Here is a 115,343-nt window from a genome sequence, read left to right on the forward strand (position 1 = left end):
GGGATAAAAGAGGAGGCGGTAACCTAAGAATGTGATAGCTAAAAAACAAAATAAAACAAAGGGCCCTTTTACCAACCGGAAGGGATTTTTAAATAAAAAAACTAACCCAACATTTAGAATCAACAACAGAAAAAGAATAAGTTTCAGGTTAGTAATAAACGAAACCATTATTTAGAATTTAGGAAAGAGTTTTATAAAGGGAAGAATTCTTTTAAAATAAAAAAGGCAAATGTATAGAGACCTACTATGAGGTAATAAATTGAAAGATCAGAAAGTTAATAAGCCCGGATGCCTTATCGTAAAATAAAAAAGCCCACGCAAAGCATGAGCCTCATCCAAGCTAACATCCGTTAAAAACCTAAATAGTACCTATTCCCACTTTAACTCGTCGTCGAGTGTGGCTGGTTCCGTGGCCTGTTTTTCCAGTTCAGCCAGGATGTCCTCGGTGAGGAGTTCTGTTTTAACGTGGTCGATGGTACTTTGCAAGGCTTCCACAAATTTAGCGAAATCTTCTTTGTACAGGAAAATTTTGTGCTTCTCGTACGAATAAGTATCGTCTTTGAATTTACGTTTGCTCTCTGTGATGGTAAGGTAATAATCGTTTGAACGAGTAGATTTCACATCAAAGAAATACGTCCTTTTCCCTGCTCTTATTCGTTGTGAATAAATTTCAGCTTTTTCGTTGTTCTCTTCCACTTTTCTCTATTTTCTGGTTTAGATATAAGGCTAAAGTAGTATATTGTTATGATTTATAAAAATTTTCAAAGTTAAATTTAGATTGTTTTTGTAAATATATTTTCCGGCTTACGTATTAAGGAAATTATTTCAGCCGGATTTCGTTAAAAATCAGGGTAAATATAACTGGCAAACCTGGTGATTGTTTATCTTACATTCTACTTTCTGAAGCTACCTGCTATCGATGAAAAATACGCCCACTATTGATTTGGCCGCTATCCGCCGGTTTGAGAATCTTGAATTTTTAGCTAAACAATTAGTAGCCGGATTTATTACCGGTTTGCACCAATCTCCTTACCACGGGTTTTCGGTGGAGTTTTCGGAACACCGGCTCTACAACAGCGGCGAAAGTACCCGCCACATGGACTGGAAAGTTTTTGCCCGGACCGATAAATTGTTTGTGAAGCGCTACGAAGAAGAAACCAATTTGCGTTGTCATTTACTAGTCGATGTTTCACCTTCGATGTATTATCCGGTGGAAACTTACGGTAAAATTGCCTTTAGTGCCTTAAGTGCGGCCGCCATTGCCGTAATGCTTCAAAAACAGCGCGATGCGGTAGGTTTGGTTACTTTTTCAGATAGAATTAATTTGCAAACGCCGGTAAAATCGACGAGTACGCACTTACATACTTTGTTGCTCAATCTACAGCAGGTATTGCAGCAACCTACGCCTACTAAAACCACCGAAACGGCCACGGTGATTCACCAAATTGCGCAGCAAATTCCGAAACGCTCTTTAGTAATTATTTTTAGCGATATGTTGGGCCGCTCCGATGATTCCTCGGCCCTATTCGCGGCATTACAGCATTTAAAGCACCAGAACCACGAAGTATTGCTGTTTCACGTAATGGACAAACGCACCGAAGAACAATTTGAGTTTGCCGAACGCCCCTATACTTTTGTGGACGTTGAATCCGGTGAAGAAATTAAGCTGCAGCCTTCGCAGGTAAAAGCGCAGTATCAAGCGGCCATTAACCAGTTTAAACAGGATTTAGCTTTAAAATGCGGCCAATACAAAATTGATTTTATTCCGGTAGATATTTCGGAACCCTTCGATAAAGTACTGCAATCTTACTTGATTAAACGGGCAAAAGTAAAGTAGTTATTAGTCCACAGTCAACGGTCCACGGACGATGGATTAAAGATGAATTGCTGGATTATTAGTTCTCCTGGAAAGACAAGATACTTCCTGGGTTTTCGCAAAAATATCAAAATGCCCACTTTTGAAGGCGTAGGGGAATAATGAGTTAGTAAAAACGTTCATTTGGCAAAAGGTCTGACTTCTTTAGATCCACTTAGAAACTTTATTTTAATTATAACTTTTCAACAATCCAACAATTCATCAATGGACTGTCGACTGTGGTCTATTGACTAACATCCAGCGACTGCCATAAGTATTTACAGGCAATACTCCGGTAGGGGCGCCAGTTTTCCGCAATTTCGCGCATTTGGGCGAATAAAGTTTTACCGGTAGCTTCTAAACCGTAGGCTTTTTTCATCGCATTTTGAATACCTAAATCCAAAACCGGAAATACATCCGGCCGGTCTAAAGCAAACATTAAAATCATTTCTACGGTCCAGCGGCCTACTCCTTTAATTTGGGTAAGATGCGCAATTAAGGCTTCGTCCTCTAAGGCATTCACAAATGCATGTTCCAGTTGTCCGGTTTCTTTAAAAGCGGCTACGTTCCGGATGTAATTTAATTTTTGGTAAGATAAACCCACACTGCGCAAAGTGTCATCGGGTAAAGCTTGCAGCAATTCTGGATACGGGTATTGTTCGGGAAAAAGATTTAAAAAACGGTTTTTAATAATGTTGGCTACTTTTGTGGAAAGTTGCTGACTAATTATAGAACTAAGTAAACTCAGATAAATATCCGTACGCGCCGATGATTGGATAACAGGCCGGCCCTCCATAATACTAGCCAGAATTGTATCCCGCATTAAAACAGATTGCCAATCTAAAATAAGAGTCATAAACTTCTATTAAGCAATTAAGGTCAAATCTTTACTTAAAATCAGATTTTGATACGGAATGCCTGACACGTAAAAAGTATAATTTTGGCGCGGCTTAAAACCTAACTTCTCGTAAAAAGAAAGCGCTAGTTGATTGTTTTGCCAGACAGATAACCAGATTACCGCATACTCTTTGTTTTTACAATGGTTTTCAACGAATTGGTAAAGTTGGTGGCCAATACCTTGCCCAATGTAATTTTGCAAAACATAAATCCGCTCTAGTTCAGTAGCATTACCATTTTTAAGAACTTCCGGCGGGCGATCATCCCTGACTTTAGCATAACCCACCGGAGTTTTTGCTAAAAAAACTAAAAAGTAAGTAGCGGCATTTTGTTCTATTTCGGAGGTTATTTTTTCTTTTTGAAAAGCAGCGGCCAAATAGGTGAGCATGGCTTGTTTGGGTACTACTTTATAAAAAGTTTCTAAGAAAGTTCTCCTACCCAATTCTGCTAAAACAGGTGCATCGACCGGTTCGCCTAACCGAATAATTAATTCTGCTTCGGAGAAAAGTGGGCCAAGTGGCATTTCATTTAAAATTTTAAATTTAGTAATACGTGTAGGGTGTGATCTAACATATCATCGGTAAAATCTAAATGCGTTACCAAGCGAATACTTTGCGGACCAAAATCTAAAGCTAATACATTTTGTTCCGCCAACTTCTGCAGAAATTGTTTCTCGGTAATTTGGTCTATTAACCTAAAAATAACAATGTTGGTATCTACGGGTTGAATACTTTGAACAAAAAAACAGTTCTGCAGGGTTTCAGCTAAGATTTTTGCTTTTACGTGATCTTCAACTAAACGACTCACGTGATTATCTAAGGCGTAAATACCGGCGGCAGCCAAATAACCCGCCTGTCGCATTCCACCGCCAAAAACCTTACGGATGCGCCGGGCTTTCTGAATAAATTCTTTACTCCCCACTAATACCGAACCTACCGGAGTTCCTAAACCTTTGGATAAGCAAACCGAAATGCTATCAAAATATTGGCCATAGAATTGGGGCTGTTCATTGGCGGCAACCAGCGCGTTAAAAACCCGAGCGCCATCTAAATGAAAAGCTAAATTGTTTTCCTGACACACTGCGGCAATTGCCGCAATTTCAGGTAAAGTATAGTAAGAACCGCCGCCTTTATTAGAAGTGTTTTCCAAAGAAACCAGTTTCGATAAGGGATAGTGGATATTGTTGGGCCGAATGCCACTCCGGACCATTGCGGGAGTGATTTTACCGCGTTCACCGTGTAATAAATAAACCGATGCTCCGGAGTTAGCAGCAATTCCACCGCCTTCGTACTGGTAAATGTGAGAAGTATAATCGCAAATAACTTCCGAAAGCGGTTCGGTATGAGCTTTTATAGCAATCTGATTCGTCATGGTGCCGGAAGGGCAAAAAAGGCCGGCTTCCAGATTAAATAAGTGGGCTGTTTTTTCTTCGAGCGCGTTTACGCTTGGGTCCTCACCAAAAACATCGTCGCCCACGGGAGCAGCAAACATAGCCTCTAACATGGCAGGTGTAGGCCTCGTAACGGTATCGCTGCGTAAATCGGGTATAAGCATGCGTAGATTAATAAACTTTAAATAGAAGGTTAATATAAAAGGTAAAATTACGGGTGGGTTAACCTACTTGCAACTTCTTAAGCTAGTATATTGCCGGTAAGGCCCTATTTAACTAGCCAAAGAAATAAATAGTAGAAATAACAGAGTAGGGACTTACAGGCTTTAAAACAGAATTTTTTGAAAATGTAAAATTAAAATCTTAATTTTGCGGTTCAATTATAAAATTAGAAAGATGGCAGTTACCAGACTTAAAAGAAAAGATCGTAAAAATAAAGCAAGAGCCAATAACAAGCAGCGTATCATCAAGCAATTATTAGCTACTCCGGTTATTAAAAATGTAGATGTAGAAGCGCTCAAAGCTCAATTTTCAGTTTCAACCCCCGCTACTACAACTGCTACAGCTACCACTACCGAAGCAGCTGCTGAGTAATTTTTCTTACGTTAACTTTTTCTTGTGAAGTTAACTGCCTCCTGCTTTCGGTATATATCTAAAAAGATTTGAATAAGTGTATTTGCTCCGGCAGGTACACTTTTTATTTTAAGCCCGTTTTCCTAATTCTACTACTTTTAATTCGCTTATCTTTCCTTCGTTTATATTAAAGGTAACCAGCGTTCGTATTTTATGAAAACCATGTCGGCCGGCCGCTCCTGGGTTGATATGTAATAAGTGATTGGTTTTATCGGGCATAATTTTAAGAATATGCGAATGCCCGCAGATAAACAATTGCGGCGGATTTACTTTAATTTCTGCCCGAATGTCCGGATTGTATTTACCGGGGTAGCCACCAATATGCGTCATTAACACATCCAGTCCTGAACAAGTAAACCGCAAAGTTTTAGGATGAATGGAACGGATAGTTCTATCATCAATATTGCCGTACACGCCGCGAAGTGGTTTTAAGGCCGACAGTGTTTCTGAAACAGCTACATCCCCAAAATCACCGGCATGCCATATTTCATCACAATCGTGTAAATGCCCTAATATCTGCTCATCCAAATAACTGTGTGTATCCGAGAGCAGGCCGATTTTCATAGGTGTTGGTTAGAAAGTTGAAAAGTTAGAAGGTTGGAAAGTTGAAAAATTAGAAGGAAAGTTGAAAAGTTAGATGAATATGGTTATGAAGTTTTTTGCGGTAAACTAGTGCCTGGAAAATACTCGCATGCTTGCTAAAAGAAACAAAAAAATTTATCTAACTAGAAAATAACTTTTCAACTTTCTAACCTTTCAACTAATAACTTTCCCCCAGGTTGCCGGACTTTTGCGCCAATCGGAGAGGGTTTGTAAGGCGCTGGCCGTTATGTAGCCTTGCTCCAGGGCAATACCTAATAAGTTTTGATAATTGCTTAAGGTATAGAAAGGAATGCTGGCTTCGGTAAACGTTTTGGTGGCTACCTCGAAACCGTAGGTGAAAATGGCAACCATTCCTATAACTTCGGCACCGGCTTCCTGAACGGCTTTGGCCGCCTTTAACGAGCTTCCTCCCGTAGATATTAAATCTTCCACTAACACTACTTGTTGGCCTTCCCGCAATCTTCCTTCTATTTGGTTACCCATTCCATGACCTTTTGGCTCCGGACGAACGTATATATAAGGCAGATCGAGGACATCGGCCACTAAGGCTCCCTGAGCAATACCAGCTGTGGCAACTCCCGCAATTACTTCGGCCTGCGGAAATTGTTCGGAGATTAATTCGGCTAAACGTTTCTTAATAAAAGTACGAATAGTGGGGAAAGAAAGCGTAACGCGATTATCACAATAAATGGGTGAGTTCCAGCCAGAGCTCCAGGTAAAGGGGTTATCCGGGCGAAGTTTTACCGCTTCGGTCTCGAGCAGGAACGAAGCTACTTTAAGGGCAGTTTCCGACTTTTGCATGACCGAAAGTACGTAATAATTTTTCAGTTTTTTTACGAGCTCTTGTTTTTGTTTCCGGATTATTCTTTATTGATTTGTAAAAACAATATTTACCTTCAGCTAAAACTTTCTCGATGAACGTTTTCATTAACGATATTCCTCTGATTATTAAAAGAACCAGTGAGAAGGTATTTAAACACCATTACGACTTAATTCTGGACGAAAGCTCTTCTTTTACTTCTAAAGATTTAGTAGGAGATGTTCTTATCCGGAATGTGGGTGACGCTACTATCGACCGGATGGTGCGGCTAATGGAAGTTAAAAAATTAAAAAAATTAAACTCCCTTACCTTAATTACTGATAAAAAAAACCGGCTCATCCGGCACCTGAAAGATCAGTTTAAAATTGTGAAAGCCGCTGGCGGATTAGTGGTGAAAGAAGGTAAAATCTTAATGATTCATCGCTTGGGTATGTGGGATTTGCCGAAAGGTAAATTGAAAAAAACGGAAGATGAACGCGAAGGGGCTATTCGGGAAGTAGAGGAGGAGTGCAACATTCGAGTAGAAACCACCGATAAACTGCCTAAAACCTGGCATTCGTACGCTTATAAAGGCAATAAAATTCTGAAAAAAACCAGCTGGTACGTGATGAATTGCCTGGATGATTCGATGATGAAACCGCAAGCCGAAGAATTTATTGAAGAAGTAAGATTTATGACCCCGGAAGAGGTAGAATCTGTTTTACCCGAAGCTTATGCTTCCATTGCTTTTATCATTCATTATTACCTCCGCGCGGCTAAATCCGGAATGGTATAAAAGCATCTACGTTGCCGCCATAAGAATGAATTTCGCGGATAATAGACGAACTAATTGCGGCCAAGGGTGGCGAAGTAATTAAAAAAACCGTTTCTAAACCTGGATTTACGTGGCGATTGGCCTGGGCAATTGTATTCTCGTATTCGAAATCCGTGGTATTGCGCAATCCCCGCAGCAAAAAACGGGCTCCTGTTTCCCGGGCAAAATCAGCGGTTAAACCTTTGTACGCTTGTACCCGAATACGCTCATCAGATTTAAATAAATCAGCAATTATTTCTACCATTTTTTCTACGGGCATGTAACGTTGTTTCGTGCTGTTGTTGCCAATGGCAATAATTAACTCATCGAACAAGGCTGCGCCCCGTTGGACTACATCTAAGTGACCGTTGGTAAAAGGGTCAAAAGATCCTGGAAAAATAGCAATGCGCTTCATGGAGAGTAGTTACAAGTTGTAAAGTTAGAAGGTAAAAAGTTTCAAGGTATATTTTGCAGCAATCTAACAATTCACCAATCCAACAATCAACTAAATAAGCTACTCACAAAAATGCAAACTAAATAATTCTAAGTAGCGGTGTTCAAATTGCTCTTCAAATTTATAACTGTAAGATAATCCGGAAGGTCTTTTACCCAGGTGCACGTGCCGTACGTACTTTCTTAAGATATCAAATAAATCAGAATCGTGCAGAATATCTCCCCAAATCAGCAAAGGATCCTGATCAGGGTTAAGTTTATGCTCCTGCATTACAAAAATTACAAAATAGATAAAATCCTCCGGGCTTAAGTAGTAAAATACATTACAAAATTCCAGGTTACCATCTTTCAGTAAAATAAGCGTGAGGTAATTCTGTTCTAAGTAAGCGTACATTTTTAATTGCGGACTGCGTTCGGTCAGATGCAGTAAGGATTCAATTAAAACGCTGGTTTGATGCCGAATTTGTATTTTTCCCGCATGAAACAACTCAATGAGTAAAGATTCAAAGTAATGTTCCATGGCAAAAACATTTACCATGTCGGTACCTTGGTGACGGTAGGCTAAAACCTGGTCGTCATTTTCATCTAATTCGGCGTGTAATTGTAAATAAGTAGCAGCTTCTTTAGCATCGTAAAGCATACCGGGTAAAAAAGTAAACTTCTGATTCTTTACGGCCACTCGTACCTGGTGCCATCTAACCGTACTATAAAAAGCATGATCGGTAAGCAGGGTACGCAATTGCTGCACCAACTGAATGGGAGTGAATACGTTGGCTAAAACATAATCTTCGAGGGCAACAAATTTATGTCGAATAGTATCTTCGATGCCGAACCGAAAAGTATGTTTGCTGGCGGCAATGTATAAATTATAAACATCCGCATTGCTAACAGCGAAGGATTCATCGATTAGTTGCGTTTGGAGTTGGTAATTTTGGCGGATAGTAGTCAAACGAGCGGATAGTTTTACAATTATAAGTCTGCAAAGATAAAAATAAGCGTTTAGGTTTATTTACTTAATTTTTTCTACCATTACGAAACATTGGTTTGATTGGGAATATACAGCAAATCCTCCAGTTGTTGTAAATGGTGCAAAGTTTGGTGTAGTTGGTTAAGAGGTATTTGCTGAACTTCCGGCAAAGTTTTAAAAGTGGTTTCTACGATTAATTGATTTTCCAATCCCAATTCCGGATCACGACCTGTACTTAAACTTCCACCGGTAATAGTAACTTTAAAAAAGACTTCCAGCGCGTGCAACGGTAAAGAAATAAATTCATTGATAAACAAGAAATTATCGACTCTTACATCTAAACCGGTTTCCTCTTTAAATTCCCGGATTAAAGCATTACGCATTGATTCGCCGTAGTGCAAACCTCCTCCCGGCGGCGACCACAAACCCGTCGTATTTTGCGCAAAAGGCTGATGCCGGATAAGCAAAATTTTATTTTGATGCAGGCAAATACCGCTAACCCGAACGCGTAACTTACCGGAATAATGCGGTTCCGAAACTGAAGTTGCCATAATACCTTTAAAATTTAAGTAAAAATAGAATTTAAATAAACTAAAACTAGTCAGGCTAATAAGTAAAGGTTATCGGTAAAGGTAATTAAGTAGTACATTCCAATTGTGCTGTGTACTTTTGCTGCATGATAAAAACCTTGAATCCTAATTTTCAAAATACCATAAACGAGAGGTTGCGAAACCAAAACTTCATGGCTTTAGTTGGTTTTGAAATCACTAAAATTGCGGAAGGTTTAGTGGAAGGCGAACTGCTCTTAACATCCAAACATCAGCAACATAGAGGCTTTGTGCATGGCGGTGTAACAGCTACCCTGGCCGATATTACGGCCGGTTTAGCCGCTGTGAGCCTGGTTCCCGCCGATCATCACGTAGTTACGGCCGATTTAAAAATTTCTTATCTAAACCCCGGCGTGGGCGAGAAACTATTTGCCCGAGGCTGGGTGTTAAAACAAGGCCGCAAACTAAATTTCTGCGAAGCGGAAGTATTCTGCCATGATTATAATAAGCCCGCCGTTTTAATAGCGAAAGCCTCGGCTATTATGGTCACTATTACTCCAGATGAATTGGAAATTAATTCAGAGAAATTAGAAATTAAAAGTTAGAAATTATGAATTTATTAAATCATTTATCCTTTTACATGGAAAGTTAAAATCAATAATCAACAAACTAAATAGAGAAAGAGGAATAACGATTAACATTTGTTCCATTATAATTCCTTAAAATCATTCCTAATTTCTAATTTATCAACTACCGACATGCGTCCGGAAGAAGCCTTACTCAAAAATTTTCCGTTCGAACCTACCGCCGACCAAGCGAGGCTATTTAAAAAACTGGATATCTTTATCTCGAGTCGTACTACTACCAAAGAAGTATTTTTATTAAAAGGATTTGCAGGAACGGGTAAAACCACTGTGCTAACTTCACTGGTAAAAATTTTAAATTCTTTCGGCTATAAATATGTACTACTGGCGCCAACTGGCCGGGCGGCGAAAGTAATGTCGTCTTATTCGAAAAAGCCGGCTTCTACTATTCATAAAAAAATTTACCGCCAGAAAAATAATCCGTACTCCGAAGGTTTGGCCTTTACCCGTCAGCCTAACAAATTAAATAATGCCGTTTTTATTGTGGATGAAGCTTCTATGATTTCGGATGAAAAAGCCTTTGGGGATAATGGGCTCTTGCAGGATTTAATAAGTTATGTATTTGAAGGCCAAAATAATAAATTACTGTTAATTGGAGATACCGCTCAGCTACCGCCGGTTAGCCAAACTTTAAGTCCCTCGCTGGACGCCGATTATTTAAAATCGAACTTCCGCTGCGAAGTGTACGAAATTGAATTACGACAGGTAATGCGGCAAGCCCAGCAATCGGGTATCTTAATGAACGCTACCAGTTTACGCGAGCAACTTCGGCAACCCGAACCTCAACTAAAAATGCGTACCCGGCCTTACAAAGATTTGTACCGAATGACGGGCGAAAAATTAGAAGATGGATTGCGGTATGCCTACGATAAATTTGGGGTGGAAAATACTACTGTTATTTGCCGTTCCAACAAGAATGCAAATCAATATAATCAACACATTCGGCGGCAGATATTTTTCTCCGAAGATGAAATTGGCGTGAGTGATTACCTCATGATCGTCCGGAATAACTATTTCTGGCTCGATAAAAACTCAGAAATTGGTTTTATGGCCAACGGCGATTTTGTGGAAGTTACGAAAATAATCCGCTACGAAGATATGTACGGTTTCCGTTTTGCCGACGTTCGAATTCGTTTCGTGGATTACCCCAACGAAGAAGAACTGGAAGTTAAGATTATGCTCGATACCTTGTACACCGAAGCGCCCGCTTTACCGGCCGATAAAAACAAACAATTGTACCAGGAAGTATTAAAAGATTACTCTGATTTAGGTACTAAGCGGGAACGCAGTCAGCAATTAAAAAAGAACCCTTATTTAAACGCATTACAAGTTAAATTTGCTTACGCACTTACGTGCCATAAAGCCCAGGGCGGACAATGGGACGCCGTATTTGTGGATCATGGCTATTTAAAAGAAGAGATTACCGGCATTGATTTTGCACGTTGGCTGTATACGGCCGTTACCCGAGCCGCTACCGAATTATACCTGGTAAATTTTAATCAGCAACTATTTGGCGATTAAGGAGATAAATTTACTAGGATTGAAACTATAAATTTATATTTTTGTTTTATATTCAACTTACTTAATCCATTCATTTAACATGAAAAAATTAGTTTATTTAGCACTAAGCTTAACTTTAGGAGTTTCAGTAGCTAATGCACAAACTACCGCTCCGGCCGCTGCCAGCAAAGTAGTAACCAATGGCCCCGCCATTACATTCGTAGAAAGCAAGCACGATTTCGGTAATATCAAACAAGGTGATGTTGTCGAATACACTTTTAATTTCAAAAACACTGGTAACCAACCTCTTCTTATTTCGGATGTAGGAGTAACCTGCGGTTGTACCGCTACGGATTATACCAAAGAGCCGGTTGCTCCCGGTAAATCTGGTTTTGTAAAAGCAAAATTTAATTCGGCTTACAAATCAGGTATGCAGAACAAAATTATTACTATTAAATCTAATGCCACTGCCGGCGATGCCCAAGTAGCCATTATATCTAACGTGATTGTGCCTACCGAAGCTTCGGCTAAACCAACCGATGCTAAAAAGAACTAATTAAGACAATGGGTTGATTCAAGTAAGACTATTGAAGTTGTTACTTAATCATTCAAACATACTTAAAACCTGGTAAAAATTTTACCGGGTTTTTTATTTTATTGCTTTTGCAAGGGTAGTTTACTGATAGCCAAAAATAAATACAACCAGCCGGCAATAAACAAAACGCCGCCAAAAGGAGTAACTGCTCCTAATACCGTTATACCACTTAAACATAGCACGTACAGCGAGCCCGAAAATACTACTATTCCCAAAAGTAAAAGCAAACTGGCCGTACGCAATTGTTTAAGCGGTAAATGCAACTGTAAAAGACCAATTAAAAAAATGGTTAGGGTATGATACATTTGATACTTTATGGCCGTTTCAAACGTTTCCAACCTTCCGGCTGCTTCCAGAGATGGCCGGAGCGCATGTGCGCCGAAAGCTCCAATCATAACTGTAAGAGCGCCAAGTAAGGCTGCCGTTAACAAGCTTTGTTTCTGATTCATAAATTATTTAGCGTCATTACGGGCTCCAAAAATAGAAGATCCCACCCGTATCATGGTGCTGCCTTCTTCTAAAGCCAGCTTAAAATCCGCGCTCATGCCCATAGAAATTTCTTTAAAACGAATATCCTGAGAAAAGAAAGTATTTTTTAAATCTTCGAAAACCTGCTTTAAAGTTCGGAATTCCTGCCGGATTTGGCTTTCGGAATTAGTGTTAGTAGCAATACCCATTACCCCGGTTATAACACAGCTCTTTAAATTTCGATACGTTTGGGATTGCAATAATTCGTTGATTTCGCTAGAGGAAAGGCCAAATTTGGTTTCTTCTTCCGCAATGTATATCTGTAGCAGGCATTTAATGATCCGGTTGTTTTTGGCCGCTTGCTTATCTATTTCTTCGAGCAAGCGCAAACTATCCACCGATTGGATGGTATGAACGAAAGGCGCAATATATTTTACTTTATTCGTCTGTAAATGACCAAGCATGTGCCACTCGATATCCGAAGGAAGTTCAGAAAATTTTTGCGCCATTTCCTGAGCTTTATTCTCCCCAAAAATACGCTGGCCCGCATCATAAGCTTGCTGCAGGGCAATAACAGGCTGGGTTTTAGATACCGCTACTAACTTGCAAAGAGTGCCGGCCAACTTTTGCTGAAACTCCTGAATGTTTTCCTTTATATTCATTTATTTTAGTTACAAGTTTCAGGTTTCAGGTTGAAAAGTTGCAAGGTTGGAAGATTAATTAACATTTCGCAATATTTTCTGCGTAACATATTTTTTAACCACATAATTTTCAACTTGTAACCTGTAACTTCCAACTTTTCAACCTTCCAACTTTCCAACCTTTCTACCATTAATCCTCCAGAGCATTGGTAAGAAATGTATTTTTTAACAATAGCCAGATTAATAAAAATACCATTGCCCATTTAAGGTAAATTTGGTAATAATCCTTGGTATTACGGAAACGTAATTCTTTGATATCGGATTTTTCTAAAAGGTTAATTCTTCGGAAAATTTCCTGCAAAGCATTGGTGGTGGTCGCCCGGAAAAACTGGCCATCGGCGGCTTGCGCTATTTCGCGCAGGTTAGTTTCGTCGAGCCGGGTGTTTACGTAGGTTACTTCCCCTTTTTCATTAATATCATAAGGTACCCGGCCGTCTTCGCCAATTCCAATCGTATAAATGCGAATATTAAAAGCATGCGCTAATTTAGCCGCCACCGCAGGTTCAATATTGCCGCCGGTATTTTCGCCATCACTGATTAAAATACAAACTTTTGATTTTGTAACGGCCTCGCGCAACCGATTTATTGCTACCCCTAAAGCACTGCCAATGGCGGTACCATCGTTCGGTATCATTTTAAAATGAATCTCTTTAATCGTTTCCCGTAGTAAATCGTAATCGGTAGTTAAAGGTGCTAAGGAATAAGCATCGCCGGCAAAAACAACTACGCCAATGCGGTCCTGAAACCTACCTTTTATAAAGCGTAATGCCATCTCCTTGGCAGCCTCCAGGCGATTCGGCTTAAAATCTTTTAATTCCATGGACCCGGAAGTATCTAAAACCAACATAATGTCAATTCCTTCCGAAGATTGTTCGATAATTTCATTAATTCGTTGGGGCCGCGCCAGCGCGACCATTACTAATAAGGCAAATAGGGCAAAAATAGTATCTGGGATATAGCGTAAAATAGAAGACCAATGCCATTTCGCTTTTCCCTCAAAAAAAGCAACATCTAACTTTCTCCGGAACCGAAGCGTGGTGAGCCAGCGCAACAGAAATAAAAAAGGTACCAGCGGCAGCAAATACAAGTAAATAGGATTAATCCATTCGAAGGATTGCAGCGTTGCTAATCGAAACCAATCCAGGTCAAACCAGTCGAAGGCATTATCGGGAAACGGAAACATGGCGGGTTTGATCTTTTATGTATTCGTAACGACGGTCGGCAAAATGATGCAGCAGGTAAAAGGCCACAATTGTTTCGGAAGATTGGTCGGACAGCATGTTGCCGTAAATAGCTTTATCAAATAACCGTAGAGCGGTGGCCACGTCTTCGTCCTCCCCGTAAAACTGAGTTATTTCTTTAGTAGTGAAGGAGTTTATAGCGCTACCTTCCAAACGGGTTAGATAATTTTTCCAAAGGGTAATGGCTTTTTCAATATTCTGCAAGGATTGCGACCGGTTAAATCGTTCGATGTGTACATTATAGCGCGAAACAAAAGCTTTATGATCATTTTTAAGCTTGTATAATCTAAAATTAACGATAATTCGGCGACTAAATAAGACCCAAATAACCAGCAACAATAACAGTATGAAACCAAGGCTCAGCAATACGTAGGGGTAATTAAATCGTTTTCGCACTTCTAATAAGGCCGTGTTGGATTTTAAAGAAGCTAAATCCTGCGGTGTAACCGAAACCATTTCCTGCAAATAAACACTATCTATTCCGGGCTTCACCTGTTGGGTATCTCCCTTTTGCCATATAAAAACAGGTATTTGCAGGTGCTGCACGGGGTTTAAGTCAAAAGTTCGGAGCATATAAATAGCACTGTCCGTACTAATGTTTTCGTGCGTACGCGTTGGAAAAAAAGTTTTAGAAACAAACTCGAACGGAGCAAACGAAAAGGCAGAGTCCGGAAAGATAACTTCCTGGTCAGATGGATGTTGATAATACAGAGTATACGGAAAAGTTTGGCCAATTTTTACCGAATCGCGGTGGAAAAAACCAATCGGTAACTTACCGGCGGCTTTACCCGGAAAAGAGATTATCAAAGCAATAAATAAAAACAAATCAAAAACTCTTTTACGCACTTTTACGCATTAAATTTCGAATTCTGAACAAATTAATAAGTTGGGGCACGTATTCCTCCGAAGTATCGATAGTAAGATAATTGGCCTGGTATTTCCGGCAAATCTTGGCGATTTTTTCCTGATTGTCGGTGTAAGTAGATAAATAACTGTGCTGGAAAGAGGCCGAAGAAGTGTTTACCCAAATAGTTTTACCCGTTTCTTTATCTAATAAAGGAATAATGCCCAGAGCCGGAAAATCTATTTCGCGTTTATCCACTAACTGTATTACTACCAAATCGTGTTTTTTAGCGAGCATGGTTAATTCCCGCTCGTAATTTTGATCAATAAAATCGGAAATGAGAATAATAATACTGCGGCGTTTAATTATGCTTAAAGCTAATTTAATTCCGGCGGCCAGATTGGTACGTAATGATTTTGCTTTAAGCTCGAAAATGGCTTTAATCAGGGTATAGGCGTGCTCAATGCCTAAACCGGGCCTTACGTATTTTTCTTTTTGATCCGAAACGCAAACAATGCCAATCTGGCTGTTTTGCTTAGCGGCAACTAAAGCCAAAACGCCGCAAATTTCTTTTCCAATATCAATTTTTTGTTGACCGGCCGTACCAATTGCCTGCGAAGCACTTACATCGAGAATTAAAAAAACGGATTGTTCTTTTTCTTCTTTATAGGTTTTAATAAAGGTTCCGTGGCCTTTAGCCGTAACGTTCCAGTCAATAGCGCGCACATCGTCTCCGTATTGATAAGAGCGCACATCGTCAAACTCCAACCCGGTGCCCTTAAATACCGAATGAAAGTTGCCTTGCATTTGGGTATTAATTGCCTTTCTGATACGAATCTCGTAATTTTGCAGTTTCTTAACTAAGTCTTTCATAAAGGCTGACCCTTTTTCTTCGTTTTTAAAATTAGAATTTATTTAGCTAATATTCATTCGTGAAATACATCTTTTTAGCAGTAACCCTTCTTTTGTTAGTCCGTTGTTCCCCAACCGGCGAACCCAAACCCGCCAACTTACTCTCCGAAGAAAAAATGACCCGTATTATGATTGACGTTCATTTGGCGGAAGCTCAGATTGAAAATGCAGGTTTGCCACTTGACTCCGGAGAAGCCGTTTACCGGAAAATGCATCGCGAAATTTTACGCAAACACCAGGTGAAAGAAGCAGATTTTAATAACAGCTATCAGTATTATTTGCGTAATCTGAACGGTTTAGATAAAATTTACGAAAAAGTAATTGATAGTCTTACCGTGCGCGAAACTCTTTCCAAAGCAAAAAAGCCGTAGTGATTAGTTAGAAGGTGGAAAAGTTGGAAGGGTGTTGATTAATAGGTATTGTTCTTTTTCTCGATAATTTTGCATTACTCAATCAAAGTCTAGAATGTAAAAATATATAACCTTCCAACTTTCTAACCTTCTAACTTTTCAACCTTTCAACCAACTACATTAACTTCGCGCCATTTGGTACGGGGCTTTGGGGCTGGGCCAATACAATGTTTCCTTGAGCATCTGCAAAACCGGTTATTAGAACCTCCGATAAGTATTTTCCAATTTGTTTCGGCGGAAAATTTACCACTGCTAAAACTTGCCGGCCAATTAATTCCTCCTTTGTGTAATTTACAGTTACCTTAGCACTTGATTTTTTAATTCCTAACGCCCCAAAATCCACCAATATTTTATAGGCTGGCTGGCGTGCTTCCGGAAAATCATGCACTTCGGTTATGGTGCCAACGCGTAAATCTACTTTCTCAAAATCGTTCCAGGTAATCTGATTCATGGGTTAATATATAAGTAACAGGTAACTAAAGCCGTTGCTGGTCGTAATCAAAGCGAACCGGTTTTACTAGTTAAAATTTGGAACCTGTACTAGCTAATAAAACCTTTTTTACTTTTCGCATCGAAATTAAAAATAAATCTATGAGAAACGATACCGGTAACACGCAATCTATTTGGGAACACGGCGTAGAAATGCCTTTTACTACGAGCTTACAAGCCGATATGCAGTGCGATGTTTGTGTAGTGGGAGCGGGGATTTCTGGCCTAACAACCGCCTATCTACTTGCGCAAGAAGGAAAAACGGTGATAGTATTAGAATCAAAGGGTATTGGTGGGGGCGAAACTTCCCGCACCACGGCTCACCTCTCTAATGCTCTCGACGACCGTTACGATAAAATTATTCAATTGCACGGCGAAAAGAACGCCCGGTTAGCCGCTGAAAGCCATACCCAGGCTATTCGCAAAATAGAAGAAATCGCGAAAAAAGAAAATATAGATTGCGATTTTGAACGAGTAAACGGCTATTTATTTGTGCAGCCCAGCGACTCGGAAGAAGAACTGGATAAAGAATTAGATGCTTGCTGGAAATTAGGTTTTACCGGGGTAACCAAATTAAAAAAATGCCCGGTTCCAAGTTTATCCGAAGGTTCCGTTCTTTGTTTTCCCGATCAAGCGCATTTTCACCCGACGAAATATTTAGCTGGTTTAAGCAAGGCTATTTTAGAAAAAGAAGGTTGTTTAATTTTTACCCATAGCCACGTTCAATCTTTTGATAATAACGGCATTGTTCGGGTTAAAACCGAAGCGGGTTATACCATTTCGGCCAACCAGGTAGTAGTAGCTACTAATTCTCCCATTAACGATTGGATGGCTATCCACACCAAACAAGCTCCTTACCGCACTTACGTAATAGGTGTAAAAATATTGGAAGACGCGGTGCCAAATGCTCTTTACTGGGATAATTCGGATCCTTATCATTATATCCGGCTGGTAAAAGATCAGCATCCGGACGCCAATCAAGCCGGCCAGGATAAATATAATGTTATGATTGTGGGCGGCGAAGACCATAAAACCGGGCAGGAAACCGATGAGCAAGAACGATTGCGGTGCTTAGAAGAATGGACCCGGGAAAAATTTCCGATGGCCGGACAGGTAGTATATCGTTGGTCGGGTCAGGTGTTAGAGCCGGTTGATTATTTAGCCTACATTGGTAAAAACCCCGGCGAAGAGAATGTATACATTGCCACCGGCGATTCCGGGCACGGTATGACGCACGGCACCATTGCCGGTATTCTGATCACCGACTTAATTATGGATCGCCCGAATGCTTGGGAAAAATTATACAATCCGGGCCGGGTAACTTTATCCGGACCTTCGGCTTTAGAATTTATCAAGGAAAACGTGAACGTAGCCGCGCAATATACCGATTGGGTAACTCCCGGCGAAATTAGTGGTTTAGAAGAAGCCGAACCAGGTACGGGTAAAATTATGCGCAAGGGCGTGAACAAAATTGCTGTTTACTGCGATTTGAACGGAGTAATCCACGAACACTCGGCGGTGTGTCCGCATTTGGGTTGTATTGTTAACTGGAATAATCTGGAAAAAAGCTGGGATTGTCCTTGCCACGGTTCCCGTTTTGATCCTTACGGAAAAGTAATAACCGGGCCGGCTTTATCGGATTTAGGCAAACCTTATTAATGTTTTTTAATTCAATTTCATCCGGCAATTAAAACGAACATTTTACCAAACAAAAAGCCACTAATTAAAAGTTAGTGGCTTTTTGTTTGGTAAGAAAAATTTAAATTTTTAAAGGATGAAACGTATACGTATGGAACTAGAAAGATTAGTTAGAAGCAGTATAATTATCCGTAGTAAATTCGGCCAATGATTCTAGTTGCGAAGCAACTGTTTTGGTCCAGTATGCTTGTTTTAAATCATCCAGGCCGTGCCGCGATTCATTATCGTACCGTTGTTGCGCTTTTTGCCAATCTGCAAAGACTTTGTTTACCACGGCTCTGAATTTAGTTTTATCGCCGGTACATAAGCTTTTTTGCTGGCTTAATTTCTGCCGGAGTAAGCGCGCGTAAACTTCCGTTAAATCGAAATGCAGTTGTTCGTGCTGCAATAGTTCTTCGGAAGTTTTATTTTTCGTCCAGGATTCGTTAACGGCAAACTGGCATTTTACGTCGTATACCATTTGGTTGTTTTTGCAGGTGGCTTGCACCGCAATATTAGTGCTTGCCAAAGCGTGCAAAGGATCGTTAACATCCGCCTCCTTCTGAAAATCGTCCCAGGTTAATCTACGATTACTGTTCCAATCAATGTGCGCGTTAACTTCTTTTTTAGGAGTATTTTTAATTAAATTTATGAATAAATCTTGATTTGCAGGGGCGCTCTTCATCCAGAATAAGAGCACGAGAAAAATTTGAATAAGCATAGAATTCAACTGCCGGAATAATGATGAGTTACTACAATAACTCAAAAATTAAGTTCTTCGTGCGAAACTGGCCGACAATTTTTTAAAGCGTAAAAATAACAAACAAGCAGCAATCGTTAAGCCGGTTAATAAACCTAACCAAATGCCATTTACGCCTAAACCCGCGTGAAAACACAAAAAATAACCCGTGGGCAAACCAATAATCCAATAGGCTAAAAGCGAAATAAAGCCGGGTACTTTTACATCTTCTAATCCTCTTAAAGCTCCTAATCCCACCACTTGTACGCCATCCGATAACTGAAATAAAGCCCCGATAATTAACAAACCACCGGCCATTTGAATGACCTGAATATCCGATACATATAACAAGGGAATCAGGCTTTTACCTAGTATTAATAATATCGCCATTACCGACATAAACATAAAAGCCATTAATATACTACTGTAGCCGGCCTGGCGCATTTGTTGGTACCTGCCCCGGCCTAATTCGTTGCTTACCCGGATAGTAGCCGCCGCCGCAATTCCGCTAGCCATCATGTAAGTTACGGCGGCTACGTTTATGGCAATCTGGTGCGCGGCTAACTGTTTAGCGCCTAACCAGCCAATCATAATGGCCGAAAAGCTAAAAGCGCTCATTTCAAAAATCATTTGCAAGGCAATCGGGAAACCCAATTGAATAATCCGCCGCATGTGTTTGAAGGAAATAAGCTTGCGCTGTATTTTATACCGGTATTCGGCAAACCTAGGAGCCCGCCAAATGTACATCCCCATCATAACGGGCATCATAAGCCGAGCAATTAAGGTGGCGGTAGCAGCTCCTTGTAAACCTAACCGCGGAAATCCCAGATTGCCAAAAACCAGCAAATAATTCAAACCAAAATTTACAATGTTCGCCAGTACCGAAATATACATGGATTGGCGCGTTAAAGAGAGTCCTTCGGCAAATTGACGTAATCCTTGAAAAATCATCAAGGGAATGAGCGAACAAAACAAAATTTGCAGATAAGGAATGGCCAGGCGAACTACTTCGGGGGGCTGGTGTAAGAAGTACAGGTAAGGAGCGAAGCTGTAACCTAATATAAAAAGAATTACTCCTAAAATAGAACAAACCAAAGTGCCGTTGAAAAGCAATAAGGAAATTCGACGGCGGTTCTTCCGTCCATCGGCCGAAGCAATCAGCGGGGTTATCCCCATGGATATACCTAAACCCCAAACCATAAACAAAGTAAAAACACTATTACCCAACGAAGCCGCCGCCAAAGGCAAAGTACCCGTGCGACCCACCATAATGCTATCGCAGACTGTTACCAGAATATGCCCCAACTGACTTAATACCACCGGATAGGCCAGATGGAAATTTTGCTTAAGATGAGATTGAAAGTCAGATGCCAGCATGCAGAAGATTAAAATTAATTGGGCCGGCAAAAGTACGATAATTTTAGAAGTTCCGCTCTACCGCTTATTTATAATCTAAATGTACTATGATAACGCACGTAAGCCAGTATGAAGGCGTTCTAGAGCTTCGTGCAAATGGGCAGGCTCTAAGGCAAACGAAATTCGGGCAAACCCAGGCGCTCCAAAGTAATCACCGGCTAGCAGCTCTAAAGCGTATTTTTCTTGTAAGTACTGGCACAGAGCAATGCTACTATCCAGCCATTTTCCATCTGGTGTTTTTTTATGTAAATAAGCGTTTAAATCGGCGAAAATGTAATAAGTTGCTTCAGGCTCGTTAAATCGAATGTTACCCATTTCCCGCAACTTAGAACAAATAAAAGCTCGGTTCTCAGTCAGAATTTTTTGCATGGGTTCGAGTACCTCCTGGTAGTTTTGCAAAGCAACGGCTGCCGCCACCTGCGTAAAGGGGCTTACCCCAGAGATAGTGGTTTCCTGAAATTTAAAACAGGTTTGATAATACTTCTCAGGAACTATAAGATAACCTATCCGCCAACCCGACATGGCAAACGCTTTGGAAAAACCATTGACGATTACAAACCGTTCATGCTCATCGTGGAATTCTAACAAAGAAGGTACGCGGCCGGTAAAAGTTACTAAATCATAAATTTCATCTCTTAAAACAATAATTTCCGGATGTTCTTTCAAGATTGAAAGTATCCTTTTTATATCGGCTTCCGAGTAAATTCGGCCCCTGGGATTACCCGGGTTGCATAATATAAATAAACAGGTTTTAGAGGTAATTGCTGCCGCTAGTTTCGTTGGGTGAATGGTATAATTATCGACAGGTAAGGTAGGGACCATTATCAGTTTTGCCGGTACTTCGCTTATTAATGCGTAAAAGCCGGACCAATTGGCGACCGGAGCAATTACCTCGTCGCCGGGCCGCAATACCGCCCGAAATAAATTAAATAAGGCTTGTTTTACCCCGGCAGTAATTAAAATTCTATCCGGTGATACTTGAACATTATTTACATTCTGGTAGCGTTGAACAATTGCTTCTCGTAAAACAGGTAAACCTTCGGTGGGCCCGTAAGAAGTGTAGCCTTGTTGAATAGCGTTAATGGCTGCTCTCCGCACAATTTCGGCCGTGGAGAAACAGGCTGCTCCCGAAGCCATACTTATTGTTTTCATTGGAAGAACTGATTTTAGCCGACGGAAAATAAAACATCGGCAAAATAGTGATTCTTATCCGTAAAAATGAGCTGCGTTTTTAAATCTGCTTCCGCCGCTAATACCTGAATTTCGGCTTCTGAGAATTTATAAGAAGATTCGGTATGAATGGCTTCCCAGGCTTGTAAGTTTAAAGTAAAATCTAAATCCTGCAAGGTAACTTCTTGATCCTGAGTACTAATTAAATAACTTCTCATTTCCCCGCTTATCGGATTATACTCGGCAAAATGCTGAAAGTTATTCAGCTCGAAATTGCCGGTAAAAGTTTCGTTAATTCTGCGTAAGAGATTAAAATTAAAAGCGGCTGTTATACCTTCCGCATCATCGTAGGCCTGTCGGATTAAACGGGGATCTTTTTTTAGGTCAAATCCTATTACTAACTGATCGCCTGCTTGCAGAAACTGACATAGTTTTTTTAGAAAAATTTTAATTTCTGCAAAAGGAAAGTTACCAATGTTAGATCCTAAAAAAAATATAACTTGCCGCATTCCTGACTCTCGTTTTAATTGCGCCAAAGCTTTAAAATAATCGCCGGCTAAAGGCACCACCGGTAATTGCGGTAACTCTAGAGCTAAATTACTCTGCAACTCCTGCAAAGCATCCAACGAAATATCTAACGGAACAAAGGTGAAATTAGTTTGCCGTTGCAGGAGAGAACGAAGCAAAATTTTGGTTTTTGTAGCATCGCCCGCCCCTAAATCCACCAAATTAAAAGGTTGAGCGGAGCAAAAACCAGATATAATTTCTTCTTTCTGATAGGTAAAAATTTCTGTTTCGGCCCGGGTAAGGTAATAATCCGGCAAATCCATTATTTTTTGAAAAAGCTTGCTACCCGTAGCATCGTAAAAGTATTTCGACGATAAGGTTTTCTGCTTTTTAGTTAATCCTTGCACCACATCTTGGGCAAATTGCTGTTGCTCGAACGGCAGATTAGTAATATTTACAACGTTGGGGTACAAATCGTTTTTCATGTTTATTTTGCCGCGAGCCGAATGCCGGTAAATTGCCACCGTTTATCCGGGTGAAAAAAGTTACGGTAAGTAGGACGAATGTGGCTGCGGGGTGTCGCACAAGAGCCCCCACGTAATACCATTTGATTAATCATAAATTTACCATTATACTCGCCCAGAGCTCCTTCCGCTTTATTATACCGCGGATAAGGCTGATAAGCACTGTACGTCCACTCCCAAACATCGCCTAATAATTGATTAGCAGCCGGCTGCTCCCCTGAAAAAGGTTGCGGGTCGTAAGATCCGTTTTCTAAAAAGTTGCCGAGTTTCCGGCTAGGTAAATAGTGCTTAGCTGCTACTTCCCATTCAAATTCGGTTAGTAAACGTTTTCCGGCCCAATTCGCAAAAGCATCGGCTTCGTAAAAACTAATGTGCGTAACCGGAGCGGCTACATTCACTTTTTGTAAACCGTGCAAGGTAAAGCGATACCAACCATCCGCTTGTTTGGTCCAGTATAAAGGAGCTTCCCATTGCTCCTGTTGCGCCAAGTCAAAACCTTCGTGCAGCCAATATTTAAAATTCTGGTAACCGCCGGCTTCCATAAATTCCAAGTATTCCTGGTTGGTTACTAATTGATTCCGAAAAGCAAATTCATCTAACCAAACCTGGTGCACACTTAATTCGTTATCGAAACAAAAATCAGTACCGGTATAACCAATTTCATATAAACCCGATGCTACCGATAAGTATTCTGGTTTAGGTAGATTAATAGCCGGGCTCACGTATTTTTCCGCGGGCAGTAAAGCCGGCACTAGGGGATTGGTACTAAGAATGTATTTGATATCTGTAACAAGTAGTTCCTGGTGTTGCTGTTCGTGTTGCAAGCCCAACTCAAACAACGGCAATAATTCTGCATAAGAGTTTTCGCTAAGTTGGTTAAGTAATTCCGTGATATGCTCGTTTACGTAAGCCCGGTACTGATAAATTTCTGCCAGCGGCGGACGGTTAAGGGTGCCCCGGGTCTGGCGTAAAATCCGGCTGCCAATAGAGTTGTAGTACGAGTTAAATAAAAAATTATAATCCGGATGAAATACCTTATAGTTTGGGGCGAATTTTTGTAATAGAAAAGTTTCAAAAAACCAACTGGTATGAGCCAAATGCCATTTCGGCGGACTAACATCCACGATGGGTTGTACAACAGTATCTTCGGGCAATAGCGGTCGGCATAAAGCTTCCGTTTGTTCGCGAACTTGCCCGAAGCGTAGTAGATAATTTTCCGTATTAACCGCCAGAACGTCCATCCTGAATATCTCCTTTCAATTTGTTTTCGTTAAAACTTATTTAATCCCGAAATGTTTAAATCACTTCAGTTCATGAAGTACAAGAAACGGTAAAGCTAAAAAATAATAATTTTAAATTTTAGGTTCTAATAACCACTTAATGAATGGAAACACTTTAAAAAGAAAGCTGTAGAAAGGTTAAAGCAACTAAATATTTCCTGTTTTTAAAATAATTATTTTGAATTATGCCTTTACATGCCGCCGTGCAAAAAAAAATACTTTTGTTTAAGTTTGATGCCCGTACTTCGCGGGGAGCAATGCAGCAACATGTGGTGTATTATTTAAAAATTTGGAGTGATCTTGAGCCAGAAATAATAGGAGTGGGGGAATGTGCTCCCTTGCCGGGTTTAAGTCCGGAATACGGACCAGAATACGAGACTTGGCTTTATAGTTGGGTAAATCAGTTTAATGATTTACACTTACAGGAAGACAATTTACTATTATCGGAGTTAATCCAAAACTTTAATTTAACATATTGGCCTTCTGTGGTTTTCGGATTAGAAACGGCCCTTTTGGACTGGCAAAACCAAGGACAAAAAAGATTATTCTTTAATTATTTTTCGAATTCTGAAGCGGGTATTCCCATTAATGGTCTTATCTGGATGGGTGATCGGGCGTTTATGCAGCACCAGATAGAAAAAAAACTCCAGGAAGGTTATTCTTGTTTAAAATTAAAAATCGGAGGATTGGATTTTGAAACGGAATTAAAGCTTTTACGACAAATCCGGGAAGTAGCTTCTAGTCAAAATCTAACCATTCGGCTGGATGCCAACGGCGCTTTTTCTCCGGCCGAGGCGCTGCAAAAGTTAGAACAATTAGCTAAATATGATATTCATTCCATTGAGCAGCCCATTAAGCCGAAGCAAACAGATGCCACGGCCCATTTATCTAGGCAATCGCCCATTCCTATTGCTTTGGATGAAGAATTAATTGGTCTAGTAGAAAGTAAAGAAAAACTAAATGTATTGTCAGCTATTCGACCCGCATATATTATTTTAAAACCGACTTTATTGGGTGGTTTTGCGGCTACTCAGAAATGGATTAATCTAGCCGAAACGCAAGGAATAGAGTGGTGGATCACCTCGGCCTTAGAATCTAATATTGGCTTAAACGCGATTAGTCAATTTACCGCCGAATTTGATCTAAAGCGAGAGCAAGGCCTGGGAACGGGTCAGTTATACGAAAACAATATACCCTCGCCTCTTCAGATTCAAATGGGAAAATTATATTATGATGCTACTGTTAATTGGGGAAAGTTAAGTTAAAAAACAAAAATCATTTATAATGTAAAGTAAGTACTTCGACGAAATTAGTTTAGATTACCATTTATAGTAGCTGGATGATTACCAAATAATTATTAGTCGAGCAACGTACAACTAATAACGAAAAACTACTTAGATTAAAATAATAGGAATGTTTGATTTTACTTAACTTCTACAGCTATTTAGGTTTACTTATTTTCCAATTCTTTTTCCAGTTGGGTTTTAGCCCGGGGAACACCAATACTGGCTTTTTCGGCTATTAAATGCAAGTTAGAGCGTTTGGCTACGGCGGGTAAGTTGGGATCAATTACAAACACGGGCACTCCGCGGGGCACATAATCAATTAACCCGGCCGCTGGGTAAACCAACAACGACGTACCTACTACCATAAAAGCATCTGCTTCCTGCGCTTCTTCTACCGCCGTTTCCATCATAGGAACCATTTCACCGAACCAAACAATATTGGGCCGCAGTTGAGAACCTTTTTCGCAAAGATCGCCCATTTTTAACTCCCAACCATCCATTGGGTACACTAAGTTTTCATCCACGGTACTTCTGGATTCGAACAATTTACCGTGTAAATGCACCACATTCGTAGAACCGGCCCGTTCATGAAGATCGTCTACATTTTGCGTGATGATTATTACCTCGTACTTTTCTTCTAATTTGGCTAAAGCTAAATGACCCAGGTTTGGCTTTACCTGGTGCGCCTTTTTGCGTCGCTCGTTATAAAAGTTCAAAACCAGTTCCGGATTTCGTCGCCAACCCTCCGGCGAGGCAACGTCCATTACATCATAACCTTCCCATAAACCATTCGCATCCCGAAAAGTGGCAATGCCGCTTTCGGCGCTAATACCTGCTCCCGTTAAAACTACTATTTTCTTACGTGCGGCCATTGTTGTTCTTTATAAATTAATACTGATATTAATTTCTTAAGTTAAATTAAGGTAATAAAAAAGCGAAGTAAATTTAATTACTTCGCTTTTTTTGCTGCTAAATATCTTAAAAACTTATTTCTTTTTAGCCGTAGCCGTTGCTTTTTTAGCCACAGAAGTTTTTTTAGCGGCTGGTTTTTTAGCCGGTGCTTTCTTTGCTGTGGTTGTTTTAGCCGGAGTATCTGCCGAGGCTTCTGCTTTTTTCTTAAAGCCGCCGCGGGTTGGTTTATCCGGTGTTTGTTCCGCCAAGGTTAAGCATTCGTCCAGAGTTAATTCGGCCGGAACTTTATCTTTTGGAATTTTTACATTTTTCTTACCCACCACAATGTAGGGACCAAAGCGCCCGTTTAAGACCTGCACCTCCGGGTTTTCCTCGAATGATTTAATGCATTTCTCCGCGTCTGCCTTGCGCTTGCTTTGGATTAATTCGATAGCTTCGTCGGCGTTTACCGTGAATGGATCCAAGGTTTTAGGCAATGAATAAAACTTATTATTATGCCGAACAAAGGGTCCAAAACGGCCAATAGCAGCCGTCATTTCTTTATCTTCAAAAGTGCCGATGATGCGAGGCAGCTTAAATAAATCCAGGGCATCTTCTAAGGTAATACTCTCCAGAAACTGACCTTTGCGCAAACTGGCGTATACTGGTTTTTCTTTGGTATCTTCGTTTTCTTCGCCCATTTGCACAAACGGACCGAAACGACCTAAACGAGCCGTAATTTTTTTACCGGTTTCCGGGTGAAAGCCTAATTCCCGCGCTCCGCTGATAGTAGACCGTTCTACATTATGACTGCTTGTTATAGTTTCGTGGAAGCCGGTGTAAAAATGTTCGATCATTTTATCCCAGGCTTTTGTCCCGGCCGCAATTTGGTCAAATTCTTCTTCTACTTTAGCCGTAAAAGAATAATCAATCACACTCGGAAAATAATCAACCAAAAAATCATTTACCACCATGGCCATATCGGTTGGGAATAGCTTTGCTTTTTCGGCTCCCACCAGTTCGGTTTTAGTTTCCGAGGCGATGGTATCATTCTTTAAAGTTAATATCTGGTATTTGCGCTCTTTGCCTTCACGGTTATCTTTTTCTACGTAACCGCGCTTCTGAATAGTTGAAATTGTGGGAGCGTAAGTAGAAGGTCGGCCTATGCCCATTTCTTCTAATTTTTTAACCAGGCTAGCTTCGGTATAGCGGGGAGCCGGCCGAGAAAATCGTTGCGTAGCCTGAATTCTTTCCGAGCTTAAGGACTGTCCTATGGTTAAAGGCGGCAGCATGTCATGCACATCATCATCCTGCGTTTCACCGTCATCTTTCGATTCAATATACACCTTTAGAAAACCTTCGAAAGTAATAACCTCACCGGTAGCAACGAATTTTTCTTTAACAGTAGATATATGAATAGTAGCGGTAGTTTTTTCGATTTCAGCATCCGCCATTTGGGAAGCAATGGCTCGCTTGCGAATTAACTCGTACAACCGTTGTTCATTGCGGTCCGAGGAAACTTCTTTGGCGAAGAAGTCAGTGGGCCGGATTGCTTCGTGCGCCTCCTGGGCGGACTGAGACTTGGTTTTGTATTGCCGTACTTTTACGTATTCTTCCCCAAACGCTGCTTTAATGCGGGTAGTTGCGCCTTCAATCGCTTCTTTTGAAAGGTTTACCGAATCGGTACGCATGTAAGAAATTTTACCGGCTTCGTACAACTTTTGCGCTACCGTCATAGTTTGTGCCACGGAGAATCCTAATTTACGGCTTGCTTCCTGTTGTAAAGTAGAAGTGGTAAAAGGGGCCGCCGGCGAACGTTTTAAAGGTTTTTTCTCCAGATTTTCAATCGTGTATTCCGCTCCCCGGCATTTTTCCAGAAAAGCTTGTGCTTCTTCCTGGGCTTTAAAACGGGTCGGCAGTTCCGCTTCCAGTCTTTTACCATCCACGGTAAAAAGAGCCGTTACTTTAAAAGCAGAGTCTGCTTTAAACCGCTCGATTTCCCGTTCCCGCTCTACTACCAGACGAACCGCTACGGATTGCACTCTACCAGCAGATAGCCCCGTTTTAATTTTTTTCCAGAGAACCGGGGATAATTCAAAACCAACCAGCCGGTCTAGTACCCGGCGGGCTTGTTGCGCATTTACCCGGTCGATATCAATTCCCCTCGGTGATTCAATAGCGTTTAAGATAGCATTCTTCGTAATCTCCCGGAAAACAATCCGGCGCGTTTTCTTATCGTTTAAGTTAAGGGCTTCCGATAAATGCCACGAAATAGCTTCTCCTTCGCGGTCATCGTCCGATGCCAACCAAACTGTTTCCGCTTCTTTGGCCAGCTTTTTTAATTCTGCTACTACTTCTTTCTTATCCGCCGAAACAATGTAAGTGGGTTTAAAGCCATTCTTAATATCAATCGCATTATTATCCTTGGGCAAATCGCGTACGTGACCAAAACTTGATTTAACAATAAAGTCCTTCCCTAAATAACCTTCTATAGTTTTTGCCTTGGCAGGCGACTCAACAATAACTAAGTTTTTAACCATTTATGTGCTCTAACTACTGGGCCAGCTGGCCTTTTTTTCTCAAAGATGATTATTTTTTCTAAAATATTGCAAACTTGCCTTTTATCAATTCAAGCAGTTTTATTCTAATCCAATATCAAAGTGTACTTTTTAAACCCTATTCTCACCATACAAGTTCAATAGAAAATATGCGGTACCACTTATTTATTTGCCGTCATGCCAAGGCAGAAAACCCTACGTTCCACCAGGCTGATTATGATCGGGATTTAACAGAGCAAGGAAGATTAGAAGCCAGCCAAGCCGGCGAATGGTTGCAACAATCCGGCCATAAGCCAGATTTAATTGTATGCAGTAGTGCTCGCAGGACCTTAAGTACTGCTTCCATTATAGCTAATAAAATTAATTATTATCAGCGTGATATACTTTCTATCCGAGAATTATATGATAGTACAAAAACAAAGCTTTTACATTATTTAACTAAAATAGATAAAAACCACTCTAACGTATTATTAGTGGGGCATAATCCTGGAGTATCTATGTTAATAGCTACTTTATGTAATACTAATCGGGGAAATGTACCCACTGGCAGTGTTCATCATTTATGGTTCGAAATGGAAGAATGGAACCAACTGGAGTATACTAAAACTTCAGGTTACGAAACTAATATCGTTGCTTCTTAAAAAATAGCAAAATTCAGTCGCAAGGATTAACAAGTTAAATAAAAAGCATTATACCTATAATACAGTATCAATTAAGCTAATACCTTATATTGCAGCAAGGGTTTACCTAAACTATGGCAACTACAATCGTATCAATAATCAACCAGAAAGGCGGAACCGGTAAAACAACCACTACCATTAACCTAGGTCGGGCATTAAGCAAACTTGGAAAAAAAGTGTTACTCGTAGACCTGGATCCGCAAAGCAACCTATCGTATTCGCTTGACATAACCGAACCTCAATTTACTTTGGCCGATGTTTTTACTGGTAATAAAAAGTTGAAAGAAATTCTGGTTGCTAAAGACGATAATTTCTTTGTTGCGCCCGGCTCACACGAGTTGGTGGATATTGAAATTTCGTTAGTCACTCAAGAGAAAAGAGAAAGCTTTTTAAAAAATATTCTGGCCGATGTAAAAGGTTTTGACTTTGTTTTAATTGATTGTCCGCCCTCACTATCGGTTTTAACTTTAAATGCTTTAACCGCTTCGCAACAAGTACTTATTCCACTGCAAATGGAAGTATTAACTTTACAAGGCCTTAATCAGATATTAGTTACTGTAAAACAAGTAAAAACAACTTTAAATTCAAGGCTTAAAGTTAAAGGTATTGTAATAGTTATGTATGATAAACGCCGGAAACTTAGCTCCGAAGTAGAAGCTTTCCTGCAAGAAAGCGTGGACGAAAAAATATTCCGTTCCAAAGTCCGTTTAAACGTGAAATTAGCCGAGGCACCTTCTTTCGGGAAAAGTATTTTGGATTATGATCCAGCTTCTAATGGGGCCCAGGATTATCTAGCTGTCGCGAAAGAATTTTTGGAAATGTAAATTTTTAAATTAGCCAATTACCCTGGCAAATACCAAAATTTAGATTTCTACATTTTACCCACGCTCTTTAATAGTTCGCAATAGGGAAGGTAAATTCTTGAATTTTGAGTAATTTTACGGAATAATTGCTGGTTTTACCCATTTCGGTAGCATCGTTTTCCTCTATAAAAAATGGTAATACTCACCATACCGGAATTTACATGTGCCGGTTTAATTTAAATATTTTATATCTTTAGATTCCTGATTGGAAGCTCCCTTTTCTGGGTAGTTTATTGGGATAGGTATTATCAGAATCAGTACTTTTTTATTTACAAATAATATGGCTTTAGGAAAAAACATGAAGTTGAATAAAGATAAATTGATTGCTCCACCGGAAAAAAGCAAGACGTCTGAAGTATCTGAAGAGTCATCTGTAGCTAAACCGGCAGTTAACCAAGCTACTAATCCAACTTTACTTAAAGAAGAAGTTGCTCATACAGCAGTAGACTCGACAGAAACTTCTGCCTTACCTAAAAACGGGAGAGTTCTAAAATCAATTCAAACTTCAGTTGGGGGTAATTCTGCCCGTAAGTCTTCTATGGCCGGAGATGGTTCTGATTCACGCGAGCAACAGTATCTGAACGAACAGCTTAACCGGGTTTTATACGCTCTGGATGCTTTTAAAAAAGGAGACGTTTCCGTTCGACTTACGAAACAAGACGATGATATTTTTGCGGAAATAGCGGAAGCTTATAATTCCATGGTGGAAATGATTGGTGGTGTAGGCGGGGAGGTATCGCGTATTTCTAAGGTAGCCGGAGTAGAAGGAAACTTAAAAGCACGAGCTTCTGCTGAAAGCGCTTCCGGCTTCTGGAAAGACATGATCAATAATATTAATGGTCTGGTAGATTCTATTGCTGTGCCGGTATTAGAGGTTGGTAAGGTATTAAAGAATATTTCGAAAGGGAATCTTGACGAAACGTTCCAGATTCCGGTTTCCGGCGATTTTAAAGTAATGGCCGAAACCATAAACCGCACCATTGATAACCTAAATCTTTTTGCCGGTGAAGTAACCCGTGTGGCCCTGGAAGTAGGCTCTGAAGGTAAATTGGGTGGTCAAGCTTCTGTACCCAACGTAGCCGGAGTATGGAAAGATTTAACCGATAACGTCAATACTATGGCCAGTAACTTAACGAGCCAGGTACGCGATATTGCCAACGTAGCTACTGCCGTAGCTAAAGGCGATTTAACCCAGAAAATTACGGTTGATGTAAAAGGAGAGTTGCTTCAGCTAAAAGAAAACATCAACCAAATGGTGGATTCTCTGAACATTTTTGGAGATGAAGTAACCCGCGTAGCCCGTGAAGTAGGTACCGAAGGAAAACTCGGCGGCCAAGCTAGAGTACCGAATGTTGGTGGCACCTGGAAAGAACTAACCGACAATGTAAATACCATGGCGAGTAATTTAACTAGCCAAGTGCGGGATATTGCCAACGTAGCTACTGCCGTAGCTAAGGGTGATTTAACTCAAAAAATTACGGTAAACGTGAAAGGCGAATTACTCGAACTCAAAGAGAACATCAACCAAATGGTAGACTCTTTGAACATTTTTGGAGATGAAGTAACCCGCGTAGCCCGCGAAGTAGGAACGGAAGGAAAACTGGGCGGCCAAGCCAATGTACCCCGCGTGGCGGGTATCTGGAAAGAGTTAACCGACAATGTGAATTTAATGGCTAGCAACCTGACTAGCCAGATGCGCGACATTGCCAACGTCGCTACCTCCGTTGCGAAAGGTGACCTGACGCAAAAGATTACGGTGGATGTTAAAGGAGAGCTTTTGCAACTAAAAGAGAATATCAACCAGATGGTAGATTCTCTGAATATTTTTGCCGGTGAGGTTACCCGCGTAGCTCTGGAAGTTGGTACCGAAGGAAAATTAGGCGGGCAAGCAGCGGTGCCGAATGTTGGTGGTACCTGGAAAGCCCTTACCGATAACGTAAACTCCATGGCCAGCAACCTGACCAGTCAGGTGCGGGATATTGCTAACGTAGCTACCGCTGTGGCGAAAGGGGACTTAAGCCAGAAAATGACGGTGAACGTGAAAGGAGAAATCCTCGAACTCAAAAATATTCTGAACCAAATGGTGGATTCCTTGAATATTTTTGCCGGGGAAGTTACCCGCGTAGCACTAGAAGTAGGTACCGAAGGAAAATTAGGGGGCCAAGCTAATGTACCTAATGTAGCCGGGGTTTGGAAGGCGTTGACGGATAACGTAAATTCCATGGCGAGTAACCTGACTTCACAGGTGCGCGACATTGCTAACGTAGCGACTGCCGTTGCGAAAGGCGATTTAACTCAAAAAATCACGGTAGATGTAAAAGGAGAACTCTTGCAACTGAAAGAGAACATCAACCAGATGGTGGATTCCTTGAACATTTTTGCCGGTGAGGTTACCCGCGTGGCACTTGAAGTAGGTACCGAAGGAAAACTCGGCGGCCAGGCAGCCGTGCCGAATGTAGGTGGAACCTGGAAAGCCTTAACGGATAACGTAAACTCCATGGCCAGCAACCTGACCAGTCAGGTGCGGGATATTGCCAACGTTGCTACCGCTGTTGCTAAAGGTGACTTAACCCAAAAAATTACGGTAAACGTTAAGGGCGAGCTTCTCGAATTAAAAGAAAACATCAATCAAATGGTGGATTCCCTGAACATTTTCGGAGATGAAGTAACCCGCGTTGCCCGTGAAGTAGGTACGGAAGGAAAATTAGGTGGGCAAGCAACAGTACCAAACGTAGCTGGGGTTTGGAAAGCCCTGACAGATAACGTAAATTCTATGGCCAGCAACCTGACCAGTCAGGTACGGGATATTGCCAATGTTGCTACTTCCGTTGCCCGGGGCGATTTAAGTCAGAAAATTACGGTAGATGTAAAAGGAGAACTCTTGCAACTGAAAGAGAACATCAACCAAATGGTGGATTCCTTGAACATTTTTGCCGGTGAGGTTACCCGCGTAGCACTAGAAGTAGGTACCGAAGGAAAACTCGGTGGCCAAGCTAATGTGCCGAATGTAGCCGGGGTCTGGAAAGCTTTGACCGATAATGTAAACTCGATGGGTTCTAACCTGACGAGCCAGGTACGGGATATTGCAAACGTAGCGACGGCCGTGGCAAAAGGGGACTTAACTCAGAAAATTACGGTAGATGTTCGGGGCGAGCTTTTGCAGCTCAAAGATAATATCAACCAAATGGTAGACTCTCTGAATATTTTTGCCGATGAGGTAACCCGGGTAGCCCGCGAAGTAGGTACGGAAGGAAAACTCGGCGGCCAGGCTAATGTACCAAAAGTGCAGGGAACCTGGAAAGAACTTACCGATAACGTGAATACCATGGCCAGCAACCTGACCTTACAAGTACGCGATATCGCCAACGTAGCTACCGCTGTTGCCAAAGGTGACTTAAGCCAGAAAATGACGGTGAACGTGAAAGGAGAAATCCTCGAACTCAAAAATATCCTGAACCAAATGGTAGACTCCTTGAATATTTTTGCCGGGGAGGTTACCCGCGTAGCACTAGAAGTAGGTACCGAAGGAAAATTAGGTGGCCAGGCGGCTGTGCCGAATGTTGGCGGGGTATGGAAAGACCTTACAGATAATGTAAATACCATGGCATCTAACCTCACCACGCAGGTACGGGGTATAGTAAAAATTGTAACCTCTGTATCGAAAGGCGACTTAACTCAAAAATTAATTTTAGAAGCAAAAGGAGAAGTTGCGGATTTAGCTGAAACCATAAACCGCATGGTGGATGACCTGAACCGTTTAGCCGGGGAGGTGAGCCGGGTGGCTAGGGTAGCCGGCGTGGAAGGTAAATTAACTGAACGTGCTACTGTACACGGTGTGGGTGGTTCCTGGAAAGAATTAGTAGATACCTTAAATGACTTGCTTGAATCAATTGTAACTCCCGTTTTGGAAGTATCGCGGGTAGTGCGGGCCATTTCGGAAGGAGATTTAACACAAAAAGTAGAAATTCATACAACCGGTGATTTACTTTCCATGTCCAATGCCTTAAACCTGGCCGTAGAAAACTTAAATTCATTGTTAGGTGAAATTAATGAATCCTCACTGGTAGTTGGTTCTTCTTCCGAAGAAATGGCCAACAAAGGTTTAGATATGAGCCGGGTGACTGTAGATGTAGCTTTAGCTATGCAGCAAATGGCCGAAGGAGCGCAAAATCAGGCTTTAAAAACAGATAAAGCTTTTAAACTGATTGAGGAAATCATGAAAGCGACCAAGGCCACAGCAAATAAAGCCGATGTGGTAAACCGGGCGGCTATTTTAGGGGAAGAAACGTCGCAGCTTGGTTTGAAAACAGTGGCCGAAGTGGTAAAGAACATGGAAGAAATATCCTCGGCAGCAGCTTTAACGGCCAAAACCATTGAAGTATTGAGTACCCGTTCTCAGGAAATTTCTAAATCCTTGGGCGTAATTACCGATATTGCTTCTCAAACTAATTTACTGGCCTTGAATGCAGCTATTGAGGCCGCCCGGGCCGGTGAAGCGGGCCGCGGCTTTGCGGTAGTAGCCGAAGAAATCCGGAAACTGGCCGAAGGCTCACGTAAATCGGCGAGTGAAATTGAAACGTTGGTGAACGATGTAAAGAAAGATACGTCTTCAGCAGCAGCAGCTATATCCACCATGGAAGGCCGGGTATTAAAAGGTAAAAATGCAACATTTGAGGCTTCCGGAGCCTTTAAAAACATTGCCACTTCCAGTGGTGAAACCTTGCGCACTTCCCAGGATATTTTAACTGCTACTGAAGTACAAAAATCTTCTATATCAGATGTAGTAAAATACGTGGAAGAAGTTGTTGCTATTGCGGAACAAACGGCTTCCGGTACCCAGCAAGTTGCCGGCACAGCTAAGCAATTGTCGAGTTCCATGCAAGAAATGACGGCTTCCAGCCAGCAACTAAACGAAATTGCCGAAGATTTGCAGTTAGGAATTTCTGCCTTTAAACTTTTGGACGATAACTGGTCTTACCAGCAAAGCCGATCTATCCGGCATATCCCGGAATACCCCGTTAAAACAGTACCAGCCCGACGAGCTTTACCGGGCAACAATAATGGTACTCTAGGTCATCCAATAACTGGTTCTCAACGGAACAATCCGGCTGTATCTAATGTAATTTCCCCGAAAACAGAAGCTAATCGTTCTTCTTTAAACGGTGAAAATGCCAAGAAGACACCCGTTCGGAAAGCGCCTAATAAGCTCAAATCTTAAGCATGAATACCGACGGAATAAGCGAGAAAAAAGAAGTTAATCGCGAGCCCAGCGTACACTTAATTGTGTTTAAGTTGGGCTCCGAGGAATACGGTATCCGGATTGAGCAAGTAAAAGAAGTTACCTTAACTCCCGAAATTGCCCGTATGCCGAAAACACCTTCTTTTATAAAAGGAGTTGCCAACATTCGCGGCGATATAATTGCTCTTTTGGATTTGGAAGAAAGATTTCATATTGGTTCCCCGGAATCTTCCACGGAAATAGTAAAAGAAAAACAGAAATCGTATACTCTGGTGTTAGAAGCCAAAGATTTTACTATAGGATTATTGGTGCGGGAAGTACCGCATTCTTTAACTATCCCTATTTCCCGCATCGAAAAAACGCCTTCTTTTATTCAGGATTTACAAATTAACGATAACTATATTGAGGGAATTGGCAAATTAGGAGATCGTTTAATTATTGTATTAGATATTCACAAAATACTTACTTTCGAAGAAGCAGAGCTATTAAAAGATTAATGAAGCCCGGCTTGCTTACCGATATTACTTCCTGAAGAAAATTCAGAATAACTTAAATAAATGATGAAAAAAAGAATATTAATTGTTGATGACTCTTTTTACATGCGCACCATGCTTAAAAATATGCTCACGGACGCTGGTTACGAAGTGGTAGGAGAAGCCCCTAATGGACAAACTGCTTTACAATTAGCCCGGGAAACGAACCCCGACCTGATTACTTTAGATGTAATTTTACCGGATAACACGGGATTAGATGTATTAAAAGGTATTAAAAAAGAACAACCCAACATGAAAGTAATTATTGTAAGCGCGGTTGGTCAGGAAGTTATTGTTAATGAAGCGGTGGAAAATGGCGCTTTTTCTTATATCGTAAAACCGTTTTCAGAAGAGAAGGTCTTGGAAACAGTAAGTAATGCTTTAAAGGATTAGCGATCAGCCATCCAGCAACTCCTATTATACCCATTCATTTAACTATAGCACTGCCTTAATTTTAACGCATCCATCCCGAAGCGGATGCTCCCGGAAAAGAAAGAGCCAGCCTTAAGCAACCGGATTTGCCGGCTAAGTTGTTTTACTACAACGCATGAAATCAAGAGAACAAGAATATAAAGAAATATTTATTTCCGAAGCCTTGGAATACTTTGATGCTTTAAACCGGCACATAAGTACTCTGGAAAAAAATCCGGAAGATGACCAAATTCTGGCAGAAATATTTCGGTTGCTGCACAATTTAAAAGCCAATGCCAAGGCTATTGGTTACCTTCAAATTTCAGATTTATCGCATAAACTCGAAACCGCTTTTGAACTAGTTCGCAAACGCGAACTAACGTTTAGCAACGAAATAGCTACAATTTTATTCGACGGGATAGATTTATTGGGTGAGCTCATTACTAACGTGGATGATCCAAATTATAAAATTCTGGATGAAAGCTTAATCCATAATCTGGATATTCTGGCCGATAAAACTTCGAGTAAAAATCTGACCGAAGTATCGAAAGCGCAGAAGGTTAATGCCCGTAATTTATCGCTCTCCGATTTAATTTACATTCAAATTAAAAAACTAGACCATTTATTAAACTTAGTGGGCGAACTGATTATTGATCGCGACCGGATTATTTCTTTGAGTAAAGATTTAAACAACGAAGATTTAAAATCCGTTAGCTCGCACTTGTACCGGATTACGGAAGAAATACAGTTCAGTGTAATGGACGCACGCTTAGTAAATGTGGGTTCGTTATTTAATAAATTCCCCCGCATTGTCCGCGACATAGCGCAGGCCGAACAAAAAGAAATTCAACTGGATATAATTGGCCAGGATATTCAGATTGACCGGAACATTCTGCAAATAATAACTGATTCATTGCTGCATTTGGTTCGAAACGCTATTACCCACGGCATTGAAAAAGGAGCAGATCGTGAAAGAAAAAACAAGCCCCGCCAAGGCAACCTTTCTTTATCCGCCCAAAGCGACCGCGATAATGTTCTTATTCGCTTAAGCGACGATGGCCGGGGCATTGACATACCCGCCGTTAAAAAAGCCATTGTCGCCCGTAAATTTTTATCTTTTGAAGTAGTGGATGATTTACGCGAAAGCGATATTTTATCTTACTTGTTTGAACCAGGTTTTTCCATGGCCAAAGAAGTTACCGAATTTTCAGGTCGTGGCGTTGGGCTGGATGTGGTTAAAAATGCCATAGATTCTATTGGTGGCCGGATTCAGGTTCATTCCGAGAAAGATAAAGGCACTACCTTTACCTTACATTTACCAACTTCTATTGCCGTAAAAGGAGCCTTACTTTTTGAAGTGGAAGATGGATATTACGCTATTTTACTCATGCATACCGATTCTGTAGTTTCTATAGATAAAAGTGAACTGCACGAGGTCGGTAATATGCTGGTGGCAAATATTAAAAATGAAACCATCCCGGTTATTTATTTAAGAGAATTCTTAAACAACGACGATGCTACTATGAATTTGGGAAGTAAAGCCCGCTTAAATGGCAGCGTTCAAAACATTATTATTGTAATTTACAACAACCGTCGGTTGGGTTTAATTGTAGATAAACTATATCGTCAGCAAGACATTGTAATAAAGCCACTAAACAAACCAGTAGATAATATTGAAATTTATGGAGGGGTAACCTTATTGGGTACTGGTAAAGTATGCCTGGTATTAGATGTGCCGGCAATAACCCGTTATTTTATTGTTAAAAAGTAACGCATGGCTCTATTCTTTAATATGCAGCCAAATAAAAAAGATTTATTCATGGAACTACAAGTAACCGAATTAGAAAAAGATATTATCAAAGAAATTCTAAATATTGGCTTAGCAAGGGCCGCCGATTCTTTTGCCTCCATAGCTAAAGATAAGGTGCTCATGAAAGTACCCGATTTGGAATTAATTCAAACGAATGAAATATCTCAATTTATTTCCGGCTACGAAGAAACCCACGAAATTATTCAATCAGATATTAAGGGCGATTTTAATGGTACTACTTTAATGCTTTTTTCGGGCAACCACGTAGAAATGCTTTCGTTGGTATGTCTTAATTTAAAAGGTCCTTACCAAAAACCGCTTTCTGCTATGCAAGAGTCCTTGCTGCTGGAGATAAGCAATATTATTACCGGTGCCTTTGTGACGCAATTAGCAAATATTTTAAAAGCGGATATTTATGGTTCACCGCCCATATACCCGCAAAAGGATATAGCTCATTCCTTAAAACATATTACCGACGTTAATCCGCTTTTTCAGCCCATTATTTTTACCGTATTAACGCATTTTACCGACCATAAAGGAATGGTGGAACTTCCCCTTTTTCTTTTTTTTGATACCATTACTTTTAATAAGATTCTCGAAATAATTCGTTCCTATAAATTTTACGAAGAGCGTTAACAACGCTCTTTTTTGTTAAAGCTTATTTTAATAATACCTAATCTTAGCTTAAAATTTAAATAACCCGCTCTCTCATCTTCAAATTAGTTATGAATCAAAAAGAAAATAGTCAAAAAAGTAAACAAGATAAAATTGCCCAATTCGACCCGAGTGGAGTAGGTGACAGCAACGCGGGTATTTATGGCTTACCGTTCACTACGGAAGAAGCATCAGTGGTTTTAATTCCGGTGCCCTGGGAAGTTACGGTTTCCTATAGTGCCGGCACTGCCTCCGGGCCGGAAGCCATTAAATCCGCTTCCTCCCAAATGGATTTATATGACCCCGTTATTAAAGATGCCTGGCAAATTGGCATTGCGTTAGAACCAATTGATCCTACCTGGCAGGAAACCAGTACTGCTTTGCGCACCCAATCGGCCGCTTATATTCAATATTTAGAAGGCACTAATTCTACATTATCGGAAACTCAAATAAATGATTTGTTAGCGCAGGTAACTCAAAAAGGAAAAGAACTACTGCATTGGTTAAAACAAAAAGCGACCGATTATTTAAATAAAGGTCAATTAGTAGGCGTAGTAGGCGGCGATCATAGCTCACCTTTAGGTTTACTGCACGCTTTGGCCGAAAAACACGATGAGTTTGGAATTTTGCAAATTGATGCGCACGCCGATTTACGCGAAGCTTACGAAGGATTTGAGTATTCGCACGCTTCTATTATGTATAATGCTTTAAAGTTGCCGCAGGTAAAAAAATTGGTTCAGGTAGGGATTCGCGATAGTGCCGAATCCGAAAATGAGCTTATTAACCAATCGAATGGCCGCATTTCCACTTTTTTTGATTCCTTTTTAAAAGATGAAATGTACGATGGTAAAACCTGGAAAAAGCAATGTAAAAAAATTATTGCCCAGTTACCGCCCAAAGTGTACATTAGTTTTGATATCGACGGACTGGACCCCAAACTTTGTCCGGGCACCGGTACTCCTGTACCCGGAGGTTTGGAATTTGAGGAAGCCATTTATTTAATTAAGGCTTTAGTAAAATCAGGTCGGGAAATTATTGGTTTTGACTTGTGCGAAGTAGCTCCCGGCAATTCGGACTGGAATGGCAACGTAGGCGCTCGTTTATTGTATAAGCTTAGTAATTGGATGGCCGTTTCGAACAAACTGGCTCAGGTTACATTTGAGTAAAAGCTGGCGGCGTACACAAATTATTTTATTTGCGTATAGGGGTTTAGTGAAGTAAGTAGTACGTTTTTACGTTAAAAGTTACACGTCATTATGGTTATAACATAAGCTGAAATCCTTCCACTAAAAAATTACTACTTTACTATTTGTTTCACCTAACCAAATAAAACATGGGCTTTATACTAAAATTAATTTTAACCGGGGTAGCAGCGGCCATAGCGGCGTATATTTTACCGGGAGTAACCATAGACGGCTTAGGCAGCGCCATTTTACTGGCAGTTGTACTGGGTATTTTAAACGCTATTGTTAAGCCTATTTTAATAGTCCTCTCTTTACCCATCACCATTATTACTTTAGGACTTTTCTTACTCGTTATTAATGCCCTTATTATTTTGTTAGCCGATTATATCCTGACTGGATTTAGCGTGAATGGCTTTATATGGGCTTTAATCTTTAGCTTGGTTTTATCTGTTCTTACTTCTATTATCGATATGATCACCAAATAACATTTCTGATCTACCATAACAAAGGCCCGAAAACTACTCGGGCCTTTTGCATTTAAGCAACTTTGGTTTGCAGCCAATCCTGGCAAGCATCGGCACATTCCTGGCATTCTTCGGCGCACTTCTGGCAATGATCGGCGTCGTGCTGGGCGCATTCTTCGGCACAGGCTTTACAAATTTCAATGCACTCCCGCATTACGTGGGGTGCGTGCGGCGAGTTACGGGCCACAAAGCGGGCCGTTAAGGTACAAATATCCGCACAATCGCGGTCCAGTTGAATGCACTTTACCATCATTTGTACGTGCTCCTCCTGCAAACACAAAGTCATACATGTTTCGCAGGCGGTAATGCATTTAATCAAAACGTGTTCGAGATTATTTGTTACTTCCGATTTCATAGTTTTTTATTTAAGTTTTAAACCGAGTAAGATAAAGTCTAGTTGTACGAGGTACAACCAAGTGTGTTAGAAAACAGGCTACAATTTGTATAGCACCCACTTCCAGATTAAGGAGATAAGTCCAAAAACTTTTTCGGGTCCTGCATCTAAAAACTTAAATTTGTTGTTAGAAAGCAAAACAGGTAAGTATGATTACAGCAGCACAAGAGGTATTAAAAAAGTATTTTGGTTACGAACGTTTCCGGCCCATGCAGCAGGAAATTATTTCTTCGGTTCTTGCTAAACGGGATACGATTGTTTTAATGCCTACGGGCGGTGGAAAGTCGGTTTGTTACCAGGTGCCGGCCTTGGTTATGCCGGGTATTTGCGTGGTTATTTCCCCGCTTATTGCTTTAATGCAGGACCAGGTGAAAGCGCTTGCGGCTAATGGGGTGAACGCTGCCTTTTTGAATAGTACCCAATCGGCGGAAGTACAGTATAATATTGAAACGGCTTGTTTAGGACGTGCCATTAAATTACTGTATGTTTCGCCGGAAAAATTATTATCTGCCGGCTTTTTCTCTTTTTTAAAACGCTTACAGGTTAATTTGTTTGCCGTGGATGAGGCGCATTGTATTTCGGCTTGGGGGCACGATTTCCGGCCGGAATACACGCAACTGCGCACTTTAAAAGAACAATTTCCCACTGTACCGGTAATTGCTTTAACGGCCACTGCCGACCGTTTAACGCAAAAAGATATTCAGGAGCAACTGCATTTACAAGACCCAGCGGTATATATTTCGTCTTTCGACCGGCCAAACATTAATTTAACAGTTTTACCCGGCCGTAATCGCTTTAACCGCATTACTGATTTTTTAGATAATCATAAAGGACAGCCCGGCATTATTTATTGTTTGAGCCGCAATACCACCGAATCCTTAAGTCAAAAATTAAGCGCGCAAGGTTTCAAAGCGGCCCATTACCATGCGGGGCTTTCGGCTACTGCCCGGGCCGCCACCCAAGATGCTTTCTTGAAAGACAATATTCAGATTATGTGCGCCACCATTGCCTTCGGGATGGGCATTGATAAATCGAATGTGCGTTGGGTAATTCATTACAATCTGCCTAAAAACATTGAAAGCTATTACCAGGAAATTGGCCGCGGTGGGCGCGATGGCGCTCCGGCCAACGCCTTGTTGTTTTACTCCTACGCCGATGTGCTGGCGATGCGTAAGATGCTCTCGGAAGGCGATAAGAAACAACAGGCATTGCAATTAGTTAAATTAGAACGCATGCAACAATACGCCGAAGCAACTAGTTGCCGGCGGAGAATATTATTAAACTACTTCGGCGAAACGCTTTCTAAAAACTGCCAGAACTGTGATATCTGCCGTAATCCGCCCGCTTCTTTCGACGGTACCATTCACGCCCAAAAAGCGCTTTCGGCCATTGCCCGCATGCTCGAAAAAGCACCTTTAGGCTTGGTAATTGATGTTTTACGCGGTTCCAGAAGCCAGCAAGTATTAGAGAAAAATTTTGACCGCATTAAAACTTACGGAGCGGGTCGCGATATACCGTATAACGACTGGCAAAGTTACCTGCACCAAATGATTAACCAAGGCTTATTGGAAATTGCCTATGACGATGCGTATACGCTCAAAATAAGCCCCGCCGGTAAGGAAGTATTGCTGCAAAACAAATCTTTTGCGCTGGTGAAATTTGAGCCGAATGCTGCCACCGAAGAAGTAGCGCCCGTGAAAGCAAAGAGCAAGAAAGAAGTTTTAAAAGACGAATTATTTGAACGCTTACGCGTACTGCGCAAGAAAATTGCCGACCAGCAAAACGTGCCGCCCTACGTTATTTTCAACGACACTACTTTAAGTGAAATGGCCCAGGAAAAGCCGACCAGCCGACCAGCCATGCTTTCCATTTCGGGCGTAGGTTTGATAAAACTGGAAAATTACGGCGAAGCGTTTATCAACGAAATTATCTCTTTTGTCACGGACCAGCAGGAGCAAGGAAATAAAGTAAAAGGCGCTACGCATTTAGTTACCTTGGAGGCATACAAGCAAGGCTACCAACCGGATCAGATTGCTTTACAGCGTAACCTAAATATTGTTACCATATACTCGCACTTGGCTTCCTTGTACGAACAAGGATATGCCATTGATATAAAACAATTTATTTCCGCTTCGGATTACCAAAAATTAGAACCTACCATTACTAAACTAGGTCCGGAAGCTAAATTAAAAGATTATTTCGATCATTTTGGGGGAAACGTGGATTACAACACCATCCGGATGGCTTTGGCCGTTTACAAAAGAAAAGCGAAAGCAGTTAAATAGAATAACTAAAGTGTAGAGATTTGCTATTTTTTAGTATTTACTACTAGCTGATTCCCCGGCTAAATCTTTTCCGCTCTTATTTTAAAGAAAATAAGGCCATTATTTCTGAATGCGAGTGAATAAATTTGCTAAATGATTTAGAAATAATAAAAAAATTAGTAAATTTACTTTGTCTAAAAGAATTAATTTCCGTAAAAGGAATTAGGAAAACAAAGGCATGATAAATACTAATTTAAAATTTCTGAGAAAGCAAACGGGTCTTACCCAGTCACAATTGGCCGAAAAGCTTAACATCAAGCGTTCTTTAATCGGCGCTTACGAGGAAGGACGCGCCGAGCCTAAACTAAGCACCTTAGTAAATATCTCGAAGCTGTTTAATATTTCTTTAGATGTTTTAATTACGAAAGATTTGCCGTCTTCCAGTACGGAATCGCACAGCATGGCCATTCAGCGGCCTACTAAGGGAAATTTACGGGTTTTGGCCATTACCGTTGATAGAGAAGATAAAGAAAACATTGAATTAGTACCGCAACGCGCCAGTGCTGGTTACTTAAATGGCTATGCCGATCCGGAATTTATTGAAGAACTACCGCGCTTCCGGTTACCCATGTTAAGTACGCAAGGTACTCACCGGGCTTTTGAGATTTCCGGCGATTCCATGTTACCCATTGCTTCGGGTACGGTAATTATCGGCCGGTTTATTGAAGATTGGTCCACCATCAAAGATGGTACTCCTTGTATTATTGTGAGTCAGAAAGAAGGTGTAGTTTTCAAGCGGATTTTCAATAAAATGAAAAACGAAGCGGTATTATACCTGCACTCCGACAATCCGTCTTATTCACCTTATCAAATACTGGTAGATGATATTCTGGAAATTTGGGAAGCGCGTGCCTATATCAGTACTACTTTCCCGATTGCTGATTTCTCTCTGAATAAACTTACTTCGATCGTGTTAGATCTGCAACAAGAAGTTCTTAAATTAAAGAAAGCTTAAATTAATCAATCTGAATAAGTTACTTGCCCGGTTTGCTGATAAGTAAACCGGGCTTTTTTTATTTAAGTAAATGAAAAACGCAGGGTCATCCCGAAAGGTATTATAAATTATTGTAAATAAGCTTCTTACCTTCCTGCATTAACTTATAACCTGATCTCGCGTATTTTAAGGTAAATCAGAATATAGAAAACTAATATACCTTCACTACAAAAAACTATGGTAAAAATTATTAACGCCGAAGACCGCCATTTTTCCACGGCTGGTTGGCTGAAATCGCATTTCCTGTTTTCTTTTGCCGATTATTATGACCCGAACAATATGAATTACGGTCCGTTGCGGGTTTTTAACGACGACTACGTGGCGCCGCATTCCGGCTTTCCGCAGCATCCGCACTCCGAAATGGAAATTATTACCATTGTATTAGCCGGAGAAGTAACGCATGAAGATAGCATGGGCAATAAAACGGTAATTAAAGCCGGCGATGTACAACGTATGACGGCCGGAACCGGGATTACCCATTCTGAAACCAATAATGCCGATAAAGAATTACACTTGCTGCAGTTGTGGTTCCTCCCGAATAAACCAGGTTTAAATCCGTCGTACGAACAAAAACACATTGATTTTGCCGATTCTAAAAACGAATTAGTTCCGCTGGTAACCGGTCAAAAAGTTTTGGAAGATGTCGTTTTTATGAATTCTAATTCAACGGTTTACTACGCGCATCTGAAAAAAGATAAAGAAATAGATTTTAAAACCTTTGATATCCGCAAAACTTTAATTTACGTTCTGGAAGGCGAATTATTCGCCAACGGCATGCAGGCTACCACTAACGACCAATTGCGCATTGATCACGAAAGCGCCGTTCTAATTCGCGCCAGCCAAGACTCTTCTTTTATTTTAATTGATGTTGCAGCGGTTGAGGCTAACTTTTAAATTGACGCTAAAAATTAGATATTAAAAGCTAGACGTTGGATATGTAATATTAAATTTTGAGGTCTTGGCTAAAGAATTATTTATTTGAAAATTCAAAAGATTACCTTCCAATAGAAAAGTCAGCTGAGGGCTGACTTTTCTATTGGAAATTAAAAATTAGGTATCTAGCATCTAGCGTCTAAATTCTAGTGTCTAAATAGTATACTTCCGGCCTTTGTTTTGGGCTTTCAGGTAATCCATAAGAGGCTGAAAATAAGCGATCATGGCGCGGGCACTGAGATCTTCGCCGGTTTTATCTTTTAATACTTGCCGCCAGTCGGCGCTTGCCCCGGGATACATGATGCTGGCTAAAAATTTACCTACCTCTTTGTTCCCGTAGTAATTTGTCGCGTGCGGATCTTGTTTTAAAATTTTGGTAGCAATATGATCGTGTAACTGAAACAAAATAACGTACGACAAAGCATAATCATAATACTGCGCCGGATCATCGTTTATGTGCGTTTTAGTGGCGGCATCAGCGTATTTAACGCCGCGTTCGTTGGGTGGCACAATGCCTTGATATTGTAGGGCCAATTCCCACCAACGCTTATTAAAATCCGCAGAAGCCAGGTTTTTGGCGTATAAATCGTGCTCAAACTCGCTCATCACCCCCGACGCAAACGGAATGAAAACCACGTAATTTAGTGCCTCTTTTAATAAGCTCTGCACCTGATTTGTTTTAGCTTCTTTGTTTACCAACTGCAAATTGGCCAGGAAAGGCTGTTGCATGGCCGCTAAACCCATTAAGCTGCCCATAGCTTCGTGATAAGCGCGGTTAGCGCCGCTACGTAATAATAAAGGCACATCGGGATTCGTATAAGTCAGGTAATAGTAAATATGACCTAATTCGTGGTGGGTAGTTTCGTACCATTCGGCATTAGGCTCCACACTCATTAAACTGCGGACATCGTGTTCTAAATCCATGTGCCAGGCCGAAGCATGGTTATTCTTTTTGTAGTTAGTGCCAGCAGGTACCGGATACAAACTGGACTTAGCGTAAAAGATGGCAGGTAAAGCTGGAAATCCTAAACTTTGGTAAAATCGCTCGGCTTGTTTTACCTGCCATTCCGCTCCTTTAGGTTTTAATACCTGATCTAAGTTGCTGCCTTCCACCTCCATCATGGCGCTCCAATCCTGTCCCCACCGATTAGGCAACCAATGCGCCGGCAGCATATCCGGCACTTCATTTACGCCGTACTTTTTGGCTAATTCGTAACGGGCGTAGGTGTGGAGTTCCCGGTACAAGGGTTTTAGTTCCTGGTTAATTTTGCGCATCAAGTCCATCATGTCTTCGCGCTTCATCCCGTAATCGGAGGCTTGATAGCTAAAATAATCGTCGTAGCCAAGGGCTTGGACGGTTTTGTTCCGCAGATTCCGCAAGTTTACCAAACCCGATTTAAGTACCGTGCCTACTTCTTTACTAGCCTGCCAGGCTTCCAAGCGTTTAGTGGGATTCGTTTCGGTTCTTAAGATTTCATCAATTCGATTGGTGGTAACCGATTTACCATTTAATTTATAATCAAAACCATAGAGCTTTTCCGATTGTTCGGTTTCCGCTTTAATGCGGCTTTTTACCACCTCAGCTACGGTTTGCGGATTGTTCGCGGCAACTCGTAAAGCGGTTTCGAGCTGTTTTACCTGAATTTCGCTTAACTCTTCTTTATGCTGAAGCAAGTCTTGTAGTTGCTGAATGTTTTCTTTACTGCCGGTAAAAGCCGCAAAGGCTTCATTAGCCTTTCGAGTAGCAATAGCATTAGCAGAATCGCCTTCCACAATTTTGGTGTTAGAAGCCCATTCTGCTTCGGCGGAAGCAGTATACAACTTTTGATATTCCGCGGAATACGTTTTCAGAAAGGTATCTGCTTCTGTTTTATAATTTTTCTTTGTTTGGCAAGACCATAAGGTAGCTAGTGTCAAGCCAATTACTATAGTTCTTTTCATTCGTGGACTATCGTCTATGGAGGATGGATTAGTTCTTATACTTTCTGGTATAAATCTCCAGGATAAATTGTTTTATTAATTACTTTTAGTTCTTGCAGCGTGGTTATAACCGTTTGCAGCATGTCTTCCGACATTGGTTCACCAATAGACCAACGAGTACTTTTAAACCAGGCTACCGCGTCTTCGGGTAACAAATGAAATTTTTCTACCACCACATTTACGGATTGCGGATTGGTCATGAATTTTTGAGAGGTATGATTAATGATAGTTAAAATTTTTTGAATAGCGGGTTGTTGATTTTGCAATATTTCGTTGCGAGCCGCAATCACAAAGCAAGGCCAGGGCGTGAGCGTTTCACCTACCCGCCGGAATTCGCCGCTATCTACTAAGGGTTTCGTCATGAATTTTTCCCACATAAAAGCATCGGCTTCGTGGTTTTTAAAAGCTTGCCGGGCGCCCTCTAAGTTGCCCACTAATACCAATTCCTGCGCTTGCGGGTCCCAGCCGCGTTGCGTCGCATCCACAAAAGCCATCAGGTGCGAGCCGGAACCCATGCGGCTCACAGCATAGCGTTTTCCTCGCAAATCAGCGGGCGTCTGATAAGAAGAATTTGCCGGCACGTGGATTCCCCAGATAAGCGGCGACTCCACGTAAACCTGCACAATTTTACTTTCATTACCATTCGCTATATCGGCCACAATGCCTTCGGTAAGCAATACGGCTAAATCTAACTCTCCACTGCGTAAATCCTTCGCCATGGCGCCGGTACCTCCGGGATAATCGGTCCAGGTGAGATGAATGTTTTCGGCCTGGAACAAACCTTGTTCAATCGCCTGGTGCCAGGGAATATTAAAATGTTCGGGTACGCCGCCAATGCGTAAATGGGTAGTTTCCTGCATGTATTTCTAAATTTTAGATGGGGATGCCAGCTTGTATACAGTTTCAAGCTGACCATGTTTATTCCTTTTATGCCAGTCGTAATTTACAGAAAGAATATTTTTAAAATTTTTACAAGCCTAATTATAATAAGTAATTCCTGAATAAAGCCTAAACCATTCGCTGCGACATAAAGCTGGCAAATTGTTTATTCAGGAAACCAAAAATAGTCTAGTATCTAATGCCTTAATACTAGTATCTATTTTACTCTTCCAGCAACTCGGGTTTACTCTTCCAGCAACTCGGGTTGCGACGGTGAAGTTTCGGGTTCCAAATCTGATTCCCGCAGAAAATTAGTGTCGATGGTTTTGGTAGTACGGGCACCCAGCACTTTTAACTGCTGCACTTTCCGGATCAAATTGCCTTTTCCTTCGGTAAGTTTATTCATCGCGGCCAGGTAACTGCTTTGGCTGCTTTCAATGCTTTTACCAATGGCTTTTAAGTCTTCCACGAAGTTGGCGAATTTATCGTACAATAAACCGCTTTCCCGGGCAATCTTTAACACGTTATTTTTTTGACTTTCCTGTTTCCAAACCCCTTCCACGGTGCGTAAAGTAGCCAACAGGGTAGAAGTAGTTACAAATACAACGTTGTAGTTGAGAGCTTCGATAAATAACTCGCGATCGTGCTGCATGGCCAAATGAAAAGCCGGTTCAATGGGAATAAACATCAGCACAAAATCCGGCGAATGAACCCCAATTAACTGGTGGTATTCTTTTCTGCTTAATTCCAGAAAATGCGAGCGGATAGATTGAATGTGATTATTTAAATGCGCCAACTGTAAAGTTTCCTCGTCGCAGTTGCAATACGCGTCGTAAGCCGTTAACGAAACTTTAGAATCTATTATCAGGTGTTTATCGCCGGGTAAATTTATAATAACATCGGGCCGGTATACTTTATTATCATCGTTACGCAATACTACTTCGCGCCGGTAATGTTCGTCTTTTTTTAAGCCCGATTTTTCGAGTAATACTTCCAGCAAATATTCTCCCCAATTTCCCTGCGTTTTGCGTTCGCCTTTTAAAGCCCGGGTTAAATTAATCGCATCCTGGCTCATTTGCTGGTTCAACTGTGCCAACATAGTTATTTGTTCTTTCAAGGCGGTATTTTCCCGTAAACTTTTTTCGTAAGTGGTATCAACCTTGGTTTCAAACTCTTTAATGCGTTCTTTTAAGGGAGAAAGAATTGCTTCTAGATTTTCAGCCGAAGCTTTTTTAAAATGTTCGGCATTATTTATCAAAACCTGGTTCGAAACACTAGAGAATTGCTGCAGGAAAGTAGTCCGCAACGCTTCCATTTCCAATTTCTGATCTTCTAGTTTTTGCTTTAAATGGTACAAATCAGTTTCGGTTTTGGTTAACTCCGACTGCAAACCTATAATCGTGTTTGTTTCAGACCGTAGTTGTTCTTTGAGCTGAGCTAATTCACTGTTTTTTTCCTGCACTTGGGTTTGCCAAACTTGTTGCGCCACCAAGGCTTGATTAACCTGTTGCTGAGCATTATTTAATTTAGCTTTCAAAAGCAAGTAAGATCCAACTAAACCCGCCAAAAATCCGGCGATTATCCATGCAATTTCCATGTAGTGAAGTTAAGGCTTATGGAGCGGGTTAACAAACCGGATAGACATTTAATAAAGCAGTAGAAAGCACTAAGTCTTGAATTATACGGATATATAAATCAGATAAACGGCTATTTATTTTAAAGGCAAGGTTTCTGTGATTTTTCTGCCACTGCATTCATAAATTATAAACTTGTTTACCATGTCCAACAAAAAAGGCTACCTTTTCCGGGCAGCCTGTTCTTTTTTTTATTTAAAAAATTCATTAATCCGCTTCCAATACCATCTGCGAACCATCCTTGGCTTGTAACTTTAACTCATCGTTCGTAAGGTTTAAAACCTGAAAATTTTCGGTAGCATCGGAACCTACAAATTGTAAAGATAAATTTCGGGCCATGGCATCGTAGGTCCATTTACCGGAAGCATTTTGCGTATTGGATCGCATACTAAAAGATCCATTCGCGAAGAATTGAATCTCCTGCTGTTTCTCTTCCTTGGTAAGTTTATCTTTTTCCCCGGTGGCGGTAGTTTCTTTTTCGGTTTTCCAAACTTTGCTATCCGCGCCCGTTAACATGCCGGCATTACCGATCGAATCTTTTTTCTTGCAACTAACGGTAAAGAGTAAACAGGTAAAGCTTAACAATAAGAAGTAATTTCTTAGATTATAGATTTTCATAGTTTTATAGTTAAAAAGAGTTTTTCGGTTCAATGGTAATAGAGAGTTTTTTGAATATTACGGCTGCTACCGGATTTAGTTAAAAGCAATTAAAAAGTTTGTGCATTTTAGCCAGCTGGAAACCTTCCTTTCCTTACTTAAAAGCAGTTCATGTACTTGCTAAACGCCCCTTTATTTACGGGAGGTAAGCTAAGAAAATTATATTATCTTTTTTTAAATAGTTTGCCATTTAAAATGGAAGTATTCTGGGAATGAGCTTTTTACAACTACCATCCAATGTAATAGGGGAACTTACCAAATAGAACATTATTTAGTTTATCGGCGTATGTAAACTATTAGGTTTCCTGACCAGAAAAGAAGCCGAATAATAAAAAACTATTTATCAGATACGAAAACTATGGGACTTTTTGATTTCTTAAAAAAAGGGGAAGAAAAACCGGCGCAGCCGAAAGCCGACCCGAATAAAAACGCCTTTAACGTACCGCCCACCGGCAACCAGGCGCAAGCCAATAACCGCCAACCGGCGCAACCCGTGGCTACACCGGCCACACCGCAGAAAGAATATTACACCGTGAAAAGCGGTGATTCGCTTTCTAAAATTGCGAAAGAATTATACGGCGACGCGCAGCAGTGGCACAAAATTCACCAGGCGAACCTGGACCAGATTAAAGACCCGAATTTGATTCATCCGGGCCAGAAATTTGTGATTCCGCGGTAGATTTTAGATGTTCGAACTTTTGAATTAGTAAACCCGGTAGGTTTTTAAAACCTACCGGGTTTTTACTTTAACGGGCGCAAATGCCGCGGTAAATGCAGTACTGGCAAACTTCTAGATCGTGGGTTTTCCGGATGGGAATGTTGGGGTTGAGCATATCCTGCACAAAAAGTCTCAGGTATTCTTCGGAATGCTGAATATACGCTTCAATCGTCTCGGGCTTGTTTTCCGAAAAAGCAACATCGGAGATCATAAAGCCGGCGTTTAAATTTCGGAAAGAAATAATGCCGGCCTCAATTTCCGGTTGAAATAAGGAATTATCCAGACTGCCTTCGGCTTGCATCTTTTTGGCCATTAGATACCGGTACAGCCAGAGTTGCCGCACTTTCTCGTACTTGCGGTTGGTCAGTAAATTTTCCGCCACGTGTTCTGGTTTTATTTTTAAATCAGCGGCGTTTACCAAACCGGTTTTATAATCAATTACCCGCGTGGCTTTAGCCGTCCGATCAATGCGGTCGGCTTTACCGGCTATTTTTACCTGAATTACTTCATCCTCTAAATTTACTTCCAAAACCGTTTCGAGCACTTGTTCGAGGCTGATAATGCGCACAGGTAAATCGGGCGATTCGGCTTGTTTTTTCAGGTAAGTATCCAGAACCTGCGTAGCTACTTTCAAAAGTAAATAGTTCATGCCTTGCTCCGGAACATTACCCAAAACACCGGTTTTAAAAGCCAATTGTACGCGCTGCGGCAACACCGCCCGCATGTGGTTAATGTCTTGGGCGGTAACCAGTAAATTTTTCTCCTGAAATGGTTTAAAATAAGCTTCCAGCACTTGGTGCACAATATTACCAAACTGGTCAGCGCCGATTTTCTCTTCAATGTCGTCGGTTTCTTTGAGGCCGGCAATTTTGTTGAAGTAATATTGCAGCGAACAGTTAATGTACATATTCAGGTGCGAGGGGTATAAACCTTTCTGGAGCGCTTTTTTGAGGCTGGCCAGCACCTGCGCGTCTTTTTGGATAACAATATCGGGTTCGTAGGTTTTGCTTTGTTGCTGCTCTACTACAGCAGTTAATTCCCGGAAAGTAATGTTGGGGTTAGCCGGAACCAAATGGTGCTGCAATTGCAGAATAAACCGGCTTTTCTCCCCGGAACCGTACGTATCGGAAGGTAAAATATACAATAAATGCACGCGCTTAGCCCGTTGCAGTAAACGGTAAAAGTAGTACGAGGTGATGCTTTCCTGTTCGGCGTAGGTGGGCAAACCAAAGGTCTTGAGTACGTCGTAGGGCATCAGCGATTTGTGCTGTTTCGGCTGCGGCAGTACGTTCTCGTTCACCGACAGAATGATTAAATTTTCAAAATCCAGCGCCCGCGTTTCCAGAAAACCCATTACCTGAATATCCGAAATCGGTTCGCCGCTGAAGGGTAGGCGGGTTTGGGCAATGTTTTCGTACAGGAATTTTTTAAAACTGCGCACCGAAATGCGTTGTTCCCGGCAATCAAAAATCGAATCGAGCCGCTTGACCAACGTATAAAAAATGTACAGGTACTCGGTTTCAATGGGGTTTTCGGCCTGAAATTGGTACACTTGCTTGAGTAAATCGATAAGGTTGTAGAAGGAAGCAATTATATCGTCGCAGTTGCGCCAGGTCCGGAATAAGGCTTTAAAAATCGGGTGGTCTTTGCCCGCATCAATCAGCTCTTTCGCCGAAACCAGTACTTTGTTTTGGGTAATAATATCCGCTAAAACCTGAGAAATCAAGTTCTGCTCCGCGGCATCTTCGGTCACGGTATTGTAATATTGCTCGTAGCGCCGGATAAACGGGTGACTGAGTATTTTCTGAACGGTGAGATAATGGTAGCGGTTTACTTTGTAGCCGGCATCGTTGGGCTGTATCACGCCGGTTAAGTGCAGTTCAAACAATAAATCAATTAGGTTGTAAAGCGGCGTGCCTTTAAAAGTAAGCCCCATAGTCACGTTGTAATCCGGAATAGCCTCGCTGATGGAGTGCAGCACCGGCAGCAGCATGGTTTCGTCGGGCAGAACAATGGCGACCTGCGCCTGCGGGTTCTCCTGCCGGATTTGCTGCAGCAACTGGCCGGCCACTTTGCCCTGCATGCTGGCGTTAGCCACCGCAATGGCGTTAATTTCTTTGGTATCCGTTAATAAAAGGTTTTGCTGCCATTTCCACTCGGGGAGTTGCCATTGTTTTTGGTAGCGTTTTAAAAAATAGCCGGCCCGGTTCTGGGTATTTTCGTCCATGTAAAACTCATCCGAATCGAACAAGACCTCGGCTTTGTGTTCTTTGAGTAAGGTGCGGATAATAATTTGTTCGGAGCGGCTCAAGGCATTCAGGCCGACAAAGATAAACTGGGAGCAAGTGGTTTTTTGCACCATATCCAATACGTTTTCGGCCACGTGCCGGTACGCCATGCCCATGTACGCCTGTTTCTCGGCTTTTAATTTTTTCTTCAGCCGGGTGTAGGCTTCCTGCAAATTGTCCCAAAGCTTAAAATATTTTTGCAGCATCGGCGAGATAGCAAAGCCGGCGCGTTTCGGGTCCCAGCGTTCCAGGGCTTTGGCCTCACTCAAATACTCGAACAGTTTACCAGTATTCACTACTTCCTGGTCCATGCGACTGAAATCTTCCAGTAAAGTACTCGCCCAGGTGACGTACTGGTCGAACTCAATATTCGGGTCCAGTTCCTGCATAATATCGAACAAATCCAGTTGCAGGTGAATGGGTTCCAGCACTTCAACCCGGGCTAGCCGGCAGATGAAATCTTCCATCGACGACACTTCCGGCGACCAGATGCCTTCGGTAGCCACCTGGGCCAAGGCATTTTTAAAATAAACACTCGCCCGCCGCGTGGGTAAAATCACGCAAATCTGGCTGATGTTTTCGGCGTGCTGGCGGTAAATAGACTCGGCTGCCTGGTGCAGGAAAGTTTGCATGTATTCGGGTTTGGTAAAGGCTGCCAAGGGCACCTAAGAGAGAAATTTAAGTAAGGATGGAAGGTGAATTTTTAAAAAATAAATAAAAAGCCAACTTGCCTGGAGCCACTCAAATTTAACAATAACTTTTATTCACCCACTTGTTTTAAAATTTACTTTATTAGTCGGTCGCTTAAACGAAAATCGGTTTGTTTTACTTGATCCAACAAGGGCTTTAGCAAAGATACATAGCCATTAAGCTTGGCTTGAGCCAGAATACCTAAGGTTCCGGTGATGGTTAATCCTAACTGGTTAGCCATTTTTCGCCCTCTCGATTCATCAATAATTAAAAGACAATTTGGCTGCTCTAAAGCCAACGCCAAGGCACTTGCTTCTCCTTTGTCCAGAGCAGCACCCAATACTAATTGGGTATTAATATCTTGCGGATTTTGGATGGTTATATAATCTGGCAAGTTACTCCCAAATTCATCAGCTACTATTTGCGTCGTAATTATTTTACCGTAGAGCTTTTGTAATAAACTGAGTTTACCAATTTTATCCAGAAGAATTAGGCAACTAGTGTCTGATATGATAATTGCCTGCATTTTTTATGTCATTTGCCAGTTCACTTGGGTCATAGTCAAAAATAGAAACGTTATACCGGCTTAAAAGCTCCATAAAGGTTCTTTTGCTATAGCCAGCTAGCTCAGCTGCCTGGCCTAATGTAAGTTTGCCTTGCTCATAAAGTTTGGTTGCTAGCAACATGGTTGCTTCCCGATCATCCAGGTCTAAATTATCGGGTATGTTTAGTACGAGAGTCTTCATTGCTTAAATATACTTAATATTGTCGGAAATGGTCAAAATTGCTGCATTCTAAAATTATCTGGCTACAATTAAAACATCCATTGAAAATACTAGTGGCGACCAAATGGCTTTGGTTGCAAGCAGAAGTAGGTTGTCCATCTTAACCAAATTCCAAATACAGATGTCCGTTTTCTAACTTTAACTTAACTTTACGGAGTACTTAAATAAGCTTCAGATTTTTCCTCCTCTACTTTTTAAATTATTATCGAAAAATTTACCAGATGCGATGTTAGACCTTGCACCCATTACCCGAATTTTAAGAGCGAAAGCGAGTTCTCAGCTTTTAGTAGCCGCCACACATTACTTACCGGTTTTTGAAGAATTAAGTCAAGGCGCATTGCCCCTACCGGAATTGCAGGAGCGGTTACAATTAAAACCTCGGCCCGCCATGGTTTTGTTTTCGGCTTTATGTGCCATGGGTTTGTTGGAATATGATGCCGCAGGTAAACTAAAACTGAGCGAAACCGGAAAATATTTAACCGCTGCTAACGCCACCAATCTGCTGGGCTATGCGGGTTTAGAAAAAGATGATCCGGGGGTGATAAAAATGGCGGAATGGTTGCAAAATGACGGACCTGTAAATACCAGTCAAGGGTTTTCGTATGTAAAAGATGAAGACGCGCCTTCGCCGATGGATGAAGCCGAAACCGCCCGCTTTTTTACCATGGCACTGGCGGGTAGAGCTAAGTTTCTTTCGCCCCTGGTAGCGGATAAAATTACCAAACACCCCGGGCTGTTACTGGATGTGGCCGGCGGGACGGGTTTCTATACTTACGAATGGTTGCTAGCTAACCCTACCTCCCAGGCCATTGTTTTCGACCGGCCCGAAGTGCTGAAAGTAGCAGCGGAACTATTCGAAGAATTCTGCCAAGACCATCCGGCGGAGGCCACTTCTTTAAAAAACCGGTTAACCTTTATGCCCGGCGATATGCTGACCGATAGACTTCCGGAAGCAGATGTTTTGCTGGCGGCCAGTCTGTTTCATGACTGGCCCGTAGAAACCTGCGAAAAGCTGGCGGTGAAATTTGCCAATGCTCTAAAACCGGGCGGCTCCTTGTGGGTGCATGATGCTTTTTTGAATGATACCCTGGATGGACCTTTGGCCGTGACGGATTATTCGGCGATGCTTTTTTTAGGAACCAAAGGCCGTTGTTACAGCAGAAAAGAATACCGCGGCTGGTTTACGAAAGCCGGCTTAGTACCAACAGCGGAAGAAATTCCTACTCTCATGGATTACGGCTTGATTGCGACCATCAAGCCCAAGTGAGATTGTTAGGATTTAAAAATAGGAAAGAAAATGCGCTAATTGTATTTTCGGAGCCAAGTATAATTTCTGACAGTACCTCCGCAATTACTAAATTCTGATAAAAATATAAATTAATGAGCATAAATGTTTTCTTAAGTCACACCTCAGTTGATAAGCCATTTGTTCGGAAATTAGCTAAAGATTTAGAAAATCATGGAATCAATTACTGGTTAGATGAACGAGATATAAAGATAGGTCAATCACTAATTGATAAAATCAGACAAGGACTGGATGAGGTAAACTACGTAGCTGTGATTCTCTCACCAGCTTCAATTTCTTCTTCTTGGGTGCAACGAGAAATTGATGTAGCAATGAACCAGGAGATAAAAGGTAAAACAGTTAGGGTGCTGCCGATAATGTACCAGCAGTGTGAGCTTCCAGGCTTTCTACTCGGGAAATTATACGTTGACTTCACAGAAGAATCTAAGTATCCGGATGCATTTAAGAAACTAGTAGAAAGTATGGGCATCGTTTTTAACAAAAAAGTACTTGAGTCTACTTTTAATAGTTCAACTTTATGGAATGCAATTGATCGTGCAGTTAGCTTTAATTTTCGAATCCTATCGCACCCGTTTCATCGACCATTTCAGTATATTGGTATGAACGTTTCCAACGCGGCTAAGGCAGTTGATCATATCCCCAACGAAGTTGGAAATATCATAGTAGATAATGAAGACTGCCACATGCTTTTGGAAGCTGAAGGAAACTTTATAAGCTACGTAGAAGTGGAATTTAAAAAAACAGCTCCTTGTCAATCAAACCAAGAGTTTGATTCGGAGCCTTTACTTGGTGCATTAAGCATAAATCCTGTCGAGTTAGATTTAGTTAGAAAGCAACCCCATTGTCACACCTACTATGATCATCGCAAGAAGCTTAAAGTAAATGTTCTTTGTACATATGAAGGAGGACCACTCTCAGTTAGCTTTAGTACGAAATATTATGGTATGTAGAAAAGGTACTAAATAAGGAAATTGGCTTTAAAAAATGCATAAAGAATATTTTTTAAACTTAAATTTCAAATATACAATATGTAAATTTATTAGTAAATTCTAAAATTACTTTCTAGATTTAGAGTAAGTTTAAATTGTAATGTTTATTTTGTTTACGTTATAATTTTTAAATAATGAACTGTAGGGAAAGAGATTATTATAATGATTATTATTTATATCGCTGAGCTTTGTATTCAATATTAATATTTAAAATTAAAGCTTCTTATTTTAATTTTGATCTTAGTTGTTCTTGAATTGAAGAAATTAGATCCATAGAACGAACAAGATCTTTATATATATCTTCGCCATCCTTTTTAAGCTTTTCAATTCTAATTGTTTTTTTATTACCATAATTAATTCCACTATATAATTTTTCCAATTCGGTAATATAAATTACTCTATTATTACCAGCTACATCTTTAACTTGTCGTATAATTTGAGAAACATCATTTGATAACTGATCGTTTAGGAGTGGTCTTAAACTCTCTAATCTATCGGTTAATCGTATTAACTTTTGTTTTAGATTGTAAACTGATCTAAAAACTTGAATGCTATCCTTCTTATCTTTAGGTTTATAGTTGATTGCTTCCAAATACTCCATTATTTCCTTTCTAACTGTTAAGTAGCTATCAAGATCTTGCTTAAAATAACCTAATTGCCTATCCAGATTTTCAATCTTTTCTCTTTGAAAGAATACATTGATCTGATTATTTAGATCTGTTATTAATTTGAGTATATCCGTAGACAACGATTGTGGTTCTTGTTGAGAAAAACCTTTAGTGATAGAAAAAAAGATCAATAGTAAGCTAAGAATTACTTTTCGGAGGTACATCTTTTTTTGTTTTATAATTTTGAATAATCAAAAACAATGAAATTATAAATAGTATAATAGGTAATAATAATTTATAAATATCTAATTGATTGATAGGTCTTCCATCTAACAATTCTAATATTATATCAAAACGGTAATAAATGATAACGACATCAACCAAAAGAAAAATCAATCCTATTAATAGCTTGAAAGACATGAATTGTAACTTATAAAAGTGAATTATGTAGAGATTATATTAATTACAATATATATATATTTAAAAACGTATATAAATAAACATCAGTATACTTATATATAAAATATTTATTTAATATAATCCTAATTATAAATACTATTCTTGTTAATTTAAATTAGGCTAGAACATATAGATTGACAAAAAAAATCTACTTATATGTTTATAAAAGTTATTAACTAAATAGATATATTCAAATAATAATTAAATAAAAATAATTAACTACTAATGTTAATTATTTTTATTTAGATTCTAAATTAAAGGCTCCACCTAAATTGTCCAGACAATGTCTGGATTTTAGAAACTTAAGATAATACTGCCTGATCATATATAAATTTTATTTGCAAAACCTTTGCCAAAATCTAAAGTAAGATCTTTTGATAATCCGTTTCAAAGTTCAAAATCGTATTTCTCTTTCACTTTACCTACTTAATTAACGTTCACAGCTTGCTGGTCAATTCACTAATAGGTTTGTACCAAAATAGTAGTTATAGCTCATCTTGCTTGTTTCCGCCCGGTTTTAAGCAGTTCCCCGAATTGGTAAATCAGTTCGTTATAAGGTTTCAATTTGCTCATTATTTAATATTTAAACACCTGCTTTTATCTCATCCACATAAACCCACTTCCGCACTTCCTCTACATCAAAATAATACAGCACGCATTCAATCTCGGTGTATAACAATTCTTTAAAAAGGCTGCTATAGAAGTTCAGGTTGTCGGCGTGTTCTTGGGTGAAGGGGGGAGCTTTGAAATCTAGGAGCACTACTTTGGTGCCGTCGAAAACAATGCGGTCTGGTTTGTAGCGGGTGGCCCGCACGTTTAAAATTTCTTTTTCTTTTTCGATCAGAATGTCTTTACTGAAATAACGCTTGATCTCGGGATGGTTGATGATCTTTTTTAAAGTTTCGCGCAGTTCCGGGGTTTCTTTGCTGCTGAAAATGCCTTCGTTTACCAGTTGCTTCAATACAAAGTTTAAATCGTCGGCGGTGGTGATGCGAGAGAGGGCGTAATGCAATTTGCGGTTTAGGCGGCGGTATTCCTGTTGGGTTTCAAAATCGAACACGTTGTTGGCGTGTTGTTTTAGTTTCAGGCGTTGTGTCCAGTTAAAAGAACGGAATAAGTCCAGGTGAAAAACCTGCGCCGTTACCGGCGTGCTGGAATTTTGCGTGGCCGTACCTTGCGCTAACTGGTAACACAACTGGTCTTCCTGCCATAATTGCTGGTGCTGCAAGTATTGGTACAATAAATAGTTGCTATTTTTCTGGTTGCCTCCCTGGTTGAAATCTTTTTTCTGGGCAATTAAGTACAAGCGGTCCTGGGGGCGGGTAAAGCCCACGTAGAGCATGTTCAGGTTTTCGATAAAGGTTTTTTCCAGTTCCATCTGGTACTGGGGTTGCAAAGGCGTTTCTTCCAGGCGCTTGCTCATGGTTACCACGGCCGCCGGCAAATCATGGAAAACAGGTAAGTCGGCGGGCAAACGGCTCCACAGCAAAGCACTGCGCTGCGGCTCCACCGACCAATCGGCAAACGGAATAATGACTACCGGGTACGCCAATCCTTTGGCCTTGTGAATGCTGGTAATGGTAATGGCGTTGCGATTTTTGGGCGAGTTAATGCTGAGTTTTTCCTTGTGGGTTTCCCAGTATTCCAGAAAATTGTTCAGGTTATTGCTTTGGTTTAAACTGTACTCCAGAACCACATCCAGGAACCGGAACAAGTACTCGCACTCGTTGTTTTTACCTAGCAACCCAAATACCCGGATAATTTTTTCGGTGAGTTCGTAGATCGATAAATTACCTGTTTCTTTTTCTTCGAGGTCGTAGCCGGCTGTGCGGAGTTCATCGAAGAAAGCGGTATTATCGGCGCAATTAGCAATCGTGGCAATCGTCTGGGTGACGGTATTGTCGGGTTGCACGTTCAGAACCACTTTACAGAACAAATACATGGCTTCAGCGCGGGCCAGGGTATCATCGGGGCGGTTAAAAATCCGGAACAAGGCCACCACCAGGTTTACTACTTCGGCAAACTGTAGCGAGAGTGAGTCTTGCGAAATAATAGCAAACTTTTTTTCTTTCAGGAAACCCGCCACTAAACGGCTGTTGCGGTTGGTACGGCTCAGCACGGCAATGTCTTTCCACTCGTAGCCTTCCGCTAGGGCATGCCGGATAAGTTGCAAAACAATTTGCAAGGTGCTTTCCTGGTAGGTTAATATTTCAGGCTTTTCGTAGCCTTCGTACAAAACTTCGGTGCGTTCGCAGGAATTTAAATCGTACTGGTAGTTGGCATCTTCGTTGTGGGTGAAAATTACCTGTATGTGTCCGCCAGTACGGGTGCTGCTTTCGGGCGTGGCTTGTTTAAAGTTTTCGTCGTAAATGCTTTGCAACATCGGGTAGGCCGGGTTGCTTTCACTCACAAATTTAAAAAAATCGTTGTTGAAACTGATAATTTCGGTGGCGCTCCGGTAATTGGTGTTCAGGTCGGCGGGTGTTAAACTTAAATCCAGGGTATCGTAGCGAACTTCCAGCAAATCTTCGTTTTTGCGGTTCTGGTACAAGGCCGGTGTGTTGCGTTTGTACAAATGCAGAATCTGGTCCATGTCGCCGCCGCGCCACCGGTAAATGGCTTGCTTGGCATCGCCCACGGCCATGTTAAAATATCCCGATGCCAGCGAGTTTTCAATTAAAGGCAGCAAGTTATTCCATTGCAGCGCAGACGTATCCTGAAACTCATCGATCAGAATGTGGTTGTATTTTTCGCCGAGCCGTTCGTAAATAAAAGGCACTGGTTCGTTCAACACAATATCGGTAATGCGTTTATTAAATTCCGAAATATGCACCAGGTTGGTATCGCGTTTAATATCCTGAATGCATTTTTCCAGCTCATTCAACACCGACACCTGGTACAAGTGCTTGATGATTTCGGTGATTAGAATATAGTTTGCGCTTTGCTGCGTCCGGATAGTTTCGATCGTTTGGAAGTAATCTACGATCTGGCTTTTAATACCATTCAATCGCGCTTCCACATCTTTCGGCACTTTGGCGCCGCACCATTTATCGTTGTTAATAGTTTGTTCGACGTAAGTATTAGGTTTCTGAAATTCGAAATTTTTTAAATATTTATTAAAGAACCCGTAAATGCCTTTTTCTTTATAATGTAAAAAGCTAGGTTCAATCTGGTGTGCGCTTAATAAATCAATGGCCGCCTGCGCCGCTTCCACCACGGCTTCTTCAATTTGTTTTTTATACCGGTACAAATCCTGCCGGATTTTTTTAAAATCCTGAAGTGTTAGCTTCTGTAATTCCGACACCGCTTCGTACACCTGCTCGTTGAGTAAATTATTGGCAAAACTGGCGAGTTCGTCGGGCAAACTGTTCCAGCTCCGGCCTTCGTCGGCTTTTTCTAGGGCGTATTGTTCCAGGGTTTGGGCCAGCAAGCTGTTATCCGGCGCATTGTTTACCTTATCCAGCAACATCGATACGGCCGTGTTGAGCAGGGTAGTGGTGTCCAGGTCTACTTCAAAATTGTAAGGAATATTGAGTTCGCGGGTAAAAGCCGTTACCACTTTGTTCACGAACGCATCAATGGTACTCACCGCAAACTCCGAGTAATTGTACAATATCTGCTCGAACGTCCGCTCCGCCCGCGCCCGGATAATTTCCCGATCCGTTTCGGGTTGGTTGTATTCTGTTTGAATTTCAAAAGTAATCAGATTCAGCAACTCTTCGCTGCGGGCCTGCGCACGAGCATCCGCTTGTATTTCATTAAACTGCCGCAGAGCTCCTAAAATCCGTTCTTTCATTTCGTTGGCGGCATCGTTGGTAAACGTTATCGCCAAAATGGAACGATAATAACCCGGGTTCTCGCTTTGCAAAGCCAGTTTCAGGTATTCTTTGGTTAAGTGGTAAGTTTTGCCGGAACCGGCGGACGAAGAGTATATTTTAAATTGCTGCGGCACTTTTTAGTTATTGGTTGCTGGTTGTTCGTTGCTGGCGGTTCCGTTGCCGATTTAATGCGCCATGCGGTTAGCGGAACGGAGTTGTTTTTTAAAATTACAGCTTAGCGGGCGGATAAGCAAAGATGTAGGAAGAAGGATTTTGTACTTCTATCATCTTGAAATGTTTAGCCTAGATGTAAGTTGATGTTATTCTTTGGAGCCGGTTCCCGTCTCCATGCTCTAGTGCTATCTAGGTTGAACAGTAACCCGGTTGCCTCCTGGCCGGCGGGCCTCGTTTGGCTCTTCCGGGCGGGTCTAAGCTTCTTTTCCTCCTATCGTCGGAATACTGCTGCGCAGTACCAGAACCTTAGAAGGCCCTCCACAGCCAAACTGGTGTTAATTGCTAGTAACTTCTGCTTTTCTTTTTGCTAGCAAATTGTTTTTTACTGTTTACAGGAGTGGAATTTAGAAAAATCTAAAAAATAACCTTGCAATAGGAGTGAGCTACTATTAATAATGTGTAGCAGCTTCGTAGTTAAATAAGTTTCTCCGGAATGACATCGTAAATTGTTTTTTTTGATTTAAAAATTTGCCTGCCAGCTATGCAACAAGTAGCCATAGCCAGGTGCAGAAAATGACGCTAAACTGTTCGAGCGGTCAGCGAGTTTTTAGCGTCTTGCGTTTTTTTGGTTCTTTTTGTCAAGACAAAAAGAACAAAGACCTCAGCCATGAAACAACTCACTTTATAATAAAAGCTAATGCAGCAACTATGCGAACGAAAATTTTTAAATTTTCTACCTTGATCTGATTCAAAAGTCACGGAAGTAAATTCGCGCCATTATAAAAATTGAGGAAAGTAATCAGGAATAAATCTCCAGAAGATAGAAGAGTGGAATGAATTAAAACGTTGGGAGGCTTGTTATATTATCATTAAGCAAAGGAGGTTAGTGTAAAATGTAAATAAAAAGCCTACCTTTGCCTCGGAATTTTGGAATCAGCGTACGGATTTATCTTCATTTAAATTTTTTGTCGCTCGATTTGTTGCATTAAAACCCGTCTCATTTTTGCCTTCATAAATGATAAATACCGGTTCCAATGCAAGCCTGCTGATGCCAGATTGCGTAAAACCATTTTTTATAAAAAATTTAATTCATGAACAATTTAAGATTTGACGAGCTTCCGCTCTCGCCGGAAATGCAACGCGCTATTGCCGACATGGGCTTTGAAGAAGCATCCCCCATCCAAACCGAAGCGATTCCGGTTTTAATGCGCGGCCAGGACGTGATCGGCCAGGCGCAAACCGGAACCGGAAAAACCGCGGCTTTTGCCATTCCTACCATCGAGAGCATCGATGAGCATGATAAAAGCGTGCAGGCCTTGATTTTGTGCCCAACTCGGGAACTGGCGATCCAGGTTTCCGAAGAAGTTAATAAACTAATTAAATATAAGCGTAATATTAGCACGGTGCCCATTTATGGCGGCCAGGCTTACGACCGCCAATTGCGGGCTTTAAAGCAAGGAGTACAAATTGTTATTGGTACCCCCGGCCGGGTAATGGACCACATTGAACGCGGTACCTTGCAACTAGATAAAGTTAAAAAAATTATTCTGGACGAAGCCGACGAAATGCTGGACATGGGTTTCCGGGAAGATATTGAATTTGTGTTAACCAAAATCCCCGCCGACCGCCAGACTATTTTCTTTTCGGCCACGATGAGTAAGCCCATTATGGAGCTTACCAAAAAATACCAGACCAATCCGCAGATCGTAAAAGTGGTACACCAGACATTAACGGTAACCAACATTGAGCAGGTTTACTACGAAGTGCGCAACAACATGAAAATGGATGTGCTTTCCCGGGTTCTGGACATGTATAATTTAAAATCAGTGCTGGTTTTCTGTAATACCAAGCGCATGGTGGATGAGTTAGTAGGTAATTTACAAGCCCGCGGTTATTTTGCCGATGGCTTACACGGCGACATGAACCAGACGCAAAGGAGCAACGTAATGGCGAAATTTAAAGCCAGCACGCTGGAAATATTAGTGGCTACCGACGTGGCGGCCCGTGGTATCGACGTGGAAGACTTGGAAGCGGTATTTAATTACGACTTACCGCAAGACGAAGAAGCCTACGTGCACCGCATTGGCCGGACGGGCCGCGCCGGTAAATCGGGTAAAGCTTTCTCGTTTGTCTCGGGCCGGGATATTTATAAGTTAAAAGATATCATGCGTTTTACCAACGCGAAGATTAAGTTGGCCAGCGTACCGAGCTACGAAGATGTAGCCGAGGTAAAAACCAACTTGTTCTTAAGCCAGGTAAAAGAAGTTATTCAGAAAGGTAATTTAACCAAGCACATTGCCCGGGTAGAGCGCTTATTAGCCGAAGATTTTACTTCTTTGGAAATTGCGGCGGCACTCATGAAAATGAGTATGCGCGAAGAAAAAGCCAAAGAAGTTTCCAAAGAACTCGATGGTCCGCGGGAGGGCATGAGCCGTTTGTTTGTTACCATTGGAAAGAAAGACCGCGTAAACCCGAAAGATATTGTCGAAATTATTTCGGATAACACCAGCTTGCCGGCCAGTAAAGTAGGCGATATTAGCTTGTACGATAAGTTTTCCTTTGTGGAAGTACCGAAAGAGTATACTTCCGAAATAGTAGATAAGCTAGGCCGCACCACTCTATTGGGCAAACCCGTTTCTTTTGAGAAGGCGCAAAAGAAAACCGCGGGTTCCGGTGAAGAACGGAGCGAAAGAGGTAACGACCGCGAAAAAGGACGGAGCGAACGTAGTAGCTATTCTGACCGCGGGAGTAGCCGCGGTGGTTTTACCGATCGGTCGGAGCGAGGTGGTTTTGGCTCCCGTTTTAGTAGTTCCGATAAAAAGAAAAAACGTAGCTATTAATATCAGAAACTAAATTTTTGTTGCTCCTTATCAAGCAAGGAGATTTAAATAAATACCTGATCTTTAGCTATTAAATTAAAGGCTCATCTTGTTTAAGGATGAGCCTTTTTGATTTCAGGAAAGTTTTTAAGTAAATAATATTGGTAAAGAAAATGGACAAAGATTAATGAGAAACTGCCTTCAAGCCTACTATGGAACCAATTAAAGTAGTTATAAAAATTATTCTCCAGAATTCGGCGGGCTCTTTAAAGAATAAAATGCCAATTATGGCCGTTCCAACCGCACCAATTCCCGTCCAGACAGCGTAAGCCGTTCCCATGGGTAAGGTGAGGGTGGCCCGGTACAAAAAGTACATGCTTAAAGTCATGGAAACAAAGAAACCACTTATCCAGGCGTAATAGTAAATACCGGAAGCTTCTTTTGCTTTGGTTAAACAGGTAGTAAATCCAATTTCCAACAAACCTGCTACAATTAAAAGGAACCAAGCCATTTGGTAAGAAGTATTCTATTTTAAAAATTTTTCATTAACTGGTGTAAACACCTGCCCGCACGTTTGCCGATTTGTTTACTTTGTTAATAATAATGGGCATTACGACATCAAAAAACCAAAGTTAGAAATTTGTACCGTTTGGAGCTAATTGTTCTAACTTCGAATTCTTTAACTTCTAAAGTAATCTAGGTTTTAGTATATTATTTTTCTCCATTCAATTACAATAAAAATGAAACGCGACTCTTAAATAAGTGGTTGATTAACAAAATAAAAGCAGGTTTCAACCAGAATAAATAAGGTTAAAACCTGCTAAATGGATTCAAAAACCAGGATGGGTTAGATTTTTCCTGTTTTTAAATCGTTGATTTGGTAATACGCTTCCCAGCCAAACTTTTTCAGCATCCGGTAGTGCGATTTTAATGCTGCGCTAAAAGAAGGGCTTTCCAGATAAGGTAAATCAAATTCTAAAGCGGTTTGTTTAACAATGGAAGCTATTTTCGGATAATGAATATGGCAGACTTTTGGGAAAAGATGATGCTCAATTTGCCGGTTTAATCCGCCTAAAAAGAAACTGGCCATTTTACTATTCGTGGCAAAATTTGCCGTAGTGCGCATCTGGTGATCCGCCCAGGCTTCCTCTATATTTCCCTGCTCGTTTGGTAATGGATAATCCGTTCCTTCTACTACGTGGGCTAACTGAAAAACCAAGCCCATGGTTAAGCCTTCGGCTAAGTGCAGACAGATAAACCCAATTACAAATTGCCACCAGGTAATATCTAAAACCAGGAGCGGCAGGGCTATGAACCAGAAATAATAGATGGCTTTGTAAAAGAACAAATTAAAATATTCGCGTTTAGGGTGGTTAACGTTACTGTGTTCTCCGATTTTTTTCTGAAAAAACTTCACGTAATCTTTACGAAGTACCCAGGAAAGAGAAGCTAAACTATAAACGCCAAAAGCATAGAAATGCTGGAAACGCTGAATTTTAGTAACTTTTCTCTCTTCCGAAATCCGGATTAAGCCGGGTGCAACTTCAATATCTTCGTCGTGACCCGGAATGTTCGTGTACGTATGGTGGACTACATTATGCGTAATACTCCAGACATAAGGACTTGCTCCAATAAGATTAAATAAAAAACTGAATATTTTATTTATTTTTTGATTTGCAGAAAAGGCGCCGTGAATAGCGTCGTGGCAAACATTAAACCCAATAAAAGCACAAAATACGCCGAGTAATAGCGCTAAGCCAAACATAGTCCAGATAGGAAACATATTGGAAATAATTAGCAGATACAGAGCCAGAAAGCCGGACAGGTAAAATATAGTTTTCACCCACATGGCTTTGTTCGCAAATTTAGAAGTGGTGTTTTCTTTTAAGTAATTTTCTACCCGTTGGCGGGTAGTGGCAAAAAATGTTGATTTGTTCGCGTTGGTGAACTTGATCTTTGTTGACATAAATAATAGTTGGAGAATCAAAATAAAAAAATATAATGCCGGTAAGGCATTACCTTAATGGAAGAAGTAATGTGTTATAAAATGCAGAATAACGGATGTGTGTTTAGGCAAAATTCTCCTGATTAACCTTTAAATGAAGGTCAATTAATAAGAAGAATTAGTTTAAATAAATAAGTTTCTTAGAGGATAGATAAGAGTATTTAGACGATTAAAGAGGCGGAGGTTTTATGCAAATAAGCATTCTGGTTGTGATGGATTGCTCCTTTTGGTAGCCATTGCCACCATATGCCTAAATCTTTTTTGATTATATTCGTATAAAATTCCGGTAACTGCTGCGATTCACCTTCAAAGTATTGCCGGAACATCCGGTCTTCTACTAATCTTTTGCGTACTTCCCGGTAAAACCGCAAACGACCATGTCCTTCCGAAGAAACTGCCCGCATAAAATTCATCCACTTGGCGGCCCGGCTCGGACCATATTTAAAGCGCCGGTAAATGGCTTTATTGGAGAAAGTATAGGCCGTTAAATCAATCACCTTATCGTAAAAATCCAACCATTCGTAATTTTGCGGCTTCACATTCATGGCCAGATGATTATTAAGAAAGTGAAAAGGAAAAGCCAATACCCGGCCCTTGCGCTGGTAATCTAAATTAAGAGGAGCCGCTTCGCCGAAGGCACTCAACAGAGAATAACCCGGGAAAGCAGCCGGCGATAAATCCACAAAACGTTTGGTGAGTTCAAAAGGCTCCTCGCCAGAATCGCTATCTAAACCTAAAACAAAGTTAGTTTGTACGTAAGGCACATACCGGAACATCATATTTACGTGTTCCGAAATCCGGTTTACCTTATCTTCTCCCGCAAGTTTATTTGTCCGCGATTTATTTCCTAGTTCGTACCAAGATTCAATACCCGGTAACAAAGCATCAAAACCATTTCGCTCCATCACCTGCAAATGTTCTTCGCTTAGAATGGAAAGACTACTTTCTGCTATAAAACGGAAGCTTTTTAGGGGAGCCGCGGTGGCAATGGCTTCCATGTTATCTTCAAAGCGTACGCCAAAGTTAGGATCATGCCAACCCACGTAGGGTCTTTTAAATTTAGTTAATAAAAAACGCAAATCTTCTTTAATAACTTCAAAATTCATGGGCTGATACGGCACCGAAGCATCAATGCAGAAAGAACAGGTATAAGGGCAACCTACGCTGCCAATCATAGGCACCATTTGCAGAAAAGGCGCTTTTTTAAGAGTGGGCTCAATAAACTTCCAGCGCTCCTTTACTCCCGGTAAGTGAGCCGGTTGCCGGCCGGCCGAAAGATGTTTGCCTACAGGACGCTGCGGCGCACAATCTTCTAATACTTCAACAATGGTAGATTGGTGCGTAAAACCCAATACATAATCAAAATATTTCACCGCATCATCCGGATAGCACCGGGCATGCGGGCCACCTAATACCGTTACCGCGCCTTGGCTCCGGAAATAATTACTAAGTGCATAAGCCAGTAAAGCTGCTTGGGTAAAAGAGCAGAGAAAAACCAGATCCAAGCCTTTCGGTAATTCCTTGCGCAAATCTTCCAGGCCGGTATAACACATTAAAGTTACTTCATGTCCCTGTTGTTCGCACCAGGTCGCCACCACTTGGGGCATAATACTCGCGAGGTTAGCATGCATCGTTCGGGCCCATAAAGTATTGGTAGGCCCTTTGCTTACCAGATCAATAACTCCAATTTTTAATTTTGTCATTTTTTTATATCTAATGATTCTGGTTTCTTAAGGTAATATAAAGCACGTAAGCCCGCCTACAAGGAGTGCAACTTTCGTTTACCATTCAGGAAACTATAAAAGAATCCTGAACGGAAGAATAAGTAAGTTTTAGGGATTGATTTAATTCTTAGAATTAGAATAGAATAGGGGTATGAGGTAACCAATTACCCAATATTTTAAAAAGAGCTAATTCTCTGCGGAAAAAGCTTTCATTTAATTAAGTTATATTACCTCTTATGCTTAGCCATAAAGGAACAACCTTTTTGTAATCGGCAAGAGCCTTATTTATATTTTTTCCTGACTGAAGAGACAAAAGGAAGAAAGAAAATTTATAATAAGTGAATATTATAGGTAAGGACATAACATATTAGTTGAGTGATTTAACAAAGCGTAATACATAGAAAGAAATATATTACTGCAACTAATATGCAGAAGTAGCAGGCTCAGAAGATCAATGTATAACTTCTTAAACTTAAAATATAGGTCTTTTTATAAGAGGAAAAACAAATAATAGTTTAACCTTTTAATAAGTGCGAAAAATTAGATTTTAATAATTTTAATTTTTTAATGCTGTTAATATTAGGATTATATTTTAGATAACAAAAAAATTCAGATTTTAGTTGTGAAACGGTACGTATTTAATCTTACGTATTATATCCAAAATATATTGTAATTTTTGCTTAATGTTTACGAAAAAGGCAGGAAAATCATTTTTTAACCTGCAAAATCTTGCACAACAATGCTTTTAAAAATAAAAAGCCTACTCTTTATGGTAGAATAGGCTTTTTATCAGGTACAAAATAAATATTTAAACTTGCACCCAGGCTTGTTTTTTATTACTCTCAATAATTTTGTCGCACAATATTAATTCCCGTAAACCATCGGCGAAAATTGGGTAAGTAGGTTCCGCCGGTTGTTTGCCTTCGCGCACGGCCGCGTACACTTCTTTAAATAATTGCTTGGAAGTATCCGGAAAACCTTCGTTGTGGCCACCGGGGAAAGAAATTAAGGCGGCACTTTCTTTGTGTACCAGTGCCGGGTCGCGCATCAGCATTTCGTTAGCTGTGTCGCGTTTGCCAATCCATAAATTATTAGGCGACTCAGAAACCCAGGATACCGTTTGGTTAGAACCGGAAATTTCCAAACTGAGGCGGTTTTTCCGGCCGGCCGAAACCTGGCTTACTGTTACTACTCCTTTGCTGCCATCGTTAAACCGAATCATGACAGTAGCATAATCTTCGGTGTTAATCGGCACTTCCTGGTAATCTTCGGGTTGCAGTATTTTGCCGGAATACGTTTCAATGGGCTTAGTTGGCTTTTTCCGGTTAGGGTGTACGGTCGAAAAATCGGCCATAACCGCCGTAATCTCTAAACCGGTAATATATTCAATTAAATCAATCAGGTGGGACCCAATATCGGCAATGGCCCGCGATTCGCCGGATTTATCGGGCTCTAAACGCCAGTTGTAATCGGTAGCGTAGAACAGCCAGTCTTGCAGGTAAGATCCTATTACCGAATGCACGTTACCCAATTCGCCTTTAACCCGCATCGCCCGCATGTGCCGGATTAACGGATAATACCGAAGATTAAAGTGGATGGCATTTACTAAACCCGTTTTTGCGGCTAACGCCACTAATTCTTCGGCTTCGGCCACGGTATTTGCCAAAGGCTTTTCGCAGACGACGTGTTTGCCAGCCAGCAAGGCAGCTTTGGCCATCGGGTAATGTAAAAAATTGGGGGTACAAATGTGCACTACTGCTATATCCGGATCGGCCAGCATCGCATCGAAGTTACCATACGATTTCTCAATGCCTAAGCTGTCGGCTTTCGTACGAGCATATTCTTCGCTGAAATCATTAATGGCGATTACTTCAATATCCGGCTGACGACGGAGCGCTTCGATGTGGGCGGGACCAATAAAACCTAAACCCGCTACACCTACTTTTATTTTTTTCATAATTATTTAGATTGAGAGATGGTACGAACCGCCAAATATATTCTTTTCATCTGAATGGATACAAAAATTTTACGGTTGATTACAAAATTTTTAATTGCCAAACCCAGGAAGAAAGCACTCATTCCTTTTAATATGATTTTTTACCAAGAAAGCTGATTAAAAGAAAAGGCAGAAGCCGGAACCAGCTTCTGCCTTTTTTAATTCTACCGGCTAAGCCGGTAAAACTTGAATTTTTCTACTACGCTGAGTCGCGCAGGGATCGAATATGATCGTGGGCTTCTTTTACCAGTTGGTATTGTTTTTCCACTATCGCTTTAAGTTCGTGCGGTAAATCGGCTTTCAGGGCTTTTTCGTAAGCGGATACGGCGTAATCTTCCCCACGCTCACATTCCGACAAAATTCGTTTGCGATCCCGGGCCACAATGGCGGAAGATAAATCCAGCCAAGCTCGGTGAACGGTACCTTCTACGGAGCCGCTTTCGTTATCGGTTTTGCCCATGCGGTGCAGTTGGTCTTGCAGTTCCGTAATCATGCTGTCGCGTTGCACCGCATATTGCCGGAATAAACCTTTCAAATCTTCTTCGTGCACATCGTGCGAAGCAGTCCGGTAGCCTTTCTCGCCATCTTTGGCGCGTTCTATCAGGTGGTGCACCACCGAAACAATTTCTTTTTCTTTGTCCATAGTTTATTTTGTTAGTACCAGGTAGAGTTTAATTTATTTTACTCTCTATAAACTGCCTTGACAAACAAAATGTTACCAGAAAAAGAGTATTCCCGCGAAATCGGGTGAAAAGGTGTAAAGCAGGGAAGTTTACAAGTTGGCCATGGCCTTACCGGCTACGTAAGCCGTCGTCCAGGCGGCCTGGAAGTTAAACCCGCCGGTAACACCGTCCACATCTAACACTTCGCCGGCGAAAAACAAACCCGGAATCTTTTTACTCTGCATGGTTTTAGCATCCATTTCGCTCAAGTCCAATCCGCCACAGGTTACAAATTCTTCTTTAAAAGTAGTTTTACCCTGTACTGCAAAGGGAGCCCGTAGTAGGTACTCCAGCAATTTATTTTGATTTTTAGCCGGTAACTCGGCCCATTTAACTTGTTCGTTAATTTGGACTAATTGAATCAAGGCTTTCCAAAGGCGGTGGGGTAAGTTAAAAAGCGGGTGCGCGGCTACGGTTCGGCGAGGAAATTCGTGCCGGTACCGCAAAAGAAAAGTGCGCAGCGTTTCTTCGGTGTGTTCGGGAACCCAATTAATTAAAATTGTAAAATGGTATTGTAACTGTTGTAAAATGCGGGCTCCCCAGGCCGAAAGTTTTAATACGGCCGGTCCGCTAAAACCCCAGTGCGTAATAAGTAACGGACCTTCGTTTTCCAGATTTTGTCCCGCAATTTTCACCCTGGCTTTCGGTACCGATACACCGGCTAACTCTTTTAAAGGCGAGGTGGGCACGTTAAAGGTAAACAAGGAGGGTACCGGTTCCTGAATAGTTAAACCTAAGTAACGTAGCCACTGATAATTTTCAGATTTTGGAGCGCCCCCCGAAGTAATCAGCACTTTATGCGCCAGAAGCGTATTCCCATTCGATAATTGTAACTCAAACTCAGGTTGTAAATTAGTGTTAAGAGGAATTATTTTTTCTGCCCCTAAGCTTGTTTCTACTTTAACTCTTGCTTGGTTTGCCGCCCGCAGTAGGCAGTTCACAATAGTAGCAGAATCATTTGTATCCGGAAACATTCGTCCATCGGCTTCGGTGTGCAAACAAACTCCATGCTTTTGAAACCAGGCCACCGTTTCGGTAGCGCCAAATTCTTTAAAAGCTGCTTTCAAAAATTTACCTCCGCGCGGGTAAAACTGAATGAACTGATTCGGGTTAAAACAATGATGCGTGACATTACACCGGCCACCGCCGGAGATTCGCACTTTAGCAAGCAGCTTATTGGTTTTTTCGAGTAGAATTACTTTCGCGGCTGGGTTATTTTCAGCACAGGCAATGGCGCCAAAAAAGCCAGCGGCTCCACCTCCCACTACCACAATCGTTTCTGTTTTAAGCACTATTCAGGGACAAAATTTTAATTTTTGTTAAAAGAAGAACATGGGATCGGGGTAAATAAATTCGTATGCAAGGGCAACTTTTAATTTTTCGTTACTGATTATTTTAAATTGGGGCGTTTCTGTAGCAGCAAATTGAGGCGGGGTTAAGCCCAAATTTTTGGCGACGGCGGTATAAAATTCATTTCTGGAAGGATGTTTATCCGTCACGGCATTATATACTTCGTGGTGCGGAGTCGGATTTTGAATCAGCTTAGCGCATAACTGTAAGCAATCTTCTAAGTGAATTAAATTAACCGGCGCCTCAGGTTGAGGTACTTCTGTTTTTCCGGCTAAAAAACGCCCCGGATGGCGGTTGCCGCCCACTAAGCCCCCGAAGCGCAAAATAATTGTTTTGTAACCAGAACTGTTCTGCATTAGGTTTTCAGCCTGGTATAACGGACTTTCCTTTAGTATTACTGCCGGATCATTTTCTTTTACCGTTCCATTCACTTCGCGGTATACGGAAGTAGAAGAAATAAACAAAACCTTTTTAACCGATGATTGCCGCAAAGCCGAAGTTAATAATTGGATTTGCGGAAGGTAAAGCGCTTCGCCTCCGGCCCTAAGCCGGGGAGGAAAACTAATAATCAGGCAATCGGCTTTCAGAAAATCCGCTAAATATAAAGCATCCGGGTTAGCGGAAAGATTTATGAGAAATGGCTGAATATTTTTCTGGCGTAATAATTCTAGTTTTTCGGGGGAGGTAGTAGAGCCCTTCACCTGGTAACCACTAGATACCAATCGTTCAGCTAAAGGTAAGCCTAACCAGCCACAGCCTAAAATACTCACCCGGTTCCATGTATTATTCATAAAAAGCTTTTCCGCGCAAAAGTAGAGAAATAATATGCCGGAGAAAAAACTTTTAATGAACTAATACACAATTAAACCACGGCTACCATGGGCTCTTCCTCTTCCTGGTTGCGGGTTTCCCAGCTCCGGAAGCGCGTAAGTTCACTTTGGAAAGTTGTTACGAACCAGGCAATTACGCTTAAATCATCGGAATATCCTATGAGCGGCAAAAAATCGGGAATGATATCAATGGGCATAACCAGGTATAGCAAAGTGGCGAGCCCCAGCACTAAGGCCCGAGTAGGAATTTGCCGGTAAGAACCATTCGCGTAGGCCCGCACTAAACGAAAAAAGGTAAAAAAAACTTCTTTAATCTGCGCAAAACCGCTTTGGGAGCTTTTAACGTCCACTAATTTATCGTAAGCTTCTTTTAATAGTAAACCAATTTTTACCGGTTTGCCCAGTAGGGCAGAGGCCCGCTTTACTAACATATGAAAAATAGCTTTTTTCGAAATTTCTAAACCTTTATCCGTTAATTTACTCATGTTGCTTTTAAGTTATTTTAGTGGTTTATACGGAAAAAATTTACATTCAGGTAGCAACAATTCTCTATTGATTTATACTTTTACCCGTTCATGTATTCTTGCAAATATATCCTTTCTGATAAATAAAATTAGAAAATCATGATAGCAAAAGCTTCTATTGCCGAACTAGCACCTTTTTACCATCGTTACCTCCAGCAAATTCCGGAAGGAGATATCTTGGTACGATTGCAAGAACAGGCCGATGAATTAAAAAAAATGTTGACTCCACTTCTGCCGGAAAAACAAAACTATGCCTACGATGCGGGAAAATGGACGGTTAAAGAATTGTTTGGTCACATGATTGATACCGAACGCATAATGGCTTACCGGACGCTCTGCATTGCCCGCGGCGAAGAACAATCGTTACCTGGGTTCGAGGAAAATGCCTACGTAGCCAATGCTCAATTCAGTAAACGGGAGTGGAGCAGCTTGCTCCAGGAGTATCAATGGCAACGGCAAGCCAATATTATTTTATTCGAGAGTTTCGATGAAACTACCTTGCCCAGAACCGGCACCGCCAACAACAACCCCGCTACCGTAAGGGGATTAATTACCGTTATTGCGGCGCATGAATTTCACCACGTACAAATCTTAAAAGAACGTTATCGTTTAAAGTAAAACCTGGTGCTTCTTCGCCCAATTAGAAATTTGAATTAAAATGGATGCCACATAATTACTCCCATTTACTTCATCAGGTAAGACTTGATCTAAAAACTAAGTTGGAAGGGTACGAAATTATATTTCGGGAATAGTAGCGTTAGAATAAGCGACAAAACTTATAAAAATAGAACCATTTGTTCTTCGTGGTAGTAAATACCCGCCGCAGTTTTAATAGCATTTTTTTCGTGGGAAAAAGGCTCAAATCCAAAGCTGCTGTATAATTTTTTAGCTTTTATGTTACTGGCGATTACGGTAAGATATACTTGCTCCAATCCAGGTATTTGCCGGGCCCGGTTTAGGGTGTTTTGAATAAGAGTTTTACCAATTCCTTTGCCCGCAAAGTGATTGCTCACGTACATCCGGTAGAGTAAAGCTTTATGGCGCATGTTCCGGGACGTATCGCGCTCGAAACTAACGACTCCCATTAATTCTTCTTGTTCGGTAACGGCTGCCAGGGTAAAACTTTCCGCAGTGCCTTCCGTCGGGAAATAAGCCCATCTTTCATCGCTGGGGCTGGTGCGAAAACAATCGGGATGGTCGCGCAAGCCTTGCAGAAAGAAATTTTTATAGTTTAAGGAGTGACTGGCGGTTAACTCAATAATTTGCATGATTTTACTTTGCTCATAAGAGTAAATACTAATTTGCCTTAAAACAAAAAACTTGAAGACTATTTTTCTACGAATTAGGCAGCAAATAATTTCAGAACAGCGCCCCGCTAAATGAAAGTTTAGCAAGAATGCAGTAGAAATTTAGATCAAAAAGGTTTTCCGCTAAAGAATACCTGCCGCTTAAATAATATGGCCCACTCCGCGCTAGCAGAGCAGGCCAATTAATGCGTTTAATCTATAAAAGTTCGTTGGCTAAGTTAGCTAACTCCGACCGCTCTCCTTTCAGTAATGTTATATGGGCATATAGCGGATGGTTTTTGGCTTTATCAATTAAATAAGACAAACCGTTACTTTGCGTATCTAAGTAAGGAGTATCAATCTGATAAATATCACCGGTAAACACAATTTTTGTATTTTCGCCGGCCCGCGTTATTATAGTTTTAATTTCGTGCGGCGTAAGATTCTGCGCTTCGTCGACGATAAAGAAAATGTTCGATAAACTCCGGCCCCGAATATAAGCCAGAGGAGTAATAACTAGTTTCTCCTGCTCCGTTAACTCTTTTAATTTCTGGTGCTCTTTACTCGTTTCTACAAATTGGTTCTGAATAAATTTAAGATTATCCCAGAGCGGCTCCATGTAGGGATTTATTTTCGACTTAATATCCCCGGGTAAAAAGCCAATATCACGGTTACTTAACGGCACAATAGGGCGCGCCAGGTAAATTTGCTTGTAGTTGCGGCGTTGCTCAATGGCGCCGGCCAGCGTTAACAAAGTTTTACCCGTACCGGCTACTCCTTGTATGGTTACCAGTTTTACCATTGGGTTCATGATAGCGTGCAAAGCAAAAGCTTGTTCGGCATTGCGCGGCTTTATACCATAACCCGTTAATTTATCTACCCGCTCTAAACGCCGCTCCACCGGATTGAAATAGGCTAGAACCGAATTTTTAAAACTCTTTAGAATGTAATAATGATTATCCTGGGGCTCTTGCTTTAAAATTTCCAGATTAGAGGATACCCCGGTTTCGTATAATTCATTAATTAAACTGGCCGGAACATTTTCTAAGCGATCCAAGCCCGTATACAAAGCATTTACATTTTGCACCTTGCCGGTTTCATAATCTTCGGCGGGCAAATTCAAAGCGCGGGCCTTTAAGCGCAGGTTAATGTCTTTGGTAACCAGTATTACTTTGCTATCGGGTCGTTCGTGCTGTAACTGCAACGCCGAATTTAAAATCTTATGGTCGGCCTTACGTTCATTAAATACTTTCTCGGCATCTACCGGCGAGTCGTGGGTCATTAATACCCGGAAGTTACCTTTATTCTTGCCTTTGAGCGGCAACCAGTCCTGAAGCTTATTTTCGTGCGAAAGTTGGTCGATAAAGCGAATAAATTCCCGGGCTTCAAAATTTTTAATGTCGTTTCCTTTTTTAAAATTGTCGAGTTCTTCTAAAACGGTAATCGGAATAGCGACATCGTTTTCTTCAAAATGTTCCACGGCACTGTGGTCGTAGAGAATAACAGAGGTGTCCAGCACAAAAATTTTCTTGATTTTGGGAGGCGTTTCGGTTTTTTTACGGGCAGGAGCTCTTTTTGCTTTTTGGGTTTCAGTCATATGCACAGAGTAATCGTTTGAAAGAGTAATTCTATTGGTAGTTTAGCTAATGTCAGGCGCAACTCCTAGCAAGTGAGCCGGATTATTTCTACGCAACGCTTGTTAAAACAGGCACTGCTCCGGAAAGTTTTTACGGGAAAAGTAGTTAAAATTCTGTTTGCCAGATAGGTACCCGATTATAGCTTTTAAAATTTAAATTTTTAGAAACAGGTAACTTAAAAGTTAAAGAATTGTTTAAAAGGAAAAGGTTTGTAGTAAAGAAATACTTTTACTAATACCGCTATAGTAGTTCAATAAATAAAGTACCAGTTCGTTTAAAATAGGTTGATTGTTTTTTGAATGAAAAATTTTCCTACATTTAAATAGACAGCAAGCAATTATACATTAAGTAAAATCAGCATGAAATTATTACTTCGGTTAGGGCTGCTGCTGGTGCTCGGGATAGCCACAAAACCAGCAGCGGAAGCGCAGGTATTAAAAAATATTTTTGGCAAAAATAAGACAAACAAAGAAAAGGAACACGTTGGCCGTTGGCAGTACAAAGAAGACAAGGAAAATCCGGGTCAAATAACGAGTAAAGGTAGATTCAAGAATGGGAAGCAAGTAAAAAAATGGAAATATTTTTACCCGAATGGTCAGATTTATCTCATCGAAAAATACGATTCTAAAAAGGACTTCCGGATTTTAAATGCTACTTATTACCATACCAACGGTAAAATAGCGCACACCGGCAAAGCCGTACAAGAAAACACCGAAAAAAAGATTCATTATTATTGGATTGGCGATTGGAAGTACTACAACGAAGACGGCACTCTGCGCAAAACGGTAATTTATGAAGCTGGTTGGCCGGTTAAAGCTATTTTCCCGGACGGCCACGAAGAGAAAGAAACGGCCGAACGGTATCAATCTGGTCCACAATTGCAATCGTTATAGTTTTACCTCCCGCCTTCAACTTTTCCAAGTAGCTTTATAATAATTTTTAGCCCGTGTTGATTGAAAATAACTTTATCAATCAACACGGGCTAAAAATTATAGTTTAGAAGCACAATACGGTATCAAACTAGCAGTCACCAACTAAAAAATTTTAATAATCTACCTTAAGGTATAATAATCTTCTTCTTCTTTATCGTGTAATCGCAGATAACCGTGCAGCACCAATTTTACCAGTATGCGGTACGCCCGGCGTCGCGGAATATGGGCCAACTTCATAAATTGAGGAAGCGTTATGCGCCGGTTGGTTTTTAAGAATTCTACTATTTGATAATCAGGTTCATCGAGGTTTAACGGTCGGGCAGCATCGGTTAGAGCTATTTCGGAACGGGTGGTGGTACTTGCCCTTTTACTCGTTTGCACACTTTCGTCTTTCACCCGCACGTAACCGCGCCAATCATCGTCTTTTACTTTAGCCAGGTGAGGCTTAATAGAACTTTCCGGTATAATTACTTCCAGCACCAGCCTTTTTTCGTGCTCAATTTCGTTGTAATTTAACGAGAGCGGGGGATCGCAGTAAAACTGAGCGGCTAGTTGTAAGGTATGTTTCTCTTCTTCCGGATCAATACCTACGATAGAACCGTTATCCTGCACGCCCACCAATATTATGCCGCCCCGGGTATTAGCAAAAGAAACTAAGGTACGGGCAATTTTATCCGGGTGCTTTATGGTTTTCTTAAAATCCAACTGCTCATTTTCCCCATTAGCAATTAAACGTAAGAGGTCGTGCATATTTGTAATTCTGTTCTCTATCTGAATAACAGTATTACCTTAAGCTTAGTTTTCTTACTTACTATACTTTTAAGAAGCTATAAGAACTTAACCTGCTTCATTTAGTTCAGGAATAAGCTTTAAAATTGAACTATAAATTTTTAATTTTTAAACAGAAAGCTTTAAAAGCAAAAAAGCGGGTATTAAACCCGCTTTTACAAATATATAGCTGATTTTAGCCTTAAAAAGGCAAATCGTTATCAATCTCTTCGGTTAAGAATGGGCTATTAGTGGCTGGTTGTTGCGCACGACTGCTGTTATTTCCGCCGCTATTAACTGGGGCAGCGCCAGCACTTTCGATGCGCCAGGCTTGCAGATTCGTAAAATACATGGTGGTACCGTTTTTAGTAAAAGGCTTACCCGAAAGATTAAAATTTACTTTTACTTCATCGCCAATTTTAAACTGATCAATCACATTGCATTTATCCTGCGTTAGTTGAAACTTAACGTGCTGCGTAAAAGAACCATCCGGAATTTCCAGCACAAATTCGCGCTTGCGAAATTTATCGCTTACCTGAACTTCATCGAATATTTCGTGTAATCTTCCTTGAACATCAAAAGACATAATACCTGATTTTATAAATGAAAAAAATAAATACCTATCACAAATATACGTATTTAGTAGTGGAAAACTTGCTTTCGACCGGATTATTTCCGGTTAATTTAAGGCTACTAATTTTAGTTTTTTATACCCGTACCCACGTATTGATATGCCTAAACTACGTACTAGTTGATTTACTTTTTAGAATTTATTTGCTTATGAATCCAATTGCCATTGCTATTCACGGGGGAGCCGGCACTATTTTACGCGCTCTCATGACGGATGAAAAAGAGAAAGCTTATTCCCAAGCATTACAAGAGGCGGTAGAAAGAGGTCACCGGATTCTGGAAAAAGGGGAAAGCGCATTAAAAGCGGTAGAGGAGACTGTGCGTCAACTGGAGGATTGCATTTTGTTTAACGCCGGTCGCGGGTCGGTATTTACGCACGAAGGGCAGCACGAAATGGATGCCGCTATTATGTGCGGGACAACCGGAATGGCGGGAGCGGTAGCCGGGGTACGCCGGGTTCGTAATCCTATTTCTTTAGCCACGGCCGTTATGCAGCATTCGGAGCATGTTTTATTATCCGGAGAAGGCGCTGAGACCTTTGGCCGGAAGGTAGGAGCTGCTTTTGAACCCGACGACTATTTCTTTGATGCTAACCGGTACGAACAGTGGCAAGCCGCCAAGGCCGAAGATACCGTACTTCTAGATCATAATGCCTCCTATCTGACAGATAAAAAGTTTGGCACCGTGGGAGCCGTAGCTTTAGATGTTGCCGGCAATCTGGCGGCGGCCACTTCTACGGGCGGCATGACGAATAAAAAATTCAATAGAATAGGCGATTCGCCCATCATAGGAGCAGGAACTTATGCCCATAACGCTACTTGTGCCATTTCCTGTACGGGCCACGGCGAATACTTTATGCGGGCTGTCGTGGCCTATGATGTTTCTTGTTTAATTGAATACAAGGGTATGACGCTGGCCGAAGCTTGCCATTACGTAGTGCAGAATAAATTAAAAAAACAAGGCGGCGAAGGCGGGCTTATTGCATTAAACACCCAAGGCGAAATAATCCTATCTTTTAACTCGGAGGGTATGTACCGCGCCAGCAAACGCAACAACGAACCTATTTACGTGGGGATTTATGAGTAATTTAATTTTGAATGAGTGGATGAGTGGATGTTGAATGAGTGAATAAAAAGTTTTGTGAAGGGAGAAAGGAATAATTCGTAAAAAAAAACTTTTTAGGTTTCAAATTATCTTTCAGGAGAATGAGTAAAATATTGCTCATCAAATTAATCATTGATAAAATTTATATTCTCTCATTCCTATATTATCTCCTAATCTAAAAATTCACTCATTCAACATCCACTCATCCACTCATTCAAAATTCACTCATTCCAACATTCAATCATTCATTTAGGCGAAAGATTATCTAAAATATCCTGTACGTGGCGCTGGTGGGTTTCGGCATCTTTATAAAATTCGCGTAAGTATATATCATACACATTGCCTTTAGCCAGAACATGCATGATAATATTTTCGATAGACAAAGGCTCGCCGCGGTTTGCTTCATGGGCATTGTTGTACCCGATACGATAACCATCTACAATAATTACCAAGTTAGAGCCAATAGTTTCTATCAAATTACCTTTGGTTATTAATACTCCCGTGTCTTCGCCCAGCCCAATCCCAATTTTGCGCGTATGCAGGGCTACTGCTTCCATTAATCGACCAAAACGGCCCCGCTTCACAAAATGCGAATCAATAATCACATTTGGTAAAAAGCTTAAACCATGGTCTAATTTAACGGTGCCTTTCATTAAAGCTTCAAAGCTGCTGCCGCGCCTAATCATGATACCCGACATGGCCATAGCCCCCGCACTGGTACCCGCCAATACAAAGGATTCTTCTTGCTGGTAACGCTGCTTGCAGATCTCCAGAAATTCTGTATTGGCAAACATTCGCGTTAAACGGGCCTGATCGCCCCCCGAAAACAAGATACCATCGGCTTGGCGTAAACGCTCTAAGTAAATGGGCAAATCAGTTTCGGGCGGCGTTCGGATGTGCATTAAACCTACATTGGTAATGTTCAAAATACCAAAAGCTTTCTGATAAACATGGCCCACTTCTTCCGGAATCATGGAGGCGGTAGTAATTACTTCAATGCGCGGATTAGTTTTGCCTAGTTCCGCGGAAAATCGCTTTAAAATGCCCAGTTCAAAAAAATTAAGGTAATATTTTCGCTTCGTTCGCGGGTTAGGATAGGTACCCTTATCTTCGTTGCCGCCAATGGCAATAATTTTTCCTTTGGGTGTATTCACTGGTATTTTGTTATTCTGCTTTTATTAAGATTCTCTTCTGCTTAAGCCCGATATAATCTATTAATTAACCGTGTATGCAAAGTAAGTACTTTTGGTTACAACGTACACCATTTACCTAAGCATACCGTCTACCGAACCAGGCATTTCGCTTGTATAATTACAGATGAAAATAAAAAAGATATTGCCTTAAACTTACTTATTCCTCCAACCTATTGACACTTTTTAAGCTTTTTTTATAGATGATGTGATTTTCTGATTTTGTTGATAGGAGCTTTTATATGCGTATATAAAATTAAAATTTTCTATATCCGGGTTACCTAATAATGCCTAAAAATGAAAGATTAATATAAATTTTTATAATAAACCTTCCGGGTAGGGGAGGCGTATAGAGGTAAACACATTTAATAAGTTATATTCTCAACTAAAATATAGAAACTATGAAAATGCAATCTTTGAATGATTTATTGGTGCATCAATTACAAGACCTTTACGGGGCCGAACAGCAACTGCTAAAGGCCATGCCGAAAATGGCCTCGTCCGCTAAATCAGCCAAACTAAAACAAGCTTTAGAAACCCACATGGCGGAAACTCAAAATCAGGTTCAGCGTCTGGAACAAGTTTTTCAATCAATGGGTATTGAAGCCGAAGCCATTAAATGTAAAGCGATGGAAGGACTTTTAAAAGAAGCCGATGAAATGCTTTCGGAAGATGCCGACCCTGAGGTTATGGATGCCGGTATTATAGCCAGTGCGCAACGCGTGGAACATTACGAAATTGCCGGTTACGGTACCGCCAGTACTTACGCGAAGTACTTGGGCCACAACGAAGCATTTAACTTATTGCAGCAAACCTTGAACGAAGAAAAGAAAACCGATGAATTGCTTACCGTTATTGCCGAATCATCGGTTAACATTAAAGCGGAAAATCATTAGTAAAAATATATTTGATAATTAGTATATTATTAAAACTATCCATATATTTGAGCAAGTATAGTGTAATTTAGAAGTGAGAATCCTGTATGGCGTATTTCATTGCGGCATGCAGGATTTTCCTTTTTACAACCTTACTTAAATTAGCACCTGTTTAAGTAAATAATAACTTATCTACTGATTGGCGGGTAACGGCGTGGTAATTAGGTCGGGCTTTCTCATAAATACCTTTCGCCCAATTTTTACCCGAGGGTTTATCAGCCATTAATTTATACAAAGGCAATACAAATTTCCGCCGGCCTACTCCTAGTAAAAACTTTTCGAGGGTTTCTTCTATGGGTTTATAACCTTTTTTTAACGCCATTTCAAACCAAGCGGCCGCTATTTCGGCATTATTGGAATGTGTAAAATAAAAAACTTTATCTAAATGAACCATGTCGGCTTCTTGCAGGCTCGCTTGAATTAACTGCAAGAAATACAACCATTCGTGGGTAGTCCAGTTCAGGTGATTTAAAACGGAAGCGTCTTTAGTGGATTGCCATTCTTGAGCTTTATCTTCCACCAAGGTAAACCGGGACGAGGACAAGGATATAGCGGTTAGAGGTAATCCGGGTTCGTAGAGCCATTTTTTGGGCTTTACTTTCTGCTCTACTAATTCTTTCTCCGGGGCAAAAAAGGCTTGTAAATAATTCAGAAAATTTTCGGTCGTATTAGATCTGAAAGAATAAGTTTGAAAGTAATCCTGGATGAAAGCATCAAACCGGGCGCGGCCAACTGCTTTTTCAATGGTTAACAGAAAAAGATTGCCTTTTTCGTAGGCTATCTCCGTTAAACCTTCGTCCGGATCCCGGTTCTCTAAATTTAGTTTTAAGCACGTATCCGGATTAGTTACTCCCAGTTCATCCATCGTTTTCATTAAATCCTGATAACCTAAAACTTTTAGCATATCGGCGTATTCCGAACCGTACAAATATTCCATTATGCGTCGCTCAAAGTAAACGGTAAAGCCTTCGTTTAACCAGAAGTCGTTCCAGGTAGCATTGGTTACTAAATTACCCGACCAGGAATGTGCTAATTCGTGCGCCACTAAACTGGTCAAGGAACGGTCACCGGTAATAATAGTGGGAGTCGCAAAGGTTAAACAAGGATTTTCCATACCGCCAAATGGAAAACTGGGGGGTAGTACCAGCACATCGTACCGACCCCAGGGATAGGTGCCGTACAAATCTTCGGCGGCTTGTAGCATTTTCTCCATTTCGGCAAATTCGTAAGCAGCGGCAGAAAGCAGGGCGGTCTCGGCGTAAACTCCCGTTCGGGGCCCAATAGCTTGAAAATTTATTTGCCCAACGGCTAAGGCCATTAAGTAGGAGGGAATAGGATGAACCATTTTAAAAGTATACTGTCCGTCAGCCGCAATTTCTGAAGGATTCTCGGCGCTCATTAAAGCAAAAAAACCAGGCGGTACCTCCACCTGAGCCTCGTACGTAAACCGCACCGCAGGAGAGTCCTGACAAGGTAACCAGGTCCGGGCTAAAATAGCTTGTGATTGGGTAAACAAAAATGGCTGCTGTCCACCGGCCGTTTGTTCGGGTTCCAGCCACTGCAGAGCGGCTGAGGCAGAAGTAGTTTGATAATGAATAGAAATTTCTTGGCTATCGGGCAGTAATAAAATTTCTAAGGGCTGGCCCAGGTATTCTTTTTCTGCTCCCAACGAAAAACTAACCGGCGTTTGGTTTACATAAACTGCCTGAATGACTAAATCTTTAATATCCAGAATGATCTTACCTGCCTGGGGCTGCTTTTGAATAAGGTAAGTGGCTATCCCCGATAAAGTTTTAATGTTGAAATCAACCTTTATTTGCCAGGATAAATGCGTAACGCTCGCTTCTTGCGGGCGGGAAAAACTATGCGGATCGTTAAATAGAATAACCTTACCGGATGTCATAAGTAAGTTTTAAATTTTACAATAAGAATTAAGTTTTTTAGTACAGATAATTTAAGTACCTGCCTACCAATGCAAAATTTATTTGTTCAGATTCTGGTCTTAAGCAAGAGGAACTTACCCTTATTTAAAGATTACCCATTTTATGGCTGATAGATATAATTGCTTCAATCTAAACCATTTAAAAATCACTACATCCATTTTTAAAGAAAATCGGTTTCATGTGGTGCCCGTGTAAAATTTTCTATTCTGAACAAGTTCTGTTTTAAAGATAACATTTTTTGATTATACCAGTAAAACCAGCTACCTATTCTGGCCTTACTTTACCTTACTGAAAGAAAAAGCAAGAGCTATTAAACTACCTTTTTGGAATAAAGCTTGCTGCTAATTAGTGGCTTCTGGAAAAGAAACGCTTGGATGGGTAAGCCAAAAGAATTAGAATCCGATCCGAAATATGTTACACCAACGCAAACAATTTGTATGCTGGCAAATATTTATTTGCTTTTTAGTGTTCATTCAATTAACGGCTTGTAACAGAGCAAAAAATAAAAAAGACAACCTCACCAAAGAAGAACAAGCCAGCGCTAAAACAGATAGTGCCTTCATCGAAAATTTCTTAAAGCAAGAACCAAAATTTAAAAAGTTTAGGGCCACTACCATGCTTTTTTACCGCACCCGGGATTACCGGTTGGGGTGGTTTAAGAAAGATAAACTGGTGCCCCAGGCAAATACTTTCCTGAACGTTGTGAATAAAGCCTCGCGCGAAGGACTAAATCCGGAAGATTATAAAATTAAGGATTTTAACGCTTTGCTGAAGCAATACGAAACAACTAACAACGATTCCTTAAAACACCAACTGCAAGAAAAGATTGATGTTATGCTATCGGCTTCTTACTTTCATTATGCTTCTGATTTTTACCGAGGTACGGTTAACCCCAGGGAACTGGATAACATTGAGTGGAGTGTAAAACGGAATAAAATAAAATTACACAAAGCGCTGCAAACTATTCTGCGTGAACGAGACAGCCGGTATCCATATTACCAGTTTGAGCCTTTGCACGAAGACTATAGTCGTTTAAGAACGGCTTTACAGCAATACCGCAACATTCGCCAAAATGGAGGCTGGCCTAAAATTGAAAATGCAAAGATTAATTTGCACCGCGGTGAAGTATCGGCGGCGGTACCTTTACTACGAAAACGTTTATTGACACCCGATCGCCGGCACGTGAATCGGCCCGATTCCACTCGTTTTGATGAAGAACTGGAAAAAGCCCTCCGGGATTTTCAGGAACGTCATGGACTGAAAGTAGATGGTATTCTTAACAAAGAAACCCTCCGTTCTTTGAACGTATCGCTCGACGACCGCATTGACCAGATTATTATAAACATGGAGCGCTGGCGTTGGATTCCGAAGCCCAAAGAAATGGAGCGCAAACACATTTTCGTGAATATTCCGGCATACACCCTCTATGCCAAAGACAAAGGGAAAGATGTATTTAACATGCGGGTTATCGTGGGAAAAGTGATGAACTCAACGCCTATTTTTAGCGATAAACTGGAGTACATTGTTTTCTCACCTTACTGGTACGTACCGTTTTCAATTATTGCTAATGAAATGAAGCCGCATTTACTGGCTGATCCGGGTTGGTTGGAACGGATGGATATGGAGGTGGTGCAAGGGCAGGGGAAAGATGCCGTACCGGTAGATCCTTATTCTATTGATTGGAGTTCTATTACCAAAGATAATTTTAAATATTTCGTTCGTCAGCGACCGGGACCTAAAAACCCACTGGGCGATATTAAATTTATTTTCCCGAATGAGCACGAAGTGTACCTGCACCATACGGCTGCCGCCCAACTTTTTAATCAAACCCAGCGCGGCTTTAGCCACGGGTGCATCCGGGTAGAGAAACCGGTTGAACTAGCTCAATTTTTACTGGCTGGTAAACCGCAATGGACCGAAGAAGCCATTGTGGAAGCCATGCACGCCGGTACGGAACGGTACGAAAACTTGCCCGAAAAAATACCCGTTTATATAGTTTACTTTACTTCCTGGGTAGATGATAACGGCCGCATTCATTTCCGCGACGATATCTACAGCCACGATAAAGAACTGGAAAAAGAATATTTTAACTAAGGCATTACTTTTTGCACGCAAACAAACAAGCCGGTAATTTTAAGTACCAACTTGTTTGTTTTTTAATAGTTTACTATTTGCTATCAATACCTAATGGAAATAAACAAGAGGTATTAACTGGTTATAATTAGAATCAGATATCCAAGAAGAAGTGACAGCAGTTTGGCTATGAAGGCCCTTCTAAGCTTCCGGTGCCGAGGCACGAGGCATTGTAAGGCTCGAACAAAGGAAGCTTAGAAAGCCCGGAAGAGCTAAACGAGGCCCGCCGGTCACGAGGCAAACGGGTTACCGTGCGAACCGCATCAGCACCGTAACATGGAGACGGGAACCAACTCCAAAGACAAACAGGTAATAATACTTCTATCCAATACGACTTATACGTTTCAAGCTGGTATTCCTTAGGTGCTTTATTCCCTATTTATCATAAAAACAGCCTATTCAAATAAAGTAGCCGAAATTTATTCTACTCCGTTCTTAGTTTATACCCTAAGTTAAAGGTAACTTTTACCAGTTGACGGAGTAAAAAGAACATTCTTGCTTAAGAAAGCGAGTAGATGAAAAATAATTTAGTTCAAAAGCTATGAAAAAGAAATTGTATGTATTTTTGCTGTCGCTGGCAATAGTAGGAGTGGGTTGTCAAGGGAAAGATCACCGTACTCCGCCGGAAGGTTATGGCGCCGGTCAAATAGAAAGTAATAACGCGGATAATCCGAATGATGGAACCAATACTTCCATGGAATCGCCGGTAAATATTAAACCAGATAGTGGGATAACGGGTATGGATAGCGCTAACATGGCTAAAAAACCCGGCCAAACCAGCGCCGAAGATCCAGATGCGGCGAAAGCTACTTCGGTAACAGAAAATAACGCGGGTAACTCGGAAACTAGGGGTAAAGAAAATAATTCGCCCAGTCGGCAGATGCCGCAAACAAATAAACCACAAAATAAAAAACAACAATAATTTTGTTTTATAAACCGTAAATTGAAGAAATGAAAAAATTAATCTATGCCGGTGTTTTGGTCCTGACCCTTGTTTCGATCCAGGCCTGCGAAACGCAAAGTGATCGCGATAATGATCCTAGTAAAGATGCTGCTCATAAGCGGAACCACCGATCTGAGTACGCAGAAGAAGCCCAGGAGTCGCATTAACCGGCAAGAAGAAGGATAGCCCCAAAGCTATCCTTCTTCTTTTACGGACGTTCTAAAAGGCTATTCCAACCTTTCACGAAACTCTCCTGCAAGAAGAAAATAGATTTTTAATAAAACTTAGGGATGAAGTAAATGCAAAAATTCTCTGGGTTCCTCTCTCATCCATAATTTCTAATTTTTAGGTTATAATCTGACCCAGAAAATACCAATTAGGAAAAAAAGAATAACAAAGAGAGCCGGGCACAAAAATCAATTTGCTAATTTTTTTAACATTATCCGCACGGAAGTATAATCAGAAATCGTTAGATTTGTTAACAGTATGCAAACTTCCGCTCCCTTAAAATTATCGCAACTTAACCAACTGATCCAGTATGCCATTGATGGGGTTTTCCGGGAGCAAACCTACGCGGTAATTGCCGAAACCTCGAACATTAAAAATTATCAGGACAAGCGCCAATGTTATTTAACCCTGGTAGAAAAAGCGGAAAATTCCAACGAAGTTCTAGCCTCTATACAAGCGAAGATTTGGGGAAATTGCTACCGTACTATCCGTAACTTCGAAGAGATTACCGGGCAGGCTTTTAAGGATAATATTGAGATTTTATTTAAAGTCCGGATTCAATTTCACATCTACTACGGTCTCACCGTTTTAATTGAGGAGATCGATTGTAATTATACCATCGGGAAGCTAGCCCTTTCGCGGCAAGCCGTTTTACAAAAGTTAATCGACCAGAATCCGGATGCCGTACAATTAGTGAACGGTGAATTCCGGACGCGCAACCGGCAACTCAATTTTCCGCCGGTAATTCAAAAAATTGCCTTAATTTCTTCTGCCCAGGCCGATGGATATAACGACTTTGTGCATGAACTGTATCTAAACAAATACCAGTATACTTTTCAGGTGGATGAATATTTCGCGCAGGTACAAGGCAACGAAGCGGCGAATCAAATCTGTCAAAAACTGATTCAAATTTATCAATCTCAAATCGCCTACGACGCGGTAGTTATTGTAAGGGGCGGCGGCAGTCAATTAGATTTTAGCGCTTTCGACTCGTATACGGTAGCGCGGGCGGTGGCTCGCTTTCCCATTCCCATTATAACGGGTATCGGGCACGAACGGAACGAATCTATTTGCGATTTAATGGCCCGGATGCCCACCAAAACCCCAACGAAGGCGGCCGCCACTATTGTCAGCCATAACCGGGCGTTCGAAGAAAATTTACTGCACTTACAAAAAATAGTTATTTCTAAAACAAACGAAGTTTTAAGCGCCCAAAAGTTAATCCTACAAACCTTACATTCTAAAGTAATCCGGAAAACGCACGAGTGTTTAAATCAACAGCAGCAACGGTTAAGGCCCTTATCCGGAACCGTTATTCAATTAATAAACCGGCTCGTTCATAACCAGCGGTTTAAATTAGCTAAAATTACCTATCGCTTAAACGGCAGCACCGAAGCCTTGGTAAAAGCAGAACAGCATAAATTATTAACTATCCGGAATACAGTTAAGCTTCTTAGTCCGGAAAATGTTCTGAAGCGTGGTTACGCTATTATATTCCGGGGCGATACCATCATTAAAAATGCCGCCGATGTTAGGCCCGGTGACGAAATAACTACTCTGTTCCAGGACTCTGAAATTATTAGTACCATTACCGAAACCCGCTCGACGTATGAATAAGGTAAATGATGATTTAACGTACCAACAAGCCTTGGAAGAATTAGAAAATATTGTAGAAGCTTTGGAAGATGAAACCATTCCGGTGGATGAACTGGCAATAAAAGTAAAGCGCGCATCGGATTTAATTGAGTTTTGTCAGGCTAAACTGACCGAAACGGATGAAGAGGTGAAGAAAATTTTAACTTACCTGGAAGATAAAACTAAAAAATAGGTTAAAACTTCAAGTAAAGCTTTTAAAGTAAAATCTTACTAATATTTTATTTTTCGGATATTTTTTCTAGTAAAGTTCTTAAGATATAAGTTACTTTTATTCAATTAGCTAGTACTAGTAAGCCCTCCTTTTGTATTTAACTACCGATTTTTAGTATATTTTAAGTTAAAAGTACAAAATCAATTACTTAAATGAAGCAATAAAAGTTAAGTAATAAGATTAAAAAGATTATATTCTATTTTTAATAGTTTATACAATTTGCGTTATTTTTTTGTAAATTCTAAGATTTACTTGAATTACATCAGGAACTTACTTAAATATTTTTTTGTAATATCATCAGTTAATTTACTGGTAATCAAATTATTTGCTTAAATTAGCTAAATAATACTTCTATTTTGAAGCAATGTTGCAACAAAATCATGCATTTTAGAGTAAAATACTTCAAAATAAAAGAGTAGAGAAAACAAGGTAGGTCATTAAAACAGGAACAGTAAAATGGAAAAAGTAAACAACACAAAAAACAACACAGTTTCTACGGGATGGGTGAAAACTACTAAAGAGTCTGCGTTATCTGCTCATAATTCAGCTACTAATAAAGTAGTAGAAGATAAAATTGTTAGCCGGGTTACTTTTGAACCAGATCCTTATGCACACGTGAGTTTTAATACTTACCAAGATATATTAGATCGTCGTAATCAGATGCTGGGTACTGTTAAGCCAAGTTTATATACGTACGACACAGAATAGTTTTGTGCGTTATAGAATAGAAAAAAGCCTCCTGGTACAGTTTACCAGGAGGCTTTTTTATTTATAGTAGTTGATAACGTTAACACTAGACTATTAAAGTTGAAGCACTGCTTTCAGTTTCGTGTAACCGCTACGACTTACCGGAATTTCGGCGCCGGAACGTAGCTTGGCAATATAAGTATCTTTCTGGTAAGGATCTAAGCGCGTTATTTGCGATATCTGAACCATATAGGAGCGGTGAACCCGCACAAATTGCTGGGGGTCTAAAGATTTTTCAAAGTAACTCATGGTCCGGTTCTTTAAATAAGTCCCTTGGGTCGTGTGTAAGTTTACGTAATCGTCGTCGGCAGCTAAGTACTGAATATCTACCACCGGAATAATATTAATTTTGTGTCCTAATTTAACGACAACCCGGTCGTGGCGCTCCGCCGATTGGGCAGCGGTTTCCAATAAGGCATCCGTTTTCATTTTGTTTTCGGGAATAGTTAATTTATGTTCAAGCCACTTATTAATGGCTTTATTAAATCTATCCTGGCTAAAAGGCTTTAATAAATAATCTACCGCATGAGCTTCAAAAGCTTTTAAGGCGTACTGGTCAAAGGCAGTAGTGAAAATTACGGTGGGTGGTTCTTCGAGTAATTCCAGCATTTCAAATCCGTTAATCTTAGGCATTTGAATATCTAGAAATATTAAATCCGGTTGGTGTAATTGCACGGCTTTTACTCCTTCAAATCCATCGTTACATTCTTGTAAAACTTTAATTTGCGGAAAAGCTTGCAGGTATTCCAGAATCAACGAACGAGCCAGGGGTTCATCGTCAATAATCAATACTTTAATCATAGTTGCGGAATAATTAAAATGGTGGTAAAAAGCGAACCATCTACTTTGGTGGCGAACAAATCATAACGGGCAAAAAGTAAATACAGCCTGCGTTGAACGCTGCTTAAACCAAACCCCGTACCTTGGCGGGGCCGGGCTGTTTGGGGATCGAAAGGGTTTTGAATCGTCAGGCGCAAATGGTTTTCTAAGCATTCGGCCTGAATTCGGATAATAACGCCGTCGATGGTGTCATATAAACCAAACTTAATGGCATTCTCTACAATAGGCTGCAGCAGCATGGGCGGCAGATGCATCTGGGCGCATCCAGGCTCCGAAGTTATTTCTGTTTGCAGCCGGTGTCCGAAACGTACTTTTTCAATGTCCAGGTACAGTTGCAAGTGGTTTAATTCTTCGGTAAGGCTTACCCATTGGTCTTCGTCTTTCTTAAGCGTGCCCCGTAAAAAGTCGGATAATTGGTGAATCATGTGGCGGGCCTCGGCGGGCCGGCTGCCTACCAGCGCATTAATCGAGTTTAAGCTATTAAACAAAAAATGCGGATTTAATTGTTCGCGCAAATTTAAGAGCTCAGCTTCGCGGGCCAGCTTTTCGGCCTGTGTCTGACGTTGCTGGTGAGCTTTCTGATCTTGCTGATTGTGCCAGATAATGGTGAGCATGGTAATCCAGCTCATAGTCAAAAAACCAAAAATAAACCGGATAGGTAAAGAACGCACTAAAAACAACTCGTAGTTGGGCTGATCATCGTTACAAAAAAGAAGAAATTGGTAGCACAAGAACAGCCAAATAACCGCAAAAAATAAACTGTACGAAAGTAAAAGCCAGTACCGGTCAATCCGAGGGCGATAGAAGCGCAGAATGTTGATTAAAACAAAGGCTGCCCCAATGAGTAGGATATTGCTGATGGCACAATCCGACCATACTACTTTACCTTCCCAACCAAAACTATTTAAGGCATAAGCTTGCAAAAGCCCCAATAATAGCCAGCAAAAAAGTAAACTAAGTAATATTTTAGGTTGAGAAAACGGGGAGGAAAGCACCATTATACAATATTGCTTTTTGGGCCTAATTATATTCAAACCAAATTTTCATTAAATAGAATCAAGGTTTTGCCAACTAAAACCTAGCCCGGGAATTTTTACCTAGATGTAACTTTGAATTTCCAATCCGCCCATGAACGCCACTCCCTGCAGAACCAGCACTTTCGGGTTAGGAGATTTTAGGGTCGGAGCGAGGCTGCGCCGGTCTTCCACACCACCCATAATGGCGGTAATTTCCGAAATTACTTCCCAATTAGAGGGCACAATTAATTTACAGCCGCCCATAATCATGGTTAAATCCATTACTACCCGTCCCTGAATATCAGCTTGCGAAAAGTTGAGTTCTGCTCCGCCCATAATACAAGTGATATCCGCGCCCGTTAAATTTTTAGAAAATATATTACGCTTCACGCCACCCAATATGGCACTGATATCCACGAACTCCGGATTAAAAGCAACCGAAGAATCGGGAGTGGAGGAATGATTGGCGGCAGATATAACCGGCTCAATTGGTGGGACAGCAGTTGCAGAAGCAAGTGGTTCGTCGCCATTTAAAATTGGAATAGTGGAAGATTGATCTTGTACTGGGGGAGCAAAATTATTCCGGCGCTGGTGCCAGCGTTGCCGGTATTCGGAGCGATCCGGCCACGAATGGTTCCGCCGAAAGATCATAAACAGACCAGCGCCAATAATTAACAGCGGCCAGGTAAAACGGGTAATTTGGTAAACCGGGTACATTTGATCCAGTAAAAACGCAAACCCAAGCCCGATAAAGGCTAACCAGGCAAAATTACGAAAGCTGCTTTTAGCGCCGTTAATCAAACCTATTACAATAAAAATCATGGGCCAGGAAAACAGCCAGTGGGGAAAATGGTAACCTAGCTGACGCAGTAGAAAAACGGTACCTACGGTAACAATTATTAAACCAGCCACTATTTTACCAGATGAGGAAGATGTGCGAGTAGAGTTCATAACTTTATATTTTTTCGAAAGGTAATAGGTGCCCCAATGGGGTACCAATATGTAAAAGGTAACTGATAAATAAAAATCGGTAAATACTGGTGATTTGTCGGTGAAGTAGTAGAAGATGGTGTACTACGGTTAATTTTATTCTGAATCAACTTCTCCCGATATACAATTAGCATTAAACAATTAGCTTTATCTCCGTGTAATAGAAGCAATTATAGTAAATTAACTTACCAAACTCTTTGTTTCGTAAAGCTATTATAAACTTAAAATCCGTTGTTCTTAGCGCCAATTTGGGAGTATCCTAAAATAATTAAAGTAAAAATCAGACTTCATTCGTCTTCCTAAATAGTTATACATGTTTAATCGTCCGGATGAATGATAAGTCGCCAAATATAATTCAAACCATAGGTGCTTACGGTAAAGGTTTATTTAACTTTATTCGTGGTCGGGTTACAACCAAAGAAGAAGCAGAAGATATTTTGCAGGATGTTTGGTACCAGCTCAGTCATGTAACGGATTTAGATGAAGTAGAACAGATGAGCAGTTGGCTCTTTCGGGTGGCCCGGAATAAAATTATTGATCGCAGCCGGAAAAAAACCGTGGAATCGCTGGAGAACTTTACTTACGCCGATGAAGATGGGGAATACAGTATTGCCGATATTTTATTAATTGATGATGCTGACCCTGAAACCGAGTACCTGAAAGATCTATTTTGGCAGGAGCTTTTTACGGCTTTAGATGAATTACCTAAAAATCAGAAACAGGTTTTTATCTGGAACGAACTGGAAGATAAAACACTACAACAAATTGCGGATATGACCGGTGAAAATTTAAAAACAATTATATCGCGTAAAGGCTACGCCGTAAAACATTTGCGTAAACGTTTAGAAAACTTGTATAACGAATTTTTAGATTTATAATCTACCAAATATATGTACGGTAATCCGAATAAAAATAACTGGACCTGGCATAAGCGTCGATTAGGATTTGCTTTCTTTTTTCTGGTTCTACTACTTGTAATAGGAGGTATGGTTCAGTGGTTATGGAATACGGTTCTACCCGAAGTATTACCCGCAAAAAAATTAACCTACGGCCAAGCTTTAGGGCTATTGATTTTGTGCCGGATATTATTTGGTAGTTTTAGATTCGGTTATCGGGGAGGTTCCGCTTTTTATAAGAACCCTGGAAACGTACGCGGTAAATGGCTCAACATGACCGAGGAGGAAAGAGCAGCTTTTAAAGAACAATGGAAAAAACGTTGCGAACAACGATGATGTAAAGTTTTCTAAAGTTTATTTTTAATTTTTTTCTAAAAACACCATAGCCATTAAAGTAAATTTTAGACTTGTTCGTCTTCCTTAATAAGAAAAGATTTCTTATTAAAAATTTAAACCATAATTGCTATGTACAGAAATTATAATACCGCCCGGGACGCGCAAGGATGTGGCTCGGGCTTCGGGAAAGCTAGTTTTTTCGGTCATCACAGATTTAGGAATAACTACTTCCGGCGACCGAAGTACAATATCCCCTTGAACATTATTGATAACGAATCGGCTTTTGAAGTGCATTTATATGCCCTGGGATTTGCGAAAGAAGCCATCAAAATTACGGTGCAAGACGATGTATTATACATAAGCGGCACCCGTACCATCGATGAAAATAATTCCCCAAACTTTAGCCATCAAGAATACCCAATTAAATCATTCGAAAGAATTTTAAATTTAAATGGTCAAGTAGATACCACAAAAATTACAGCGAAACAAGTAGAAGGAATATTAATTGTTACTTTACCCAAAAACGCCGCGGCCCAACAACCAGCCCAGGAAGTTACAGTTAGTTAGGTTATTTAGTGAGATTAGAATTACCATAGCCAAGGATAAAGCTGCGTAAGCTAAACCTTGGCTATTTTTTTAATTCAAATTCAGCAAAGCTATGACATTCCATTTTAAGTTAGTCGTGTTACTATTGCTAGCTGCTTAATTAAGATAAAAAATTTAGAATAGAAAAATAAATAAGAAGTACGTTCAGGGATACTGGAAAGAACCTTAAATTTCTATTTAACATAATATAAATTATAAGACAAAAGATAGTTTACAAAAATTAAGCTTAAAGTTTAGCTACCTAAATTTAGAGCAAATTTCAAGGATAATTTTTTTAACAAATTGAAAAATTATCCTTGAAACCTGCTATTACTTAGTATTTTTGCCAACGATATATCTTCAAAAAATTAACTTTTTGACCGATAATAATTGGTTCCATTACCTGTCGCAGATATAATTTAATGCTCTAACCAAAGCTTGAAAATTATTTAAAATTTTTCGTCGCGAAATATTGTGTAGCTAAATAACTACATTTATATTTGTAGTCAAATAACTACATAATGAATTTAAGACGAGATGTATTTCAAGCCATAGCAGATCCGACCAGAAGAACGATCCTGTTGTTGGTAGCTTCGCAGTCCATGACGGCCGGCGCTATAGCGGCTAACTTTGACACTGCCCGACCAACTGTTTCCAAACACTTGCAAATTCTCACTGAATGTGAATTGCTTAAACAAGAGCAAAACGGCAGAGAAATTTACTATCACTTAAATCCCCAAAAAATGAAAGAAATAGCCGACTTTATTGAACCGTTCCGCCAAATGTGGGATGACCGGTTTAACAAATTAGAAACCATCATGAAGAAATACAAACCAAATAAGTAGCATAAAATGGAGCGAAAAACAAAAATTCATGCCGAAGCTGGGAAACACGATTTAGTAATTACCAGGGAATTTGATTTACCCTTGGAACTACTTTTTAAAGCGCACGTGGAACCGGAAATTGTGGAGCAATGGATGGCAACGAAAGTGCTGAAACTCGAAAGTAAAAAGCACGGCAGCTGGCAATTCCAAACAACCGATACGCAAGGAAATGTGGTGTTTGGGGCCCACGGAGTATTCCATGAATTTGTTCCGAACCAAAAAATCACCCGGACCTTTGAAATGGATAACGCGCCTTTTGGCGTCCAACTGGAGTTCTTAGAATTTGAACAATTCCCCGACGATACCAGCAAACTCACTATGCATATAGTGTATAAATCGGTCGATCACAGAAATAAAATGCTAAAGCTCCCCTTTGCTCAAGGCCTTAATATGGCTCATAACCGCTTACAGGATATTGTGAACAAATTGAAATAAATTATACATACTATGACAAAGAGAAATAAAATTATTTATTGGCTAGCTACCGGCTGGCTGGCTTTGGGAATGCTATCCACCGGAATAGTACAATTATTAAAAGTGGAAGCAGAAGTAGATAACATCACGCAATTGGGCTATCCTAGCTATTTTCTGACACTATTAGGTACTTGGAAAATTTTAGGAGTAGCCGCGGTGCTATTTCCTAAATTTCCTTTGCTTAAAGAATGGGCGTATGCCGGCTTTTTCTTTGCCATGTCCGGAGCGACATTTTCCCGGATCGCATCCAGCGAGCCGGTGAACGAATTATTACCCTCTTTGCTTCTTTTAACTCTAACGGTAATATCGTGGTATTTCAGGCCTACGGATAGAAAAATCATGGTAGTTTAATCCATAATTTACTTAAAAAGAACCCATTATTAATTAACTGAAATAAGTAACTTATATAATTTAAAAAGTATGAACAGCATAATTAGCAATAATCAAGAATTAGCATTAGACCAACGTGAAGAACTCCTTAGAACGCTGAAAGCCCGTTTTGAGAAAAACAAGAATCGCCATCCAGAACTCGAATGGACTAATATAGTAGCCAAGTTAGAAGCTAATATCCAAAAACTATGGTCACTTTATGAAATGGAAAGAACTGGCGGTGAACCGGATGTTATTGGTTATGATAAAAACACAGGCGAATACATTTTTTATGATTGTGCCGCGGAAAGTCCTAAAGGTCGCCGAAGTATTTGCTACGACCGCGAAGCGCTGGAGTCAAGAAAAGAACATAAACCCGCCAATAATGCCCTTGATATGGCGGCGGCCATGGGCATTGAAATTTTAACCGAAGAACAATACCGAGAGCTGCAGAAACTTGGTAATTTCGATTCAAAAACCTCGAGCTGGATCAAAACGCCTGCAGAAATTAGAAAGCTAGGAGGTGCCATCTATGCTGATTTTCGCTACGGCCAAATCTTCGTGTACCACAACGGCGCCGATTCTTATTATGCCGTCAGAGGGTTCCGGGGCTCGCTAAAAGTTTAAATTTTTCGCGCAAATAGCACATTAGGCGCTCCTTCGTACAGCTTTCAGAAAAGTAAATTAACCATTTTATCTTGTGGGTAGTTTATCTTAAAAAGCAACATAAAATTAATATGGCGGAAAAGAATAATTTAGAAGTTTGGTTGCGCGGGCCAATTGCGGAAATACCGGCTAGTTTACAACCTGTAGCTCATGCATTGCTGCAGGCCCGAGAAGAAGTAAATGAACTAACGAAGGATTTCCCAGAGAATTTACTTTGGAAAAAACCTGGTCCAGTAGCAACGCCGGGCTTTCACCTGCAACACCTTACCGGAGTACTAGATCGTTTATTTACCTACGCCCGGGGCGAATCTTTAAATTCTGATCAGTTGGAGAGTTTGGCAAAGGAAAGTAATCCTGATAAAGCATCATGGAAATTAGCTGTTTTAGTTCAAAATTTTCATTTTCAGGTAGATAAAGCCATTGCCCAGCTAAAATCAACTGCTAGCAGCCAATTGCTGGAGACCAGAGCGGTTGGACGAGATAAAATACCTTCAACCGTTCTTGGTTTACTCTTTCACGCCGCAGAACATACGCAACGGCATTTAGGTCAATTATTGGTAACGGTAAAAGTTTTAAAAGCCTTACCTGATTCGCTTATTATTGAATGAGCAACTATATGAAAACAAGCACCTGTACTTAACATAATAAGTCCAATGTTATACTTTTGCAATTTTAATCTTAAGCTCGTGCCGGTAATTTCTCTTCCACATAAATTTCTCCTTGGCGGGTCAATTTCCAGCCAGTAGTTGTATTATCAATTATTTTTTGGAACCAGAGGCGTTCATTTTTTAAGTTTATAATAATTTGTTTCAAATGTGCCGGTTTGTTATTTAAGTTTAAAATCCGATAAGCGTAGTCGATGTTACCTTCGGTAAAATATTCCTGGTGGTTAATTTTAGTAATGTAATAAGCAATGGTTATAATACGGTTAGGATTGCCATTACCCGGATTTTTCCGCCGAAAAAAAGCTTCCAATGCTTCTTTATACTCATTTTTATACACATCGAACTCATTGGGCACAATACTATTGGCTACTACTTTTCGGGAAACAGGCATAGTGCGTATGGTATTCATTCGGGTATTACTTACAGAATTGCTTTTGCGGGCCACAAAGTTATTTTCCGCATTATCATGGTTTATTCGCAGCAAACTTTTAACTTTTTGTAAACCGGCGTTAGTAAACCGAAATTCATTTTCTTTAACGGTCGCCAGGTATTTTTTAAATAAGGAGCGCCAATTCGTACCTAAATTCTTAAAGCGTGTTTCGGTTTTCCTTTTGTCTTTATACAATTGCCAGATAATATCTTTCGTAAAAGTATTTGCGCCGAAATTCGAATTATAAAAAGAAAATAGTAACAACCATTCGTTTTCTTTACAGTCAAGCCGTATTTCTAAGTCATTCAGATGCGGATAAACAGCTTCACGGTCTTCCTGACCAGTATGAAAGATTGGTAGTGGTGTTACTTCTAATTGCGGTGACGTAACTGTTGTTGGTGCAGGTATTAACTCCTTTACCTCTGCTTGCTTTACTGATTCGGTTGTTACCAGTTGACCAACGTTTTGCTCTTCATTATCAGTAGGCGTTAATTTATTTTTTAATAAATCCGCTATTACTTCTTTAATTTCTTTACCAACCTCGTTGGTAAATTCAATCTCATAGATTCGTTCTTCTTTATTTTCCCTTAATTTAAAAGTGTTAATAGAAGTACTATGACTAGTTTTAATTACGGGAAGACCACAATGGCTACAGTTTTTTGATCCGGAGATTACCTTTTCGCCACAACCTTTACATTTTACTTGTAAGCCACAATTGTGGCAGAAGAAAGCATCTTCAATAACAGCGACAGAACACGACTGACAAACTAAACTTTTAGGCATATATACAAGACTTACAATTGCTAACTATTCTTATATTGTATAAATATAAGAATAAATTTTAAAATATAAGATTTCTTTAAATATATACCCCATTATGGATAACTTCACTTATCCACAATTTCTCATTAATATGGATAACTACACCTTATCAACATCCATTAAACTAAAGAATACAGATCTGGTAAATAATTACTTTATTAAGATTTAACATATACTTATAAACCCTTATAGAATACAAATGCACAATAATTTATAAGATTTATTAAGAATTTATCCTAATAGCCTTACAAATAATAAATATTTCTCTACCTTGAGATAATTAAGATAAGATTTAAAATTATATCTTTCGTAAGTAATTAGTTGGTTGGGTTGGTGGTTATAGTTTATTTTAATCAATCCTGTTATGTAGTGGAATATTCAGGTGATTACCAAATATTGGCAGAGTAAGAATTTAGATTTTTTATTTAATTTTTGTCAGGTGATATTTGATAAGTTGTAAAACTTAGGAGATTAGTTCTTTTAGAAAGCTTCTAAAATTTCATACTTCTTCTCCCCTACCCTAGTTATAAAACAAAAAAGCCCCGAATTATCGGGGCTTTTGCAATACTATTTAGGTAACTTCTAAGCTGAATTACGCTCCGCATTAATAATTCCGAAAGAACAACGCATTACTAATTTTTCATAGATTTTCTTTTCTTCTCTTTCTTGTTGTTGTTCTTCCATCGCCCGGATTCTGGTAAGTGCGTATTGCTGAATAGTTATGAGGGGTAATTCTATTCTTTGCCGTAGCTGAATCGACAATTGATCAATAGGTTTGTCCGCCATTAACTCGTCGCTACCCGAAAGTAAAAGCAAATATTTTTTGGTTCTTTCATATTCTTCGTTCATGACTTTCCAGAGAACACCGTACTTAGGATGCTCCGCTAAATAAGCAGTAACCGGGAAACAGCATTTGTTCATGGCCATTTCGCAATTATCCAGTAACGTTTTAAAGAATAAAGAATCTTCGTATAAAGCTTTTAACTGGGGCCATTTACCAGCCGCTTCCAATTTCTCCAGAGCAGTGCCTACTCCGTAAAATCCAGGTACATTTTGTTTTAACTGGCTCCAGGCACCCACGTACGGAACAGCTCGTAAATCATCCAAATTTAGTTGGCCGGATTTGCGTTTGGCCGGCCGGCTGCCAATGTTGGCTTCGGCATAATACCTTAATGGGCTTACATAATTCAAATATTCCAGAAAGTCAGGATGATTTTTTAACGTATTATAAGCTGCAAAACTTTCGTTGGCTAAAGTTGTCAGTAATTCTTCTTCTGGTTCCGTTATCGTCTTTTCCCGGGTAGAAAATAGCGCGTTGCTGATGCCGGCGTGCATTAATTGCTCCATATTATACCGGGCTGCATCTATGGTACCAAAATTAGAACTAATGGTTTGACCCTGAATAGTTAGCTGAATTTCTTTATTCGCAATGTTCCTACCCATAGAAGCATAAAATTGGTGGGTTTTACCCCCCCGCGGGCAGGTGGCCCTCCCCGGCCGTCGAAGAACACTACTTCTAAGTCGTATTGCTTCGATAGAAAGCTTAGCATTTCTTTGGCTTTGTAAATGCTCCAATTAGCCATTAAGTAACCGCCATCTTTTGTTCCGTCCGAAAATCCCAGCATGATAGTTTGCACATTACCGCGCCTTTGTAAATGCCGCCGATATATTTCATTTTCGTATAATTTCTGCATTACCAGCCCGGCATTCCGTAAATCTTCAATTGTTTCAAAAAGCGGAACAATATCTACGGTAATGGTTTCCAGGTCCCAACCCCGCAGTAAGAAAAGCGCGTAAACTTCTATAATATTTAAAGCACTGGTACTATGGCTAATAATATACCGGTGACAACCCGCTTCGCCGTTAAAGGCCTGAATGGTTTTGATTGCATCCAGCGTATCTAGGGTATCTTGCAGCAACTGATCGGTAAATAAACTAGATTCGATAGTGTCTTTTATTGTTAGTAAAGCTGCAATCTTATCTTCTTCCGGAAGCTCCGCATAATTTTTTGGTAAGATATCTGAATGACTCGCTAATTCTTCCATTAACTTCGTATGTACCGAAGAATCCTGCCGGATATCCAGGGAGGCGAAATGCAGGCCAAATAAATCAACTTTATTTAAAAATGAATCTACCTGGTTCACAAATAAACCATTGTGCAAACGCAGAATAGTGGCCTTAATCTGCTGCATGGTATCTCTTATTTCTGCCACCGATAAATCGGCTTTATAACCTGGCACAAATAAATTGTTATATAATCTTTGTTCCAGTTCAGCCAATAAATTAGCTACCCCTTTAAAGGTGAGGCGTTTTTTCAAACGACGAATTTCCAGATAATAAGATTTAATAATTCCTCCCCGCAGCGCCTCCGCTACTTTTAAGGTGTTTGCGGAGTTTACAAATGGATTTCCATCCCGATCGCCACCGGGCCAAAAGCCCATTCGGATTAAAGGATTAGCCGAATTAATAGCATTTGGAAAAGTATTCTTTAGATAAGATAAGATTTGGCCCGTAGCCGGATAAAAGACATTTTCTAAAAACCAGATAAGGTTAACTGCTTCGTCGTAGGGAGTAGGCTTTTCTTTTTTGAAAAAAGGTGTTTTCCCTAATTGCTGCAAATACGAGTTGGCTAAGGCAGTATTATCGTTGGTTAAAGCTTTTGATAAATCATTGATTATACCCAATACTTCGCTGGGATAAAATTGAGTTGGGTGAGCAGTTAAAACTAGTCGAACAGAAAAATCCGTTAATTTTCCGGCTAACTTACTTTGCGCCCGGTGCTGTACAATTTCCGATTCCAGATGTTTTAAAGTACCTACCCCCTGCATATCGTTTATATGATTAAACGCGGCATCTTCCAAAGCATCAAATAAAACTACTTGCCGTTCGGCAAACTGAACAAAACGAAATAACAAATCGGTTTGCTCCTGTTCGGTGGCATAAGAAGTATATTGCCGAAAAAAAGATTCAATAATTTCGTTCGGACTAGATTCTTTTTTTAGTCCTTCTTCGCAATGCAACAGAAACAAGGATAATAACACTCCCGTTTTCTCTACCCGGTAAAAGGGCAAAGAAGAGAATAAGCTATTATACATTTCATATTTGAAACCAACTAAATTCCTGAATTTATGTAAGGAACCGTTTGAATAAGCCGTCATGCTAATGATTTTTTAATTCGCTGAACAAAGCTAGACTTTTATTGTAATTAACATAACACGAAGCCTAACTTTTAAAAAGATTTTATAACAAAAAGCTATTTTCTTGCAGAAAGCCAAGTTGGTATAATTCCTTTATGATTCATTCTTCTCGAAGTAGTAATTAGAACGCCAATGTTCGGAGTAGATGAAATAATAACTTTTTAGTAGCAAGAGTAGAACACTTTAATTGATGGCCATTTTTACGAGTAGCTTAAGTGCTCCTTTAAAATAATAAAGCCTGCTTTTTTAAGAAAAGCAGGCTTTGTGAAATAAAATAAATTATTTTTAAATAACTGAAGGATAGTTAAGGGTAGTTTGGTAAGCTGTATCATACCGCTCTTCTGCTTCATTACGATCGAAAAGTGCCCCAGCTACGGCTAAAGCAATGGCAATAACCAGAGCCGGCCAAAAACCACGTACTTCAAAGTTACTGACTAATTTATCAACTAACTTAATTATAATAGCAGTAACTACCAACCGTACTAAAAACCCTAATAAAAAAAACGTAACCAAGTTAAGCGGTAATCGCAGCAAAAAACCAACTGTTAAATTAAGGATACTTATTAAAAATGCCACCCACAACGCGGTCCCAAAGCTTTTTACACGTATTTGGGGTAATATGTAAGCCAACAGCATGACTACACCGGCGTTAACTAAAAGATTAATAAGGTAATTCATAGTTTTATGTAGATTATAAAGATGGGATTAAGTAATTGTAAGCTTCTACGATAATCTTAGATTAAAGATTATAGAAAGGATAAACTAAACCTTTTGCGGTGGCTAATTTAATCAAGGCAGATTTTACTAAAACGATTATTCGTAGATCTGAAGGTACCGGTTTATAGAATGATCAAAAGCTTGCCGGGCATTTTGCCCGATGTGGGGCTCAAAAGCACCGTACATCCGGGCAAAACGAATATCTTCCATTGCTTTACGAATAGCCAGTATTTCGACCTGACGCAAAGGTATTAGATTAGGATACGAATACATAAAAGAAACGGATTGCCGGTCCATGGCTACCTGGAGGGTATCGCCGGATAAAACAACTCCCTGGTTATCGGCTCCGGCGGGCCAATGCAGGACACAAGCCCCCGGAAAATGCCCGCCACAATTTATAATTTTAATCCCGTCGTTCAGTTCCAGGCTTTTTCCTTCCCAGAACTGAATAGATTGGTCTGGTTGCGTTACCCACTCCTGATCAAGAGCGTGAATATAAATGGGCGCATTAACAAACGCCCGACTCCAATTAACAATAGTTGAATAATAATGCGGATGCGAAAGCGCAACGGCCTGAATACCGCCTATTTTTTTAATAAAGTTTATGGTTTCGTCGTTGAGCAGGGTAACGCAATCCCATAAAATATTCCCGTTCGGGCTTATAATTAAATGCGCTTTCTGGGCAATACCAAATTTAGGGGTAGTCTGAATTCTATATAAACCAGGTTCAACGAGTTGAATCTCGTTTTGGTACTTGCGTTGCATTTCCGCCAGAGTAGTCCAGGTTTGCCCTTGCCAATTCACGTACTGACGATCATCTTCGCAGATGATGCAATGGGCAGGTTCGGTTTCAGTTGCAGCGTACTGCACGCCACAAGTAGTACAAATAAAATTTTCCGGCATTATTAAAATTTAAAATGGATTCAACCATCGACCTTACTTTAAAAATTAATCAATAAGTCTACTTAACATAAAAAATAAAACGTAAGGCAACTAATTGTTTTATGAACTTTATATCGAATATTGACTTGAAAGAAAATCTTAAATAGCAGGGATGATCCATCACCTATTTACGATGCCGCTCTTGTAATATCTGAACCACATCATGTAACTTTAAATCGGATGCTGCCAGTAAAACTAGTAAGTGATACAATAAATCCGCTACTTCTTCTTTTAAACGATCTGTATTACCCGCTACCGCGTCAATTACGGTTTCCACCGCCTCTTCCCCTACTTTTTGAGCAATTTTCTGAATTCCTTTCTCAAAAAGTAGATTCGTATAAGATTTTTCCAGCGGGTTATTTCGTCGATTCTGAATCAAATTTTCGAGGTATTCTAAAAAAACAACGCTAGCATTTTGTTCTTCAAGTAATTCACCTTCCTGTGGTGCTGGTTCAAAACAAGTCCGGGCACCGGTATGGCAAACCGGACCAACCGGGTTTACTTTTATTAATACCGTATCCTGGTCACAATCGGCTTGGATGCTGACTACGTGCAGGAAATTACCACTGGTTTCCCCTTTGGTCCAGAGTCGGTTTTTAGTGCGGGAGAAGAAAGTAACTACTTTTTCCTGCCGCGTTTTCTCGTAAGCCTCCTGGTTCATAAATCCAACCATAAGTACTTCCTGGGTAGCGTGGTTTTGTATAACGGCTGGTAGCAGACCACCGGCTTTGGCAAAATCTAATAACATAAACGAATGGGTAAACCCTGGTTAGCTAAATATTGTTTAAGATCAGGAATTGGAATTTCTCCGAAGTGAAATATACTGGCAGCTAAGGCGGCATCCGCTTGTGCTTGATTAAAAACATCCGCAAAATGCGTCATTTGCCCGGCTCCTCCCGAAGCAATAACGGGTATCGAAACTCCTTGTGAAACGGCACCAGTAATATCTAAAGCAAAACCGTTCTTGGTACCATCATGGCTCATGGAAGTTAACAAAATTTCGCCGGCTCCTAAATCGGTAATTTGTTTTGCCCAATCTAGTGTGGCGTGTTCTGTTTCCAGCGTACCCGCGCGACTAAATACTTTCCAACCATGACTAGTTAGTTTGGTATCAATGGCCACGGTAATGCACTGACTACCGAATCTTTTAGCCAGATCATAGACTAATTGCGGTTCTTTAATCGCGGCAGAATTAATAGAAACTTTATCAGCTCCTTCGTGTAATAAAACTTCTACGTCGCGAATAGCACCAATACCGCCGCCAACCGTGAACGGAATATCAATGTGGCGGGCAATTTCCCGGACCAACTGGGCAAAAGTTTTACGTTCTTCGTTAGTAGCAGTAATATCTAAAAAAACCAGTTCATCGGCTCCTTGGCGAGCATACTCGGCCCCTAAGGCCACCGGGTCACCTGCATCCCGGATATTTTCGAACATTACCCCTTTTACCGTGCGTCCGTTTTTAATATCCAGGCAAGGAATAATACGTTTGGTTAACATACAAATCTTTTTAAATCAGCCAGCGAAATGGTTCCTTCGTAGATGGCTTTACCAATAATAACACCTGTTAAACCAGCTGCTCCCAGTTCCTCTACATCTTGAATAGTGGTAACCCCACCGCTCGCAATAAAACTAGCCCCGGGAAAAGTTTTGACTAGTTGGGCATACGTTTGGGTAGCCGGTCCTTGCAATTTACCATCTTTACTAACGTCGGTACAAATAAAGGTTTTAGCTGCGGCTTGTAAATATTGCTGAATAAAATCCGGGAGTGAAATTGTAGATTGTTCCGCCCAAGCATTGATAGAAATAAAGTTATCCCGGAAATCTGCTCCAATAATTATTTTATCTGGTCCGAATGTTTCTAACCAATTCTGCACCAAATCAGGTTCCCGGACGGCGATACTACCGGCTGTAATCTGATTTGCCCCGGCATTAAAAGCCTGCTGGATAGCTTCCTCTGATTGGATGCCACCCCCAAAATCAATTATTAAATTGGTTTGACTAGCAATGGCTTCTAATACCGCTAAGTTTTGTGGTTTTCGTGCCCGAGCCCCGTCTAAATCAACTAAATGCAAGCGCGTAAGACCCGCGTCCGCAAACTGTTTTGCCACTTCCACCGGATTACTGGCATAGGTTTTTTGCTGAGCGAAATCACCTTCGGTTAAGCGCACGCATTGGCCTCCGATAATATCAATTGCCGGGATAATCTGCATCATAAAGCAAGAAAGTTCTGAATAATACGCGTACCAGTCGGGCCACTTTTTTCGGTATGAAACTGCATGGCATAAAAATTTTTGTATTGTACAGCGGCACTAAAAGGCTCCGGATAAGCACCGGTAGCAATGGTGTATTCACATACGGGTAAGTAGTAACTATGGACGAAATAAACGTAATCCTGCTCCTTTACTCCGTTAAATAAATCGCCTTTCAAATTAAATAAAGTATTCCACCCCATGTGCGGCACCTTCAAGCCATTATTAAACTTAATTACATTTATGGGCAGAATATCAAGCATTTGGGTATCGTTTTCTTCGGAATGCCGGCATAATAACTGGATGCCCAGGCAAATGCCTAAAAAAGGCTGGGTTAATTCGGGGATAACTTTATCTAAGCCTCTAGCCCTAAGTTCCTCCATAGCGGAACTTGCTTCTCCTTCGCCCGGAAAGATAATTTTATCGGCACTACGGATAATTTCCGGATCTGCGCTCAAGGTAGCTTCGGCGCCTAATCTTTCCAGCGCAAACTTAACCGATTGCACATTGCCGCCTTTATAATCAATGATAACAATACTCATTATAAAATACCTTTGGTACTCGGGATTTCCATTTTGTTTATGTCACGCGCAACCGCCATTTTAATGGACTTGGCGACTGCTTTAAAAATTGCTTCGATTTTGTGGTGTTCATTGGTACCCTCGGCCTTCACGTTCAGGTTGCATTTGGCAGCGTCGGAAAATGATTTAAAAAAATGAAAAAACATTTCCGTAGGCATATCTCCCACTCTTTCGCGTTTAAAGTCGGCTTCCCAAACTAACCAGGGCCGACCGGAGAAATCTAAAGCTACCTGGGCTAATACATCATCCATAGGTAATAAATACCCGTATCGGCTAATTCCTCGTTTATCGCCTAACGCTTGCCCCAAAGCTTCTCCGATGGCAATGGCGGTATCTTCAATGGTATGATGTTCGTCAATATGTAAGTCTCCTTCCACTTGAATCTGCATATCGGCACCCGAATGCTTGCTTAATTGTTCTAACATGTGATCAAAAAAGCCCAATCCCGTATGAATGCGCATTTCGCCTGTACCATCTATATTTAAATCAACTTTAATTTTAGTTTCGTTGGTATTCCGGATGATGCTGGCTTTACGGGCAGGTAAACGAAGATAGTTATAAATCTGGTCCCAGTTTTTCGCAGAATAAGCAGTTTCATTGCTTGAGTTGTTGTTCAAGTAAATTGCTTTACAACCAAGATTATCAGCCAGTTTTATGTCGGTAACTCTATCGCCAATTACATAAGAATTCATTAAATCATAATTGCCGTTAAAGTATTTCTGTAACATCCCAATCCCTGGCTTACGGGTTGGTAGATTTTCATGCTCGAAGCTTCTATCAATCAGAATTTCAGTGAAAGTTATTCCTTCTCCGGCTAAAATTTCCAGCATCTTGTTCTGGTAAGGCCAGAAAGTATCTTCGGGATAAGAAGAAGTACCTAATCCATCCTGATTGGTAACCATTACAAACTCATAATCCAATTCAGATGAAATCTTAAATAAGTTTCGAATAACGCCTGGGATGAAGGAAAATTTTTCGAATGAATCAACTTGATAATCGGTTTTCGGCTCGATTAGTAATGTTCCATCCCGGTCAATAAATAAAACTTTTTTCATTGAAAATTTTATAATTCTAAATATTTTAAATTGATAAAGTTCTTATAATCAATTTAGTAAATAGTAAAACTTCATAATTACATTGAAGTAGCTAAATATAGCTTTTCAAACAAGTAAGGAGCCGTTCATTTTCATCTTTAGTGCCAACAGAAACTCTCAGGCAATTCGTACAGCCCGGTTGATTGGTGCGGTTTCTAACTACAATCCCATTGTTTAACAAGTAAGAATATATCGCATTGGCATCGCTTACTTCTACCAAAATAAAATTAGCCTCTGAAGGATAAACTCTTTTAATTACGGGCAAATGCGTTAAGGCATCCGCGAGAAAATCCCGGTTCGCTTTAATTTCATTTACCATTAAAGGTAAGCGACTGGTGTTTTGTAAAGCACTTAAGGCAATTTGTTGCGTAGCTTCGTTAATGTTATAAGGAGGCTTAATTTTATTTAAAAAAGAAATTATTTCTTCCGAGGCAAAAGCCATTCCTAATCTTAAAGCGGCCATACCCCAGGCTTTAGAAAAGGTCTGTAAAACCACCAAATTAGGGTAATTACTTAATTGCGTAGTCCAGCTTTCTTCCGCAGAAAAATCAATATACGCTTCATCTATCACGACTAAACCCGAGAAAGATTTTAGAATATATTCGATACTACTGCGGTTAATTAAATTCCCGCTGGGATTGTTAGGCGAGCAGATAAAAATAATTTTGATTTCCGAATGAATTTGCCCCTGCAGCTTATTTAATTGCAGCTGAAAGTTCTCGTCTAATCTAACCAGCTTTAATTCTACGTCGTTAAGATTGGCCGATACCTCGTACATGCCATAGGTAGGACTAAAAGCTAAAATTTGGTCATGGCCCGGTTGACAAACCAACCTAATTAAAAGATCGATTGCTTCGTCGGAGCCATTACCCAGAAAAATCTGTTCCGGCCGAACGGCTTTAACTTGAGCAATAGCGGCTTTTAACGCTTTTTGATGTGGGTCAGGATAACGATTGTACTGTTGGTTGGCCGCCATACTGCCCAGATTATTCTCATTCGCATCAATAAAAATGCTGGCTTCCCCTTCAAATTCATCCCGGGCGGAAGAATAAGGTTTCATGCCCCGGATATTCGGGCGTACCAAATTTGTCAGTTTAAACATGAGATAAACTTTTTAAACGAATACTAACCGCTTGCCGATGGGCATCCAAACCTTCGGCATCGGCCATTACCTCTACCGTAGGACCAATTAATTGTAAACCTTGCGGAGTAAGATGCTGATAAGTAATTTTTTTAACAAATGAATCTAAGGAAACCCCGCTGTAGACCCGGGCATAGCCGTTGGTAGGTAATGTATGATTTGTTCCGGAAGCATAATCCCCCACTGATTCCGGACTATACTCACCTAAAAAAACGGAACCGGCATTGGTAATTTTCTCGGCTAATTGCTCATATTCTTTTACAGCTATTATCAAGTGTTCGGGGGCGTACAGATTAGAAAAAGCCAGCATTTCAGTTGAATCTTTCAGTAGAATTCCTAAACTGTTGGTTAAGGTTTTGGCGGCAATAGCTTTACGGGATAGATTATTCAATTGCTCTTTCAAAGATTCCTCCACTAATGAAAGTAATTTTTCGGAATTTGTAACAAACACTACCTGTGAATCTACGCCATGCTCCGCCTGCGAAAGTAAATCAGCCGCCACAAATGCTGGATTGGCAGTTTCATCGGCAATTATTAAAACTTCCGAAGGACCGGCCGGCATATCAATAGCCACACCGTACTTACCGGCCATTTGCTTAGCGACCGTAACGAATTGGTTTCCGGGACCGAATATTTTAGAAACGGCTGGTATGGATTCGGTACCAAAAGTAAGTGCCGCAATAGCCTGACTTCCTCCCACTTTCCGGATAGTCGAAATTTGAAGTAGGGAAGCCGTAAATAAAATAGCAGGATGAATGGTTCCATCTTGCCGGGGTGGCGTGCATAACACAATTTCCTGGCAACCGGCTAGTTTAGCAGGAATACCTAACATTAATAAGGTAGAAAATAAAGGAGCCGTACCACCCGGAATGTAAAGGCCTACCTTTTCAATCGCCACACTTTTGCGCCAGCAACGAACCCCGGGCATTGTTTCGATGGGAAATTTAACTTCGCGTTGGCTCTCGTGGAAAGCAGTTATGTTGGCGCAGGCTTGCCGAATAGCTAATTGTAATTCCTGAGGTATTTGCTCAGCGGCCACCTTTAACTCTTCCGGGGTAACCAGCAAACTATTTAAACTTACCTTATCAAACTGGGCCGTAAAGTCTAATAAAGCTTTATCTCCGTTATCGCGTACCTGGTTAAAAACAGTTTTAATTTGTTCCTCAATGGTTTCATACTCTTGTACGGGTCGCTTTATTAACTCTGGCCAGGTTGCCCGATCAGGGTATACTACTTTCTTTAACATTACAATATCATTTTCTCAATGGGTACCACCAATATACCTTGGGCGCCTGCTTCGCGTAATTTTTGAATAATTTCCCAGAAGTCGTCTTCGTTCACCACCGAATGTACTGAGCTCCAGCCTTCTTCGGTTAAAGGTAAAATAGAAGGAGCTTTCATGCCAGGCAATAAAGACTTAATCCGGGGAATGGCTGCATTAGGAGCGTTCAATAAAATATATTTTGCTTTTTGGGCTTTTCTGACGGCATCAATCCGGAATAATAATTGATTTAAGATTTGCCGTTTTACTTCCGTTAGTTTTGGATGGGCAATTAAAACCGCTTCGGAGCGAAAAACTGTTTGCACTTCGCGCAAGCCATTACTAATTAAAGTACTACCCGAGGAAACAATGTCGCAAATAGCATCGGCTAAGCCAATACTGGGGGCAATTTCTACGGAACCGCTAATGGTATGAATATGAGCTTGCACGCCTTCGCCGGATAAATAAGCCTGCAGTAAATTAGGGTAAGAGGTAGCAATATTTTTACCTTCCAACCCTGAAATATCATCATAAACTGTATTTTTAGGAACGGCAATAGATAACCGGCATTGCGAAAAACCTAATTTTTGCACCTGCAGTTCTTGTTTACCTTCTTCCACTAAAACGTTTTCCCCTACAATTCCTATGTCGGCAACCCCGTCTGCTACGTAACCGGGTATGTCATCGTCGCGCAGAAATAAGATTTCGAGCGGAAAGTTAGTGGCTTCAGTTTTAAGTTTTAAAGAAGAGTTAACAAAAGAAATACCGCATTCCCGAATAAGATTAAGAGAGTCTTCGCTTAATCTACCCGACTTTTGAATGGCTAATCGAATCATTTTTTAATTTATATACTTCCTGAATATTAAAATTAAGAGCCGTTTGCAAGACAGCTAAAAACCAGGAGTTTCCTCCGCTCCGAACATAAATAATTTTATTCTCCGCGGGAGGAATGATGGTAATGGTGGAAATGGACAGCAAAAACAAACGCATGAGAAAGCGCTAAAAGAGGAAGATTGCTGTATGTTTTGCTGCTTTTCATCATAAGATGGTGCAAATGTAAGCCAGAAAATGAATTATAAAAACTTATCTTAATTTTTTCTGATACCTCACACTTTTCTGAATACATTTTTGTAATTTGCCGCTAATTTATAGAATATAACCATTTTTATTATACCATAAATTCTATTTTTTATATACTTACCTTGTACTCTGGCATTATTTTTTACTTCTGAATAAAATATCTTACTCCAATCTTAGTTAAACTAAAATGGTTGTTCCTAACAGAAACTATTAACTTTTAAGTTTGTTCTTTTTGCTATGCGAGCTATACTAGCTATTATCTGTATCAGTTTTCTTTTTTTTTCGCCATTAGCTAAGGCGCAATTACGCTTCCCGCAACCTAGCCCGGCTGCTACTATACTACAAACCATTGGTTTAACGGAAGTAACTCTTAAATACCATACTCCCGGCGTAAAAAGCCGGGAAATTTGGGGGAAATTAGTTCCGTATAACGAAGTTTGGCGGACGGGAGCCAATGAGGCTACTCTTATTACCTTTTCGGACGCGGTAAAGATAAACGGGGAGAATGTGGCAGCCGGGACGTATAGTTTGTTTTCCTTCCCCCAAAGTTCCGATTCGTGCCTGTTTATTTTAAATAAAAATACTACTTTATGGGGTACGAAGGGCTACAATCCCCAAGAAGATGTATTACGAGTACCCGCTCAAGTTAAAGAAGCTCCCTTCCACGAAACCTTTCAGTTTAGTTTTTCTAACGTTTCGCAAAATGCAGGCACTTTGAGTTTTCTTTGGGAGCGTAAGGAATTTTCCGTAATAATAGAAGTCGACACGGATGCTAAGGTATTGGCCATGTTGCAGGAAGACTTAAACAAAGCCAAACCCAATGATTGGCAGATTTATGCGCAGGCAACCAATTACTTGATTTCGAAAAATACTCAACACGAATTAGCCTTACAGTGGATTGATAAATCGTTAACTATTAACGATAACTTTTTTAATAATTGGATTAAGGCACAACTGTTAGCTCAAAAAGAAGAATACGAAGGAGCCGTAGATTTGTGTAAAAAAGCCATCAAACTAGGTAAAAAGGACCAGGAAGAATATAAAAAATACGAATCAAGTATTGAGCGCAACTTTAGCCTCTGGAAGTTTAAACGACACGAAGGAGACATGAATTAAATCACCTTATTCATTTTTGATGAATATTTATACGTGTAAAAGGCGGAAACTGAATTCCGCCTTTTACACGTATAAACTGAGTGAGCGAACATAAATGAAGACTTTGTACAATTTACTTTTATCTAAAACTGAGCAATAAAGCGGAGATTTAATAAACGGGAAGATAAGTAATTGGGTACCGCGTAGGTTGTATTACGAACATCTTTCACGTAGTTATAGGAAACCACGTTGTTAGCCGCAATCAAATTAAGAACCTCTAAACTTAACCAAAAACTCTCCAGATTAATAGTTTTATCATTGGGTGAAGTACGAAATGTAAGCAGCTTAGAAAAACCAATATCTACCCGCTTGTAAAAAGGCATATTAAACTGATTACGGATAGATTCGTTACCCGGCGGGCTAAATGGTAATCCGGTACCAACTACCCCATTTAAATACATTTTATAGGATGGATGGTCCGGAATATAATCCTGAAAAAATACGCCAAAAGTTACCCGTTGGTCGGTAGGTCGGCGAATAAAGCCAATGGGTCGTTTAGGTACCGGCTTAAAAGTATTTAAATCGAAGGTAGTAGAATCACCGGAAATATTTTCTTTAGTAGTTAGAATACCTAAGCTAAACCACGACTCGGCACCTTTTATAAACTCTCCATTCACCCGCAAGTCCAGACCCGCCGCATAAGCTGTAGCATTGTTTAAAGCAAAATAACGCAGCCGGACATTTTCAACTTCGTACGGGATAACGTTCGTGAGTTTTTTGTAGTAAGCTTCGGCGGTTAGTTTAAAAGGACGATCCCAGGATAAAAACCTATACTCCGCGCCAGCGATAAAGTGTAAGGATTTTTGAGCTTTTAAGTTTTGGTTCAGTTCACCTTGGCGATTGCGGAGTTCGCGGTAAAAAGGAGGCTGGTAATAAATGCCTAAGGCTATTTTATACGACCAATTGGGATGAGCAGGTACTATTCCCGTATATTGTACCCTGGGGCTGATTAATAGTTCGCGATTTACTGTCCAATAATTTAATCGAACACCGTAAATTAAAGTTCGCAGAGAATCAAGCTTTATAGTGTTCTGTGCGTAACCTTGATAGCGATCAGATTTTAAATTCAGGTTTGAAGTAATGTTCTTGTTTAACGTCACATAACCGGCTGAATCCAGCAGACTGTACTCGTTTAACTGATCCTGGATGTTTTCGTGGGCAGCTTTAAGTCCAATTTGCCATTCTCGTCTACTAGTTGGCTGCCAGGTATACCGGTTTTCTACCGCAAAAATCATTGCGGTTAAACTATTCCGGGAATGCTCGAAATCTGTTCCGGCATCAACGTTACGCACTTCCTCGTTTAGATCACGGGTTTTACTATCGGTCACCCCTTCCGAAAAAGAGTAACTCGCTGCTACATCCCGTAGTTCTCTTTCCCGGGCCAGTACAGACGAAGCAATAACTTCGGTAAAAAATCGAGGAGAAAAGCGGTGCAGTAAATTCAATCCTCCTTGGTAAGTTTCGTATTCCATCCGTTCGTGCCCGTTGTAGTCTATTCCTATACGAACTACCCGATCCATGGTACCAAAGGAAGTTTCGCGGTAAAAAGGAACAACTTCGTATTTATTCCGGGCCACACTGGTCAAAATTCCTAAGGTAGTTTTGGGTGATACTGAAACTTGGTTTTTTTTGGTCAGGTCAACAGTTAGGTAGCTTTGGGCATCCGTAAAATTGGGCTGGTAATTGCCGTTTGTCTCTAGCGAATTAAATACTAATTGGGCATTTTTATAACGTACTCCGGCTAGGAAAGTAACTCTTCTGTTCTGGGAAACAGTTTCCAGATGTACTCTCCCGCCCATAAATCCACCCGTTACTGATCCAGCTAGCTTTTGAGGAGCTTTGTAGGTAATATTTAATACCGAGGATAATTTGTCCCCTAATCGGGGTTGCCAACCCCCCGAAGAAAACTGAACATCTTGCACTAAATCGGGATTCACAAAGCTTAAGCCTTCTTGTTGGGCATTCATTACTAAGAATGGCCGGTAAATCTCCATGCCATTTACGTACACCAAATTTTCGTCGTAATTACCGCCCCGAACGGAATAAGTAGAAGTAAGTTCGTTGTTATTCGAAACTCCCGGCAAAGTAGAAAGTATCTTATTAAAATCATTAAACGCCGAAGGTAGTTGCTTAGTCAAGCGTGGGTTTAAGCGCATAATGCTTACTCCGGAAGATCCTGCCTTCTGATCGGTGATAACAACAGTAGAGAGAGCCTGACTACCGGCAAAAAGTTTTACTTTAACTACCCGGTTTTCTCCGGCTTTTAAAAAAAATTTTATCTCCTGATCTTCAAGACCA

106 protein-coding genes and 1 pseudogene (2 of these 107 running past the window's edge) are annotated in these 115,343 nt (G+C 40.6%); 44 read left to right on the top strand and 63 right to left on the bottom strand.

Going from position 1 to position 115,343, the window contains the following annotated elements; all coding sequences use genetic code 11:
- Positions 1–168 carry the 5' portion of a hypothetical protein gene (locus AHMF7605_RS04815; protein ID WP_106926969.1) on the bottom strand. The gene continues 270 nt to the left of window position 1, outside the view, so only the first 168 of its 438 coding nucleotides appear in the window; it begins with the start codon at positions 166–168; the stop codon falls past the left edge of the window.
- Positions 169–369: 201 nt separating this feature from the next.
- Positions 370–696 (bottom strand): DUF3276 family protein, encoded by a 327-nt coding sequence (locus AHMF7605_RS04820; protein ID WP_106926972.1) that lies wholly within the window; start codon positions 694–696, stop codon positions 370–372.
- Positions 697–919: 223 nt separating this feature from the next.
- Between AHMF7605_RS04820 and AHMF7605_RS04825 the strand changes: the two genes are divergently transcribed.
- Positions 920–1,837 (top strand): DUF58 domain-containing protein, encoded by a 918-nt coding sequence (locus tag AHMF7605_RS04825; RefSeq protein WP_106926974.1) that lies wholly within the window; start codon positions 920–922, stop codon positions 1,835–1,837.
- A 262-nt stretch (positions 1,838–2,099) separates the two neighbouring features.
- Here the strand turns inward: AHMF7605_RS04825 and AHMF7605_RS04830 are convergent, their stop codons facing one another.
- From AHMF7605_RS04830 to AHMF7605_RS04840, 3 genes are read right to left on the bottom strand one after another with little or no spacing between them, the layout of a single operon-like run.
- Positions 2,100–2,711 carry a DNA-3-methyladenine glycosylase family protein gene (locus AHMF7605_RS04830; RefSeq protein WP_106926976.1) on the bottom strand — a complete coding sequence of 204 codons (612 nt, stop codon included), beginning with the start codon at positions 2,709–2,711 and terminating at the stop codon, positions 2,100–2,102.
- A 9-nt stretch (positions 2,712–2,720) separates the two neighbouring features.
- Entirely contained in the window at positions 2,721–3,275 is a 555-nt protein-coding gene (locus AHMF7605_RS04835; RefSeq protein ID WP_106926978.1) for a GNAT family N-acetyltransferase, read from the bottom strand.
- Between the two features lie 5 nt (positions 3,276–3,280).
- Positions 3,281–4,306 (bottom strand): threonine aldolase family protein, encoded by a 1,026-nt coding sequence (locus tag AHMF7605_RS04840; protein WP_106926980.1) that lies wholly within the window; start codon positions 4,304–4,306, stop codon positions 3,281–3,283.
- Between the two features lie 232 nt (positions 4,307–4,538).
- Here AHMF7605_RS04840 and AHMF7605_RS04845 point away from each other — a divergent pair, with 232 nt between their 5' ends.
- On the top strand, positions 4,539–4,736 hold the full coding sequence (locus AHMF7605_RS04845; protein ID WP_106926982.1) for a hypothetical protein: 198 nt from the start codon (positions 4,539–4,541) through the stop codon (positions 4,734–4,736).
- A gap of 108 nt (positions 4,737–4,844) precedes the next feature.
- Here AHMF7605_RS04845 and AHMF7605_RS04850 read toward each other — a convergent pair whose 3' ends face one another.
- Both AHMF7605_RS04850 and pyrE read right to left on the bottom strand, forming a co-directional pair.
- On the bottom strand, positions 4,845–5,339 hold the full coding sequence (locus AHMF7605_RS04850; protein ID WP_106926984.1) for a metallophosphoesterase family protein: 495 nt from the start codon (positions 5,337–5,339) through the stop codon (positions 4,845–4,847).
- Positions 5,340–5,531: 192 nt separating this feature from the next.
- Positions 5,532–6,179: an orotate phosphoribosyltransferase gene (pyrE, locus tag AHMF7605_RS04855; RefSeq protein WP_106926986.1), complete on the bottom strand. Its 648-nt coding sequence runs from the start codon at positions 6,177–6,179 to the stop codon at positions 5,532–5,534.
- A gap of 113 nt (positions 6,180–6,292) precedes the next feature.
- Between pyrE and AHMF7605_RS04860 the strand changes: the two genes are divergently transcribed.
- Complete coding sequence (locus tag AHMF7605_RS04860; protein WP_106926988.1) at positions 6,293–6,973, top strand: NUDIX hydrolase; 681 nt, start codon at positions 6,293–6,295, stop codon at positions 6,971–6,973.
- Here the strand turns inward: AHMF7605_RS04860 and coaD are convergent.
- The 3 genes from coaD to AHMF7605_RS04875 form a co-directional block, all read right to left on the bottom strand.
- Entirely contained in the window at positions 6,954–7,406 is a 453-nt protein-coding gene (gene coaD / locus AHMF7605_RS04865) for a pantetheine-phosphate adenylyltransferase (protein WP_106926990.1), read from the bottom strand. The genes AHMF7605_RS04860 and coaD overlap by 20 nt on opposite strands.
- Positions 7,407–7,505: 99 nt before the next feature.
- A complete protein-coding gene (locus AHMF7605_RS04870) occupies positions 7,506–8,393 on the bottom strand; it encodes a DUF3822 family protein (protein WP_158267453.1) in 888 nt (295 codons plus the stop codon).
- Between the two features lie 80 nt (positions 8,394–8,473).
- On the bottom strand, positions 8,474–8,962 hold the full coding sequence (locus AHMF7605_RS04875) for an NUDIX domain-containing protein (RefSeq protein ID WP_106926994.1): 489 nt from the start codon (positions 8,960–8,962) through the stop codon (positions 8,474–8,476).
- 125 nt (positions 8,963–9,087) lie between these two features.
- Here AHMF7605_RS04875 and AHMF7605_RS04880 point away from each other — a divergent pair, with 125 nt between their 5' ends.
- The 3 genes from AHMF7605_RS04880 (at position 9,088) to AHMF7605_RS04890 (ending at position 11,659) form a co-directional block, all read left to right on the top strand.
- The gene (locus AHMF7605_RS04880; protein ID WP_106926996.1) at positions 9,088–9,564 is read left to right on the top strand and encodes a PaaI family thioesterase; all 477 of its coding nucleotides are present in this window, start codon (positions 9,088–9,090) and stop codon (positions 9,562–9,564) included.
- Positions 9,565–9,717: 153 nt separating this feature from the next.
- Positions 9,718–11,124 carry an ATP-dependent DNA helicase gene (locus AHMF7605_RS04885; RefSeq protein WP_106926998.1) on the top strand — a complete coding sequence of 469 codons (1,407 nt, stop codon included), beginning with the start codon at positions 9,718–9,720 and terminating at the stop codon, positions 11,122–11,124.
- A 79-nt stretch (positions 11,125–11,203) separates the two neighbouring features.
- On the top strand, positions 11,204–11,659 hold the full coding sequence (locus AHMF7605_RS04890) for a DUF1573 domain-containing protein (RefSeq protein ID WP_106927000.1): 456 nt from the start codon (positions 11,204–11,206) through the stop codon (positions 11,657–11,659).
- Between the two features lie 98 nt (positions 11,660–11,757).
- Here AHMF7605_RS04890 and AHMF7605_RS04895 read toward each other — a convergent pair whose 3' ends face one another.
- The 5 genes from AHMF7605_RS04895 to AHMF7605_RS04915 form a co-directional block, all read right to left on the bottom strand.
- Positions 11,758–12,147: a DUF423 domain-containing protein gene (locus AHMF7605_RS04895; protein ID WP_106927002.1), complete on the bottom strand. Its 390-nt coding sequence runs from the start codon at positions 12,145–12,147 to the stop codon at positions 11,758–11,760.
- 3 nt (positions 12,148–12,150) lie between these two features.
- Positions 12,151–12,828: a YggS family pyridoxal phosphate-dependent enzyme gene (locus AHMF7605_RS04900; protein ID WP_106927004.1), complete on the bottom strand. Its 678-nt coding sequence runs from the start codon at positions 12,826–12,828 to the stop codon at positions 12,151–12,153.
- A 169-nt stretch (positions 12,829–12,997) separates the two neighbouring features.
- Positions 12,998–14,050, bottom strand: coding sequence for a vWA domain-containing protein (locus AHMF7605_RS04905; RefSeq protein ID WP_106927006.1), 1,053 nt, complete (start codon positions 14,048–14,050; stop codon positions 12,998–13,000).
- Positions 14,031–14,954, bottom strand: a complete 924-nt coding sequence (locus tag AHMF7605_RS04910) for a hypothetical protein (protein ID WP_106927008.1) — start codon at positions 14,952–14,954, stop codon at positions 14,031–14,033. Before AHMF7605_RS04910 ends, AHMF7605_RS04905 begins: the two co-directional genes overlap by 20 nt.
- Positions 14,947–15,825 carry a DUF58 domain-containing protein gene (locus AHMF7605_RS04915; RefSeq protein ID WP_106927010.1) on the bottom strand — a complete coding sequence of 293 codons (879 nt, stop codon included), beginning with the start codon at positions 15,823–15,825 and terminating at the stop codon, positions 14,947–14,949. The genes AHMF7605_RS04910 and AHMF7605_RS04915 overlap by 8 nt, the downstream gene beginning before the upstream one ends.
- A 59-nt stretch (positions 15,826–15,884) precedes the next feature.
- On the opposite strand from AHMF7605_RS04915, the gene AHMF7605_RS04920 reads away from it, so the two are divergent.
- Entirely contained in the window at positions 15,885–16,235 is a 351-nt protein-coding gene (locus AHMF7605_RS04920) for a DUF4296 domain-containing protein (protein WP_106927012.1), read from the top strand.
- A 154-nt stretch (positions 16,236–16,389) separates the two neighbouring features.
- Here the strand turns inward: AHMF7605_RS04920 and AHMF7605_RS04925 are convergent, their stop codons facing one another.
- Complete coding sequence (locus AHMF7605_RS04925; RefSeq protein ID WP_106927014.1) at positions 16,390–16,725, bottom strand: tRNA-binding protein; 336 nt, start codon at positions 16,723–16,725, stop codon at positions 16,390–16,392.
- Between the two features lie 140 nt (positions 16,726–16,865).
- On the opposite strand from AHMF7605_RS04925, the gene AHMF7605_RS04930 reads away from it, so the two are divergent.
- Positions 16,866–18,422 (top strand): FAD-dependent oxidoreductase, encoded by a 1,557-nt coding sequence (locus AHMF7605_RS04930; RefSeq protein WP_106933348.1) that lies wholly within the window; start codon positions 16,866–16,868, stop codon positions 18,420–18,422.
- 145 nt (positions 18,423–18,567) lie between these two features.
- Here AHMF7605_RS04930 and AHMF7605_RS04935 read toward each other — a convergent pair whose 3' ends face one another.
- The 5 genes from AHMF7605_RS04935 to egtB form a co-directional block, all read right to left on the bottom strand.
- Complete coding sequence (locus AHMF7605_RS04935) at positions 18,568–19,161, bottom strand: DUF922 domain-containing protein (protein WP_106927016.1); 594 nt, start codon at positions 19,159–19,161, stop codon at positions 18,568–18,570.
- Between the two features lie 48 nt (positions 19,162–19,209).
- Entirely contained in the window at positions 19,210–20,556 is a 1,347-nt protein-coding gene (locus AHMF7605_RS04940; RefSeq protein ID WP_106927018.1) for an MATE family efflux transporter, read from the bottom strand.
- Positions 20,557–20,640: 84 nt separating this feature from the next.
- Positions 20,641–21,747, bottom strand: coding sequence for a pyridoxal phosphate-dependent aminotransferase (locus tag AHMF7605_RS04945; RefSeq protein WP_106927020.1), 1,107 nt, complete (start codon positions 21,745–21,747; stop codon positions 20,641–20,643).
- A gap of 14 nt (positions 21,748–21,761) precedes the next feature.
- Positions 21,762–22,796 carry an L-histidine N(alpha)-methyltransferase gene (egtD, locus tag AHMF7605_RS04950; RefSeq protein ID WP_146153520.1) on the bottom strand — a complete coding sequence of 345 codons (1,035 nt, stop codon included), beginning with the start codon at positions 22,794–22,796 and terminating at the stop codon, positions 21,762–21,764.
- Positions 22,760–24,037 carry an ergothioneine biosynthesis protein EgtB gene (egtB, locus tag AHMF7605_RS04955; protein ID WP_106927024.1) on the bottom strand — a complete coding sequence of 426 codons (1,278 nt, stop codon included), beginning with the start codon at positions 24,035–24,037 and terminating at the stop codon, positions 22,760–22,762. The genes egtD and egtB overlap by 37 nt, the downstream gene beginning before the upstream one ends.
- A 224-nt stretch (positions 24,038–24,261) precedes the next feature.
- On the opposite strand from egtB, the gene AHMF7605_RS04960 reads away from it, so the two are divergent.
- Entirely contained in the window at positions 24,262–25,341 is a 1,080-nt protein-coding gene (locus tag AHMF7605_RS04960; protein WP_106927026.1) for an o-succinylbenzoate synthase, read from the top strand.
- Between the two features lie 185 nt (positions 25,342–25,526).
- Here AHMF7605_RS04960 and AHMF7605_RS04965 read toward each other — a convergent pair whose 3' ends face one another.
- Together AHMF7605_RS04965 and topA are read right to left on the bottom strand one after the other, a co-directional pair.
- Positions 25,527–26,234: an SIR2 family NAD-dependent protein deacylase gene (locus AHMF7605_RS04965; RefSeq protein ID WP_106927028.1), complete on the bottom strand. Its 708-nt coding sequence runs from the start codon at positions 26,232–26,234 to the stop codon at positions 25,527–25,529.
- Between the two features lie 114 nt (positions 26,235–26,348).
- Complete coding sequence (gene topA / locus AHMF7605_RS04970) at positions 26,349–28,793, bottom strand: type I DNA topoisomerase (RefSeq protein WP_106927030.1); 2,445 nt, start codon at positions 28,791–28,793, stop codon at positions 26,349–26,351.
- Positions 28,794–28,960: 167 nt separating this feature from the next.
- On the opposite strand from topA, the gene AHMF7605_RS04975 reads away from it, so the two are divergent.
- The 9 genes from AHMF7605_RS04975 (at position 28,961) to AHMF7605_RS05015 (ending at position 40,670) form a co-directional block, all read left to right on the top strand.
- A complete protein-coding gene (locus AHMF7605_RS04975; RefSeq protein WP_106927032.1) occupies positions 28,961–29,452 on the top strand; it encodes a SixA phosphatase family protein in 492 nt (163 codons plus the stop codon).
- 113 nt (positions 29,453–29,565) lie between these two features.
- Positions 29,566–30,315: a ParA family protein gene (locus tag AHMF7605_RS04980; protein ID WP_106927034.1), complete on the top strand. Its 750-nt coding sequence runs from the start codon at positions 29,566–29,568 to the stop codon at positions 30,313–30,315.
- 577 nt (positions 30,316–30,892) lie between these two features.
- Positions 30,893–35,572: a HAMP domain-containing protein gene (locus AHMF7605_RS04985; RefSeq protein ID WP_394336232.1), complete on the top strand. Its 4,680-nt coding sequence runs from the start codon at positions 30,893–30,895 to the stop codon at positions 35,570–35,572.
- Between the two features lie 2 nt (positions 35,573–35,574).
- Entirely contained in the window at positions 35,575–36,090 is a 516-nt protein-coding gene (locus tag AHMF7605_RS04990; protein ID WP_106927036.1) for a chemotaxis protein CheW, read from the top strand.
- A 60-nt stretch (positions 36,091–36,150) separates the two neighbouring features.
- A complete protein-coding gene (locus AHMF7605_RS04995; protein ID WP_233218946.1) occupies positions 36,151–36,519 on the top strand; it encodes a response regulator in 369 nt (122 codons plus the stop codon).
- Positions 36,520–36,673: 154 nt separating this feature from the next.
- Positions 36,674–38,308: a chemotaxis protein CheA gene (locus tag AHMF7605_RS05000; RefSeq protein ID WP_106927038.1), complete on the top strand. Its 1,635-nt coding sequence runs from the start codon at positions 36,674–36,676 to the stop codon at positions 38,306–38,308.
- 3 nt (positions 38,309–38,311) lie between these two features.
- On the top strand, positions 38,312–38,983 hold the full coding sequence (locus AHMF7605_RS05005) for a chemotaxis protein CheC (protein WP_233218947.1): 672 nt from the start codon (positions 38,312–38,314) through the stop codon (positions 38,981–38,983).
- 89 nt (positions 38,984–39,072) lie between these two features.
- Positions 39,073–40,167, top strand: coding sequence for an agmatinase family protein (locus AHMF7605_RS05010; protein WP_106927040.1), 1,095 nt, complete (start codon positions 39,073–39,075; stop codon positions 40,165–40,167).
- A 167-nt stretch (positions 40,168–40,334) separates the two neighbouring features.
- A complete protein-coding gene (locus AHMF7605_RS05015; RefSeq protein WP_106927042.1) occupies positions 40,335–40,670 on the top strand; it encodes a phage holin family protein in 336 nt (111 codons plus the stop codon).
- Between the two features lie 52 nt (positions 40,671–40,722).
- Here the strand turns inward: AHMF7605_RS05015 and AHMF7605_RS05020 are convergent, their stop codons facing one another.
- Positions 40,723–41,064, bottom strand: coding sequence for a four-helix bundle copper-binding protein (locus tag AHMF7605_RS05020; RefSeq protein WP_106927044.1), 342 nt, complete (start codon positions 41,062–41,064; stop codon positions 40,723–40,725).
- Between the two features lie 188 nt (positions 41,065–41,252).
- Between AHMF7605_RS05020 and recQ the strand changes: the two genes are divergently transcribed.
- From recQ to AHMF7605_RS05035, 3 genes are all read left to right on the top strand, one after another.
- Positions 41,253–43,388, top strand: a complete 2,136-nt coding sequence (gene recQ, locus AHMF7605_RS05025; RefSeq protein ID WP_106927046.1) for a DNA helicase RecQ — start codon at positions 41,253–41,255, stop codon at positions 43,386–43,388.
- Positions 43,389–43,605: 217 nt separating this feature from the next.
- Complete coding sequence (locus AHMF7605_RS05030; protein WP_106927048.1) at positions 43,606–44,382, top strand: XRE family transcriptional regulator; 777 nt, start codon at positions 43,606–43,608, stop codon at positions 44,380–44,382.
- 216 nt (positions 44,383–44,598) lie between these two features.
- Positions 44,599–45,315, top strand: a complete 717-nt coding sequence (locus AHMF7605_RS05035; protein WP_106927050.1) for a pirin family protein — start codon at positions 44,599–44,601, stop codon at positions 45,313–45,315.
- A 192-nt stretch (positions 45,316–45,507) separates the two neighbouring features.
- On the opposite strand, the gene AHMF7605_RS05040 is transcribed toward AHMF7605_RS05035, so the two are convergent.
- The 4 genes from AHMF7605_RS05040 to AHMF7605_RS05055 all read right to left on the bottom strand — a co-directional run bounded on the left by AHMF7605_RS05040 (position 45,508) and on the right by AHMF7605_RS05055 (position 50,465).
- Positions 45,508–47,295 carry a M2 family metallopeptidase gene (locus AHMF7605_RS05040; RefSeq protein ID WP_106927052.1) on the bottom strand — a complete coding sequence of 596 codons (1,788 nt, stop codon included), beginning with the start codon at positions 47,293–47,295 and terminating at the stop codon, positions 45,508–45,510.
- Between the two features lie 35 nt (positions 47,296–47,330).
- Complete coding sequence (locus tag AHMF7605_RS05045; RefSeq protein ID WP_106927054.1) at positions 47,331–48,194, bottom strand: substrate-binding domain-containing protein; 864 nt, start codon at positions 48,192–48,194, stop codon at positions 47,331–47,333.
- A 263-nt stretch (positions 48,195–48,457) separates the two neighbouring features.
- Positions 48,458–49,810, bottom strand: coding sequence for a DNA recombination protein RmuC (gene rmuC / locus AHMF7605_RS05050; protein ID WP_106927056.1), 1,353 nt, complete (start codon positions 49,808–49,810; stop codon positions 48,458–48,460).
- A gap of 244 nt (positions 49,811–50,054) precedes the next feature.
- Complete coding sequence (locus tag AHMF7605_RS05055; protein ID WP_106927058.1) at positions 50,055–50,465, bottom strand: lipocalin family protein; 411 nt, start codon at positions 50,463–50,465, stop codon at positions 50,055–50,057.
- 397 nt (positions 50,466–50,862) lie between these two features.
- Here AHMF7605_RS05055 and AHMF7605_RS05060 point away from each other — a divergent pair, with 397 nt between their 5' ends.
- The gene (locus tag AHMF7605_RS05060) at positions 50,863–51,183 is read left to right on the top strand and encodes a LysM peptidoglycan-binding domain-containing protein (RefSeq protein WP_106927060.1); all 321 of its coding nucleotides are present in this window, start codon (positions 50,863–50,865) and stop codon (positions 51,181–51,183) included.
- Between the two features lie 67 nt (positions 51,184–51,250).
- On the opposite strand, the gene AHMF7605_RS05065 is transcribed toward AHMF7605_RS05060, so the two are convergent.
- The 3 genes from AHMF7605_RS05065 to AHMF7605_RS05075 form a co-directional block, all read right to left on the bottom strand.
- Positions 51,251–54,175 (bottom strand): PD-(D/E)XK nuclease family protein, encoded by a 2,925-nt coding sequence (locus tag AHMF7605_RS05065; RefSeq protein WP_233218948.1) that lies wholly within the window; start codon positions 54,173–54,175, stop codon positions 51,251–51,253.
- Positions 54,176–54,294: 119 nt separating this feature from the next.
- Positions 54,295–54,726, bottom strand: a complete 432-nt coding sequence (locus tag AHMF7605_RS05070) for a DUF3368 domain-containing protein (RefSeq protein WP_106927062.1) — start codon at positions 54,724–54,726, stop codon at positions 54,295–54,297.
- Entirely contained in the window at positions 54,698–54,946 is a 249-nt protein-coding gene (locus AHMF7605_RS05075) for a UPF0175 family protein (RefSeq protein WP_106927064.1), read from the bottom strand. Before AHMF7605_RS05075 ends, AHMF7605_RS05070 begins: the two co-directional genes overlap by 29 nt.
- 265 nt (positions 54,947–55,211) lie before the next feature.
- Between AHMF7605_RS05075 and AHMF7605_RS05080 the strand changes: the two genes are divergently transcribed.
- Both AHMF7605_RS05080 and AHMF7605_RS05085 read left to right on the top strand, forming a co-directional pair.
- Complete coding sequence (locus tag AHMF7605_RS05080; RefSeq protein WP_106927066.1) at positions 55,212–56,252, top strand: methyltransferase; 1,041 nt, start codon at positions 55,212–55,214, stop codon at positions 56,250–56,252.
- Positions 56,253–56,365: 113 nt separating this feature from the next.
- Complete coding sequence (locus AHMF7605_RS05085) at positions 56,366–57,241, top strand: toll/interleukin-1 receptor domain-containing protein (protein ID WP_106927067.1); 876 nt, start codon at positions 56,366–56,368, stop codon at positions 57,239–57,241.
- A gap of 262 nt (positions 57,242–57,503) precedes the next feature.
- On the opposite strand, the gene AHMF7605_RS05090 is transcribed toward AHMF7605_RS05085, so the two are convergent.
- Entirely contained in the window at positions 57,504–58,112 is a 609-nt protein-coding gene (locus AHMF7605_RS05090) for a hypothetical protein (RefSeq protein ID WP_106927069.1), read from the bottom strand.
- A gap of 818 nt (positions 58,113–58,930) precedes the next feature.
- Entirely contained in the window at positions 58,931–62,299 is a 3,369-nt protein-coding gene (locus tag AHMF7605_RS05095) for a UvrD-helicase domain-containing protein (RefSeq protein WP_106927071.1), read from the bottom strand.
- A gap of 1,131 nt (positions 62,300–63,430) precedes the next feature.
- Here AHMF7605_RS05095 and AHMF7605_RS05100 point away from each other — a divergent pair.
- Positions 63,431–65,179 (top strand): DEAD/DEAH box helicase, encoded by a 1,749-nt coding sequence (locus AHMF7605_RS05100; RefSeq protein ID WP_106927074.1) that lies wholly within the window; start codon positions 63,431–63,433, stop codon positions 65,177–65,179.
- A gap of 163 nt (positions 65,180–65,342) precedes the next feature.
- Here AHMF7605_RS05100 and AHMF7605_RS05105 read toward each other — a convergent pair whose 3' ends face one another.
- The 8 genes from AHMF7605_RS05105 to AHMF7605_RS05140 all read right to left on the bottom strand — a co-directional run bounded on the left by AHMF7605_RS05105 (position 65,343) and on the right by AHMF7605_RS05140 (position 74,270).
- On the bottom strand, positions 65,343–65,669 hold the full coding sequence (locus AHMF7605_RS05105; protein ID WP_106927076.1) for a DMT family transporter: 327 nt from the start codon (positions 65,667–65,669) through the stop codon (positions 65,343–65,345).
- A 336-nt stretch (positions 65,670–66,005) separates the two neighbouring features.
- The gene (locus tag AHMF7605_RS05110; RefSeq protein ID WP_106927078.1) at positions 66,006–67,124 is read right to left on the bottom strand and encodes a fatty acid desaturase family protein; all 1,119 of its coding nucleotides are present in this window, start codon (positions 67,122–67,124) and stop codon (positions 66,006–66,008) included.
- A gap of 200 nt (positions 67,125–67,324) precedes the next feature.
- A complete protein-coding gene (locus AHMF7605_RS05115; protein WP_106927080.1) occupies positions 67,325–68,866 on the bottom strand; it encodes a B12-binding domain-containing radical SAM protein in 1,542 nt (513 codons plus the stop codon).
- A gap of 829 nt (positions 68,867–69,695) precedes the next feature.
- On the bottom strand, positions 69,696–70,844 hold the full coding sequence (locus tag AHMF7605_RS05120; RefSeq protein ID WP_106927082.1) for a Gfo/Idh/MocA family protein: 1,149 nt from the start codon (positions 70,842–70,844) through the stop codon (positions 69,696–69,698).
- A gap of 238 nt (positions 70,845–71,082) precedes the next feature.
- Complete coding sequence (locus tag AHMF7605_RS05125) at positions 71,083–71,526, bottom strand: ferritin-like domain-containing protein (RefSeq protein WP_106927084.1); 444 nt, start codon at positions 71,524–71,526, stop codon at positions 71,083–71,085.
- Between the two features lie 129 nt (positions 71,527–71,655).
- The gene (locus tag AHMF7605_RS05130; RefSeq protein ID WP_233218949.1) at positions 71,656–72,897 is read right to left on the bottom strand and encodes a BaiN/RdsA family NAD(P)/FAD-dependent oxidoreductase; all 1,242 of its coding nucleotides are present in this window, start codon (positions 72,895–72,897) and stop codon (positions 71,656–71,658) included.
- A gap of 27 nt (positions 72,898–72,924) precedes the next feature.
- Positions 72,925–73,746: an SDR family oxidoreductase gene (locus AHMF7605_RS05135; protein WP_106927086.1), complete on the bottom strand. Its 822-nt coding sequence runs from the start codon at positions 73,744–73,746 to the stop codon at positions 72,925–72,927.
- A gap of 71 nt (positions 73,747–73,817) precedes the next feature.
- The gene (locus AHMF7605_RS05140) at positions 73,818–74,270 is read right to left on the bottom strand and encodes a YkvA family protein (RefSeq protein ID WP_106927088.1); all 453 of its coding nucleotides are present in this window, start codon (positions 74,268–74,270) and stop codon (positions 73,818–73,820) included.
- A gap of 138 nt (positions 74,271–74,408) precedes the next feature.
- Between AHMF7605_RS05140 and AHMF7605_RS05145 the strand changes: the two genes are divergently transcribed.
- Positions 74,409–74,927, top strand: coding sequence for a DinB family protein (locus AHMF7605_RS05145; RefSeq protein WP_106927090.1), 519 nt, complete (start codon positions 74,409–74,411; stop codon positions 74,925–74,927).
- Positions 74,928–75,085: 158 nt separating this feature from the next.
- On the opposite strand, the gene AHMF7605_RS05150 is transcribed toward AHMF7605_RS05145, so the two are convergent.
- Together AHMF7605_RS05150 and AHMF7605_RS05155 are read right to left on the bottom strand one after the other, a co-directional pair.
- Positions 75,086–75,577 carry a GNAT family N-acetyltransferase gene (locus tag AHMF7605_RS05150; RefSeq protein ID WP_106927092.1) on the bottom strand — a complete coding sequence of 164 codons (492 nt, stop codon included), beginning with the start codon at positions 75,575–75,577 and terminating at the stop codon, positions 75,086–75,088.
- Between the two features lie 235 nt (positions 75,578–75,812).
- Entirely contained in the window at positions 75,813–77,192 is a 1,380-nt protein-coding gene (locus AHMF7605_RS05155; RefSeq protein ID WP_106927094.1) for a PhoH family protein, read from the bottom strand.
- 399 nt (positions 77,193–77,591) lie between these two features.
- Between AHMF7605_RS05155 and AHMF7605_RS05160 the strand changes: the two genes are divergently transcribed.
- Positions 77,592–78,125, top strand: a complete 534-nt coding sequence (locus tag AHMF7605_RS05160; RefSeq protein WP_106927096.1) for a toxin-antitoxin system YwqK family antitoxin — start codon at positions 77,592–77,594, stop codon at positions 78,123–78,125.
- A 159-nt stretch (positions 78,126–78,284) separates the two neighbouring features.
- Here AHMF7605_RS05160 and AHMF7605_RS05165 read toward each other — a convergent pair whose 3' ends face one another.
- Both AHMF7605_RS05165 and AHMF7605_RS05170 read right to left on the bottom strand, forming a co-directional pair.
- The gene (locus tag AHMF7605_RS05165) at positions 78,285–78,914 is read right to left on the bottom strand and encodes an AlbA family DNA-binding domain-containing protein (protein ID WP_106927098.1); all 630 of its coding nucleotides are present in this window, start codon (positions 78,912–78,914) and stop codon (positions 78,285–78,287) included.
- 220 nt (positions 78,915–79,134) lie between these two features.
- Positions 79,135–79,518: a DUF3127 domain-containing protein gene (locus AHMF7605_RS05170; RefSeq protein WP_106927100.1), complete on the bottom strand. Its 384-nt coding sequence runs from the start codon at positions 79,516–79,518 to the stop codon at positions 79,135–79,137.
- A 194-nt stretch (positions 79,519–79,712) separates the two neighbouring features.
- Between AHMF7605_RS05170 and AHMF7605_RS05175 the strand changes: the two genes are divergently transcribed.
- A complete protein-coding gene (locus AHMF7605_RS05175) occupies positions 79,713–80,648 on the top strand; it encodes an isoaspartyl peptidase/L-asparaginase family protein (RefSeq protein ID WP_106933353.1) in 936 nt (311 codons plus the stop codon).
- A 263-nt stretch (positions 80,649–80,911) separates the two neighbouring features.
- On the opposite strand, the gene AHMF7605_RS05180 is transcribed toward AHMF7605_RS05175, so the two are convergent.
- Positions 80,912–81,820, bottom strand: coding sequence for a cyanophycinase (locus AHMF7605_RS05180; RefSeq protein ID WP_106927102.1), 909 nt, complete (start codon positions 81,818–81,820; stop codon positions 80,912–80,914).
- 437 nt (positions 81,821–82,257) lie between these two features.
- On the opposite strand from AHMF7605_RS05180, the gene AHMF7605_RS05185 reads away from it, so the two are divergent.
- Entirely contained in the window at positions 82,258–82,752 is a 495-nt protein-coding gene (locus AHMF7605_RS05185; protein WP_106927104.1) for a YciE/YciF ferroxidase family protein, read from the top strand.
- A gap of 151 nt (positions 82,753–82,903) precedes the next feature.
- Here AHMF7605_RS05185 and AHMF7605_RS05190 read toward each other — a convergent pair whose 3' ends face one another.
- Entirely contained in the window at positions 82,904–84,694 is a 1,791-nt protein-coding gene (locus AHMF7605_RS05190) for a M1 family metallopeptidase (protein WP_106927106.1), read from the bottom strand.
- A gap of 451 nt (positions 84,695–85,145) precedes the next feature.
- Here AHMF7605_RS05190 and AHMF7605_RS05195 point away from each other — a divergent pair, with 451 nt between their 5' ends.
- From AHMF7605_RS05195 to AHMF7605_RS05215, 6 genes are all read left to right on the top strand, one after another.
- The gene (locus tag AHMF7605_RS05195; protein WP_106927108.1) at positions 85,146–86,828 is read left to right on the top strand and encodes a L,D-transpeptidase family protein; all 1,683 of its coding nucleotides are present in this window, start codon (positions 85,146–85,148) and stop codon (positions 86,826–86,828) included.
- Positions 86,829–87,408: 580 nt separating this feature from the next.
- The gene (locus AHMF7605_RS05200; protein ID WP_106927110.1) at positions 87,409–87,789 is read left to right on the top strand and encodes a hypothetical protein; all 381 of its coding nucleotides are present in this window, start codon (positions 87,409–87,411) and stop codon (positions 87,787–87,789) included.
- A 56-nt stretch (positions 87,790–87,845) separates the two neighbouring features.
- Entirely contained in the window at positions 87,846–87,977 is a 132-nt protein-coding gene (locus AHMF7605_RS30770) for a hypothetical protein (protein WP_262512335.1), read from the top strand.
- A gap of 319 nt (positions 87,978–88,296) precedes the next feature.
- Entirely contained in the window at positions 88,297–89,655 is a 1,359-nt protein-coding gene (gene xseA, locus AHMF7605_RS05205; protein WP_106927112.1) for an exodeoxyribonuclease VII large subunit, read from the top strand.
- Positions 89,648–89,866 carry an exodeoxyribonuclease VII small subunit gene (gene xseB / locus AHMF7605_RS05210; RefSeq protein ID WP_106927114.1) on the top strand — a complete coding sequence of 73 codons (219 nt, stop codon included), beginning with the start codon at positions 89,648–89,650 and terminating at the stop codon, positions 89,864–89,866. The genes xseA and xseB overlap by 8 nt, the downstream gene beginning before the upstream one ends.
- Before the next feature lie 495 nt (positions 89,867–90,361).
- Entirely contained in the window at positions 90,362–90,613 is a 252-nt protein-coding gene (locus AHMF7605_RS05215; RefSeq protein WP_106927116.1) for a hypothetical protein, read from the top strand.
- 93 nt (positions 90,614–90,706) lie between these two features.
- On the opposite strand, the gene AHMF7605_RS05220 is transcribed toward AHMF7605_RS05215, so the two are convergent.
- The 3 genes from AHMF7605_RS05220 to AHMF7605_RS05230 all read right to left on the bottom strand — a co-directional run bounded on the left by AHMF7605_RS05220 (position 90,707) and on the right by AHMF7605_RS05230 (position 93,459).
- Positions 90,707–91,453, bottom strand: a complete 747-nt coding sequence (locus tag AHMF7605_RS05220) for a LytR/AlgR family response regulator transcription factor (protein ID WP_106927118.1) — start codon at positions 91,451–91,453, stop codon at positions 90,707–90,709.
- On the bottom strand, positions 91,450–92,424 hold the full coding sequence (locus tag AHMF7605_RS05225) for a sensor histidine kinase (RefSeq protein WP_199200198.1): 975 nt from the start codon (positions 92,422–92,424) through the stop codon (positions 91,450–91,452). The genes AHMF7605_RS05220 and AHMF7605_RS05225 overlap by 4 nt, the downstream gene beginning before the upstream one ends.
- A 165-nt stretch (positions 92,425–92,589) precedes the next feature.
- On the bottom strand, positions 92,590–93,459 hold the full coding sequence (locus tag AHMF7605_RS05230; RefSeq protein ID WP_146153521.1) for a LiaF transmembrane domain-containing protein: 870 nt from the start codon (positions 93,457–93,459) through the stop codon (positions 92,590–92,592).
- Positions 93,460–93,827: 368 nt separating this feature from the next.
- Between AHMF7605_RS05230 and AHMF7605_RS05235 the strand changes: the two genes are divergently transcribed.
- From AHMF7605_RS05235 to AHMF7605_RS05270, 8 genes are all read left to right on the top strand, one after another.
- Positions 93,828–94,376 (top strand): RNA polymerase sigma factor, encoded by a 549-nt coding sequence (locus tag AHMF7605_RS05235; RefSeq protein WP_106927124.1) that lies wholly within the window; start codon positions 93,828–93,830, stop codon positions 94,374–94,376.
- Between the two features lie 12 nt (positions 94,377–94,388).
- Positions 94,389–94,730, top strand: coding sequence for a hypothetical protein (locus AHMF7605_RS05240; protein WP_233218950.1), 342 nt, complete (start codon positions 94,389–94,391; stop codon positions 94,728–94,730).
- Between the two features lie 129 nt (positions 94,731–94,859).
- The gene (locus AHMF7605_RS05245) at positions 94,860–95,297 is read left to right on the top strand and encodes an Hsp20/alpha crystallin family protein (protein WP_106927126.1); all 438 of its coding nucleotides are present in this window, start codon (positions 94,860–94,862) and stop codon (positions 95,295–95,297) included.
- Positions 95,298–95,836: 539 nt separating this feature from the next.
- Positions 95,837–96,160 (top strand): ArsR/SmtB family transcription factor, encoded by a 324-nt coding sequence (locus AHMF7605_RS05250; protein WP_106927128.1) that lies wholly within the window; start codon positions 95,837–95,839, stop codon positions 96,158–96,160.
- Between the two features lie 6 nt (positions 96,161–96,166).
- Positions 96,167–96,634: an SRPBCC domain-containing protein gene (locus AHMF7605_RS05255; RefSeq protein WP_106927130.1), complete on the top strand. Its 468-nt coding sequence runs from the start codon at positions 96,167–96,169 to the stop codon at positions 96,632–96,634.
- A 12-nt stretch (positions 96,635–96,646) separates the two neighbouring features.
- Positions 96,647–97,024 (top strand): DoxX family protein, encoded by a 378-nt coding sequence (locus AHMF7605_RS05260; RefSeq protein ID WP_106927139.1) that lies wholly within the window; start codon positions 96,647–96,649, stop codon positions 97,022–97,024.
- Positions 97,025–97,093: 69 nt separating this feature from the next.
- Positions 97,094–97,669, top strand: a complete 576-nt coding sequence (locus AHMF7605_RS05265; RefSeq protein ID WP_106927141.1) for a DUF4256 domain-containing protein — start codon at positions 97,094–97,096, stop codon at positions 97,667–97,669.
- A 110-nt stretch (positions 97,670–97,779) separates the two neighbouring features.
- The gene (locus tag AHMF7605_RS05270) at positions 97,780–98,316 is read left to right on the top strand and encodes a DinB family protein (RefSeq protein ID WP_106927143.1); all 537 of its coding nucleotides are present in this window, start codon (positions 97,780–97,782) and stop codon (positions 98,314–98,316) included.
- Between the two features lie 70 nt (positions 98,317–98,386).
- Here the strand turns inward: AHMF7605_RS05270 and AHMF7605_RS05275 are convergent, their stop codons facing one another.
- The 12 genes and pseudogenes from AHMF7605_RS05275 to hisG form a co-directional block, all read right to left on the bottom strand.
- Positions 98,387–99,586, bottom strand: coding sequence for a zinc ribbon domain-containing protein (locus AHMF7605_RS05275; RefSeq protein WP_106927145.1), 1,200 nt, complete (start codon positions 99,584–99,586; stop codon positions 98,387–98,389).
- Positions 99,587–100,207: 621 nt separating this feature from the next.
- Positions 100,208–102,783: pseudogene (locus tag AHMF7605_RS31080) on the bottom strand (phosphoenolpyruvate carboxylase).
- A gap of 324 nt (positions 102,784–103,107) precedes the next feature.
- Positions 103,108–103,500, bottom strand: coding sequence for a phage holin family protein (locus AHMF7605_RS05285; protein ID WP_106927147.1), 393 nt, complete (start codon positions 103,498–103,500; stop codon positions 103,108–103,110).
- Positions 103,501–103,635: 135 nt separating this feature from the next.
- Entirely contained in the window at positions 103,636–104,442 is an 807-nt protein-coding gene (locus tag AHMF7605_RS05290) for an MBL fold metallo-hydrolase (protein WP_106927149.1), read from the bottom strand.
- Between the two features lie 163 nt (positions 104,443–104,605).
- Positions 104,606–105,229 (bottom strand): bifunctional phosphoribosyl-AMP cyclohydrolase/phosphoribosyl-ATP diphosphatase HisIE, encoded by a 624-nt coding sequence (hisIE, locus tag AHMF7605_RS05295; protein WP_106927151.1) that lies wholly within the window; start codon positions 105,227–105,229, stop codon positions 104,606–104,608.
- Entirely contained in the window at positions 105,220–105,981 is a 762-nt protein-coding gene (gene hisF / locus AHMF7605_RS05300) for an imidazole glycerol phosphate synthase subunit HisF (RefSeq protein WP_106927153.1), read from the bottom strand. Before hisF ends, hisIE begins: the two co-directional genes overlap by 10 nt.
- Complete coding sequence (hisA, locus tag AHMF7605_RS05305; RefSeq protein WP_106927155.1) at positions 105,975–106,697, bottom strand: 1-(5-phosphoribosyl)-5-[(5-phosphoribosylamino)methylideneamino]imidazole-4-carboxamide isomerase; 723 nt, start codon at positions 106,695–106,697, stop codon at positions 105,975–105,977. Before hisA ends, hisF begins: the two co-directional genes overlap by 7 nt.
- Entirely contained in the window at positions 106,694–107,275 is a 582-nt protein-coding gene (hisH, locus tag AHMF7605_RS05310; RefSeq protein ID WP_106927157.1) for an imidazole glycerol phosphate synthase subunit HisH, read from the bottom strand. Before hisH ends, hisA begins: the two co-directional genes overlap by 4 nt.
- Positions 107,275–108,369, bottom strand: a complete 1,095-nt coding sequence (gene hisB, locus AHMF7605_RS05315; protein WP_106927159.1) for a bifunctional histidinol-phosphatase/imidazoleglycerol-phosphate dehydratase HisB — start codon at positions 108,367–108,369, stop codon at positions 107,275–107,277. The genes hisH and hisB overlap by 1 nt, the downstream gene beginning before the upstream one ends.
- A gap of 91 nt (positions 108,370–108,460) precedes the next feature.
- Positions 108,461–109,510, bottom strand: coding sequence for a histidinol-phosphate transaminase (hisC, locus tag AHMF7605_RS05320; protein WP_106927161.1), 1,050 nt, complete (start codon positions 109,508–109,510; stop codon positions 108,461–108,463).
- Positions 109,503–110,795, bottom strand: a complete 1,293-nt coding sequence (gene hisD, locus AHMF7605_RS05325; RefSeq protein ID WP_106927163.1) for a histidinol dehydrogenase — start codon at positions 110,793–110,795, stop codon at positions 109,503–109,505. The genes hisC and hisD overlap by 8 nt, the downstream gene beginning before the upstream one ends.
- Positions 110,795–111,646, bottom strand: a complete 852-nt coding sequence (gene hisG / locus AHMF7605_RS05330; protein ID WP_106927165.1) for an ATP phosphoribosyltransferase — start codon at positions 111,644–111,646, stop codon at positions 110,795–110,797. The genes hisD and hisG overlap by 1 nt, the downstream gene beginning before the upstream one ends.
- A gap of 481 nt (positions 111,647–112,127) precedes the next feature.
- Between hisG and AHMF7605_RS05340 the strand changes: the two genes are divergently transcribed.
- Positions 112,128–113,006, top strand: coding sequence for a DUF2911 domain-containing protein (locus AHMF7605_RS05340; RefSeq protein ID WP_106927169.1), 879 nt, complete (start codon positions 112,128–112,130; stop codon positions 113,004–113,006).
- Positions 113,007–113,128: 122 nt separating this feature from the next.
- Here AHMF7605_RS05340 and AHMF7605_RS05345 read toward each other — a convergent pair whose 3' ends face one another.
- Positions 113,129–115,343 carry the 3' portion of a TonB-dependent receptor gene (locus AHMF7605_RS05345; protein ID WP_106927171.1) on the bottom strand. It continues 227 nt past the right edge of the window, so the window shows 2,215 of its 2,442 coding nt (coding positions 228–2,442); its start codon lies off the right edge, out of view; it ends in the stop codon at positions 113,129–113,131.

It is taken from the genome of Adhaeribacter arboris (assembly GCF_003023845.1).
Taxonomy (GTDB): Bacteria; Bacteroidota; Bacteroidia; order Cytophagales; family Hymenobacteraceae; genus Adhaeribacter; species Adhaeribacter arboris.

Bases quoted from the DNA above. Each gene is read 5' to 3' on its own strand.
- AHMF7605_RS04835 (WP_106926978.1), bottom strand. From the start codon at position 3,275: ATGCCACTTGGCCCACTTTTCTCCGAAGCAGAATTAATTATTCGGTTA.
- AHMF7605_RS04985 (WP_394336232.1), top strand. From the start codon at position 30,893: ATGGCCGGAGATGGTTCTGATTCACGCGAGCAACAGTATCTGAACGAA.
- AHMF7605_RS05265 (WP_106927141.1), top strand. From the start codon at position 97,094: ATGAACAGCATAATTAGCAATAATCAAGAATTAGCATTAGACCAACGT.
- hisIE (WP_106927151.1), bottom strand. From the start codon at position 105,229: ATGTTATTAGATTTTGCCAAAGCCGGTGGTCTGCTACCAGCCGTTATA.
- hisG (WP_106927165.1), bottom strand. From the start codon at position 111,646: ATGATTCGATTAGCCATTCAAAAGTCGGGTAGATTAAGCGAAGACTCT.
- AHMF7605_RS05010 (WP_106927040.1), top strand. From the start codon at position 39,073: ATGAATCAAAAAGAAAATAGTCAAAAAAGTAAACAAGATAAAATTGCC.
- AHMF7605_RS05090 (WP_106927069.1), bottom strand. From the start codon at position 58,112: ATGTACCTCCGAAAAGTAATTCTTAGCTTACTATTGATCTTTTTTTCT.
- AHMF7605_RS04905 (WP_106927006.1), bottom strand. From the start codon at position 14,050: ATGTTTCCGTTTCCCGATAATGCCTTCGACTGGTTTGACCTGGATTGG.
- AHMF7605_RS04925 (WP_106927014.1), bottom strand. From the start codon at position 16,725: ATGAATCAGATTACCTGGAACGATTTTGAGAAAGTAGATTTACGCGTT.
- AHMF7605_RS04935 (WP_106927016.1), bottom strand. From the start codon at position 19,161: ATGCTTATTCAAATTTTTCTCGTGCTCTTATTCTGGATGAAGAGCGCC.
- AHMF7605_RS05135 (WP_106927086.1), bottom strand. From the start codon at position 73,746: ATGAATAATACATGGAACCGGGTGAGTATTTTAGGCTGTGGCTGGTTA.
- AHMF7605_RS04980 (WP_106927034.1), top strand. From the start codon at position 29,566: ATGGCAACTACAATCGTATCAATAATCAACCAGAAAGGCGGAACCGGT.
- hisC (WP_106927161.1), bottom strand. From the start codon at position 109,510: ATGTTTAAACTGACAAATTTGGTACGCCCGAATATCCGGGGCATGAAA.
- AHMF7605_RS05070 (WP_106927062.1), bottom strand. From the start codon at position 54,726: ATGCAGGCAATTATCATATCAGACACTAGTTGCCTAATTCTTCTGGAT.
- hisH (WP_106927157.1), bottom strand. From the start codon at position 107,275: ATGAGTATTGTTATCATTGATTATAAAGGCGGCAATGTGCAATCGGTT.
- AHMF7605_RS04830 (WP_106926976.1), bottom strand. From the start codon at position 2,711: ATGACTCTTATTTTAGATTGGCAATCTGTTTTAATGCGGGATACAATT.
- AHMF7605_RS05245 (WP_106927126.1), top strand. From the start codon at position 94,860: ATGTACAGAAATTATAATACCGCCCGGGACGCGCAAGGATGTGGCTCG.
- AHMF7605_RS05285 (WP_106927147.1), bottom strand. From the start codon at position 103,500: ATGAATTACCTTATTAATCTTTTAGTTAACGCCGGTGTAGTCATGCTG.
- AHMF7605_RS05275 (WP_106927145.1), bottom strand. From the start codon at position 99,586: ATGCCTAAAAGTTTAGTTTGTCAGTCGTGTTCTGTCGCTGTTATTGAA.
- AHMF7605_RS05110 (WP_106927078.1), bottom strand. From the start codon at position 67,124: ATGTCAACAAAGATCAAGTTCACCAACGCGAACAAATCAACATTTTTT.
- hisF (WP_106927153.1), bottom strand. From the start codon at position 105,981: ATGTTAACCAAACGTATTATTCCTTGCCTGGATATTAAAAACGGACGC.
- AHMF7605_RS05120 (WP_106927082.1), bottom strand. From the start codon at position 70,844: ATGAAAAAAATAAAAGTAGGTGTAGCGGGTTTAGGTTTTATTGGTCCC.
- AHMF7605_RS05340 (WP_106927169.1), top strand. From the start codon at position 112,128: ATGCGAGCTATACTAGCTATTATCTGTATCAGTTTTCTTTTTTTTTCG.
- egtB (WP_106927024.1), bottom strand. From the start codon at position 24,037: ATGGACGTTCTGGCGGTTAATACGGAAAATTATCTACTACGCTTCGGG.
- AHMF7605_RS04960 (WP_106927026.1), top strand. From the start codon at position 24,262: ATGCCTTTACATGCCGCCGTGCAAAAAAAAATACTTTTGTTTAAGTTT.
- AHMF7605_RS04890 (WP_106927000.1), top strand. From the start codon at position 11,204: ATGAAAAAATTAGTTTATTTAGCACTAAGCTTAACTTTAGGAGTTTCA.
- xseA (WP_106927112.1), top strand. From the start codon at position 88,297: ATGCAAACTTCCGCTCCCTTAAAATTATCGCAACTTAACCAACTGATC.
- AHMF7605_RS05270 (WP_106927143.1), top strand. From the start codon at position 97,780: ATGGCGGAAAAGAATAATTTAGAAGTTTGGTTGCGCGGGCCAATTGCG.
- AHMF7605_RS05040 (WP_106927052.1), bottom strand. From the start codon at position 47,295: ATGAAAAGAACTATAGTAATTGGCTTGACACTAGCTACCTTATGGTCT.
- AHMF7605_RS05150 (WP_106927092.1), bottom strand. From the start codon at position 75,577: ATGCAAATTATTGAGTTAACCGCCAGTCACTCCTTAAACTATAAAAAT.
- AHMF7605_RS05085 (WP_106927067.1), top strand. From the start codon at position 56,366: ATGAGCATAAATGTTTTCTTAAGTCACACCTCAGTTGATAAGCCATTT.
- AHMF7605_RS05165 (WP_106927098.1), bottom strand. From the start codon at position 78,914: ATGCACGACCTCTTACGTTTAATTGCTAATGGGGAAAATGAGCAGTTG.
- hisD (WP_106927163.1), bottom strand. From the start codon at position 110,795: ATGTTAAAGAAAGTAGTATACCCTGATCGGGCAACCTGGCCAGAGTTA.
- AHMF7605_RS05155 (WP_106927094.1), bottom strand. From the start codon at position 77,192: ATGACTGAAACCCAAAAAGCAAAAAGAGCTCCTGCCCGTAAAAAAACC.
- AHMF7605_RS04990 (WP_106927036.1), top strand. From the start codon at position 35,575: ATGAATACCGACGGAATAAGCGAGAAAAAAGAAGTTAATCGCGAGCCC.
- AHMF7605_RS04840 (WP_106926980.1), bottom strand. From the start codon at position 4,306: ATGCTTATACCCGATTTACGCAGCGATACCGTTACGAGGCCTACACCT.
- AHMF7605_RS05145 (WP_106927090.1), top strand. From the start codon at position 74,409: ATGATAGCAAAAGCTTCTATTGCCGAACTAGCACCTTTTTACCATCGT.
- AHMF7605_RS05115 (WP_106927080.1), bottom strand. From the start codon at position 68,866: ATGACAAAATTAAAAATTGGAGTTATTGATCTGGTAAGCAAAGGGCCT.
- AHMF7605_RS05045 (WP_106927054.1), bottom strand. From the start codon at position 48,194: ATGCAGGAAACTACCCATTTACGCATTGGCGGCGTACCCGAACATTTT.
- AHMF7605_RS04900 (WP_106927004.1), bottom strand. From the start codon at position 12,828: ATGAATATAAAGGAAAACATTCAGGAGTTTCAGCAAAAGTTGGCCGGC.
- AHMF7605_RS04825 (WP_106926974.1), top strand. From the start codon at position 920: ATGAAAAATACGCCCACTATTGATTTGGCCGCTATCCGCCGGTTTGAG.
- AHMF7605_RS05220 (WP_106927118.1), bottom strand. From the start codon at position 91,453: ATGATTAAAGTATTGATTATTGACGATGAACCCCTGGCTCGTTCGTTG.
- AHMF7605_RS05105 (WP_106927076.1), bottom strand. From the start codon at position 65,669: ATGGCTTGGTTCCTTTTAATTGTAGCAGGTTTGTTGGAAATTGGATTT.
- AHMF7605_RS05060 (WP_106927060.1), top strand. From the start codon at position 50,863: ATGGGACTTTTTGATTTCTTAAAAAAAGGGGAAGAAAAACCGGCGCAG.
- AHMF7605_RS05170 (WP_106927100.1), bottom strand. From the start codon at position 79,518: ATGTCTTTTGATGTTCAAGGAAGATTACACGAAATATTCGATGAAGTT.
- AHMF7605_RS04930 (WP_106933348.1), top strand. From the start codon at position 16,866: ATGAGAAACGATACCGGTAACACGCAATCTATTTGGGAACACGGCGTA.
- AHMF7605_RS05240 (WP_233218950.1), top strand. From the start codon at position 94,389: ATGTACGGTAATCCGAATAAAAATAACTGGACCTGGCATAAGCGTCGA.
- AHMF7605_RS05255 (WP_106927130.1), top strand. From the start codon at position 96,167: ATGGAGCGAAAAACAAAAATTCATGCCGAAGCTGGGAAACACGATTTA.
- AHMF7605_RS05235 (WP_106927124.1), top strand. From the start codon at position 93,828: ATGAATGATAAGTCGCCAAATATAATTCAAACCATAGGTGCTTACGGT.
- AHMF7605_RS04945 (WP_106927020.1), bottom strand. From the start codon at position 21,747: ATGAAAACAATAAGTATGGCTTCGGGAGCAGCCTGTTTCTCCACGGCC.
- AHMF7605_RS05020 (WP_106927044.1), bottom strand. From the start codon at position 41,064: ATGAAATCGGAAGTAACAAATAATCTCGAACACGTTTTGATTAAATGC.
- AHMF7605_RS04995 (WP_233218946.1), top strand. From the start codon at position 36,151: ATGATGAAAAAAAGAATATTAATTGTTGATGACTCTTTTTACATGCGC.
- AHMF7605_RS04895 (WP_106927002.1), bottom strand. From the start codon at position 12,147: ATGAATCAGAAACAAAGCTTGTTAACGGCAGCCTTACTTGGCGCTCTT.
- recQ (WP_106927046.1), top strand. From the start codon at position 41,253: ATGATTACAGCAGCACAAGAGGTATTAAAAAAGTATTTTGGTTACGAA.
- AHMF7605_RS05215 (WP_106927116.1), top strand. From the start codon at position 90,362: ATGGAAAAAGTAAACAACACAAAAAACAACACAGTTTCTACGGGATGG.
- AHMF7605_RS05080 (WP_106927066.1), top strand. From the start codon at position 55,212: ATGTTAGACCTTGCACCCATTACCCGAATTTTAAGAGCGAAAGCGAGT.
- AHMF7605_RS04860 (WP_106926988.1), top strand. From the start codon at position 6,293: ATGAACGTTTTCATTAACGATATTCCTCTGATTATTAAAAGAACCAGT.
- AHMF7605_RS04875 (WP_106926994.1), bottom strand. From the start codon at position 8,962: ATGGCAACTTCAGTTTCGGAACCGCATTATTCCGGTAAGTTACGCGTT.
- AHMF7605_RS04845 (WP_106926982.1), top strand. From the start codon at position 4,539: ATGGCAGTTACCAGACTTAAAAGAAAAGATCGTAAAAATAAAGCAAGA.
- AHMF7605_RS05230 (WP_146153521.1), bottom strand. From the start codon at position 93,459: ATGAACTCTACTCGCACATCTTCCTCATCTGGTAAAATAGTGGCTGGT.
- AHMF7605_RS05200 (WP_106927110.1), top strand. From the start codon at position 87,409: ATGAAAAAGAAATTGTATGTATTTTTGCTGTCGCTGGCAATAGTAGGA.
- AHMF7605_RS05000 (WP_106927038.1), top strand. From the start codon at position 36,674: ATGAAATCAAGAGAACAAGAATATAAAGAAATATTTATTTCCGAAGCC.
- xseB (WP_106927114.1), top strand. From the start codon at position 89,648: ATGAATAAGGTAAATGATGATTTAACGTACCAACAAGCCTTGGAAGAA.
- coaD (WP_106926990.1), bottom strand. From the start codon at position 7,406: ATGAAGCGCATTGCTATTTTTCCAGGATCTTTTGACCCTTTTACCAAC.
- AHMF7605_RS05030 (WP_106927048.1), top strand. From the start codon at position 43,606: ATGATAAATACTAATTTAAAATTTCTGAGAAAGCAAACGGGTCTTACC.
- AHMF7605_RS05055 (WP_106927058.1), bottom strand. From the start codon at position 50,465: ATGAAAATCTATAATCTAAGAAATTACTTCTTATTGTTAAGCTTTACC.
- AHMF7605_RS05005 (WP_233218947.1), top strand. From the start codon at position 38,312: ATGGCTCTATTCTTTAATATGCAGCCAAATAAAAAAGATTTATTCATG.
- AHMF7605_RS05175 (WP_106933353.1), top strand. From the start codon at position 79,713: ATGAATCCAATTGCCATTGCTATTCACGGGGGAGCCGGCACTATTTTA.
- AHMF7605_RS05290 (WP_106927149.1), bottom strand. From the start codon at position 104,442: ATGCCGGAAAATTTTATTTGTACTACTTGTGGCGTGCAGTACGCTGCA.
- AHMF7605_RS05075 (WP_106927064.1), bottom strand. From the start codon at position 54,946: ATGAAGACTCTCGTACTAAACATACCCGATAATTTAGACCTGGATGAT.
- AHMF7605_RS04940 (WP_106927018.1), bottom strand. From the start codon at position 20,556: ATGCTGGCATCTGACTTTCAATCTCATCTTAAGCAAAATTTCCATCTG.
- pyrE (WP_106926986.1), bottom strand. From the start codon at position 6,179: ATGCAAAAGTCGGAAACTGCCCTTAAAGTAGCTTCGTTCCTGCTCGAG.
- rmuC (WP_106927056.1), bottom strand. From the start codon at position 49,810: ATGGAAATTGCATGGATAATCGCCGGATTTTTGGCGGGTTTAGTTGGA.
- AHMF7605_RS05195 (WP_106927108.1), top strand. From the start codon at position 85,146: ATGTTACACCAACGCAAACAATTTGTATGCTGGCAAATATTTATTTGC.
- AHMF7605_RS05100 (WP_106927074.1), top strand. From the start codon at position 63,431: ATGAACAATTTAAGATTTGACGAGCTTCCGCTCTCGCCGGAAATGCAA.
- AHMF7605_RS05160 (WP_106927096.1), top strand. From the start codon at position 77,592: ATGAAATTATTACTTCGGTTAGGGCTGCTGCTGGTGCTCGGGATAGCC.
- AHMF7605_RS04850 (WP_106926984.1), bottom strand. From the start codon at position 5,339: ATGAAAATCGGCCTGCTCTCGGATACACACAGTTATTTGGATGAGCAG.
- AHMF7605_RS04915 (WP_106927010.1), bottom strand. From the start codon at position 15,825: ATGAAAGACTTAGTTAAGAAACTGCAAAATTACGAGATTCGTATCAGA.
- hisA (WP_106927155.1), bottom strand. From the start codon at position 106,697: ATGATGCAGATTATCCCGGCAATTGATATTATCGGAGGCCAATGCGTG.
- AHMF7605_RS04885 (WP_106926998.1), top strand. From the start codon at position 9,718: ATGCGTCCGGAAGAAGCCTTACTCAAAAATTTTCCGTTCGAACCTACC.
- AHMF7605_RS05035 (WP_106927050.1), top strand. From the start codon at position 44,599: ATGGTAAAAATTATTAACGCCGAAGACCGCCATTTTTCCACGGCTGGT.
- AHMF7605_RS05140 (WP_106927088.1), bottom strand. From the start codon at position 74,270: ATGAGTAAATTAACGGATAAAGGTTTAGAAATTTCGAAAAAAGCTATT.
- AHMF7605_RS05260 (WP_106927139.1), top strand. From the start codon at position 96,647: ATGACAAAGAGAAATAAAATTATTTATTGGCTAGCTACCGGCTGGCTG.
- AHMF7605_RS05185 (WP_106927104.1), top strand. From the start codon at position 82,258: ATGAAAATGCAATCTTTGAATGATTTATTGGTGCATCAATTACAAGAC.
- AHMF7605_RS04880 (WP_106926996.1), top strand. From the start codon at position 9,088: ATGATAAAAACCTTGAATCCTAATTTTCAAAATACCATAAACGAGAGG.
- AHMF7605_RS04965 (WP_106927028.1), bottom strand. From the start codon at position 26,234: ATGGCCGCACGTAAGAAAATAGTAGTTTTAACGGGAGCAGGTATTAGC.
- AHMF7605_RS05015 (WP_106927042.1), top strand. From the start codon at position 40,335: ATGGGCTTTATACTAAAATTAATTTTAACCGGGGTAGCAGCGGCCATA.
- AHMF7605_RS04975 (WP_106927032.1), top strand. From the start codon at position 28,961: ATGCGGTACCACTTATTTATTTGCCGTCATGCCAAGGCAGAAAACCCT.
- topA (WP_106927030.1), bottom strand. From the start codon at position 28,793: ATGGTTAAAAACTTAGTTATTGTTGAGTCGCCTGCCAAGGCAAAAACT.
- AHMF7605_RS05190 (WP_106927106.1), bottom strand. From the start codon at position 84,694: ATGACATCCGGTAAGGTTATTCTATTTAACGATCCGCATAGTTTTTCC.
- AHMF7605_RS05125 (WP_106927084.1), bottom strand. From the start codon at position 71,526: ATGGACAAAGAAAAAGAAATTGTTTCGGTGGTGCACCACCTGATAGAA.
- AHMF7605_RS05250 (WP_106927128.1), top strand. From the start codon at position 95,837: ATGAATTTAAGACGAGATGTATTTCAAGCCATAGCAGATCCGACCAGA.
- hisB (WP_106927159.1), bottom strand. From the start codon at position 108,369: ATGAAAAAAGTTTTATTTATTGACCGGGATGGAACATTACTAATCGAG.